Source organism: Rhodococcus sp. NPDC059969 (assembly GCF_042738325.1).
Taxonomy (GTDB): Bacteria; Actinomycetota; Actinomycetes; order Mycobacteriales; family Mycobacteriaceae; genus Rhodococcus_F.
The window spans coordinates 1103911-1218408 of the sequence record NZ_JBHWUF010000001.1; the positions used below are offsets into that span (position 1 = coordinate 1103911).

The 114498-nt window shown below is 62.0% G+C and carries 110 protein-coding genes (2 of these 110 cut by a window edge); 62 read left to right on the forward strand and 48 right to left on the reverse strand.

Translation table 11 applies throughout. The annotated features are described in order from the left end of the window. From ACFWAD_RS04995 to ACFWAD_RS05005, 3 genes are all read right to left on the reverse strand, one after another. Positions 1-48: the beginning of an SDR family NAD(P)-dependent oxidoreductase gene (locus ACFWAD_RS04995; protein WP_378541840.1), read on the reverse strand. It extends 777 nt beyond the left edge of the window; 48 of the gene's 825 nt are visible here — the first part of the coding sequence; it begins with the start codon at positions 46-48; its stop codon lies beyond the left edge, outside the window. A gap of 51 nt (positions 49-99) precedes the next feature. Continuing rightward, positions 100-1419 carry a ClC family H(+)/Cl(-) exchange transporter gene (locus ACFWAD_RS05000; RefSeq protein WP_378541842.1) on the reverse strand — a complete coding sequence of 440 codons (1320 nt, stop codon included), beginning with the start codon at positions 1417-1419 and terminating at the stop codon, positions 100-102. A 106-nt stretch (positions 1420-1525) separates the two neighbouring features. Further along, positions 1526-2146, reverse strand: coding sequence for a LysE/ArgO family amino acid transporter (locus ACFWAD_RS05005; RefSeq protein WP_378541844.1), 621 nt, complete (start codon positions 2144-2146; stop codon positions 1526-1528). A 75-nt stretch (positions 2147-2221) separates the two neighbouring features. On the opposite strand from ACFWAD_RS05005, the gene ACFWAD_RS05010 reads away from it, so the two are divergent. The 5 genes from ACFWAD_RS05010 to ACFWAD_RS05030 all read left to right on the forward strand — a co-directional run bounded on the left by ACFWAD_RS05010 (position 2222) and on the right by ACFWAD_RS05030 (position 9399). Next, entirely contained in the window at positions 2222-3115 is an 894-nt protein-coding gene (locus tag ACFWAD_RS05010; RefSeq protein ID WP_378541846.1) for a LysR family transcriptional regulator ArgP, read from the forward strand. 132 nt (positions 3116-3247) lie between these two features. Beyond that, positions 3248-4720, forward strand: coding sequence for a class I adenylate-forming enzyme family protein (locus tag ACFWAD_RS05015; protein ID WP_378541848.1), 1473 nt, complete (start codon positions 3248-3250; stop codon positions 4718-4720). 85 nt (positions 4721-4805) lie between these two features. Then, the gene (locus tag ACFWAD_RS05020; RefSeq protein ID WP_378541850.1) at positions 4806-6653 is read left to right on the forward strand and encodes a DUF3556 domain-containing protein; all 1848 of its coding nucleotides are present in this window, start codon (positions 4806-4808) and stop codon (positions 6651-6653) included. Next, positions 6650-8083 carry a phytoene desaturase family protein gene (locus ACFWAD_RS05025; protein ID WP_378541852.1) on the forward strand — a complete coding sequence of 478 codons (1434 nt, stop codon included), beginning with the start codon at positions 6650-6652 and terminating at the stop codon, positions 8081-8083. Before ACFWAD_RS05020 ends, ACFWAD_RS05025 begins: the two co-directional genes overlap by 4 nt. 35 nt (positions 8084-8118) lie before the next feature. Beyond that, on the forward strand, positions 8119-9399 hold the full coding sequence (locus tag ACFWAD_RS05030; protein ID WP_378542912.1) for a PucR family transcriptional regulator: 1281 nt from the start codon (positions 8119-8121) through the stop codon (positions 9397-9399). Positions 9400-9501: 102 nt separating this feature from the next. Here ACFWAD_RS05030 and ACFWAD_RS05035 read toward each other — a convergent pair whose 3' ends face one another. Then, positions 9502-10803 (reverse strand): DUF222 domain-containing protein, encoded by a 1302-nt coding sequence (locus ACFWAD_RS05035; protein WP_378541854.1) that lies wholly within the window; start codon positions 10801-10803, stop codon positions 9502-9504. Positions 10804-10919: 116 nt separating this feature from the next. On the opposite strand from ACFWAD_RS05035, the gene ACFWAD_RS05040 reads away from it, so the two are divergent. The 7 genes from ACFWAD_RS05040 (at position 10920) to ACFWAD_RS05070 (ending at position 21029) form a co-directional block, all read left to right on the forward strand. Continuing rightward, on the forward strand, positions 10920-12221 hold the full coding sequence (locus ACFWAD_RS05040; protein WP_378541856.1) for an SWIM zinc finger family protein: 1302 nt from the start codon (positions 10920-10922) through the stop codon (positions 12219-12221). Then, on the forward strand, positions 12218-13702 hold the full coding sequence (locus ACFWAD_RS05045) for a DUF5691 domain-containing protein (protein ID WP_378541858.1): 1485 nt from the start codon (positions 12218-12220) through the stop codon (positions 13700-13702). The genes ACFWAD_RS05040 and ACFWAD_RS05045 overlap by 4 nt, the downstream gene beginning before the upstream one ends. A 77-nt stretch (positions 13703-13779) precedes the next feature. Then, a complete protein-coding gene (locus ACFWAD_RS05050; RefSeq protein WP_378542914.1) occupies positions 13780-14850 on the forward strand; it encodes an AAA family ATPase in 1071 nt (356 codons plus the stop codon). Then, positions 14829-17033, forward strand: a complete 2205-nt coding sequence (locus tag ACFWAD_RS05055) for a DUF5682 family protein (RefSeq protein ID WP_378541860.1) — start codon at positions 14829-14831, stop codon at positions 17031-17033. Before ACFWAD_RS05050 ends, ACFWAD_RS05055 begins: the two co-directional genes overlap by 22 nt. Further along, on the forward strand, positions 17030-18193 hold the full coding sequence (locus ACFWAD_RS05060) for a VWA domain-containing protein (RefSeq protein ID WP_378447500.1): 1164 nt from the start codon (positions 17030-17032) through the stop codon (positions 18191-18193). Before ACFWAD_RS05055 ends, ACFWAD_RS05060 begins: the two co-directional genes overlap by 4 nt. A 105-nt stretch (positions 18194-18298) precedes the next feature. Continuing rightward, on the forward strand, positions 18299-18520 hold the full coding sequence (locus ACFWAD_RS05065; RefSeq protein WP_378530726.1) for a hypothetical protein: 222 nt from the start codon (positions 18299-18301) through the stop codon (positions 18518-18520). A gap of 181 nt (positions 18521-18701) precedes the next feature. Beyond that, positions 18702-21029 carry a putative bifunctional diguanylate cyclase/phosphodiesterase gene (locus ACFWAD_RS05070; RefSeq protein ID WP_378541862.1) on the forward strand — a complete coding sequence of 776 codons (2328 nt, stop codon included), beginning with the start codon at positions 18702-18704 and terminating at the stop codon, positions 21027-21029. Position 21030: 1 nt separating this feature from the next. Here the strand turns inward: ACFWAD_RS05070 and ACFWAD_RS05075 are convergent, their stop codons facing one another. Next, positions 21031-22155 carry a GGDEF domain-containing protein gene (locus ACFWAD_RS05075; protein ID WP_378541864.1) on the reverse strand — a complete coding sequence of 375 codons (1125 nt, stop codon included), beginning with the start codon at positions 22153-22155 and terminating at the stop codon, positions 21031-21033. 121 nt (positions 22156-22276) lie between these two features. Further along, the gene (locus tag ACFWAD_RS05080; protein ID WP_378541866.1) at positions 22277-23716 is read right to left on the reverse strand and encodes an amino acid permease; all 1440 of its coding nucleotides are present in this window, start codon (positions 23714-23716) and stop codon (positions 22277-22279) included. A gap of 142 nt (positions 23717-23858) precedes the next feature. Between ACFWAD_RS05080 and ACFWAD_RS05085 the strand changes: the two genes are divergently transcribed. Further along, entirely contained in the window at positions 23859-25397 is a 1539-nt protein-coding gene (locus ACFWAD_RS05085) for a PucR family transcriptional regulator (protein WP_378541868.1), read from the forward strand. Here ACFWAD_RS05085 and ACFWAD_RS05090 read toward each other — a convergent pair. The 3 genes from ACFWAD_RS05090 to ACFWAD_RS05100 form a co-directional block, all read right to left on the reverse strand. Next, positions 25373-26809 (reverse strand): aldehyde dehydrogenase family protein, encoded by a 1437-nt coding sequence (locus ACFWAD_RS05090; protein WP_378541870.1) that lies wholly within the window; start codon positions 26807-26809, stop codon positions 25373-25375. The genes ACFWAD_RS05085 and ACFWAD_RS05090 overlap by 25 nt on opposite strands. Beyond that, complete coding sequence (gabT, locus tag ACFWAD_RS05095; protein ID WP_378541872.1) at positions 26806-28179, reverse strand: 4-aminobutyrate--2-oxoglutarate transaminase; 1374 nt, start codon at positions 28177-28179, stop codon at positions 26806-26808. Before gabT ends, ACFWAD_RS05090 begins: the two co-directional genes overlap by 4 nt. 106 nt (positions 28180-28285) lie before the next feature. Continuing rightward, the gene (locus tag ACFWAD_RS05100) at positions 28286-29092 is read right to left on the reverse strand and encodes an alpha/beta fold hydrolase (RefSeq protein WP_378530740.1); all 807 of its coding nucleotides are present in this window, start codon (positions 29090-29092) and stop codon (positions 28286-28288) included. Between the two features lie 75 nt (positions 29093-29167). Between ACFWAD_RS05100 and ACFWAD_RS05105 the strand changes: the two genes are divergently transcribed. Then, positions 29168-29929, forward strand: coding sequence for a DUF2127 domain-containing protein (locus ACFWAD_RS05105; protein ID WP_378541874.1), 762 nt, complete (start codon positions 29168-29170; stop codon positions 29927-29929). Here ACFWAD_RS05105 and ACFWAD_RS05110 read toward each other — a convergent pair. Both ACFWAD_RS05110 and ACFWAD_RS05115 read right to left on the reverse strand, forming a co-directional pair. Beyond that, positions 29913-31052 carry a cation:proton antiporter gene (locus tag ACFWAD_RS05110; RefSeq protein WP_378541876.1) on the reverse strand — a complete coding sequence of 380 codons (1140 nt, stop codon included), beginning with the start codon at positions 31050-31052 and terminating at the stop codon, positions 29913-29915. The two genes, ACFWAD_RS05105 and ACFWAD_RS05110, sit on opposite strands and share 17 nt — an antisense overlap. 7 nt (positions 31053-31059) lie before the next feature. Then, positions 31060-31518: a hypothetical protein gene (locus ACFWAD_RS05115; protein ID WP_378541878.1), complete on the reverse strand. Its 459-nt coding sequence runs from the start codon at positions 31516-31518 to the stop codon at positions 31060-31062. A 149-nt stretch (positions 31519-31667) separates the two neighbouring features. On the opposite strand from ACFWAD_RS05115, the gene ACFWAD_RS05120 reads away from it, so the two are divergent. Both ACFWAD_RS05120 and ACFWAD_RS05125 read left to right on the forward strand, forming a co-directional pair. Continuing rightward, complete coding sequence (locus tag ACFWAD_RS05120; RefSeq protein WP_378541880.1) at positions 31668-32114, forward strand: cupredoxin domain-containing protein; 447 nt, start codon at positions 31668-31670, stop codon at positions 32112-32114. An 82-nt stretch (positions 32115-32196) separates the two neighbouring features. After that, entirely contained in the window at positions 32197-33987 is a 1791-nt protein-coding gene (locus ACFWAD_RS05125; protein WP_378541882.1) for a CocE/NonD family hydrolase, read from the forward strand. A gap of 19 nt (positions 33988-34006) precedes the next feature. Here ACFWAD_RS05125 and paaI read toward each other — a convergent pair whose 3' ends face one another. From paaI to ACFWAD_RS05145, 4 genes are all read right to left on the reverse strand, one after another. Beyond that, positions 34007-34375: a hydroxyphenylacetyl-CoA thioesterase PaaI gene (gene paaI, locus ACFWAD_RS05130; protein WP_378447601.1), complete on the reverse strand. Its 369-nt coding sequence runs from the start codon at positions 34373-34375 to the stop codon at positions 34007-34009. A gap of 66 nt (positions 34376-34441) precedes the next feature. Then, a complete protein-coding gene (locus ACFWAD_RS05135; RefSeq protein ID WP_378447490.1) occupies positions 34442-34753 on the reverse strand; it encodes an EthD family reductase in 312 nt (103 codons plus the stop codon). Between the two features lie 6 nt (positions 34754-34759). Beyond that, the gene (gene paaZ, locus ACFWAD_RS05140; RefSeq protein WP_378541884.1) at positions 34760-36802 is read right to left on the reverse strand and encodes a phenylacetic acid degradation bifunctional protein PaaZ; all 2043 of its coding nucleotides are present in this window, start codon (positions 36800-36802) and stop codon (positions 34760-34762) included. Positions 36803-36890: 88 nt separating this feature from the next. Then, positions 36891-37502, reverse strand: coding sequence for a TetR/AcrR family transcriptional regulator (locus ACFWAD_RS05145; protein WP_007730612.1), 612 nt, complete (start codon positions 37500-37502; stop codon positions 36891-36893). A 107-nt stretch (positions 37503-37609) separates the two neighbouring features. Between ACFWAD_RS05145 and ACFWAD_RS05150 the strand changes: the two genes are divergently transcribed. The 9 genes from ACFWAD_RS05150 to paaK all read left to right on the forward strand — a co-directional run bounded on the left by ACFWAD_RS05150 (position 37610) and on the right by paaK (position 45265). After that, complete coding sequence (locus tag ACFWAD_RS05150; RefSeq protein WP_378541886.1) at positions 37610-38338, forward strand: enoyl-CoA hydratase/isomerase family protein; 729 nt, start codon at positions 37610-37612, stop codon at positions 38336-38338. After that, positions 38335-39192, forward strand: a complete 858-nt coding sequence (locus ACFWAD_RS05155; RefSeq protein ID WP_378541888.1) for a 3-hydroxyacyl-CoA dehydrogenase family protein — start codon at positions 38335-38337, stop codon at positions 39190-39192. Before ACFWAD_RS05150 ends, ACFWAD_RS05155 begins: the two co-directional genes overlap by 4 nt. A 27-nt stretch (positions 39193-39219) precedes the next feature. Next, complete coding sequence (locus ACFWAD_RS05160) at positions 39220-40005, forward strand: enoyl-CoA hydratase-related protein (RefSeq protein WP_378541890.1); 786 nt, start codon at positions 39220-39222, stop codon at positions 40003-40005. Positions 40006-40096: 91 nt separating this feature from the next. Further along, the gene (paaA, locus tag ACFWAD_RS05165; protein ID WP_378530763.1) at positions 40097-41065 is read left to right on the forward strand and encodes a 1,2-phenylacetyl-CoA epoxidase subunit PaaA; all 969 of its coding nucleotides are present in this window, start codon (positions 40097-40099) and stop codon (positions 41063-41065) included. After that, on the forward strand, positions 41062-41364 hold the full coding sequence (gene paaB, locus ACFWAD_RS05170) for a 1,2-phenylacetyl-CoA epoxidase subunit PaaB (RefSeq protein ID WP_378541892.1): 303 nt from the start codon (positions 41062-41064) through the stop codon (positions 41362-41364). Before paaA ends, paaB begins: the two co-directional genes overlap by 4 nt. Positions 41365-41394: 30 nt before the next feature. Beyond that, positions 41395-42312, forward strand: a complete 918-nt coding sequence (paaC, locus tag ACFWAD_RS05175) for a 1,2-phenylacetyl-CoA epoxidase subunit PaaC (protein WP_378541894.1) — start codon at positions 41395-41397, stop codon at positions 42310-42312. A gap of 65 nt (positions 42313-42377) precedes the next feature. Next, complete coding sequence (gene paaD / locus ACFWAD_RS05180; RefSeq protein WP_378532715.1) at positions 42378-42836, forward strand: 1,2-phenylacetyl-CoA epoxidase subunit PaaD; 459 nt, start codon at positions 42378-42380, stop codon at positions 42834-42836. A 4-nt stretch (positions 42837-42840) separates the two neighbouring features. Beyond that, positions 42841-43920 carry a 1,2-phenylacetyl-CoA epoxidase subunit PaaE gene (gene paaE, locus ACFWAD_RS05185; RefSeq protein WP_378541896.1) on the forward strand — a complete coding sequence of 360 codons (1080 nt, stop codon included), beginning with the start codon at positions 42841-42843 and terminating at the stop codon, positions 43918-43920. 43 nt (positions 43921-43963) lie between these two features. After that, positions 43964-45265 (forward strand): phenylacetate--CoA ligase PaaK, encoded by a 1302-nt coding sequence (gene paaK / locus ACFWAD_RS05190; RefSeq protein WP_378541898.1) that lies wholly within the window; start codon positions 43964-43966, stop codon positions 45263-45265. Between the two features lie 3 nt (positions 45266-45268). On the opposite strand, the gene ACFWAD_RS05195 is transcribed toward paaK, so the two are convergent. The 3 genes from ACFWAD_RS05195 to ACFWAD_RS05205 all read right to left on the reverse strand — a co-directional run bounded on the left by ACFWAD_RS05195 (position 45269) and on the right by ACFWAD_RS05205 (position 47289). After that, the gene (locus tag ACFWAD_RS05195) at positions 45269-45892 is read right to left on the reverse strand and encodes a LysE family translocator (RefSeq protein WP_378530774.1); all 624 of its coding nucleotides are present in this window, start codon (positions 45890-45892) and stop codon (positions 45269-45271) included. Positions 45893-46112: 220 nt separating this feature from the next. Further along, positions 46113-46946, reverse strand: a complete 834-nt coding sequence (locus ACFWAD_RS05200) for a MurR/RpiR family transcriptional regulator (protein ID WP_378541900.1) — start codon at positions 46944-46946, stop codon at positions 46113-46115. A gap of 37 nt (positions 46947-46983) precedes the next feature. Then, positions 46984-47289, reverse strand: a complete 306-nt coding sequence (locus ACFWAD_RS05205; protein WP_378541902.1) for a putative quinol monooxygenase — start codon at positions 47287-47289, stop codon at positions 46984-46986. Between the two features lie 287 nt (positions 47290-47576). Between ACFWAD_RS05205 and ACFWAD_RS05210 the strand changes: the two genes are divergently transcribed. Next, entirely contained in the window at positions 47577-49109 is a 1533-nt protein-coding gene (locus ACFWAD_RS05210; protein WP_378541904.1) for an amidohydrolase family protein, read from the forward strand. 29 nt (positions 49110-49138) lie between these two features. Here the strand turns inward: ACFWAD_RS05210 and ACFWAD_RS05215 are convergent, their stop codons facing one another. The 10 genes from ACFWAD_RS05215 to ACFWAD_RS05260 all read right to left on the reverse strand — a co-directional run bounded on the left by ACFWAD_RS05215 (position 49139) and on the right by ACFWAD_RS05260 (position 57352). Further along, positions 49139-50332: a globin domain-containing protein gene (locus tag ACFWAD_RS05215; RefSeq protein WP_378541906.1), complete on the reverse strand. Its 1194-nt coding sequence runs from the start codon at positions 50330-50332 to the stop codon at positions 49139-49141. Between the two features lie 31 nt (positions 50333-50363). Beyond that, positions 50364-50813 (reverse strand): Rrf2 family transcriptional regulator, encoded by a 450-nt coding sequence (locus tag ACFWAD_RS05220; RefSeq protein ID WP_042446409.1) that lies wholly within the window; start codon positions 50811-50813, stop codon positions 50364-50366. A gap of 119 nt (positions 50814-50932) precedes the next feature. Beyond that, complete coding sequence (galK, locus tag ACFWAD_RS05225; protein WP_378541908.1) at positions 50933-52063, reverse strand: galactokinase; 1131 nt, start codon at positions 52061-52063, stop codon at positions 50933-50935. Continuing rightward, entirely contained in the window at positions 52063-53166 is a 1104-nt protein-coding gene (gene galT / locus ACFWAD_RS05230; protein ID WP_378541910.1) for a galactose-1-phosphate uridylyltransferase, read from the reverse strand. Before galT ends, galK begins: the two co-directional genes overlap by 1 nt. Continuing rightward, on the reverse strand, positions 53163-53789 hold the full coding sequence (locus ACFWAD_RS05235) for an SMI1/KNR4 family protein (RefSeq protein ID WP_378530789.1): 627 nt from the start codon (positions 53787-53789) through the stop codon (positions 53163-53165). The genes galT and ACFWAD_RS05235 overlap by 4 nt, the downstream gene beginning before the upstream one ends. A gap of 21 nt (positions 53790-53810) precedes the next feature. Next, positions 53811-54395 (reverse strand): TetR family transcriptional regulator, encoded by a 585-nt coding sequence (locus tag ACFWAD_RS05240; RefSeq protein ID WP_378530791.1) that lies wholly within the window; start codon positions 54393-54395, stop codon positions 53811-53813. Beyond that, on the reverse strand, positions 54392-55441 hold the full coding sequence (locus ACFWAD_RS05245; protein WP_378541912.1) for a saccharopine dehydrogenase: 1050 nt from the start codon (positions 55439-55441) through the stop codon (positions 54392-54394). Before ACFWAD_RS05245 ends, ACFWAD_RS05240 begins: the two co-directional genes overlap by 4 nt. Before the next feature lie 71 nt (positions 55442-55512). Continuing rightward, positions 55513-55866 (reverse strand): VOC family protein, encoded by a 354-nt coding sequence (locus ACFWAD_RS05250; protein ID WP_378541914.1) that lies wholly within the window; start codon positions 55864-55866, stop codon positions 55513-55515. 106 nt (positions 55867-55972) lie between these two features. Further along, entirely contained in the window at positions 55973-56716 is a 744-nt protein-coding gene (lepB, locus tag ACFWAD_RS05255; RefSeq protein WP_378541916.1) for a signal peptidase I, read from the reverse strand. 84 nt (positions 56717-56800) lie between these two features. After that, a complete protein-coding gene (locus ACFWAD_RS05260; RefSeq protein WP_378541918.1) occupies positions 56801-57352 on the reverse strand; it encodes a transglycosylase family protein in 552 nt (183 codons plus the stop codon). A 588-nt stretch (positions 57353-57940) separates the two neighbouring features. On the opposite strand from ACFWAD_RS05260, the gene ACFWAD_RS05265 reads away from it, so the two are divergent. Beyond that, on the forward strand, positions 57941-59437 hold the full coding sequence (locus tag ACFWAD_RS05265; protein ID WP_378541920.1) for an anion permease: 1497 nt from the start codon (positions 57941-57943) through the stop codon (positions 59435-59437). Positions 59438-59440: 3 nt separating this feature from the next. Here the strand turns inward: ACFWAD_RS05265 and ACFWAD_RS05270 are convergent, their stop codons facing one another. The 3 genes from ACFWAD_RS05270 to ACFWAD_RS05280 are packed head-to-tail and all read right to left on the reverse strand — an operon-like array spanning position 59441 to position 62889. Then, on the reverse strand, positions 59441-60190 hold the full coding sequence (locus ACFWAD_RS05270) for a succinate dehydrogenase/fumarate reductase iron-sulfur subunit (RefSeq protein WP_378541922.1): 750 nt from the start codon (positions 60188-60190) through the stop codon (positions 59441-59443). Then, positions 60187-62139 carry a fumarate reductase/succinate dehydrogenase flavoprotein subunit gene (locus ACFWAD_RS05275; protein ID WP_378541925.1) on the reverse strand — a complete coding sequence of 651 codons (1953 nt, stop codon included), beginning with the start codon at positions 62137-62139 and terminating at the stop codon, positions 60187-60189. Before ACFWAD_RS05275 ends, ACFWAD_RS05270 begins: the two co-directional genes overlap by 4 nt. Beyond that, complete coding sequence (locus ACFWAD_RS05280; protein WP_378541927.1) at positions 62140-62889, reverse strand: succinate dehydrogenase cytochrome b subunit; 750 nt, start codon at positions 62887-62889, stop codon at positions 62140-62142. It abuts the gene before it with no gap. Between the two features lie 156 nt (positions 62890-63045). Between ACFWAD_RS05280 and ACFWAD_RS05285 the strand changes: the two genes are divergently transcribed. Both ACFWAD_RS05285 and ACFWAD_RS05290 read left to right on the forward strand, forming a co-directional pair. Continuing rightward, positions 63046-64374, forward strand: a complete 1329-nt coding sequence (locus ACFWAD_RS05285; protein WP_378541929.1) for a lipase family protein — start codon at positions 63046-63048, stop codon at positions 64372-64374. Then, complete coding sequence (locus ACFWAD_RS05290; RefSeq protein WP_378541931.1) at positions 64371-65627, forward strand: Tat pathway signal protein; 1257 nt, start codon at positions 64371-64373, stop codon at positions 65625-65627. The genes ACFWAD_RS05285 and ACFWAD_RS05290 overlap by 4 nt, the downstream gene beginning before the upstream one ends. 51 nt (positions 65628-65678) lie before the next feature. Here the strand turns inward: ACFWAD_RS05290 and ACFWAD_RS05295 are convergent, their stop codons facing one another. Further along, entirely contained in the window at positions 65679-67055 is a 1377-nt protein-coding gene (locus tag ACFWAD_RS05295) for a spinster family MFS transporter (RefSeq protein WP_378541933.1), read from the reverse strand. A gap of 52 nt (positions 67056-67107) precedes the next feature. After that, positions 67108-67983, reverse strand: coding sequence for an SGNH/GDSL hydrolase family protein (locus tag ACFWAD_RS05300; RefSeq protein WP_378541936.1), 876 nt, complete (start codon positions 67981-67983; stop codon positions 67108-67110). Positions 67984-68119: 136 nt separating this feature from the next. On the opposite strand from ACFWAD_RS05300, the gene ACFWAD_RS05305 reads away from it, so the two are divergent. The 4 genes from ACFWAD_RS05305 to ACFWAD_RS05320 all read left to right on the forward strand — a co-directional run bounded on the left by ACFWAD_RS05305 (position 68120) and on the right by ACFWAD_RS05320 (position 71603). Next, on the forward strand, positions 68120-69403 hold the full coding sequence (locus tag ACFWAD_RS05305; RefSeq protein WP_378541938.1) for a PucR family transcriptional regulator: 1284 nt from the start codon (positions 68120-68122) through the stop codon (positions 69401-69403). A gap of 23 nt (positions 69404-69426) precedes the next feature. Beyond that, positions 69427-70278, forward strand: coding sequence for a serine hydrolase domain-containing protein (locus ACFWAD_RS05310; RefSeq protein ID WP_378541940.1), 852 nt, complete (start codon positions 69427-69429; stop codon positions 70276-70278). Between the two features lie 44 nt (positions 70279-70322). Then, complete coding sequence (locus ACFWAD_RS05315) at positions 70323-70817, forward strand: hypothetical protein (RefSeq protein WP_378541942.1); 495 nt, start codon at positions 70323-70325, stop codon at positions 70815-70817. A gap of 147 nt (positions 70818-70964) precedes the next feature. Then, on the forward strand, positions 70965-71603 hold the full coding sequence (locus tag ACFWAD_RS05320) for a YdcF family protein (protein ID WP_378541944.1): 639 nt from the start codon (positions 70965-70967) through the stop codon (positions 71601-71603). A gap of 2 nt (positions 71604-71605) precedes the next feature. Here the strand turns inward: ACFWAD_RS05320 and ACFWAD_RS05325 are convergent, their stop codons facing one another. Further along, positions 71606-72514 carry an AraC family transcriptional regulator gene (locus tag ACFWAD_RS05325; RefSeq protein WP_378541946.1) on the reverse strand — a complete coding sequence of 303 codons (909 nt, stop codon included), beginning with the start codon at positions 72512-72514 and terminating at the stop codon, positions 71606-71608. Between the two features lie 175 nt (positions 72515-72689). Here ACFWAD_RS05325 and ACFWAD_RS05330 point away from each other — a divergent pair, with 175 nt between their 5' ends. Next, positions 72690-73382 carry an alpha/beta hydrolase gene (locus ACFWAD_RS05330; protein WP_378530827.1) on the forward strand — a complete coding sequence of 231 codons (693 nt, stop codon included), beginning with the start codon at positions 72690-72692 and terminating at the stop codon, positions 73380-73382. 55 nt (positions 73383-73437) lie between these two features. Here the strand turns inward: ACFWAD_RS05330 and ACFWAD_RS05335 are convergent, their stop codons facing one another. Together ACFWAD_RS05335 and ACFWAD_RS05340 are read right to left on the reverse strand one after the other, a co-directional pair. Next, positions 73438-73869: a MarR family winged helix-turn-helix transcriptional regulator gene (locus ACFWAD_RS05335; protein ID WP_378541948.1), complete on the reverse strand. Its 432-nt coding sequence runs from the start codon at positions 73867-73869 to the stop codon at positions 73438-73440. A gap of 161 nt (positions 73870-74030) precedes the next feature. After that, on the reverse strand, positions 74031-74699 hold the full coding sequence (locus ACFWAD_RS05340; protein WP_378541950.1) for a DsbA family protein: 669 nt from the start codon (positions 74697-74699) through the stop codon (positions 74031-74033). Positions 74700-74790: 91 nt separating this feature from the next. On the opposite strand from ACFWAD_RS05340, the gene ACFWAD_RS05345 reads away from it, so the two are divergent. Beyond that, positions 74791-75666, forward strand: coding sequence for a helix-turn-helix domain-containing protein (locus tag ACFWAD_RS05345; RefSeq protein WP_378541952.1), 876 nt, complete (start codon positions 74791-74793; stop codon positions 75664-75666). Here ACFWAD_RS05345 and ACFWAD_RS05350 read toward each other — a convergent pair. Continuing rightward, the gene (locus ACFWAD_RS05350; protein WP_378541954.1) at positions 75653-76648 is read right to left on the reverse strand and encodes an ABC transporter substrate-binding protein; all 996 of its coding nucleotides are present in this window, start codon (positions 76646-76648) and stop codon (positions 75653-75655) included. The two genes, ACFWAD_RS05345 and ACFWAD_RS05350, sit on opposite strands and share 14 nt — an antisense overlap. Positions 76649-76654: 6 nt before the next feature. Next, positions 76655-78049 (reverse strand): MFS transporter, encoded by a 1395-nt coding sequence (locus ACFWAD_RS05355; protein ID WP_378541956.1) that lies wholly within the window; start codon positions 78047-78049, stop codon positions 76655-76657. A gap of 119 nt (positions 78050-78168) precedes the next feature. Here ACFWAD_RS05355 and ACFWAD_RS05360 point away from each other — a divergent pair, with 119 nt between their 5' ends. Then, on the forward strand, positions 78169-78831 hold the full coding sequence (locus ACFWAD_RS05360) for a TetR/AcrR family transcriptional regulator (RefSeq protein WP_378541958.1): 663 nt from the start codon (positions 78169-78171) through the stop codon (positions 78829-78831). 7 nt (positions 78832-78838) lie between these two features. Here ACFWAD_RS05360 and ACFWAD_RS05365 read toward each other — a convergent pair whose 3' ends face one another. After that, complete coding sequence (locus ACFWAD_RS05365; RefSeq protein WP_378541960.1) at positions 78839-80059, reverse strand: SfnB family sulfur acquisition oxidoreductase; 1221 nt, start codon at positions 80057-80059, stop codon at positions 78839-78841. Positions 80060-80157: 98 nt separating this feature from the next. On the opposite strand from ACFWAD_RS05365, the gene sfnG reads away from it, so the two are divergent. Then, entirely contained in the window at positions 80158-81282 is a 1125-nt protein-coding gene (sfnG, locus tag ACFWAD_RS05370; protein ID WP_378541962.1) for a dimethylsulfone monooxygenase SfnG, read from the forward strand. 12 nt (positions 81283-81294) lie between these two features. On the opposite strand, the gene ACFWAD_RS05375 is transcribed toward sfnG, so the two are convergent. Continuing rightward, on the reverse strand, positions 81295-82815 hold the full coding sequence (locus ACFWAD_RS05375) for an aldehyde dehydrogenase family protein (RefSeq protein ID WP_378541964.1): 1521 nt from the start codon (positions 82813-82815) through the stop codon (positions 81295-81297). Positions 82816-82942: 127 nt separating this feature from the next. Between ACFWAD_RS05375 and ACFWAD_RS05380 the strand changes: the two genes are divergently transcribed. Together ACFWAD_RS05380 and ACFWAD_RS05385 are read left to right on the forward strand one after the other, a co-directional pair. Further along, positions 82943-84085 (forward strand): acyl-CoA dehydrogenase family protein, encoded by a 1143-nt coding sequence (locus ACFWAD_RS05380; protein ID WP_378541965.1) that lies wholly within the window; start codon positions 82943-82945, stop codon positions 84083-84085. A gap of 9 nt (positions 84086-84094) precedes the next feature. After that, complete coding sequence (locus ACFWAD_RS05385) at positions 84095-84787, forward strand: GntR family transcriptional regulator (RefSeq protein WP_378447447.1); 693 nt, start codon at positions 84095-84097, stop codon at positions 84785-84787. Between the two features lie 27 nt (positions 84788-84814). Here the strand turns inward: ACFWAD_RS05385 and ACFWAD_RS05390 are convergent, their stop codons facing one another. Next, a complete protein-coding gene (locus ACFWAD_RS05390) occupies positions 84815-85504 on the reverse strand; it encodes a TetR/AcrR family transcriptional regulator (protein ID WP_378530845.1) in 690 nt (229 codons plus the stop codon). Between the two features lie 44 nt (positions 85505-85548). On the opposite strand from ACFWAD_RS05390, the gene ACFWAD_RS05395 reads away from it, so the two are divergent. The 3 genes from ACFWAD_RS05395 (at position 85549) to ACFWAD_RS05405 (ending at position 88913) form a co-directional block, all read left to right on the forward strand. Further along, complete coding sequence (locus tag ACFWAD_RS05395) at positions 85549-86427, forward strand: oxygenase MpaB family protein (protein ID WP_378541966.1); 879 nt, start codon at positions 85549-85551, stop codon at positions 86425-86427. Positions 86428-86531: 104 nt separating this feature from the next. Next, positions 86532-87671: a serine hydrolase domain-containing protein gene (locus ACFWAD_RS05400; RefSeq protein ID WP_378530847.1), complete on the forward strand. Its 1140-nt coding sequence runs from the start codon at positions 86532-86534 to the stop codon at positions 87669-87671. Positions 87672-87818: 147 nt separating this feature from the next. Then, positions 87819-88913, forward strand: a complete 1095-nt coding sequence (locus ACFWAD_RS05405) for a GGDEF domain-containing protein (RefSeq protein WP_378541967.1) — start codon at positions 87819-87821, stop codon at positions 88911-88913. 23 nt (positions 88914-88936) lie between these two features. On the opposite strand, the gene ACFWAD_RS05410 is transcribed toward ACFWAD_RS05405, so the two are convergent. Together ACFWAD_RS05410 and ACFWAD_RS05415 are read right to left on the reverse strand one after the other, a co-directional pair. Further along, positions 88937-89149, reverse strand: coding sequence for a DNA-binding protein (locus ACFWAD_RS05410; protein ID WP_378541969.1), 213 nt, complete (start codon positions 89147-89149; stop codon positions 88937-88939). Positions 89150-89181: 32 nt separating this feature from the next. After that, positions 89182-90612, reverse strand: coding sequence for an MFS transporter (locus ACFWAD_RS05415; protein ID WP_378530853.1), 1431 nt, complete (start codon positions 90610-90612; stop codon positions 89182-89184). Positions 90613-90675: 63 nt separating this feature from the next. Here ACFWAD_RS05415 and soxR point away from each other — a divergent pair, with 63 nt between their 5' ends. Continuing rightward, positions 90676-91116 (forward strand): redox-sensitive transcriptional activator SoxR, encoded by a 441-nt coding sequence (gene soxR / locus ACFWAD_RS05420; RefSeq protein ID WP_378541971.1) that lies wholly within the window; start codon positions 90676-90678, stop codon positions 91114-91116. Between the two features lie 12 nt (positions 91117-91128). On the opposite strand, the gene ACFWAD_RS05425 is transcribed toward soxR, so the two are convergent. From ACFWAD_RS05425 to ACFWAD_RS05435, 3 genes are all read right to left on the reverse strand, one after another. Continuing rightward, positions 91129-91935: an ABC transporter ATP-binding protein gene (locus ACFWAD_RS05425; protein WP_378541973.1), complete on the reverse strand. Its 807-nt coding sequence runs from the start codon at positions 91933-91935 to the stop codon at positions 91129-91131. 15 nt (positions 91936-91950) lie between these two features. Beyond that, entirely contained in the window at positions 91951-92655 is a 705-nt protein-coding gene (locus ACFWAD_RS05430) for a FadR/GntR family transcriptional regulator (RefSeq protein WP_003943086.1), read from the reverse strand. 102 nt (positions 92656-92757) lie between these two features. Beyond that, on the reverse strand, positions 92758-93318 hold the full coding sequence (locus ACFWAD_RS05435) for a QsdR family transcriptional regulator (protein ID WP_378447440.1): 561 nt from the start codon (positions 93316-93318) through the stop codon (positions 92758-92760). A gap of 158 nt (positions 93319-93476) precedes the next feature. Here ACFWAD_RS05435 and ACFWAD_RS05440 point away from each other — a divergent pair, with 158 nt between their 5' ends. The 6 genes from ACFWAD_RS05440 (at position 93477) to ACFWAD_RS05465 (ending at position 99508) form a co-directional block, all read left to right on the forward strand. Then, the gene (locus tag ACFWAD_RS05440; protein WP_378541975.1) at positions 93477-94448 is read left to right on the forward strand and encodes a phosphotriesterase; all 972 of its coding nucleotides are present in this window, start codon (positions 93477-93479) and stop codon (positions 94446-94448) included. Between the two features lie 3 nt (positions 94449-94451). Next, positions 94452-96107 carry an AMP-binding protein gene (locus ACFWAD_RS05445; RefSeq protein ID WP_378541977.1) on the forward strand — a complete coding sequence of 552 codons (1656 nt, stop codon included), beginning with the start codon at positions 94452-94454 and terminating at the stop codon, positions 96105-96107. Positions 96108-96358: 251 nt separating this feature from the next. Beyond that, positions 96359-97750, forward strand: coding sequence for an MFS transporter (locus ACFWAD_RS05450; RefSeq protein ID WP_378530863.1), 1392 nt, complete (start codon positions 96359-96361; stop codon positions 97748-97750). A 68-nt stretch (positions 97751-97818) separates the two neighbouring features. Then, the gene (locus tag ACFWAD_RS05455) at positions 97819-98493 is read left to right on the forward strand and encodes a TetR/AcrR family transcriptional regulator (RefSeq protein WP_378541979.1); all 675 of its coding nucleotides are present in this window, start codon (positions 97819-97821) and stop codon (positions 98491-98493) included. A 38-nt stretch (positions 98494-98531) separates the two neighbouring features. Further along, entirely contained in the window at positions 98532-99164 is a 633-nt protein-coding gene (locus ACFWAD_RS05460) for an HAD family hydrolase (RefSeq protein ID WP_378541981.1), read from the forward strand. A gap of 56 nt (positions 99165-99220) precedes the next feature. Then, on the forward strand, positions 99221-99508 hold the full coding sequence (locus tag ACFWAD_RS05465; RefSeq protein WP_378541983.1) for a putative quinol monooxygenase: 288 nt from the start codon (positions 99221-99223) through the stop codon (positions 99506-99508). A gap of 75 nt (positions 99509-99583) precedes the next feature. Here ACFWAD_RS05465 and ACFWAD_RS05470 read toward each other — a convergent pair whose 3' ends face one another. Beyond that, entirely contained in the window at positions 99584-101086 is a 1503-nt protein-coding gene (locus ACFWAD_RS05470) for a class I adenylate-forming enzyme family protein (protein ID WP_378541985.1), read from the reverse strand. A 143-nt stretch (positions 101087-101229) separates the two neighbouring features. Here ACFWAD_RS05470 and ACFWAD_RS05475 point away from each other — a divergent pair, with 143 nt between their 5' ends. Beyond that, the gene (locus ACFWAD_RS05475) at positions 101230-101937 is read left to right on the forward strand and encodes a TetR/AcrR family transcriptional regulator (RefSeq protein ID WP_378530871.1); all 708 of its coding nucleotides are present in this window, start codon (positions 101230-101232) and stop codon (positions 101935-101937) included. A 74-nt stretch (positions 101938-102011) separates the two neighbouring features. Here the strand turns inward: ACFWAD_RS05475 and ACFWAD_RS05480 are convergent, their stop codons facing one another. After that, positions 102012-102488, reverse strand: a complete 477-nt coding sequence (locus ACFWAD_RS05480) for a MaoC family dehydratase (RefSeq protein WP_378541987.1) — start codon at positions 102486-102488, stop codon at positions 102012-102014. 158 nt (positions 102489-102646) lie between these two features. On the opposite strand from ACFWAD_RS05480, the gene ACFWAD_RS05485 reads away from it, so the two are divergent. The 12 genes from ACFWAD_RS05485 to ACFWAD_RS05540 form a co-directional block, all read left to right on the forward strand. Further along, positions 102647-103468 carry an SDR family oxidoreductase gene (locus ACFWAD_RS05485; protein WP_378541988.1) on the forward strand — a complete coding sequence of 274 codons (822 nt, stop codon included), beginning with the start codon at positions 102647-102649 and terminating at the stop codon, positions 103466-103468. After that, positions 103465-104268, forward strand: a complete 804-nt coding sequence (locus tag ACFWAD_RS05490; RefSeq protein WP_378541990.1) for an enoyl-CoA hydratase-related protein — start codon at positions 103465-103467, stop codon at positions 104266-104268. The genes ACFWAD_RS05485 and ACFWAD_RS05490 overlap by 4 nt, the downstream gene beginning before the upstream one ends. Further along, entirely contained in the window at positions 104255-105475 is a 1221-nt protein-coding gene (locus tag ACFWAD_RS05495) for an acyl-CoA dehydrogenase family protein (RefSeq protein WP_019745701.1), read from the forward strand. The genes ACFWAD_RS05490 and ACFWAD_RS05495 overlap by 14 nt, the downstream gene beginning before the upstream one ends. Before the next feature lies 1 nt (position 105476). Continuing rightward, positions 105477-106259 carry an SDR family oxidoreductase gene (locus ACFWAD_RS05500; protein WP_019745700.1) on the forward strand — a complete coding sequence of 261 codons (783 nt, stop codon included), beginning with the start codon at positions 105477-105479 and terminating at the stop codon, positions 106257-106259. Further along, positions 106252-107286 carry a phosphotransferase family protein gene (locus tag ACFWAD_RS05505; RefSeq protein WP_378541992.1) on the forward strand — a complete coding sequence of 345 codons (1035 nt, stop codon included), beginning with the start codon at positions 106252-106254 and terminating at the stop codon, positions 107284-107286. The genes ACFWAD_RS05500 and ACFWAD_RS05505 overlap by 8 nt, the downstream gene beginning before the upstream one ends. Before the next feature lie 45 nt (positions 107287-107331). Then, a complete protein-coding gene (fabG, locus tag ACFWAD_RS05510) occupies positions 107332-108090 on the forward strand; it encodes a 3-oxoacyl-ACP reductase FabG (RefSeq protein WP_378530880.1) in 759 nt (252 codons plus the stop codon). Between the two features lie 34 nt (positions 108091-108124). Beyond that, a complete protein-coding gene (locus ACFWAD_RS05515) occupies positions 108125-109318 on the forward strand; it encodes an acyl-CoA dehydrogenase family protein (protein WP_378541994.1) in 1194 nt (397 codons plus the stop codon). Further along, a complete protein-coding gene (locus ACFWAD_RS05520; RefSeq protein ID WP_378541996.1) occupies positions 109315-110412 on the forward strand; it encodes an acyl-CoA dehydrogenase family protein in 1098 nt (365 codons plus the stop codon). Before ACFWAD_RS05515 ends, ACFWAD_RS05520 begins: the two co-directional genes overlap by 4 nt. A 31-nt stretch (positions 110413-110443) precedes the next feature. Continuing rightward, positions 110444-111427 carry an NADPH:quinone oxidoreductase family protein gene (locus ACFWAD_RS05525; RefSeq protein WP_003943088.1) on the forward strand — a complete coding sequence of 328 codons (984 nt, stop codon included), beginning with the start codon at positions 110444-110446 and terminating at the stop codon, positions 111425-111427. Between the two features lie 80 nt (positions 111428-111507). Continuing rightward, positions 111508-112707 (forward strand): acetyl-CoA C-acyltransferase, encoded by a 1200-nt coding sequence (locus tag ACFWAD_RS05530; RefSeq protein WP_378530886.1) that lies wholly within the window; start codon positions 111508-111510, stop codon positions 112705-112707. Further along, entirely contained in the window at positions 112704-113489 is a 786-nt protein-coding gene (locus ACFWAD_RS05535) for a RhlG family 3-oxoacyl-ACP reductase (protein WP_378541998.1), read from the forward strand. The genes ACFWAD_RS05530 and ACFWAD_RS05535 overlap by 4 nt, the downstream gene beginning before the upstream one ends. 170 nt (positions 113490-113659) lie before the next feature. Then, positions 113660-114498: the 5' portion of a DUF4185 domain-containing protein gene (locus tag ACFWAD_RS05540; protein WP_378542000.1), read on the forward strand. The gene runs 361 nt beyond the window's last position; the window shows 839 of its 1200 coding nt (coding positions 1-839); the start codon lies at positions 113660-113662; its stop codon lies off the right edge, out of view.

Below are 114498 nucleotides of genomic sequence, written 5' to 3' on the forward strand. Positions count from 1 at the left end.
CGCGCCCGTCACTGCTACGACTCGTCCCCCGAAATAGCTCACAGACATACATTATCGCGCGCATAGGTGTGGCGTATGCGGCGGAAACGGCGATCAGGATCATCGCAGAGGAGGGTGTCGAGCTTCCAGCATCCGTTCTCGGAGACTGTCGTAGATGGGGGCCGACCCTGCCACGGTAGCGACGAATACCGCTGCAGCCGTAGCCGCGAGCATCGGGACCAGCGTCGACGTCACCGCTGTCATCTCGACCACGATCACGATGCCGGTGAACGGTGCGCGCACCACGGCGCCGAAAAACGCGGCCATGCCTACGGTGGCCATGGTGATCGTGAGTCCGGCGCCGACTCCGGGCACGAAGCTAGACAGTCCGGTGAAGATCGACCCCCACAGTGCGCCGAGTGCGAGTAGGGGCGCAAAAAGCCCGCCGGGAGTGCCGGCGGCGTACGACAGCGGGCCCGTGAAGAACCGAACCACCAAGTACAGCAGCAGAATCGGCAGAACGAAGGTCCTGCCACCGACGATCATCTGTGCAAGAACGTCACCGCCCCCACTTGCCAGTGGGTCGAGGAAGAGCGTCAGGCCGATGACGGCGCCGATCATTGCGCCGATGACTGTCGGTGGGATCCTGTCGAGTCGTGCAACGATATCGAGTAGTCCCAGAATCAAGCGGTTGTACGCGATACCCAGTAGCCCCGTGAGGATTCCGAAGACGACAAACAGTGGCAACAGTGCGAGTTGAGGTGTCGGGACGGTGCCGACCTCGAAATCTGGTTGATCGCCGATGACAAGTCGTGCACAGCCCACCGCGACCGAAACACCGAAAAGCGTTGGCAGAACAGTGCGTAGCCGGAACGAGTGCGTCACCTCCTCGCAGACGAACAGTGCGCCGGCGATAGGCGCGTTGAACGCAACGGCGAGTCCTGCTCCGGCCGTGGACGTTTGCAGCATGGCGACGTCCGGTTCGGTAAGGTGGGCCCGTCGTCCCGTTTCCGCTCCGATTGCCGCGCCCATGTGGACGGTGGGGCCTTCGCGGCCGAGGACCAGACCCGAGCCGATCGCCAAGAGGCCGCCGATGAATCTGGCGGGCACGAGATTGATTCCCGGCGGCTTCGCTTCACCGCGGGACACTGCCTCTACGTGCTGGATACCGCTTCCCTGAGCGAGGGGTACTCGTCTGACGATCAGAACAGCAAGGACGGTGCACAGCGCAACCAGGACGACCGGCACGAGCCACCCGACGTACGGAACGTGATGCGCCCAATTCACGATCGTCTGACGAAGTTCATCGGCCCTGATCAGACACCATCGGAACGCGCCGCCGACAAATCCGACCACGACGCCGGCGGCCGCAGCGAGTAGACACAGCAAACCCAGTCCGCGGTGGGAGTCACGCGGTTCGGAGTCGACATCCTCGGTCATCGTGATCAGCCCTACCTGATGGTCACAACTCTCGACAGGTGAATTGAGCCTTACTCACCTTGGACGGTAACCCATCCTGATACCGGAAAGTGCTTGTATCGCCGGGTCACAATTCGGTGAGCAGACTGATTCCGAGAACTGTCATCATCACGGCGATCAGAGCGTCGAGAACCCGCCAGGCGCTGGGTTTTGCAAAAAGCGGTGTCAGCAGGCGCGCGCCGTAACCGAGGGCGCTGAACCAGACTGCACTTGCGGTGACGGCGCCGATTGCAAACCACCACCGTCCGATCTCGCCGCGACCGTTGGCAATTGAACCCATCAGCACGACGGTGTCGAGATAGACATGTGGATTCAGCCAGGTGAGTGCCAATGCCATCGTGACGGCGGTAAGCCTCGACCCGTTGCCATGTTGATCCGGTGCCAATGTTTGCGGTCGAAGTGCTCGTTTGGCGGCGAAGAGTGCATAGCTGAGTAGGAAAAGGGCACCGGCGATGCGAACGGCAGTGATCAGTGACGGTGCGTGTTCGAGGAGGGCGCCGATTCCGCTGATGCCTGCAAGGATCAGAACTGCGTCTGAGACGGCGCAGACTGCGACGATCGGGAGTACGTGCGAGCGCGTCAGGCCTTGGCGAAGAACGAATGCATTCTGTGCGCCGATTGCGACGATCAGAGAGAGTCCGACTCCGAAACCGACGAGGGCCGACGCTGGGTCGGTGGTGCTGAGCATGTTGTCGAGCCTGCCCCGCAGATTGTAATCAGTCCAGCTAATGATTCTTAGGATGCATCAGAGTAGCTTCAGATCATGTTGGACTTCGAGCAACTGAGGGCATTGCACGCTGCGGTCGACGAGGGAACCTTTGACGCGGCGGCGCGGAAGTTGCACATCACGCCGTCGGCGGTCAGTCAACGGATCAAAGCTCTCGAGACCTCGGTAGGCCGGATCCTGGTGCAGCGCACCAAACCCGTCAGGGTTACCGATTCCGGGCGGGAAGTCCTGCGTCTTGCCCGTCAGATAGATGCCCTTTCGCGCGATACCGTGCGAGAACTCGGCCTTGAAAACGGTTCGGGAACATTCGGCCGCGTCTCTGTCGCGGTCAACGCCGATTCGCTGTCCACCTGGGTTCTGGGTGCTCTCGCGGAGTTCACTCACGAGGTCAGTTTCGACTTCCACCTCGACGATCAAGACCACACCACCGAACTGTTGCGCGACGGTTCGGTCATGGCCGCTGTCACGTCGGTCGCGTCGCCGATTCAAGGGTGTTCTTCGAGTCGGCTCGGCATAATGCGGTATCGGCCGATGGCGAGCGCGGAGTTCTGTCGTCGTTGGTTTGCGGATGGTGTTACGGCAGAATCTCTTTCGGCCGCGCCGTTGGTGGTGTTCAATCGGAAAGATCTCTTGCAGGATCGGTATCTCGATCAAAAAGTCGGCCATCCCGTCGATCCGCCCCGCCATCTTGTTCCTTCGTCGGCAGATTTTGCGGACGCGGTTCGGCGGGGATACGGCTGGGGGCTGATACCGGACCTGCAGCGTGGCGACGACGAGCATTCCGGGGCGCTGATCGAATTCGACCCGGACTTCGTCGACGACGTTCCGCTGTATTGGCAGCAGTGGAAACTGTCGTCGCCAGTCTTGCGCCGGATCTCCGAAGTGGTGACGCAGCGGGCTCGCGAGGTGTTGCATCAGCCCTTGATCTGACGTGCGCTGCACATGCGGCGTTGTGCTCCGGGAACAAAGAACCTGGATAAGTTGATCTCCTGGGACCGTTTCTTCGACCACGGGACACCGATAGTGTTTTGAGTCACACACGAATGAAAGGTGCTGACTCTCGTGGCGGACATCGGATATCTGGCTTGGGATCTTGCAGAGAAGTACGGGAAGAAGCCGTGCCTGCGGGACGACCACGTCGAACTCACCTATGAGGAGTTCGCAGATCGCACGGAAGCTGTTGCCGCGCAATTGGCCGGACTCGGGATCGGACTCGGTGACGTGGTGGCGATCATGCTGCCCAATCGCGTCGAGTTGCTGATCGCGATCATGGCTGCTTGGCGCATCGGTGCTGCGGCTACACCCATCAATCCGATGTTCACTGCGAACGAGGCTGACTACCAGATCGCGGACTCCGGCGCCGAGTTGGTCATCACCGCCACCGCCGACGCGCCCTCGGGTGGCCGTGCGGTGTTGGTCGTCGACGATCTTGCGACAGTGCCGCCGACGGATCCCCGGCCCGAAATCGCTGTTGCAGCAGACGATCTGGCTTTGCTCATCTACACCAGCGGTTCCACCGGACGACCCAAGGGAGTGATGCTCTCGCATGCCAACCTGCAGTTCATGGCTTCGTCGATGGGCAAGAACATCGGTGTCACCGGCGCAGATCACTGCCTGCTGATCTTGCCGCTGTTCCATGTCAACGCGATCTGCGTCAGCGTCTTGACGCCCTTGCTCGTCGGCGGGCAGGTGAGTGTCACCGGGAAGTTCTCGGTGTCGAGATTCTTCGACGACGTTGCGCGGCTTCGTCCCACGTATTTCTCGGCGGTGCCGGCAATCTACGCGATGCTGACCTCTCAGCCGGAAGACGCGTCGATCGACACGTCCTCTCTGAGGTTCGCCGTGTGTGGTGCGGCACCGATCAGCAAGGAGCTCCTCGAACGCGCTGAGCAGCGTTTCGGTTTCGTGATCGTCGAGGGGTACGGACTTACCGAGGGGACCTGTGCGTCGGCCTGCAATCCTGTCGAGGGGGTGCGCAAACTCGGCACGGTCGGACCGGCGCTGCCCGGCCAGCAGATTGCGATTCTCGCCGAGGATGGAACCTTTGCGCCCGTCGGTACCGCCGGAGAGGTAGTCATCAAGGGCGACAACGTGATGCGCGGTTACCTGGGCAAGCCGGAGGAGACCGCGAAGACCGTCAAGGACGGCTGGTTGCACACCGGTGACGTCGGAGTACTGGACGAGGACGGCTACCTGACGCTGGTGGACCGCATCAAGGACATGATCATCCGCGGGGGCGAGAACATCTACCCCAAGGAGATCGAAAACTCGCTCGCCACACATCCTTCCGTGCTGGAGGCCGCCGTCATCGGGGCTCCGCACCAGGTCTACGGAGAGGTGCCAGTTGCCTATGTCGTCGCCTACCCCGACGCGCCCGTCACCGAAGACGAACTGCTCGAACATGTCACGGCCTTGCTCACCCGAGTGAAGGTGCCAGTGGCGATCTACGTCGTCGATACGCTTCCCCGAAACCCGGTGGGCAAGATCGACAAACCTGGAATGAGACGAGCTTTGAGCGCAACTCCCGCTCACTAGTCACTTCCCAGTAGTACCAGCACAACTCGGCGACGTCCGTCGAGTCGATCCGTCATGCCCACATTCCGTATTTCAGGAGCACATCATGGGATTCAAAGAAGGAAACTTCCCTCCCGTCGATCCGGCAACGTTCATGGACAAGCCGTTTCTCGAGCGTCTGCGTGACATGTCCACGCACTGGGTGGATTACGGCTTCGGTACGCCGAAGATGGTCCACACCGTCTACATCATGAAATTGTTGTTCCTCTACCTGGCAGCTGGAACAGCCGTTGCCACTTTGACTTCCGGCCTCTCGTGGTTCGACATCGGATCGTGGTGGAACCAGCCGATCATCTACCAGAAACTCATCATCTGGACGATGATGCTCGAGATGCTGGGCCTGGCAGGATCCTGGGGCCCGCTCGCCGGCCACTTCAAGCCGATGACCGGTGGAGTTCTGTACTGGATCCGCCCCGGCACCATTCGCCTGCCACCGTGGCCGGGCAAGGTGCCGCTCACCTCGGGTGACACCCGCACGATGTTCGACGTTGTCATCTATGTCGCCGCAGTCGCCAATCTCCTTGTTGCCGCTGTTCTTCCCGGTGTTCACACCACAGGAATCGATTCGGCAATCGCTGACAATGCCGGACTGGTGCGCCCGACGGTCTTGTACTCCTTCCTGGTACTCATGGTGATTCTCGGGTTGCGGGACAAGGTGCCCTTCATCGCTGCCCGTAGTGAGCAGTATTTGCCGGCGATCTTCTTCTTCACGTTCCTGCCCTTCGTCGACATGATCCTGGCGCTCAAACTGCTGATCGTCATGGTGTGGATCGGTGCCGGTGTCTCGAAGTTCGGTCGCCACTTTTCGCTGGTGGTCCCGCCGATGCTCAGCAACACGCCGTGGATCCCGTCGAAGAAGATCAAGCGTGCGCACTACCGGAACTTCCCCGAGGATCTGCGGCCTTCGCACCTGGGCGGCGGCGTCGCTCACGTGGCCGGAACGATGGTCGAAATCGTCACCCCGTTGATCCTGCTGTTCTCGACGAACAAGACCCTCACGATCCTTGCCGTGATCCTCATGGTTGGATTCCACTTGTTCATCGCGTCGACCTTCCCGCTTGCCGTCCCACTCGAATGGAATCTTCTGTTCGCTTACGCATCGGTCTTCCTGTTCCTGGGATTCCCGGCGTGGGACGGCTACGGACTCGGCGCCATGTCCTCACCGTGGATTACCGCGGGAATTGTTGCAGCCCTTGCCTTCTTCCCGATTCTCGGAAACCTTCGACCCGATCTGGTGTCGTTCCTGCCGTCGATGCGTCAGTACGCCGGCAACTGGGCATCGGCGACGTGGGCCTTCGCGCCGGGCGCCGAAGCCAAGATCGACCAGTTCATCAAGCGTCCGTCGCCGGATACCCGCAATCAGTTGATGACGATGTACCCCGAGGACGTGTCCGACGTCGTTCTGCATCAGCTGTTGGGCTGGCGTTCCATGCACAGCCAGGGGCGTGCGCTGTTCTCTCTGATGATCAGGCACCTCGGCGACGACATCAACACGTACTCGCTGCGGGAAGCAGAGTTCATGTGCAACTCCATCGTCGCCTTCAACTTCGGTGACGGCCACCTGCACGACGCGAAACTGATCGCCGCGATTCAGCGTCGCTGCAACTTCGCGCCGGGTGAGTTCCTGGTGACCTGGATCGAATCGCAGCCCATCCACAAGGGAACGCAGGAGTATCAGGTGATCGATGCGGCTCTCGGTGTCATCGAACGGGGTACTTTCAAGGTCGCCGACGCAGTCGCCGAACAGCCGTGGTTGCCGAACGGGCCCATTCCGTTCGACGTTCAGTGGACACTGGACGTACGGGCCGACCGCGCGGCAACGGATCCGCAGGTTGTCTCCGAACCGAAGATGCGTACGAGGGTCAGCGGTAGCGAGCAAGAGGTGAGTAAGTGACAAAGGCCGTAGTCGTCGGCAGCGGGCCCAATGGGCTCGCTGCCGCGGTACACCTCGCACGTAGCGGTGTGGACGTGCAGGTACTCGAGGCCGCCGACCAGATCGGCGGAGGCACCCGCTCTGGTCCGATCGACGTGCCGGGGTTGATCCATGATCACTGCTCGGCGTTTCACCCGATGGGTATCGGCTCGCCGTACCTGTCCAAGCTGGACCTCGAGCGCTACGGGCTGATCTGGAGATGGGCAGAGGTGGACTGCGCGCATCCGCTCGACAACGGCGACGCGGGTGTTCTGTACCGCTCGCTGGAGCAGACCGCGGCGGGATTGGGTGCGGACGGGCAGCGATGGCAACGGATGTTCGGTGACTTGTCGACGGGATTCGACGCTCTGGCGTCCGATCTGATGCGCCCGATCGTCAACGTTCCGCGCCATCCGCTGCGGCTTGCGGCTTTCGGCCCGCGAGCACTGCTTCCGGCAACCGTGACCGCGAAACTGTGGAAGACGGAGAAGGGCAGAGCATTGTTCGGCGGAGTCGCCGCGCACGCGTTCTATCCGCTCAACCGTCCGGCGACGTCGGCGGTGGGGTTGATGATCACGGCTGCTGGTCACCGCTACGGGTGGCCGGTCGCCGAGGGAGGGTCGCGTTCGATCACCGACGCCATGGCAGCGATGCTCCTCGATCACGGCGGCAAGGTCGACACCGGCGTTCGGATTCGCACCGCCTCCGAGATTCCTGACGCCGATGTTGTTCTGCTGGACGTCAATCCGGGTGGTGCGCTCGAAATCCTGGGTGATCGTCTCCCCGCCCGAGTGGCGAAGGCCTATCGAAAGTTCAAACAGGCTCCTGGGGCCTTCAAGGTTGATTTCGCGATAGAAGGTCACGTGCCGTGGACCAATCCGGATTGCGCTCGGGCCGGAACAGTCCATCTGGCAGGTGGTTTCGAGGAAATCGTGGCAGCTGAGCGTGACACGAATTCAGGCCGTATGCCGGACCGACCGTTTGTGCTTCTCGGTCAGCAATACCTGGCTGATCCCACCCGCTCTGCCGGGAACATTCATCCGCTGTATGCCTATGCGCACGTGCCTCACGGTTACGCCGGCGACGCTACGGAGGCGATCATCCGTCAGATCGAGAGGTTTGCGCCAGGATTCCGGGAGCAGATTGTCGCTACGTCGAGCAGTGGTACAGCTGCCCTGGCAGAGGACAATCCGAATCAGGTAGGCGGCGACATCATCGGAGGTGCCAACACCGAACTGCAGGTTGTCTTGCGTCCGCGCGTCGCAGTCGATCCGTACAGCACGGGGATCGCGGGCACCTACCTGTGCTCGGCCTCGACCCCGCCGGGTGCCGGAGCACATGGAATGTGCGGGTACAACGCAGCCGAATCGGCTCTGAAGTACCTGCGACGAAAGGGTGCGGAAGTTCTGTGAGTAGTCCATCGCACAAGGAGCGAGGCGCCGGTGCGATGCGGCGCCTCGCCCGGGTGCCTGCAGCCGCGGAGCCGGAAGTGCTTGCCGTGGTTGCCGAATTGGCCCGGCGCCTCGACGCGCGCAGCGCCGATATCGCGCGTGAGATGGCTTTCATGATGGCTCACGAAATCGACCAGTTGGACGCCGATGCCAATTTGCTCGAAATGCTCGAAGCGAGCGTGCAGGGAAATATCACGACGATCATCCACGTCTTGGCCAACGACATACCGATCGATCATCTCCAACCCACCACTGCCGCGGTGGAATACGCTCTGCGGCTAGCGCAGCGGGACGTTCCGTCCAACTCTCTCGTTCGCGCCTACCACATGGGCCAAGGCGATCTGATGCGGATCTGTCACGACGAGATCAGCACACTGGACATTCCGGCACGACTCACTTTGGCTGTCCTGAAACACACTTCGGATGTGGTCTACAGCTACATCGACTGGATCACGCTCTACGTCTTCGACGCGTACGAGCGGGAACGCAGTCGATGGATGGCAGCGCAGGGAAACCTCCATTCGGCCGCGATCCACGCCCTCCTGTCCGGCACCAACGCAGATACCGCTGCATTCGAAGCGGAGACCGGATACCGCCTTGGTCAGAACCACGTCGCCCTGGTGGTCTGGTCGACGTGGGATGCGGACGTCATGGGCATCAACACCCTGGACCGACTCGTACGGGACCTCGGTGCAGCGGCAGGAGCAGACAAGCCGCCGATCATCACCGCCATCGATCGACGCACGGTGTGGGCGTGGCTGCCGTTCGGTCGCCGGGTGCCTGCGGTGGATCCGGAAGTTCTCGCGGCGGCAGTGCCGTTGGACGGCGGAGCGCGGGTGGCAATCGGACTGCCAGGGTCGGGGGTCGAAGGATTCAAGCGGTCCCACGAACAGGCCACGGCAGCCTATTCCGTTGCTGCCGTGCCAGATACGCCGCAGCGCCCCGTGGTGAGTTTCGGGGACCGAGGCATCGCCGTGGTATCACTCCTGTCGGAGAACATCGATTCTACGAAGTCATGGGTCTGGGAGGTACTTGGTCCGTTGGCGGACGATACACCTTCTGCCGCATCCTTGCGGACGACGCTGAGCGTGTATTTCGCCCACGGGGAAAGTCATCTGCACACGGCCAATTACATGAACTTGCACCGTAATACGGTGAAATATCGCATCAACAAGGCTCTCGGCGATCCGGTCGCCGCGGGCCGAGACAAGTTGGATCTCGCTCTGGCCCTGCAGGTTTGTGAGTTGTTGGGTAGATCGGTCTTGCGCCCCGCATGAACGCCGTGAGTATTGGATGCGGCACGGCCTGTGGGCTCCGTATCGGGTGCTGATGTCCGATGCGGAGCCTGGCCGTGTTCTGTTGTGCCTGAGAAGCTGTTCTCAGGTTTTGAAGGTGGTGTTCGCCGGCCTGGGGTGCCGCTGCGGGTCGATCGAGGGCGGTGGGATGAACCACGGTTTGTTGTCGACGCCCATTCTGATTTCCCACTTGCCGACGAACCCCGATTTCCGGTGCATCAACCGGTGATGCGAACGGCACAGCAGGACAAGGTTGTTCATCACCGTCGGACCACCGTTCGCCCAGTGCCTAATATGGTGCGCATCTGTCCACGCCGGTACGCATGAACACCCCGGGAACGCGCAGCCCTTGTCGCGGGCAATCAACGCCACTCTCTGTTCGGCGTTGACCAACCGTTTTCCGGGTTTCGCATCCAACGGCGCGCCGTGGTCGTCGAGTAGGACGGTGGACAGGAAGCAATCGCAGCCGAGAAGCCTGGTCTGTGAGACAGACAGCGGCCCGAGCCAGGGCATATGCCCGACATCGAGATCCGACCGAGAGCCGCGACCATCAGTTGGTGTTGCGGCGCAGTCCCGATGCTCGGCAAGGTCACGAGCATCAATGTGCACGTTCACGTGTGGTCGTTGCCCACCGTCGGTTCCGGTCTTGGCGCAGTCCAGATACCGGCGGATCAGTTCGGTGAACCCGTCTGCTGTCCGCTTTGCCGCCGAGCGTGCGTCGGGGGTTCCGTCGGGTGCTGGGGTGGGCATCGTCAGATTCGACAGGGCCGAGAGCAGCATTTCGCCGGTGAGGGCGTCGAAATCGCCTCGCACTACCACCCGACGATTGAGCGTCGAGGCGATGCGGAGCTCATTGAGATCCACGTCTTCGGCAGGTGGAATCTCATCGGATTCGAACAGCCGCTCCAAAGTCGCGATAACATGCCGCACCTTCGTTGTCGTCGCTTCCACCCCCGACGCAGCCGCCAACAACAAATCGATGCACTTCGGTAGCGCTTCCTCCGGCATCCCCTTCGGCGGGGACTCACAGAACGCCACGATCAAGACTGCGTGATCGAACGAGCAATCCCCATCATCGAAGCCTGCCGCCACCGCTGGAAACGGCCGCAACGCTGCGCCCAGCGCGGCGATCTTCTTCCCATCCCGAACCTGCAGCATGGTGTTTGCCGCCAACCACGCACCCACCCCGCGGCTGGCAATCACCTGATCGTCCGGGCGCATCGACAGTTCGTCCACCACCGCTACCCGCACCGCTTCCAGGCGAAGAATCTCCGCACTCGCCTCGACAGCAGCAGCCCGTAACTCGGCGGCAGTCAACTGCCACAGGCGTCCGCGTAACCCCACCGCAGAACCAGACACCACGTCTGATGATGTGTCGATACTCATTGAATCCCCCGATCCCCATCTCAAATTATAGTCGAACGTCTGTTCGAGTCAAGAGTTACTTCATTAAAGGATCGGCCTGACTCTGCGATGTCAGCGGGTTGTCATACTGTGGTCGAGTGACTTCGCCGTGGACAGCTGGGCAGGTGGCATCGGTAGCTCCCGACGCCGCATCGCTGGCTGCTGCGCGCAAGTTGGTTGGATCGTGGAGCCACACCGGTAACAAGGGTCTCGCGCTCTGGGGACTGTGCCAGGGAAGCGGCTCGAAGCCGTATCAAGCTGTGGTTGACCTGCGTGGCCCGGCATACAAGTGCTCGTGCCCCAGTCGGAAGTTTCCGTGCAAACATGCCCTGGGGCTGCTGGCGGAATGGTCGGAAGGGCGAGTGCCTTCGGCGGACCAGCCAGCCGACTTCGCCGCCGAGTGGTTGTTGCGCCGTGAGGAGAAGGCCGATGCCAGCGCCGAGACCACCGGCTACGAGGCGCCCAAGAAGACTCCCGACCCGGCAACAGCGCAGAAGCGCGCCGACCGGGTTGCGAGCGGTCTCGTCGAATTGGACCTGTGGATCACCGATCAGATCCGGAGTGGTCTGGCGGCGATGGACACGTCCTGGGCGGGCCTCGACGCAGTCGCCGCTCGAATGGTGGATGCTCAGGCACCCGGTATTGCAGGCACGCTTCGAGCATTGGCGGGAACCGTTGCGTCTACCGAAAACTGGCCCGAGAAAGTCCTCGACGAGTTGGCTCGGTTGCGCCTGCTGGTCGCTGCGCATCAGAAGCTGCCCGAGCTGCCGGAAGATCTTGCCCATTCGGTGAAAGCACACGTCGGCTATCCGGTCTCCACCGGGCGTGTGATGGAATCGATTCCGGTGAAAGAGAACTGGATGATTCTCGGTTCCGGGATCACCGAGGAGAAGCGACTGTTCACCCGAACGGTGTGGATGCTCGGCAGGAATTCGCAACGGTGGGCCATGCTGCTCGACTTCTCCCACGGGTCACCGAATTTTGCCACCGAAACGCCGCCAGTCGGGTTTCTGCTCAACGCTGATGTGCATTTCTATCCCGCTGCCGCGGCATTGCGGGCGCGGATGGGGGCAACGCACGGAGAACCGGAGCCCTTCACAACCATGCCGTCCGGAAGCATCGACGCTGCGTTGCAGCAGTTTACCGATGCGCTCGCGGCAGATCCATGGTTGCGGTCTTGGCCGGCAGTGATCAGTTCGGTGGTTCCCTCATTCGTCGACGGTGCCTGGTTTCTCGTCGATGAATCGGGGACAGCGATTCGGGCAGAGGGCGATTCGGACCCACTGTGGAAATTGCTGGGCATTTCCGGTGGCTATCCGGTCACGGTCTGTGGAACGTGGAATGCGCAGGCTCTTACTCCGATCTCGGTTTTCACGGGAGGACAGGTGATCGTGCTGTGAGCACATTGATCTCGGCTGCGCTTCTCGGGACGGCCAGAACAGCAACAACATTCGAGGACCTTCCGGCCGACGTGCATGCCTACGCGCGCGAACTCGACGGAGATCCTGCCGAGTTGCTTCTCGCAGCAGTCGCGCTGGAGCGGGCGTACCGCCGTGGTGGTGCGGGCTCCACCACGGCGACGGTGCCGACGCCTGCTCCAGACGATGCGCGATTTACCCTGCCGGAATCGTCGGCCGCACATCTGCTGTCGATGCTCGCTGCCAAGGCGACCTGGCTCGACGAATGGTTCACCGTCGCGTTGGCGCACAACTACCGTGCGCCTGATCATCTTGTTGCCGAACTGCTTTCCTACGCTCGGACGAGCGAAACTCACCGCGAGAGTATTCTGCAGCTGGTCGGCGAGCGAGGTCGCTGGCTCGCCGCGCAAAACCCCGAGTGGAGCAAGCTCGTCCGAACCAGAGATGCAAACCCGGACGTGTGGCGTCACGGAAGTTCGTCCCAGCGCACGCAGTGGTTGATAGACGCTCGTCGAACAGATCCCGCGCTGGCGCTGGCCGAACTCCGAAAGTCCTGGGGCACCGAGCGGGGAGAACAGAAGGCTGCGTTCGTCTCGGCGCTGGCAGACGGATTGAGCGCGGATGATCAACCGTTGTTGGAGGAAGCCCTCGACGACCGTCGCAAGGACGTGCGGCGCGCAGCAGTGGAGGTACTCGGACAACTACCCGAATCGGAGTTCGGGGAGAGAATGGTTGCCCGGGTTCAGAAATGGGTGAGGGTGGAACGGAAGCTCCTTCGGTCCACGCTTGTCATCGCGCCGCCTGAGGAAGTCGATGCAGCGGCCAGACGAGACGGCATCGAAGACCGGCCGAACCCACACACCGACTATCGCGCCGAGTACGTCCGTCAAGCGATCAGTTCTGCGCCTTTGTTCTTGTGGAACACCATGATCGGTGGACCCGACAAGGTTTTGGGGATGAGCGTCGACGAAGGTTGGGAGCCGATCCTTCACGACGATTGGTCCAATGCTGCAGTGGCGCAGGACAATGTGGAATGGGCTTTGGAACTCTTTCGCAGACGAGGCGTAGCCACCGATCGTCGACTTCTCCCGTTGGTGCCCGCCGAGGCGCTGGCGGATCTGTTGAGGTCCGGAAACGGCGACGCCAATGTTCTGCATCCGGGCCGGGCAGCGATCTACGACGCTCTGCACGGTCCATGGCCCGAGGACATCACCCGGGCAGTCGTGGCCCAGTGGGAACGAGTTGCGGCCAGACGCGCCGATGGGGGCGCCAAGGCCGGCGAATTCTCACGCTACAAGTACGTGGCGTCGCTGCGCCTGGCCGAGAGTCGATTTCCCTACAGTGCAGTAACTTTGCTGGACCGGGCGGCGGAGCGTGCTCGCGACCCGGATTGGCGGCAAACCTTCGCCAGAACGGCCAGTGCCATCACCCACCGCAAGACTCTGCTCGAGGAGCTCAAGTGACTGACAGCGTAACCGTGCCTGCCACGGAACCAGCAAAGCTCGCGGAACCGGCAAAGCTCGCGGAACCGGCAAAGCTGATGCGGCCCCACGCAGAGCAGGAGTACGCGCTCGAACTCGAGGCGCTTGCCGCGCAGGACACCCGCCCACGCCCGCCGTCGTGGAATTTGTCGCCGTGGGCTGTGGTGACGTATCTGTTGGGCGGCACTCTCGATGACGGAACAGTCGTTTCGCCGAAGTACGTCGGTCCGCGGCGGTTGATGGAAGTGGCCGTCGCAACTCTTGCCACCGATCGGGCTTTACTGCTGTTGGGTGTGCCGGGAACAGCCAAGACCTGGGTCTCCGAACATCTTTCGGCGGCAATCTCGGGCGCGTCGACGCTCCTGGTTCAAGGTACGTCCGGTACTCCCGAGGAAGCTATCCGCTACGGCTGGAATTACGCCCGCCTCCTAGCGGAAGGACCGACGGCAGGGGCGTTGGTGCATTCTCCGGTGATGACCGCGATGGAAACCGGGAAGATCGCTCGCGTCGAAGAGTTGACGCGTATTCCGGCTGACGTGCAGGACGCGCTCATCACCATTCTCTCCGAGAAGACGTTGCCGGTGCCGGAACTGGGCATCGAGGTGCAGGCAGCCAAGGGCTTCAATCTGATCGCAACCGCCAACGATCGTGATCGCGGTGTCAACGATCTGTCGTCGGCATTGCGTCGACGGTTCAATACCGTTGTCCTGCCGTTGCCGGCCAGCGAGGAGGACGAGGTGGCTATCGTGGCGCGCCGAGTCGAACAGCTGGGCGCAGCATTGGAATTGCCGACGACCCCCGCAGCGGCCGAGGAAATTCGCCGGGTCGTCACCGTGTTCCGGGAATTACGATCGGGAACGACCGCCGACGGCCGAACCAAGCTGAAGTCCCCGTCGGGAACCCTCTCGACGGCGGAGGCTATCTCGGTGGTCACCAATGGTTTGGCGCTGTCCGCGCATTTCGGGGACGGCGTATTGCGGGCGTCCGACGTCGCTGCCGGAATCCTGGGTTCGGTGATCAAGGATCCAGTCGCAGACAAGGTGGTGTGGAACGAGTACCTCGAGGCCGTAGTGCGTGAGCGCGGAGAGTGGTCCGACTTCTACCGGGCATGCCGCGAGGTAACCGGGTGACCATCGCTATTCCGGATCTGCGTGTCCGGGTCTTCGGTATCCGTCACCACGGCCCCGGATCGGCCCGTTCGGTTCGGCAAGGCCTGGAAGAGTTTTCACCCGACGTCGTCCTGATCGAAGGGCCTTCGGATGCAGATCCGTTGGTGATGCTGGCGGCATCGGAGTCGATGGAACCGCCGATTGCGCTGCTCGCGTATGCCACTGGCGAACCGTCGAAGGCGGCCTTCTGGCCGTTTGCGGTGTTCTCACCCGAATGGCAAGCGCTGCAGTGGGCTGCGAAGAACGGTGTGCAGGCACGGTTCTGCGACCTGCCCGCGTTCAACGTGTTGGCGGATCAGGGGATTCGTACTACACGCGAGGGTGATCCTCTGGCGGAACTGGCCGCGGCCGCGGGTTTCGACGACACCGAACGCTGGTGGGATTCGGTGATCGAATCAAATTCGGGCGCAGATTCTTTCGATGCGATCACCGAGGCGATGGAGGCGCTGCGTGAGACGGTGCCGATCGACGAGGAGACAGCGCATCGCGAAGCATACATGCGGCAGGTGCTGCGAAAGACGTTGAAAGATGGCGCCGAGCGGGTAGCGGTCGTTTGCGGTGCCTGGCACGCGCCGGCGTTGGTCGGAGCCCTGGGGCCTGCGGCTCCCGACGCCCGCATTCTAAAGGGGATGTCCAAGGTCAAGACCTCGCTGACCTGGGTTCCCTGGACACATTCACGCCTGGCGTCGGCATCGGGTTACGGAGCCGGAATCACCTCGCCGGGCTGGTATCACCATCTGTTCACCGCGAACGACAAGACGATCACGCGGTGGCTCACCAAAGTTGCGAGGGTGCTCAGGGACGAGGACCTTCCCATCTCGAGCGCTCACGTCATCGAAGCTGTCCGATTGGCAGATACGTTGGCTGCACTGCGTTCTCGCCCGCTGGCCGGATTGTCGGAAGTTACCGAGGCTACGAGGTCGGTGATGTGCGACGGAAACGACGTTCTTCTGGATCTGATCACGCGAAGACTCGTTGTGGGTGAAGCCCTGGGTGCGGTGCCCGAAGAAACGCCGACGGTTCCGCTCGAAGCAGACCTGCGAGCACGTTCGAAGACGTTGCGGCTCAAACAACAAGCAGGGGCAAAGAATCTGGATCTGGACCTGAGACGCGACATCGACGTCGAGCGTTCCCAGTTCCTGCACCGACTGGGAATTCTCGAGATCGATTGGGGGACTCCGGCCGACGGTGAGATCCGTTCCACCGGAACTTTCCGAGAAACCTGGGCACTGCAATGGAAACCGGAATTCTCGGTGTCGGTGATCGAGGCGTCGCTGTGGGGTACGACGGTGGCCCAAGCGGCAGCGTCGCGGGTCGTCTCGAAGATTCACGAACCGGAAATCACTCTTGCTTCACTCGTCGAACTGCTGGAGAACTCGCTGCTGGCAAACCTTCCCACAGCACTGTCCGCAGTGCTGCAAAGCGTGAAAACGGTTGCAGCGCTTGATCATGACGTGTCACATCTGATGGTCGCTCTACCCACACTGACCCGAACGCTGAGATACGGCGACGTGCGCGGTACCGACGTGTCGGCGTTGATCGACGTCGCCGACAGCTTGCTGGTCCGCATCTGTACCGGCCTCGCAGTCGCCGTCACCGGGTTGGACGATCCCAGCGCCGAGGAGTTTCGCGATCACCTCGACAAGGTGCACTCGGCAGTCATGGTCCGTGACGACAGCGATGCGAGCGCACGGTGGTTGCAGGCGATGGCCGGAGTGATCGACCGTGACGACGTCAACGGACTTCTCGTCGGCCGGATGGTGCGGCTACTGCGCGACAGCGGTTCCGTCATGGAAACCGCTGCAGCCCAGCGCTTGTCTCGGGCCCTTTCGGTGGGAAGTGCGCCCACCGCCAAGGCTGGCTGGGTCGACGGATTTCTCGGCGGAGGAGGGCTTGTGCTCGTTCACGATCGAGCGTTGCTCACGCTGATCGACACCTGGGTTCGTCAACTTCGCGAGCAGGATTTCATCGACACGCTTCCGTTGCTTCGACGCACGTTCGGATCCTTCGAAGCCGGGGAACGTCGGGCGATCGGTCAGGCGGTCAGGGGTGGCCGACGCGTCGAAACGACAGTGGAGACCGATGCTCGACGCGGCAGAGCGGCAATGGCGGTCGTTGCGGACATCTTGGGGGTGGGCGCATGAGCGACGACGATCAGCGCCTTCGACGCTGGAGATTGATGCTCGGGGAATCCGCCGAAGAGTCGACGGGTGGACTGGGCCAACCGGGCGAGCGTCGAATGGATGCGGCTCTTGCAGCGCTCTACGACTCGTCCGGCCCCAGCAAGGGCCGACGCCGCTCAGCAGGATTGGGGGCGTCGGCGCCGTCCGTCGCCAGATGGCTCGGTGACATCCGGACGTACTTTCCCAGCACGGTGGTGCAGGTGATGCAGAAGGACGCGATAGATCGGCTGGGTTTGGCGCAATTGCTCCTCGAACCGGAACTGCTCGACGCGGTCGAACCCGATGTGCATCTGGTCGGGACGCTTCTGAGCCTCAACCAGGTCATGCCGGAGGCCAGCAAGGCAACTGCTCGGATGGTCGTCGGCAAGGTGGTTCGCGAAGTCGAGGAGCGAATCGCACAGAAAACGAAGGCTGCAGTTACCGGCGCACTCAATCGCACGGCCCGAACTTCGAATCCGAAGCTGCGCGACATCGATTGGGACCGAACCATCCGAGCAAATCTGTCGCATTACCTTCCGGAGTATCGAACCGTCGTCCCGGAGCGGCTCGTCGGATACGGCCGAAAGTCGAAATCCGTGCAGCGCGACGTGGTTCTCGCGATCGATCAATCGGGTTCGATGGCGTCCAGCGTCGTCTACGCATCGGTGTTCGGCGCAGTGTTGGCGTCGATGCAGGCGCTGAAGACTTCGCTCGTCGTTTTCGACACCGCCGTCGTTGATCTGACAGACAAACTGTCCGATCCGGTCGACGTCCTGTTCGGGACCCAACTCGGTGGGGGCACGGATATCAACCGCGCGATCGCGTACAGCCAGTCCTTGATTTCGCGTCCCGCCGAGTCGATGTTCGTCCTCATCTCGGACCTCTACGAGGGCGGTATCCGCAACGAGATGTTGCGCCGCATGGCCGCCATGAAGAACTCCGGCGTTCAAGTCGTGGTTCTACTGGCGCTCTCGGACGACGGGGCACCGTCGTTCGATCACGACAATGCGGCGGCGCTGAGCGCCCTCGGCATTCCCGCGTTTGCATGCACGCCGGACAAGTTTCCGGAACTGCTGGCGGTGGCTCTGGAACGCGGGGACGTATCGGCCTGGGCAGATCAGCTCACTCTCGAACAGCACTGACCGGTCTGCTTCGGAGACCTGAGCGCCAGGTACGACAACCTCACGACATCTGCGATTGCCGGCATCGAAGACAACCCATCGGTTCCGACCTCGGTGCAGCAGCAAGTGAGCACTGACCTGGCCTCGGGTTTGCCCTTCTTGACGACAATGCAGCTCCGATCAGCTCTCGGTGATGCCGGTGTCGCCGAATCCGCGGCGGACGCGATCGTGGATGTGAAGGAAGGCGCCAAGCCTTACGTGTCGCGGTCGGCGGCAAACGCGCGTCGAGCTAAGAATCAGCAATCGTTTACCGACCTGGAAGATCGAATGACCGACCTCTGGATATAGTGATCTGCGCACAATCGATTCGTCAGATGGCTACCGTTGTAGAGAAACAAGCAGCGAGTCTGAAACACTGACGTTTCGCCGGAAAAGGGTTCGGTGGGGAGCCAGGGGAGGTTCGGATGGGCAGGCGAGCGGTTTTGACGCCCGCTGCTGGCGCCTGCGCACATGTCAGGATGCCCCGTCGATGAACCGTCTGAGTAGACCTGGTCGGCAGGATCCCGCTTCGGAGGCCGACTGTAACAGCCTGTTTCGCCGTCAGATCGACGAAGCTGCTGCCGTCGCACCGTTCGCCAATCTTGCGTACATGGCGAGCTTGGTCGTGATTCTGGCGTACACCGTTCCGCCCGGACGTCAGACGCTCAGATGGCTGGGTGGCGCGCTCATCTTTCTTGTCCTCGCGAATTCGATTCGAGTATGGATACCGCTTCGCTGGCGACCGTCGAAGCACACACCGCGCTACGACTACGCGGGTCTGCTCCTCGAAGTGATCGTCATCGCGAGCCTCGACGTCACACTTTTCGCCTTGCTTTTCCACGACATGGACGTCTTCCGTGACTTGGTGCTGATCGCGACGATGGCCGGAATCATGGGCGCCGGAACCGTCACGTTTTCGAGTCTGAGGTCGGTGAGCCTGACTTGGATCTACATTCACGGCCTCGGCGTATTCACCGTTCTCGTCGTCCACGCCGAACCCCACTTTCGCGTACTTGCGATTCAGTTGTGCATCTACATGTTTGCGCTCACGGTGGGTGCGGTGTATCTCTCGGCCTCGTTCCAGCGACGTTGTCTTGCAGAGTTTCAGGCGGAATCCGAGCGTCAAACTGTGGCACTGTTGCTCGACGGTTTCGAGGGCGGTTCCCGCGACTGGCTCTGGGAGTGTGACACCAACGGCCGGTTCTCCCACACCTCGGCCCGGCTCGCCGAGGTCGCCGGTATGACGGTGGACGAGTTGCAACAACTCACCTTCGGGCAACTCCTCACCAGACTCCAGATCGCATCGAGTCCGGAGGGGCGTGCGGCCGCGGCCGAAATGATCGACAAACTCGAATCGAGTACCTCGTTCCGGGACACCGTCGTTCCAGTGCATGTCGACGGCAAACGACGCTGGTGGTCACTTTCCGGTAATCCCCGGGTCCTCGAGTCCGGGGTGATTCTGGGCTGGCGCGGTGTCGGATCCGACATCACGGAGAGGTATGTCCACGAGCAGGAGATTCTTCGTCTTGCTGCCACCGACTCGCTGACGGGGTTGCCCAACCGTCGTGCCTTTGGTGTGGCGCTCGAGGCGGCCATCAAATCTCGGGTGCCGGAGAAGCAGGTCCTCGTCGGGATTCTCGACCTCGACAACTTCAAATCGGTGAACGACACCCTCGGCCATCCGATCGGGGACCACTTACTTCTCGAAGTCACCAAACGCCTGCGCGACGTCATCGGTTCGGACATGTGCTCGAGGATGGGCGGCGACGAATTCGGGCTCATCGTCTGTACCTCGTCCGGCGACGATCCCGGTGAGATTTTCGATCGGTACCTGGCAGTGCTCCATGAGCCCTTCTTCGTAGAAGGCAATCGAATCGAGGTGCGGGCCACGATTGGTTACTCCAGCGCACCCGAGGATTCCACCGACGCCGACGGACTGGTGATGCTGGCGGATCTGGCTCTGTACGAAGCAAAGTCGACGGGACGGAATCGAGTCGGCAAGTTCTCGCCGTTACTGCGAGCGCGGGCATCGGCACGCGCAACAGCGCTGCACGAGCTGGACAGGGGGATCGAGGAAGGTCAGTTCGATCTCCACTACCAACCTCAGGTCGACACTCAGACCGGTGAAGTGGTCGCGTTCGAGGCTCTTCTTCGGTGGAACCATCCCAGTCGCGGCCTCATTGGGCCCAGCCAGTTCATCTCGGTGGCGGAGGAAACCGGAATGATCATCCCCCTCGGCGCACAGGCAATGGCGATGGCGACCGCGGCCGCTGCGGGGTGGCCGAGCGGAATCGGCGTCTCGGTCAACGTTTCACCAGTGCAGTTGGTGTCGCGAGAGTTCGGCGCGATGGTGAAGAAGGCTCTGACGGATTCGGGTTTGCCTCCGCATCTGCTGCAACTCGAAATCACCGAGACGGGTGTTGTGGACGATCGGGCAATCCGGGATCTCTACAAGCTGCGTGAACTCGGTGTCACCGTCGCGCTCGACGATTTCGGCACCGGCTATTCGTCTTTCGCCACGCTTCAGAGACTTCCGATCGATGTTCTCAAGATCGATCGCATGCTGGTCACGGACTCGGACGATCCGAAGATGTCCGTGGTGAAATCCATTGTCGAATTGGCCGCGGCTCTCGGCATGCGGTCGTTGGCCGAGGGCGTCGAGACGATTGAGCAGTTCCGCCGCGTTCAGTGGGTCGGCTGCGACCTGGTCCAGGGCTACCACATCAGCAAGGCTCTGACGGCCGAGCGCGTCGACGTGTATCTGGCGGCAACCGACACCGAATCCGGTCGGAGCGTTCACCCGTTGACGTGGCTGTGAATCAGATCTGAGCCGAGCGGATGGTATTGCCGCCTGCCGCTTTCGCTTGGTACATCATCGAATCCGCGACATTTGTCGCGGCCAGGATCGCGGAAGCGCCGCCGCTCCACGCCTTCGATTCGGCGGTCATGATCACCGCTCCGACGCTTACCGTTGTGGCGATCGCATCGGAGCAGTCCGACAGCGCGGCGTTTATCCCCTCGATCGACAGAGTCGTTGATTCGGGATCCCCGGCGATGACGGCCAGGTACTCTTCCCCACCGGTCCGAGCAATGACCCCGCGTTCTCCGAGATGCGTACTCAGGCGGTTCGCTGTTCTTCTGATGACATGGTCTCCCTCGGCGTGACCGTGAAGATCATTCACCGTCTTGAATTTGTCGATATCGACGACGATGAAAGCGAGACAAGAAGAATCGACGCGAGCACTCTCGAAGAGATCGCTGACCGCCCCCTCGAGGCCGCGACGGTTGAACAGTCCGGTAAGCGGATCACGATCGGAATATTGGGCATCGCGGTACAGAGTGCGCCAGGTCAGGTGTGCAAAAATTGGAACAAGTGTGACAGCTCCGAAAAGAACGGTGCCGCGGGCGAGAAGCGTCGTGATATCGACTTCGCCTTGTAGGTATGCAAGAACGAATACTGTAGTCGTGACAGTCGTCGACCAGAGGACATGAGCGACAAGCCATCTTGCGCTGACAAAAAGCGTCGCAAAGGTTCCGGTGACCGCAAAGACGATGCAACCGAACGTCCCGGACGAGCGTTCCGGCACCAGAAGTACCGCGGCCGCGATCCCGAGATCTGCGAATATCCCGAATGCGAGCAGGCCGCGGCGACCTGGAAACGGTTGAGTGAACCAGCACGCCGCGATCGCCACACATGTGCAGATCATGAAAACCGACAGTGCTTTGCCGGGTGTGGTCGGCGGTGTATCCGGTCCGATCAATTTGTAGAAAGCGGAAAGCCCGAAGATGATCGTCATCATTCCGAGCAAGGTTCGGAAGATCGGAATGATTGCTCGGCCGGATCTCTGGTGTTTTATCCACTCGTAGTCGTGTGGTTCGTTGAACCATTCGTGAAGTGTTTGCCAAGAACTGTGCCCTTCGGAGGCGATGACAGGGCTCGGCATGCTGTCCATTTTGCCTTGAATTTGGACAAAGAAAAAATCTTGTGTTCGAGCGGTTTCGCCGGTCCGATTTTTTCGGGGAAGTGGTTTAATTATCGAGTTGAGCGCTTACTCGATGCTTGTTTCAAGCCTTCTTCGAACTGCGGTGTGCGTTGTTCGAGTCGGTCGCCAACGATAAGACTTTTCGCGTACGAGACTTTCTCACGACGTAAGCGACGAGGATAACTCCCAGAGCGACCAGGCTTTGGACGAATTCCGCGCGCGTGGGTTCGTTGAGACCCATTCCCACCAGGATCACGAGAATCAGACCAGTGACCACTATCGGCAGGCCGGGATACAGCCAGACGCGGAATTTCAGAATCTCGGGGCTTTCGCGTTCCCATCGGCGTCGGAGGCGTAGTTCGGATACACAGATCAGGATGTAAACGAACAAGCAGATTGCGCCGGACGAATTCACGAGGAACAAGAAAATCGTGTCCGGCCAGATGTAGCCGGCCGCGATACAGAAGTACCCGGCCACGGTGCAGGCGAGTACGCCCTTCACCGGCACGCCGCGGCTGTTGGTCCGTGTCATCCAGGCCGGCGCGTCGTTGTAGACGGATAGCGCGAAAAGCATCCGTGACGCCGTGTACAGGCCGGAGTTGAGGCAGGACAGCACCGCGACCAGAACCACGAGATTGAGAATGTCGGCGGCGCCGGGAATTCCCAGCAGATCGAGTGCGGAGATGAACGGAGAATCGCCGACGACGAACGAATCCCACGGCAGCATCGTCACGAGGAGGAAGGTGGCGACAACGAAGAAGGCGAGAATGCGGAAGACGACGGTGTTCGTGGCTCGCCTGATCGCTCCGGCCGGTTCGGCGGATTCCGCTGCGGCGATCGTGACCAGCTCGGCTCCGGTCATGGAGAAGATCACGGCGACAACGCCCACCAGTACGGGGGTGAAGCCGTTCGGCAGAAATCCTCCGTGGCCGGTCAGATTGCTGAAATCGACTTCACTGCCGGGCCAGATGCCGAAGACGAACAGACTGCCGAGCACGATGAAGCCGATGATGACGGCGACCTTGATACCCGCAAACCAGTATTCAGCCTCGCCGAAGTTGCTGACGGAGAGAAGATTGACCCCGGTCATCACCAACAGGAGTACCGCTGACATGAGCCAGAGCGGGACACCATGGATCCACCGGGAGAGCAAGGTTGCTCCGACGACGGATTCGATGCCGACGACGATCACCCAGAAATACCAGTAGAGCCAGCCTGTGGTGAAACCCGCCCAGTCGCCCAACGCCATGCGTGCGTACTCGGTGAACGATCCCGTACACGGCTTGGCCACGGCCATTTCACCGAGCATGCGCATCACCAGGAACACGATGATGCCGCAGATCGCGCACGTGATGACTGCGCCGGGGCCGGCCTGGTTGATGATTCCGCTCAGCCCGACGAAGAAACCGGCGCCGATGACGCCGCCCATGGAAAGCATGGTCAGGTGGCGCTTCTTCAAGCCTGTTTTGAGTGTCGAATGAACGGTGGCGGCTTCGGCTGTTTCGGTGCTGCTGTCGGGCATCTGGGCTCAGCTCCTATTGCATGACGCGATCAGTTCTTTCGGAGAGACGCTAAGCTCATCGTGTGATCCAGAACATGGACTTGATGTACAAATCTGAACTGGAAACTGTCAGTTCTGTCCACTGTCTTCGGAGGTTGCGGTAATGCCGATGACGGTCCGGCGGCTGGCAGCCACCCCCTCGCTCGGCCTCACGATCGTTGCAGGTCACGACGACGTAGATCTGTCGATCAGTTGGGCGCACGCAATCGAATTGCAGGATCCGACCCAGTGGCTCGCTGGTGGAGAGCTTGTCATGACGACGGGGCTGCACCTTCCGCGTTCGGCGACAAAGCAATACGAGTACGTCGAGCGCATTGCGCAGACCGGTGCGGTGGCACTGGCGTTCGACACCGGCACCGTGCACGAGAGGGTGCCGGACGCGATCATCAGGGCCGGCGACGAACTGGGTTTTGCCGTGCTTTCCGTCGCCAAGGAGACGCCGTTCATCGCCATCTCGCGGGCCGTGATCGACGAACTGACCGCCGACCAGATACGAACGGTGCAGGCGGTGGTCGACGCGCAGGAGAAGTTGGCGCGTGCCCTGCTCGACGGGGTGCCGGCTCTGATCACTGCCCTGGGTCGAGCGGTACATGCAGCAGTGTGTGTTCTCGATCGGGACGGAGCGGTGCTGGCTCTGACGGAAGGTGCGAGTTCGTCTCTGCCCGAACGTATCAGGGAGCGATCAGGTAAGGAGCGCAGCCGGGTCGTGGTGGACGACGACGGTCACCTGGCCATTCACCGTCTTGCCGTGAGCGGCACGCTGGCCGTGGCGTCCGACGCCGCCTTGGATCAGTCCGAGCGATTGTTGGTCGGCCACACGGTGTCGCTGTTGACCATCGAGCTTGCCAAGCCGTTGCGGGTTGTCGATGCCGAACAGCGGCTGAGGTTGGCAGTTACGACGATGGTGCGCCAGGCCGGCGGTGACGTCGACGAAAGTCTGTTGCGGTACTTCGGATTCGAATCCGAAACCACGGTGGTGGCAACTGCCTTGACCGACGTCGGACCGTTGCTGGCGGCAACCGACATCACTTCAGCGGCCTTGAAAGAAGAGTCGGTGCCGTACCTTTTGGCTCCGCTGAATGACGGAGCCGGTGTGTGGTTCGTCGTGAAAAGTGAAGTTGCGGAAAAGGTCACGCGTAGTGTCTATGCGAGAGTGCGGGAGAATTCGCGCCGGAGTATCAACGGCGGAATCGGTGGCGTCCGGAAGATGAGCGGTGTAGCAGCCAGTCTGCGCGAGGCCGTCTCTGCTGCCAAAGTGGGGCAGGTCGAAGGACACACGCTCGTTCCGTTCTCGAAACTCGGGACTTTCAGTCTCTTGTTGAGTGTGCAGTCGAACGATGTTCTGCAATCGATCGCGGCCGGCGGCCTCGGTGTGCTGGAAGGCTACGACACCGAGAACGGTTCTCGTTTGGTGGACTCGATCGAAGCGTTCCTGCACCACAATGGTCAATGGGAGTCCGCTGCAGCGCAGTTGGGTGTTCACCGGCACACGCTGCGTAACCGCATGGACAAGGTTGCCGAGTTGATCGGCCGAGATCTCGATTCCGCCCACACTCGGTCCGAGTTGTGGATTGCACTCAAAGCTCGTGAACTGCTGCAGGCGGAATCGAATGCAGATCACGCTCGGCCGCCCCTGAGATAGACGGTGGTGGTGTGAGTGAAGAACTCTCGCGCTGCGTCGCCTTGTTCCTTGGGCCCGTATCCACTCCTCTTCGCGCCGCCGAAGGGCACGTGGGGATCAGCGCCCGCCGATTCCGAATTGACGTGCAGGATCCCCACGTCCAGGTCGTCGATACCGGCAAGCGCACTGGTCAGGTCTTGCGTGAACAACGCTGCGGACAAACCGAATTCGCCCTCGTTCGCCAGGCGGAATGCGTCCGCAGTTGTTGCTGCCTGCTGCACCGCCAGAACCGGGCCGAAGAGTTCCTCGAACCACAGTTCGGTGCTCGCCGGTAGTTCCAGCACAGTCGGCTGGACGTAGTAGCCCGACTGCGGCGCTTCGGCGGTGGCCATAACTCTGGCGCCGCCGCCGATGGCTCGATTGATCCCCTCGCTGATCGACTGCTGCGCGTATGCGCTGATCACGGGACCTGTCGTGACGTCGGGATCGAGTGGATCTCCGACTCTCAGTTCCTTGACTTCGACGGTCAGCCTCGCCAGGAATTCCTCGGCGATGGATTCATGGAGCACCAGACGTGAAGTGGCCGTGCATTTCTGGCCGGTTGACCGGAATGCGCCCAGCATGACCTGCTCGACCGCAAGCTCCAGATCTGCGTCGGCAAGTACGACTGCTGCGTTCTTTCCACCCATTTCCGCCTGTACCGGAACTCCGCGCGCCGCAGCAGATCCCGCGATCTTTCGGCCGACGCCGGTGGAACCGGTGAAGGTGACGGCGTCGAGGTCCGGGTGATCGACCAGCGCTTCACCGGCTGCGCTGTCGCCGAGGATCATGTTCAGGACTCCGTCGGGTAGGCCGGCTTCGGTCATTGCCTGCGCGAGACGGAAGGCCAGAAGGGGCACCGCGGCAGCGGGTTTCCAGACGACGGTGTTTCCGTACACCAAGGCAGGCGCAATCTTCCATGCCGGGATCGCGATCGGGAAGTTGAACGGCGTGACGACGCCCACCACGCCGAGAGGTTTGCGAGTGACGAGAATCTGCTCGCTGCTACGTGGGGAGGAGTACACCGTTCCGCTCTCGCGGTCGGCGGCGTTGCCGTAGTAACGCAGAATCTGCGCTGCCCGGCGCACTTCTCCGATACCCTCGGCCAGCGTTTTCCCTTCTTCGCGGGTGAGTTCTTCGCCCCAGGCCTCGGCGTTGGATTCGATGATTTCCGCTGCGCGAGTGAGGTATGCGCCGCGTGCGGACATCGGCAGGCGAGCCCAGTCGTTCGCGGCGATGCGGGCGACGCGAACGCCGGTCGCCATTTCGGAGGCACCAGCGCGGCCGCCGGTGGCGACAACCTCGTCGGGACGCGCCGGGTTGGTGTCCGTCAGTGTGCCTTCGCTGCCCGTGACCCAAGCTCCGCCGATCAAGCTGCGCACGGTGACGCTCATCGGACTGCGGCCACAGCGTCGCGAAGGATACCGAGTCCTTCGGTCAGCAACTCGTCGGAGATGCTCAGCGGCGGGAGGAATCGGACGACGTTTCCGTAGGTGCCGGCGGTGAGGAGAAGGAGACCGTGCGTGTGGGCGTAGCTGACGATCTGGACGACGGCCTCGCGATTCGGAGTCTTGTCCTCGTCGTGGACGAGTTCAATTGCAACCATGGCGCCGCGTCCACGAATATCGCCGATTATGTTTGTGTCCGAGGCGATTTCGGACAGCCCTGTGGTCAGAATGTCACCGATGTTCTTGGCGCGGTCGAGGAGCCCTTCCGTCTCGATCGTCTCGAAAACTGCCAGGGCGGCCTCGCAGGCAACAGGATTGCCGCTGTAGGTACCGCCGATACCACCGGGATGCGCGGCGTCCATGACGTCGGCTCGGCCGGTCACGGCGGCGAGTGGCATTCCGCCGGCGAGACCTTTTGCGGTTGTGATGATGTCGGGGACGAAGTCCTCACTCTGGCTGGCGAACCAGTCTCCGGTTCGTGCGACACCGGTCTGGACCTCGTCCGCGACGACGAGAATGCCGCGCTCACGGCAGAATTCCGAGATGCGCTTCAGGAATCCCGGAGCGGGAACGATGAAACCGCCCTCACCCTGAATCGGTTCCACGACCACAGCGGCTACCGATTCGGCACCGATCTGAGTGTCGATCGCAAGACGGAACTGGGCGAATGCTTCGTCGGCCGCATTTTCGGGGCCGCTCGGCCAACGGTAGGGGTAGGCCATCGGAACCCGGTAGACCTCTGGCGCGAACGGGCCGAATGTGGCCTTGTACGGCTGGTTCTTGGCTGTCATCGTCATCGTCATCAACGTGCGACCGTGGAATGCATGGTCGAAGACGACAACCGCCGGGCGACCGGTGGCGGCACGTGCGTATTTCACGGCGTTCTCGAGCGCCTCGCTGCCGGTGTTGAACAGCGCTGTTCGCTTCTCGTGATCTCCTGGGGTCAGGCGGTTGAGCGCTTCGCAGACCTCGACATACCCCTCGTAGGGGTTTGCGAGGAAACACGTATGGGTGAACTGACCGAGCTGGCGCGTGGTGCGTTCGACCACGCGCGGCGCGCTGTTTCCGACGGTGGTCACGGCGATGCCGCTGCCGAAGTCGATGAACGAGTTGTCGTCGACGTCGACGACAACTCCTCCGCCCGCTGCAGCAACGTAAATGCTGGATCCGCTGGTCAGTCCGGCCGGCAGTGCGGCGCTCCGGCGCTCGGCCAAAGCGCGCGAGTTGGGGCCAGGCACTTCGGTGACGAGGCGTCGTATCTGGGGAAGGGTCGGTCCACCGATGCACGTTTCCGTGCCGTGCTCGAGAATGGTCATCGCAGTGCCTCCAGTCGTTTTCCGAACTGTAGGGCGGCGACAAATAATCCGGACATGGCCGGATTGTCGAGTGGCTTCTATCTCATAGGACGCCGCGTCCAGCAGGTTACTGGGCGAAACTGCCGAGGAATCGTTGCAACAGTGGGTTGTACACCTCAGGGGCTTCCCAGAACGCTGCATGACCAACACCGGGAATCACGTGATACGTGCCCTCCCAGAGATTCGCGAAGGTCAACGACGCGACATACGACGTGTTCACGAACGGGTCCCTGGCGCCGTCGATCACCGCAAGTGGCACAGACGCCGTTGCAACCAGAGCCTTCTGATCCGATTCGCGGCCAGCTCCGAACGCGTCGAACATGATCTTGCGAGCGCGACCGTCCGTGCGTATCGCGGCGTCGAGGGCCGCCTGTTCGAAGGGAACTGCGGTCATCCGAGCGTAGAGTTCGGCTTCCCGTTCGGTGATGACCTCGGTACCGCCGATGGACAATCCGTCGCCGGCATTGAACGCGTCGCCGAGCGTCTCGGGATTGGCCGGCGGCGTACCGGTGATGACGATTCCAGCGAGCCCGGGGAACTTCGCGATCAACTCGAGGGCGATGTGTCCGCCCAGCGACCAACCGACAACCACAGCCCGTTCGACGGCGAGTTCGGTCAGAACATCGACGATGGCGTCGGCGTAGCCGTTCTGCGTGTACGCGGCTTCGGGGTCGCTCGCGTCCTCGGAATCACCGTGACCGAGTAGGTCCAGCGTGATCATGCGGTAGCCGGCGGCCCAGTCGGCGTCGACCTGGTTGCGGAAGATGGAGCGACTGGCCGAGTTTCCGTGGATGAAGACAACTGGGAAACCGTCGGTGGCACTGTCGTCGACGGCCATGACGCCATGCCGGGTTTCGATCTTGGTGGTAGTCATCGGAATCCTCGTCGTTCGAAGTGCACGGTCAGCGGGTATCCACGCTACCGGGCATATGCGGCATAGAGTTCACCCGTGGACTTCGCATTGCGCTCGTGCAGTTGGCACGGTCACGAGACCTACGCTCCGGACGAACCGGAACTGCGGGATCGACTACATGTGGATACTGCGGTGGGTCAGGCGTGGCGGTGCCTACGTTGCGGCAACTTCGTCCCGGGAGCGCCCCGGGCATCCGGACCGGCTGACGCCGCCCCCGAGGTTCCGCGGGGTCGCCTGCTTCGCGACAGGTTGATCATGCGACTTCTCGCCACCGAGAGAATGTTCCGCGCCCTGGGTTTGGTTCTTCTGGCGATCGGTGTGTTCAAACTCAGATCGTCGAAGGGACGCGTCGAGGACGCCTTCGAGAACGAGTTACCGTTGGTCAGACCATTGGCCCGTCAGCTGGGCTGGAACATCGACGATTCGAAACTGGTCCATCACATCGAGCAGGCATTTTCGTTGTCGTCGACGACGCTCACCTGGATCGCGATCGGTCTGTTGGTGTACGCGGGCCTTCAAGTGATCGAGGCAGTCGGTCTGTGGATGGTCAAACGCTGGGGCGAGTACTTCGCGGTGGTGGCGACCAGCTTGTTCCTGCCCCTCGAAATCTACGAATTGACCGAGAAGATCACGTGGTTGAGGGCCGGGTTGCTATTGGTGAACATCGCTGCCGTCGTGTGGCTGATCTGGAGCAAGCGACTCTTCGGTGTCCGCGGCGGCGGCGCGGCGTATCACGCCGAACATTCGGAGGAGAGTTTGCTGACGGTGGAGCGTGCCGCGGTCAAGCAGGCTTCGTGAGACCAGCTTTCGACGCGGCGGCACCCGCCAGTGTTGCAGCACCGATCGTGATCATGGCGGCGAGGAGGATGGCAGCGGGTTCACCCTCGCCCATCACTCCCAGTTGGGTGCCCACCGTTACGGCGGCAACGGGTACCCCCAGTTGTGCGGCGGACAGCACTCCCAAGGGGAGAGGTAGGCCGAGGATTCGTATCGCTGCGTGAACTACGAGAGTTGCGCCGCCCAAGGCCAATCCGAGCCAGACGGCGGACGGATGGGTCACGAGGTCGCGCAGATTGATCGCCGCTCCCAGCCAGACGAAGAAGAGGGGAGCGAAGAAGCCGTCGGTGATCGCGAAGAGTTGTTTGGCGAGGCGGCGGGGTTCACCGATCGCGGCAAGAACGAGCCCGAAGGCGAAGCCCGCGAGCATGATCGACACGTGGGTACTCGACGCCAGCGCTGCAAGAGAGAAGAGGATCACGAGATTGATCCGGAGTTCGAGTGCAAACTTTCGTTTCTCTGAGAACTTGTGGAGCTTTCGCCAATGGCCGGAACGATGAAAAGCTCGCAGTACGAAGAACAAGGCAATTGCACACGCCGCCACCGCCAATGCGCCGAGGCCGGCGCGAGGGGCATTGTCGGGATCGATCACCAACGGCAGCGCGACAATGCAGACAGTATCCGCGATCGCGACCTGGGCCGTCATCTGCAGAACCGAGGTTCCTCCGAGCGCCAGCGAATCGACGATGGGGAGAATCAACGCCGCGGACGACGACGCGATCAGGACCGCATACAGCGCGGCGTGACCGGTGCCGAATGCCGTCGCCGCACCGTAGCCGGCAACAACCGACAGGAGTCCGACGACGACCGAGCGAGCGGCACCCTTGCCTATTGCCGCCCGAACTGCCGGATCGCGGACCGGGACGTGCGAGCCGGCCACCATCATCGTGAGCGCGAACCCGATATCGGCCAGGAATGTGAACGTCCGGTCGGAGGAGTCGAGCAGCCCGAAACCGGTGACACCGAAGACGACACCGGCGGCGAGTTCGCCGACCACCACGGGGACATGCCAGCTGACGCGGGCGCCGAGCAGTGGGCCGAGAATGCCGGCCAGGGCGACGAGGGCAAGGATGCCGAAGGTCATCGACGACCTACGAGTTAACTGTCGAGGGTGCGATCTTCGCGGGGATGGCGGTGTTCTCGTCTACGTGGTAACTCGCACAGACACGGTGGTAGCCGTCGGCGATCTGCGCCGGTACTCCGGCGCGGAAGTCTCCCTGCACCAGCAGGATCGGTGACAGCGCGATCCCCTTGCGGATCTTCAACAGGTCGGCAGCCACGTGCGGGTTGTCGACCGGAAGCAGAGGGAGCCCAGCAGCCCGCAGGATGTCCTTGGCCTTCTTCGAGACCAGCGTCGCCGTCTTGAGGGCGTACACGAGAGCTTGGACCTGGACCGGTGTGGCGCCCAACTGGAGGTAATCGCGGGCCGCGGGGTAGTCGTGCTCGTCCGGTAGGTCCTTCCAGAGCACTGCGGGCGCCTTCGCCACGGGCGCTTTTGAAGCTACCGCCGCCTTCGTCTTGTCTGCCTTCGACATTTTGATCTTGGCCATCTGTGCTGTGTCCTTCAGTTTCGGTCCGCGAGTGGAGGTGGTGCAGAAATCGTGCACTATCAGCGTCGCAGGCACCACATCGGAGCTGTTTGGCCCTCTAGGCGGCGGGTAATCAGCAGACTGCGGGGGAACGAGCAGGAGGCGAAGCAATGAAGCGGATTCTCGCGGTGCTCGCAGCGCTGATCCTGGCGGTGTTCGCACTGACCGCGTGCAGTGACAACGGTGATTCGTCGGGCAACGATTCGGCAGATCACAATGGCATGGCGATGACCAGCATGACGATGACGAGCAAGCCGACCAGCATGTCGATGCCGAGCATGCCCCTGGGTATGTCGACGCCGGGAGCGTCGTCGATGGGAATCGTGATCAGCGGCTTCGAGTACTCGACGCCGGAGTCGGTGATGCCTGGACAGGTACTGACCATTCAGAACAACGACACCGTCGAGCACTCGGTTACTTCCGATACCGCGGGGCTGTTCAACGAGGACATCGAAGCTGGCGAGACAGAAACCATCACGGTGCCGAACGAGCCCGGGACGTACACGTTCCACTGCACCTATCATCCGAGCATGCATGGCACCTTGACGGTCAAGTAGACGTCGACCCGGCATGGCGTGACTATTGCCGCGGACACTTCGGCGGCACGTACCCGATCAGGCTGGCGGAGAACAGGTCCGGGTGTACGGTTTTCAGGTGCGCCGGAGAATAGCGATCAGTGTCGTCACGCTCGTGGTTTGCGCCCTCGGCTTTTCGCCGCCGGCGCTCGCGGATTCACCGAACGGCTCGTATTCGTCACAGCTACTGTACTTCTCGGTCGATGTCGGGCCTGAACTCTCGACGCCGTGCACCGTCGTCGGTGAACTTTTTGTTCCCGACGGCGTCGACGCGGACAATCCGGCTCCCGCGATCCTGACCACCAACGGGTTCGGCGGTTCGTACAAGGATCAGATTCCCGCTCTGCAGAACTTCGCCGAGAACGGGTATGTCGGACTGACGTATTCGGGGTTGGGCTTCGGCGGCGCGAGTTGCAAGATCACACTCGACTCTCCCGCATACGACGGCGTCGCCGCTTCGCAGTTGGTCAGTTTCCTCGGCGGCAAAGAGGGGATTGCGTACACGGACCAGGCTCTGACACAGCCCTATCCGGCGCTCAATGCGGTGGTGCAGGACTCCGTCGACCACAACGGTGCACCGTCGACGAACGACCCGCGGGTCGGCATGACGGGTGGCTCTTACGGCGGTGGCATTCAATTCGCCGCCGCGAGTGTGGATCCCCGTATCGACACGATCATCCCCATGATCACCTGGAACGACCTCTCCTATTCCTTGGCGCCCAACAGCACCGGCATCATCTCCGGTGTGTCGACTGCTGAACCGGGAGCCGCGAAAGTGCTCTTTGCGTCACTGCTCTTCGGTGCCGGCATTGCAAACCCCGGTGTGGACGGTTACATCGCCGACCCCGCACGACTTCCCGGCTGCCCGAACTACGTGCCGTACATGTGCAACGCGATCGCCGAGGCAGTGGTGACTGGTGACATCGGACCCCAAGTAGTAAGTGAGCTCCGAGCGTCGTCGGTATCGTCGTTTGTCGACCGGATCAATATCCCGGTACTGCTTGCACAGGGACAACAAGACACCCTGTTCGATCTGAACGAGGCAACCGCGACCTACGACGCATTGAAAGCCCGTGGCGTGGACGCCAAGATGATCTGGCATTCGTGGGGACACAGTCACTTGGCTGCTGCGCCGGGCGAATTCAGCTTCTCCGCACCCGACGAAGACGCCCAGTACGAAACCGGTCGCTTCATGCACTGGTTCGATCACTACCTCAAGGACGAGAACACGGAGACCGGACCGGAATTCGCATACTTCCGTAACTGGATCGACTACGAGGGGAACGCGGCGCCGGCCTACGCGACGTCCGACACCATAGACGTCGGGACCGCCCGCTCCTTCCATCTGTCCGCTGACGGGGGGCTGCTGCCGGACGGCGCGCCGGCGGTACCTGGTTCGAAGACGATTGTCACTGCACCGGGTGGGCTCCCGACAGGCGTCGAGCCGCTCAATATCAATCCGGCCGGAAACATTCCGAGTGCACAGATTCCGGGGACCGAGGCGCTGTGGACCACTGCGCCGATGTCCGAGGCGATGGACGTGGTGGGCGCTCCCACCGTGACGTTGCGTGTCGCGGCACCTGGGCAGCCGGTGGTGTTCGCGAAGCTCTACGACGTGGCGCCGGACGGAACGTCGTCCCTGATCAACGGGCTCATCGCACCTGTTCGCATCAGTGACCCGTCGCAGCCCGTACCGGTGACGATGCCGGCGATAGTGCACAGATTCGAGCCGGGGCATTCTGTGCGTCTGGCAATCACCGGTGGCGACATCAGTTTCCGTGGAGGACTGCAAGGCATGCCGGTGACGATCTTCGCCGACGGGTCCGGCCCCTTGGAGCTTCCCGTCGTGGGTTGAAACGTCGTGGGCTGAAAAATTACCGGGAGATGGTTCGACTGTCGCCGCGGAACTCGGCCACGACGGTCTCGCCACTGCGAACCGTCACGTCGTAGATCCCGCTTCGGCCCCCTCGCGCCTTCTCGGACGCGACGGCGGTCAACGTGTCGCCCAGACGTGTTGGACGGAGAAATCGAATGTCCGCGCGCGCTGCAACGGCTGAATCCTCGTAGCCGTTGCAGGCGAGCGCGAACGCGGTGTCCGCGAGCAGGAAAACATAGCCGCCGTGTGTGATTCCGTGACCGTTCACCATGGTCTCACCCACAGTGACGGTCACGGTTGCGCTACCTGGCGCCAGTTCGGCAATCTCGATACCGAGCGCCCGAGACGCCTGGTCCGCGTCGAACATCTCTCTGGCGGTGATGCTTCCTGTACTCACGAGACAACTCCTGTGGGATCGGAGAACTGCAGGGCTCTAGAGGACCGAGACAACTTCCTGGACGTACATGTCGACCTTGCCGGTGGCAAAGTTCGCGACGTCCTTTCCTGCAGCGCGCATTTCCGGTGACTTCAGACCGCTCTGCATGGTCTCGAGGTCGGGGAAGACCAGGTTGGCGACGGCGTAGAAGACGGGATCGGAGCCATCCATGGACGAGCATGTGCTGAAGGTGAAGTCCGACAACCCTGGTACCTCGCGGACGAGTGGGATGTGGATGTCGTTGTAGTACTTCTCGAAAGCCTCCGGATCGGTGGGGCGTCCGTAACACACTGCTACGCGATAGGTCATGTGCTTTCAATTCCCTTCGGGGAGAGTCTTGGCTACCAGCGTCAGGACGTCGTACGTTGCGACCGGATCGCTGTCCTGGTTCGTCACGACGGCATCCCAACGAACTTCACCGTAGTCGGCGCTGCTGCGGGGTGTGATGGTCTTGGCTGTGAGGGTGACCGTCAGGCTGTCTTCGGCTTTGACCGGGGTCAGGAAACGGAGGCTGTCCACGCCGAAGTTCGCGAGAACCGGGCCGGGAGCCGGGTCGACGAACAGGCCGGCAGCGAGCGAAACAACCAGGTATCCGTGCGCGACGATGCCACCGAAAAGTGGATTCGCGGCTGCGGCAACCGGATCGGTGTGCGCGTAGAAGGTGTCACCGGTGAACTCTGCAAAATGATCGATGTCCGCGAGCGTGACCTGGCGCGGCCCGCCGACAATCGTGTCGCCGATCTTCAACTCGGCGAGGCTCTTTCGGAAAGGGTGCTCGGATCCGACGGTGCGCTGAGAACCGGTGAACCAGCGCTCGCCGACCGCGGTGAGTACGTCGGGTGTGCCTTGAACCGCGGTGCGCTGCATGTGGTGCAGAACTCCGCGGATGCCGCCCAACTCCTCACCTCCGCCGGCGCGGCCGGGCCCGCCGTGTACGAGAACTGGGAGGGGAGAGCCGTGACCGGTTGATTCCTTGGCGTCGTCGCGGTTCAAGACGAGAACTCGGCCGTGAAAAGCTGCCAGGCCCAGTACCAGTCGACGTGCGACGTCCGTGTCGGCAGTTACCACCGAGGCGACGAGGCTGCCCTCACCGCGGGCCGCGAGCTCGATCGCATGATCGATGCCGTTGTAACCGATGACGGTGCTGACAGGCCCGAATGCCTCCACCTCGTGCACCTCGAGTGCATTGTCCTCGGCACGCAGGAGGATCGGTGAAAGGAAGGCTCCGGACCGGGCGTCGGCACCGACCACGTCGAGGTTCTCCGGGTCTCCGAACACGATGGACGCCGACTTCGTCAGGCCGCGAATAGATTTCAGGACTTCGTCGCGCTGTTCGATGCTGGCGAGCGCCCCCATCGTGACACCGTCGGTATCGGGGTGCCCGACGACCACTTTGCTCAGTCGCTCGGATGCGGCATCGACGACGGCGTCGACCAGGGAGTCCGGGACCAGTGCGCGCCGGATCGCTGTGCATTTCTGGCCCGCCTTGACCGTCATCTCGGTGACGAGTTGCTTGACGTACAAATCGAATTCGGGAGTTCCGGGTACGGCGTCCTCGCCGAGGATGGACGCGTTGAGTGAATCGGCCTCGGCATTGAAGTGGACACCCTTGCCGACGACGTTCGGGTGAGCGCGCAGTGTTGCTGCGGTATCGGCGGATCCGGTGAAGGCCACCGAATCCTGTCCGCCGAGGTGATCGAGGAGTCCGCGTGCGCTACCGGAGAGCAGTTGGACGGAACCCTCGGGGAGCAAGCCTGATTCGATGATGCGCCGGAAGACGAGTTCGGTGAGATATGCCGTGGAACTGGCAGGCTTGACGATGGACGGCACACCCGCGATGAATGCCGGCGCCAGTTTCTCCAGGAACCCCCACACGGGGAAATTGAAGGCGTTGATTTGCACGGCGACACCGCGACGTGACGTATAGATGTGTTGCCCGAGGAAAGTTCCGCCCTTGCCCAGAGTTTCGACGTTGCCGTCCAGAAATACCGTGCTGTCGGGCAATTCGCGCCGGGCTTTGCTCGCGTAGCTCAGCAGCGTCCCGAACCCGCCGTCGATGTCCACCCCGGAGTCTCGCGTCGTCGCCCCGGTGGCGGTGGAGAGTTCGTAGAACTCGGCCTTTCCTGCCATCAACGTGAGAGCCAGAGTCTTGAGTGCGCCGGCGCGTTCGTGGAAGGTCATCGCTGACAGTGCGGGGCCGCCGACCTCGCGTGCGTACGCAACCATCTCGGCGAGGTCGACGCCGGTGGCGGAGATCCGGGCCACCTCGGATCCGTCCACTGCACTCGGCAACGCGGTACCTGCGTCCGGTGCGGCGTACCAGCGACCGGCTACATAGCTTTCCAACAGTCTGCTCACGACAACTCCATCTCACCGTACGTTCGGTCGGTAATTACGATCGCCCGGTAACGCCGCGTTGTCAAGGATTCGGCAGAACTGCCTGGAGTCAGGCCTTGCGAAGTCCGTCGAAAGTGACGGCGACGACCGCGTCGGCTATGTCGGAGACGGACTCGCCCGCTCGGGGTTTGTACCACTCGATCAGCGAGTTGACGGTGCCGAACATCAGCTTGCTGGCGAGGGCGGGTTCGATGTCCGGACGCAGGTCGCCCTCCGCTGCGGCTGACGCGACGAGGCCTCCGACGAAGTTGTCGAATTCGCGTCGGCGGGCGAGCGCGGCCCGTTCGACCGTCGTGTTGCCGCGGACGCGCAGGAGCAGGGTGACGTACGGAAGCTCTGCTACCAGCACCTCTACGCTGCGCCGGACCAGGTATTCGAGCCGGTCGATGTAGGGGCCGGTGGTGGCGCCCTCTTCGGTCGTGACCGCAAACAGTGCGTTGAGCGCGCGGGAAAGAGCAAGTTCGAGGAGTTCCGACTTTCCGGACACATGGTGGTAGATCGAGGACTTCGTGATGCCGAGTTTCTTGGCGAGCACCTCCATGCTGGCGCCGTCGTAGCCCTTGTCGTTGAACACCTTCACGGCCACGGCGAGGAGCGAATCGAGGTCGTAGCCGGGACGTCCGGGGAGGCCGGTGCGTCGAGTAGGGCGTGCCGTAGTCATGTCCCCATCTTCTCAGTTCGGACAAAGCTGTGCATCATCCTCGATCTCGCTATTGCCAAACTACCGAATGTTCGGTTATTAATGTAGGACAGTGAGAAGGAGTGAATGTGAACACCCTGCACGTGGACGAGTGTGAGGATCGCGTCGTGGTCACCCTCGACAGGCCCGCGCAACGCAACGCGATCAACGCCGAAATGATCGACGAGCTACATCAGGTTTGTCGGCACCTCGAACAGAATCCGAAGCTGCTCCTCCTTGCCGGGCGCGGAGACCACTTCGCTGGTGGTGCCGACATCGCCGAGCTCCGTGAGCGCGGGCGAGACGAAGCGTTTGCGGGTATCAACCGCACGCTGTTCGACCGCATCGGAAAGCTCCCGCTTCCCACCGTGGCCGCCGTGAGCGGGTACGCGCTCGGCGGTGGGGCCGAATTGACCTATGCCTGCGACATTCGCATCGCGACGACGACGGCGGTCTTCGGTAATCCCGAGCCCAATCTCGGGATAATGGCGGCCGCCGGCGCGAGCTATCGGCTGCCGAAGCTCGTCGGCGTCTCGATCGCGAAGCAGGTGCTCCTCGGTGCCAGGAACCTCGACGCCGAGCAGGCGCTGCGAGCGGGGCTTGTTGTCGAGGTGACCGAACCGAAGTGTCATGTCGACGCTGCACATAAGCTGCTCGACCGTATTTCCCGACTGTCCCCGCTGGCATTGCGGCTGACGAAGATCATCGTCGACGCGCCCGGATCCCATCCGTTTGCCGACGACATCGCCCAGGCCGTCCTGTTCGAGAGTTCGGACAAGCGTGATCGCATGACGGCCTTCCTGGAGAAGAAATCATGACTGACGTAGTTGCACCGAAGGCTGTCGGCGTCATCGGCGGTGGACGCATGGGTGCGGGTATCGCCCAGGTGTTCGCCGCGCTCGGCGGGTCGGTCACCATCGCGGAGAGTGGAGACGCCGAAGCGGCGGTGCAGCGTGTGTCCACCGGCCTCGATCGAGCCCATGAGCGAGGGAAGCTCGACGGCCAGGACCCTGCGACGGTGCTGGCGCGCGTGAACGTCGTGGACGCAGTGACCTCCTTGCCGGCGTCGCTCGACCTGATCGTCGAGGCGGTCCCGGAAATCGCGGCCCTCAAGGTCGAGGTTCTCGCCACTGCCGAAACCGTTGCGGGAGAAGGCACCGTGATCGCCAGCAATACCAGTTCCATGTCTATCGCCGAACTCGGCGCTGCACTGACGGACTCGGGACGATTCATCGGTATGCACTTCTTCAACCCCGTCCCGGCGTCGCTGATGGTCGAGATCGTTCGGGCACCTCACACCCGCCCCGAGGTGGTCGACTCGGTACGAGCATGGGTGTCGATGCTCGGCAAAGCCGAGGTTCTCGTCAACGACTCACCTGGTTTTGCGACCAGCCGGCTTGGTGTCGGTCTCGGGCTCGAAGCCATTCGGATGCTCGAAGAGGGTGTGGCGGACGCGGAGTCGATCGACCGGGCAATGGAACTGGGGTACCGGCATCCGATGGGGCCGCTGCGTTCGACGGATCTTGTCGGGCTGGATGTTCGCCTGGCGATCGCCGAGCACCTCGCGAGCACGCTCGGTGATCGATTTGCTCCACCGGCACTGCTGCGGGAGAAGGTCGCTCGCGGCGAGTTGGGGCGCAAGACAGGACAGGGTTTTCACACGTGGAACTGAACCGAACCGCCTGCGAAGGGAATATCGATGACTGACGTGATCCGCACGGAGATCGAGCAAGGTCTGGCGACAATCACTCTCGACCGGCCGAAGGCCGCCAATGCCGTCAACGGCGAGATGAAGGCTCAGCTGCTCGAAGCGTTGCTGCAGGTCCACGCGGACGCGGACGTGCGAGCCTTGTTGATTCTCGCCGAAGGCAAGAACTTCTGCGTCGGCCAGGATCTCGGCGAGCACGCGGCAGCTCTGAACGCTGATCCGGCGCACGCGATGGACACGGTCGAGGCGCACTACAACCCGATAGTCACGGCGCTGTCGACGCTTTCCGTCCCGGTGGCGGTGGGCATCGGCGGCGCTTGCGTCGGGGCCGGGTTGGGAATTGCGTTGGCCGGTGACATCCGGGTGGTCGGGGCTCACGCGAGCTTTGCGACTGCATTCACCGGCATCGGTTTGGCGAGTGACTCCGGGCTCAGTCATGCGCTCGTGCACGCGCTCGGGCCGAGCCGCGCCAGTGGCCTGATGTTGCTCGGCGACAAGTTCGACGCGCAGAGTGCGTTGGAGTGGGGATTGGTCCATCGGGTGGTGGCCGACGAGGACGTTGCGGCCGAGGCTCGCTCGGTTGCCCGTCGACTTGCCGACGGACCCACCGCCGCCTTCGCGCACGTGAAATCACTGATCAGGGCCGCCGCTCCCGGGCTTTCCCAGGCGTTGGAGGCCGAGGCGAGTGCGCAGGTGGAGTTGGGTTCCACGGCAGATCATCAAGGCGCTGTCGCGGCGTTCCTGTCGAAGCAGAAGCCGGTTTTCGCGGGCCGCTGATTCGATTGCGCTGAAAGATTCTCTTGTGTGCTGGGACACCTCGGTGCATACTAGTTACCAACCGATCATTCGGTAATAAAAGGTAGGTACGATGACCAACGTGGAAGCTCCACAAGACCTGCAGAACTTGTTCGACGAGACGATCGCGGCAGACCAGCGCATCGAGCCTCGCGACTGGATGCCGGACGGCTACCGCAAGACTCTGATCCGTCAGGTTGCCCAGCACGCGCACTCCGAGATCATCGGGATGCAGCCCGAAGGAAACTGGCTCACCCGGGCGCCGTCGCTGCGACGCAAGGCGATCCTGATGGCGAAGGTGCAGGACGAAGCCGGGCACGGTCTGTATCTCTACTCCGCGGCCGAGACGCTCGGTGCCGATCGCGGCGATCTGACCACCAAACTGATAGAGGGAAAGCAGAAGTACTCCTCGATCTTCAACTACCCGACACTGACCTACGCCGACGTGGGAGTGATCGGCTGGCTGGTCGACGGAGCCGCCATCTGCAATCAGGTTCCGCTGTGCCGCAGCTCCTTCGGGCCGTATGCACGCGCGATGATCCGTGTGTGCAAGGAGGAATCGTTCCATCAGCGGCAAGGCTTCGAGTTGTTGGCGACGATGATGCGAGGCACGGACGCTCAACGCGCGATGGTGCAGGAAGCCGTCGACCGCTGGTGGTGGCCCGCCCTGATGATGTTCGGACCCCCGGACGACGAGTCGCCGAACACCGAACAGTCGATGAAGTGGCGCATCAAGCGACACACGAACGACGAACTGCGACAGCGATTTGTCGACATGTCGATACCGCAGGCCGAAGTACTCGGTGTGAGCTTCCCCGATCCCGATCTGCGCTGGAACCCCGAACGTGGTGCACACGATTTCGGTGAGCCGGACTGGAATGAATTCATGGACGTGGTCCGCGGTAACGGTGCGGCCAGCGTCGAGCGGATCGCCAATCGGAAAGCTGCCCACGACAACGGGGCCTGGGTCCGTGACGCCGCCTACGCCTTTGCACAGCGCGAGAGAGTCGCGCACGATCTCACGACTGGGGAAACATCATGAGCGAAAACGATCAGGTACGGGGCGAATGGCCTTTGTACGAGGTGTTTCTGCGGGGGAAGCGCGGACTGAACCACGTGCATGTCGGGTCCCTGCGTGCGGCGGACGATCAGATGGCCATACGCCACGCGCGCGACGTCTACACCAGACGTAACGAAGGCGTGAGCATCTGGGTCGTGCCTTCCTCGAACATCGTTGCTTCGAGTCCGGCGGAGAAGGATCCGTTCTTCGCACCGAGCGGGGACAAGGTCTACCGGCACCCGACCTTCTACGACATCCCGGACTCCGTTCCCCACATGTGAGACTCCACTTCGACTTCGAGGACCAACCAGATGAACGATCACGACAGTGCCTACGACGGCCTGGTCGACGGCGACGGCCACGGTCAGTGGGCGTTCGGAACCAGCTTCGACGACCCCCTCGCCGGAGTCGACACCACGGTGCCGGATGACGTCGATCTCGGTGCTCTGGCGCGCTACTGCCTCATGCTCGGCGACGACGCGCTCGTCAGTTCGCAGCGCCTCGCCGAATGGTCGACGCGGGCACCGGAACTCGAAGAAGAGGTAGCTCTCGCCAACGTCGGCCTGGATCTGATCGGACAGGCCAGGCTGCTGCTGGCTCGCGCAGCAGCAGCCGATTCCACTGTGGTTCCGTTCATCTCGGCCACGTCGCCCGTGCCGGCTGAAGATGCGCTTGCGTTCTTTCGTGATCAGTTCGGCTTCCGAAACGTGAGACTGGTGGAGCTCGCCAACGGCGACTTCGCGCACACGGTCGTTCGGCTCCTCGTGTTCTCGACCTGGCGGCTGGCGCTGTTCGATCGGCTCCGCACGTCGCGGGACCCGGTCCTCGCGGCCGTGGCGAACAAGGGCGTGAAAGAACTGACCTACCACCGCGACTACGCGGCAAGATGGGTCGTCACCTTGGGTGCCGGCACAGCAGAATCCAAGCGTCGGACCGCCGCAGCCCTGCTCGAGATCCTCCCTTTCGTGGACGAGCTCTTTGTTCCCACACCGGACGAACTCGTCTTGGCCGAAGTTGGTGTCGGAGTGGATCCGCGCACTGTTCGGCCGGAGTTCGACGCCGTACTTGCCCAGGTCCTGCACGCTGCCGAAATGGAAGAGCCCCCTGCACGTTTCTCCGGTTTCGTCGGCGGCCGCGGCGGGCGTGCCGGACTGCACACCGGGGCGCTGGGGCTGCTTCTCGCCGAAATGCAGAGTGTCGCTCGGGAGCACCCGGAGGGAGTGTGGTGACCGTGCCTGCCACTGTCGCCCGTTCCGCTACCGTCTCTTCCGCGCAGGAGATCGTCGCCTCGGTGATGGATCCGGAGATGCCACTGTTGACCTTGGCCGATCTCGGCGTCATCCGATCGGTCGACGTCGACGCGAACTTCGTCTGTGTGACAATCACTCCCACCTATTCCGGGTGCCCCGCCATGGCAACGATGCGAGACGACATCGAGCACAAACTGACCGACGCGGGGTACGGCAGCGTCCAGATCAAGACTCAACTGTCGCCGCCCTGGAGTTCGGATTGGATCAGCGAAGAGGGACTGGCGAAACTGCGGACGGCCGGGTACTCGGTGCCGGGGGCCGCGCCGCGTCGCACCTCCGGCCCGATCGCCTTGACCTTGACGGCCAAGCCGCGCGACATCCTGTGCCCCCAGTGCGGTTCGGCAAACACCAGACTGAGTTCGGAATTCGGTGCGACCCTGTGCAAAGCGCTCTATCGCTGCCTCGACTGCCTCGAGCCGTTCGATCACGTGAAGGAGATCTGAACAGATGAGTACCGCAACGACGAACCGGAACAAACCCTTTCACCCGTTGACGGTGACAGATGTCGAATCACTGTGCGACGACGCAGTTGCCGTCACCTTCGACGTACCCGCCGACATCGCCGATCAATTCGACTTCGGCGCCGGGCAGTCGCTGACACTGCGGCGGATGATCGACGGCGTCGAGCACCGTCGTTCGTACTCGATCTGTGCACCGGTAGGGGCGTCTCCCCGGGTGGGGGTCCGCGAAGTAGCGGACGGACTCTTCTCCACCTGGCTGGTGCACGACGTGAAGGCCGGGGATCAAATCGACGTGCAGGGCCCCTCGGGCAATTTTGTCGCCGATCCCGCATTGGGAGGACGACACGTTCTTATCGCAGCAGGCTCCGGCATCACGCCCATGCTGTCCATCGCTGCAACACTTTTGGCGAACCCCGAGGCCGATGTCACCCTGCTGTACGGAAACAGACGTACGCGCTCGGTGATGTTCGCCGAAGAGATCGCCGACCTGAAGGACCGGTACGGTGCGCGTCTGGACGTCATTCACGTTCTCTCGCGCGAGCCGCGGGAGGTCGAGTTGTTCTCGGGCCGTCTCGACGCCGACCGGTTGCGTGAGATCTTCACCTCTCTGGTTCCGTGCGACCAGGTCGACGGCTTCTGGTTGTGTGGCCCGTTCGGGATGGTCAACGACGCCCAGGAAGTGCTGGCCGGCTTGAGAATTGCAAAAAACCGCATTCATCACGAGCTGTTCTATGTCGACGATGTCGCGCCGCCGGTCGCCGTGCATCGGGAGCCCGGAATAGCTGGGCCAGGCAGTGAAGTCACCATCACGCTCGACGGTCGATCGACCACCGCGGCACTGCCGCGAGATCAGTCGATTCTCGATGCAGCGGAACAGTACCGATCGGATCTGCCCTTCGCGTGCAAGGGCGGAGTCTGTGGCACCTGCCGTGCCAAGGTCACCTGCGGGGACGTCGAGATGCGAAGGAACTACGCACTCGAAGACTACGAAGTCGACGCGGGTTTCGTGCTGACCTGCCAGACCTTTCCTGTCGGTGAACAGATAACAGTCGATTTCGACGCCTGACCGCCCGTACCCCGCGCACTCACTGAGCCCACCGGAGACAATCATGACCGAACTCGTCACTGCTACATCGCAAGACATCGAATTTGCCAGTCGGGACCGCATTTCGACGCTCCAACTCGAGCGGATGCAGTGGTCCCTGATGCACGCGTACACAAATGTTCCGCACTACCGCAAAGCGTTCGACGACGCCGGCGTTCACCCGAGTGACTTGAAGGACCTGAGCGATCTCGCGAAATTCCCCTTCACCACGAAAGCGGATCTGCGCGAGAACTATCCGTTCAAGATGTTTGCGGTGCCCCAGGACCAGGTTTCGCGGATTCATGCGTCGTCGGGAACCACCGGGCGCCCGACGGTGGTGGGATACACGAGCAACGACCTGAACAACTGGGCCGATCTCATCGCCCGCAGTCTCTCGGCCGGCGGCGTGCGATCTTCGGACAAGGTGCACGTGGCTTACGGATACGGACTTTTCACCGGCGGGCTGGGAGCCCACTACGGCGCGGAGCGATTGGGCTGCACGGTCATTCCCATGTCCGGTGGCATGACCGAGCGGCAGATCCAGCTGATCGAGGATTTCGAACCCGACGCCATCATGGTGACTCCGTCGTACATGCTGACCATCGTGGATGCGATGATCAAGAAGGGTATCGATCCCTCCAAAACCTCGCTGCGCGTTGGAGTTTTCGGAGCGGAACCGTGGACCGAACAGATGCGGACCGAGCTGGAACAGCAACTCGACATGCATGCCGTCGACATCTACGGACTCTCCGAGATCATGGGCCCGGGTGTGGCGATGGAATGTGTGGAAACCAAAGACGGGCTTCATATCTGGGAGGATCACTTCTACCCGGAGATTATCGATCCGATCACGGGCGAGGTGCTGCCGGACGGCGAGGAAGGTGAGCTGGTTTTCACCTCGCTCACCAAAGAGGCGCTGCCGATCATTCGTTACCGCACCAGGGATCTGACCCGACTGTTGCCCGGCACGGCGCGCTCGATGCGAAGGATGCAGAAAGTCACCGGCAGGACCGACGACATGATCATCCTGCGCGGAGTCAATCTGTTCCCCACGCAGATCGAAGAACTGATCCTGACCGTCCCTGCCCTGGCGCCCCAATTCCAGTGTGTACTGGACCGTCCGGGCCGAATGGACACCCTGACGGTTCGCGTCGAGGCCCGCCCTGATGCAGCGGTCTCGGATCACGCGGCAGCGTCTTCCGCGTTGCAGAAGCTGGTGAAGAACAAGATAGGCGTCACGGTCGAGGTGAACGTTCTCGAACCCGGCGGACTCGAACGCTCGATCGGAAAAGCGCGTCGCCTGATCGACCAGCGTCCGAAGGACTGAAGACTACTCGAGCGCCATGCGGGTGGCGAAGATTCCGAGAATGCCACCCGCAAGCCACTTCTGAGCGCGCATCCACACCGGACGTGCCATGAGGAAGGTCGACACGGCTGCCGCACTGCAGACGATCAACGCGTTGACGGTGACTGCCACCAGGATCTGCACTCCGCCGAGTATCAGCGCTTGCTGCCAGACGGGGCCGGCAGAGGGATCGACGAACTGGGGGATGAGCGCCGCGTACATCAGCGCGATCTTGGGGTTGAGCAGGTTGGTGGTCAACCCCATCCCGAACAGACGACCGCTGCCGTGGCGATCGACTTCGCCCACCTCGAAGGCGGACTTTCCACCCGGTCGTAGCGTCGACCAGGCGAGATAGGCGAGATACAGGGCGCCGCCGATCTTCACGGCGGTGAACACCGTGGGTACGGCGAAGAGAACCGCCGTCAACCCGGCACACGTCGCGGCGAGGTAGACCAGAAACCCGGTCGCGACGCCGCCGAGTGAGATCAATCCTGCTCGTCGGCCCTGACTGATGCTGCGGGACACCAGGTAGATCATGTTGGGGCCCGGTGTCAAAACCATCGCGAGGGCGATCAGCGCGACTCCCGTCATCGACGCTGACGTGATCATGTCGGTCTCCCACTACTCGGTCTGGTTGCTTTCTCGGCAGTTGCCCAGACGAGTACACAAGGGGTTGCGGTCGCGCGCCAAGGTCCAGTTCGCAGACAGTGGTCCGGTGTAGGGGCTCTGTGCAGAACCCCTACCTTTCTCCCGAACCCGACCATCGCGAAAGAATCTCTACTGCATTCTGTTCGGGAGCGTCTTCGGGATTGCCGTCAGACATCTCGACTCAGTCTCGGTCATCCATGAGATCAAGGTCGTTCCAAACCTTTTGGACCAGGCCGGCAGCGTGATTACTGTCGGCGTCGCGGAGCTCGCCAAGCACGGCCTGCACCGCAGCCACCATTGCGGTGACCGAGACCGAACCGTCGATGCCCTCGATGGGAGAGACGATCAGGTGTGTGGCGTCATCGGCCAGGCGAGATGAGCGCAGGTCGGTGAGGACGCAGACGGTGGCGCCGCGTTCGCGGCCCATGCGAGTCAGTCCGCGCAAGGTCCGGGTCAGTCGCCAGACGTTGATGACGATCAGACAGTCGGTCTCACCGAGGCTGTTGACTTCGATCGCCTGGGTCGTCGGGTGGCCGAATGAGAGCTGGATGTCGTGGCCGTAGATCGTGCCGAGCGTGCCGAGAACTTGTGCGGGTGCGGCGCCGACTCCGGAAGTGATGACGAGTGTCCGGCGGGATCGTTTTATGGCCCCCGCGATGGCCCGGATAGCTGCTAGGTTCGACTCGGTGGCGAGTGCGGCGATGTTCGCGCTGTCCTGGCGGAACAGCTGTGTGGCCTCGGTCGGCTCGGTGGTGGTGGTGCCGTTTCCCGCGGCGACTTTGCCGAGGTAAACGGCGCGCAACTCCTCGCGCAGCTCTTGCCATCCAGCAAAGCCGAGTTGTTGTGCGGTGCGTACCACGGTGGATACGTTGACGTCGGCGCGTTCGGCGACCTCGCGGGCAGAAGAGTACGTGGCGAATTGGGGCGCTCGAACCAGGACGTTGACAACTTTCTTCCCACCGAGGCTGAGCGTATCGCGCCCGTCCCTGTCCGCCAGCCATTCCTCGATTGCCACGTCGTCTCTTCCCGTTGGAGTGGCCAACCGAGTGGAGTCATGATTCCCGGTCGGTGTGGTGCACGATGTGGAACCGGTGTGAGCGTGTGCTGTCTCCGGAGTCGAAGAACGACGCCATGCTGCGACCGAATTCCAGGCGTACCGGCGAATTCTGCCACACCGTGTAAGCCGAATCGTCGGGCCACAGTGCAGTGACCACCAAAGTGGTCGGGTTGTCCTCGGCGACCATGACTTGCGTCGACAGAGCGCCCGAGGCTTCGAGGACACCTGCCTCTCGGTAGAACGTGATCAAGTCCTCGATCCGGCCTGCGGTGGGTTGCAAGGTCAGCACTGAAAGAATCATGCATCAATTGTTGCATATCATTCGATTTGCATCTAGTGTTTGGAATCGCTTCATTGGGATGGTGTCGTGACACCTCGGGGTGTGGGTTTTCCACGCAGCCCGACCCAACTGATTTCGGCCGCGCCGTCCGGCTGAACCTGTTCGCACACAATGCAAATCGATGTTCGGTGGTCGCGGAGTTCAGAGTGGGCTCTTGCCGTTGAGTGTGCGTGGGTTGCAACAGACTTCAACACACGCGGAGCTGCCGCCCAGCGTTCTTCTTCCGCATATCTCGAGAGAGGCAACACATGTCGAACACGTCCTCCCCGATCATCGCGTCCGGAACCGAAGGGAGTCTCGGCCGCGGGCCGTACAAGCGACTGGTGCTCCAGAACGTCACAGTCATCGACGGCTCCGGAGCACCGCCCTACGGACCTGCCGACGTCGTCATCGAGAAGGACCAGATCCGTTCGATCAACTCCGCCGGCCGAAACACCGATCTGACCCAACACGGTCGAACTACCGACTCGTCCGCCGAGGTGCTGGACCTCAGTGGTCACTACGTGCTTCCGGGTCTGATCGACTCGCATGCTCACATAGGCTTCTCACATCAGGGGCCTGGAGCCGACTACATCTATCAACTCTGGCTCGGGCACGGAATTACCACAGTCCGTGAGCCCGGCGCGATAGTCAATGGCGTCCCGTTCACACTCAATGAGGCTGCCCGCAGTGACGCCAACGAGATCACCGCACCTCGCATCGTGACCTATGCAGCCTTCGGGGCCGGACGCGGCGAACCGTTTCGCACCCCGAAAGACGCCGAGGAGTGGGTCTCTGCGCAGGCCGATGCAGGCGCGGCCGGAATCAAGTTCTTCGGCGCCCCACCGGAAATCTTCAAGGCGGCCATCGAGGAGGCAAGGCGTCTGGGCTTGGCCACCGCGTGTCACCACGCCGTCAGTGACGTCGCCCGCGTCAACGCTCTGACTACTGCACGCTGGGGTCTCACCAGCATCGAACACGGCTACGGGCTACCGGAATCAATGTTCGCGGACCGTCGGCTGCAGCGCTTCCCCGCCTCCTACAACTACAACAACGAGCACGATCGTTTCGAACAACTCGGACGGCTCTGGCACGAAGCAGCCGAACCAGGCAGCCGCGTCTGGGATGAAACCATCGACGAGCTTGTCGCTCTCGGAACTGCGATGGATCCCACTCTGGTCGTTTACGTCGCCTCCCGCGACGCTGCGCGGGCCCGCGGTCGTGAGTACCACCGCGACTACACCGCCCCACAAGCCTGGCAATTCTTCCAGCCGCATCCTGAGACTCACGGCTCGTACTTCACCGACTGGGGCACCGAGGAGGAAGTCGCTTGGAAAGAGAACTACCGCCTGTGGATGACCTTCGTCCGAGACTTCTACCACCGTGGTGGTCTACTCACCGCCGGTTCTGACGCAGGCTTCATCTACAACCTGTACGGGTTCGGTCTCATCGAGGAACTGGAGCTACTGCGAGAGGCAGGACTGACGGCCCTCGAAGTGCTCCAGTGCGTCACCTCCAACGCCGCAACCCTTTTGGGACGAAATGATCTCGGGATCGTCGAGCCGGGGAAGCGCGCCGACCTGCTCGTCACCGCCGAAAATCCTCTTGCCAACCTCAAGACTCTCTACGGTCACGGTCACCTGCGCCGTCAACCCGACGGCACCATGGCTCGCGTCGGTGGGGTTCGCTACACGATCAAGGACGGCATTGTCTTCGACGCTGCGAGCTTGCGTGCCAACGTCCGCGACATGGTGGCCACTGAGCGTGAACGCCTGGGAGTCGATGCGCCCTACACGCCCTGACGCAAGTCTCGAGTGCAGGGAATCGCCGCTCAGGTGTTTGCCCAACTGTCCGGCCCGAAGACCTCGTAGTGGATATTCTGTGCCGGCACATCCCGTTCGAGCAACGATGCGCGCATCGCCAACATGAACGGCATCGGCCCGCACAGGAAGGCTTGGGTATCCGGCTCCACTGCGATGTCTTCCAGATTCGCTCGTCCTTCGTGAACCGATCCGAACGCAACGTGCGTGCCGAGATCTTCGTACCAGCGGTGCAAGGTTGCGGCGGGAATCTTCTCGACGAGCGTGCTGAGTTCTGCTCGGTGAGCATGATCGGCGATGGATCGGTCAGCATGAATGACGGAGACGGAACGCTGTGCACCGGTGTCCGCAAGATGATTGAGCATGCCGATCATCGGTGTGCAACCGATTCCGGCCGACGCGAGGAGCAGTGGTGAGTCGTCGTCGGGCATGGTGAGATCACCGAACGGTGTGGTGACGGAGAGCTCTTGTCCTTCGAATACATTGTTGTAGAGGAAGTTCGACACCTCGCCGTCGGGAGTCCCCGAGATTCGCTTCACACTGATCCGCCAGTCAGCGCTGCTCGGCACCGAGCACAAGCTGTACTGACGAATCTGGCGAGCGCCGTCTGGAAGCACCACGCCGACCGAAAGGTACTGTCCGGGAGCGAAGGTGGGCAGTGCGCTGTCGTCGAGCGAGGTGAGTGTCAGTGAGACGGTGTCGGCGGATTGCAGGACGCGCTCACTGATTCTGACAGTTCGCCACACGTCACCGGTCTCGACGCCGGCGAGCTGATAGAGGCCCCGTTCCATCGCGATGAGGGTTTCGGCCATCAGCCAGTAGACCTCGTCCCATGCTGCGGCGACCTCGGGAGTGACTGCATCGCCGAGTATTTCGACGATTGCGGCGAAGAGGTGTTCGTGGACGATCGCATACTGGTCAGGGGTGATGCCCAACGACGCGTGCTTGTGAGCGATACGAGAAAGGATGAGATCAACCTTGGCACTGTCGGGTTCGAGCTGCAGTGTTGCGAATGCCGCGATAGCGCCGGCAAGTGCTTTCTGCTGTTCACCCTGCTTCTGATTGCCTCGATTGAAGAGATCGCGTTCGAGTTCGGGATGTGCGTCGAACATCCTGCGGTAGAACAGGGTTGTGATATCGCCGATGGCAGCGCCGACCACGGGAAGGGTGGCGCGAATGACCTCGGTTGACTGTGGGGAAAGCATGAGCTGCTCCGTTCGGTCGAAATTCGGTTGATCAGCCTGCTTCGTCGCTCCGAGTGGTGAGGCGAAGCAGGACAGTTTTGGACGGCTGACGGATGACGTCTTCGATCGTGACCGCGTCGAGCGAAACGAAAAACGCTTCCTGAGCGTCGCGCAACGCACTTCGAAGGAGGCAACCGCCGCGCAGTGGGCACGGCTTGTCGCCCTCGCAGTCGACGACCTCGCCTGGCCCTTCGAGGCGTCGGGCCAGCCAGCCGATGGTGGCGGTGCGGCCGAGTTCGGTGATGGAAAGTCCACCGCCGCGGCCGCGCCTGGTTGTGACGATGCCCAACTCGCCGAGCCGTGTAACCACCTTGGTGGCATGGGAGTACGACACGTTGAGCTGCTGTGCAACATCCCGGGTACTGGGGGAGGCATCCGCGTCGAGTACGGCCAACCGCATGACGACGCGCAATCCCAGATCGGTGAACTGCGTCAGTTGCATGACTTGAACCTACATAATTCGCATCTGAGATGACTATTTATGTGAGGGGGATCTCGAGGTGCCCCAACCGGAGCGAACGGTACGTTTGGCGCCGTCAGTGCGCTGAACGTGCCGTTCGCTCACAGTCGGGTGGCCGAACCCCCGGCGACGGCGGTGAGAAAGTGGGGCGCTCGCCAGCCTCGCGCTGCAAATTCGCGGCCCACCGACGCAGTGACCTCCGCTCCCCTACCCACCGGAACCAATGCGATGGCCGAACCTCCGAAGCCGCCACCGGTCATCCGCGCACCGATCGCGCCGCCGCGTCGTGCTGCGGCAACGGCGACGTCGAGTTCTTCACACGAGACCTCGAAGTCGTCGCACAACGACGCGTGGGAATTGTCGAACAGCGTTCCGACATCACTGAATCTGCTGTTGCGTAGGAGTTCTGCTGCTTGCCGTGTTCGGGCGATCTCGGCCACGACGTGCCGCGCCCGTGCCCGGAGAATCGGATCTGACAACGATTCGGCCTGTTCTGCAGTTGCTTCTCGCAAACTGTCGACGCCGAGAGCCTGTGCGGCGTCGACACATTGGGATCGGCGCAACCCGTACTGTCCGTCCGCGAGTGAGTGTTTGACCCGGGTGTCGACGACGATCAGTTCGAAGCCGGCATTGTGGAGATCGAATGGAATGGGTTCGGTGGATCCGTCCTGGCAGTCCAGCAGCAACGCAGTCGAGGGTCTGGCAAAGAGGGCAATGGTTTGGTCCATCCCGCCGGTCGGTGCGCCGACGCCCTCGTTTTCCGCTCGGATGCACATTTTCACCAGCTGATCTCGGCTGAACGGAGAACCGTGAAGATCGTTGACGGCCAACGCAACAGAGCAGGTGAGGGCAGCGGAACTCGACAGCCCGGCCCCGACCGGTACCGACGAGTCGACCGCCAGATCGATTCCCTCGAGGGGAAGACCCTCGTGCGCCAGCGACCACATCACGGCCGTGGGGTAGGCGGCCCATCCTGCTGCGATGTCGCCGACGGACCCGGAGTATGTCTCGTCGGATTGCCGACTGTGTACGCGCACGGTCCTGTCGTTGCGCAGCGCGACGGCAACCAGCGTTCGCTGCTCGAGAGCGACCGGTAGGCACAATCCACCGTTGTAGTCCGTGTGTTCACCGATCAGGTTGACTCGACCGGGTGCCGCCCAGGCTCCGGTTGCCGGATAGCCATAGGCGTCGTGAAACTGTTGGAGCACAGATGGTTTCGAGACGGTGTCCACTATTTCAACTCCCGTAGGCGGGCCGCGACTGCCTCGGGAATGGTGTCGTTCACCCAGGCGCCCATGGCGGACTCAGACCCGGCGAGGTATTTGAGCTTGCCGGGTGCACGCAAGATCGAGAACAGCTGAAGATGCAGTCGACCCAGAGGTCGGTCGATGCGGACGGGAGCTTGGTGCCAGGCCGCGATGTACGGTACCCGATCGACGCCCGGATAGAAGCGATCGATACGGCGCAGGAGATCTTGGTAGACCACCGCAAGCTCTTCGCGCTCTTGGTCGTTCAACGAGGGAAGGTCCGGGACGTCTCGGTGCGGTGCCAGGTGAACCTCGATGGGCCATCGTGCAGCAGTCGGAACGTAGGCGCTCCAGTGATCGCCGTCGTAGATCAACCGGGTCCCGTCCTCGCGCTCGAACGCCAGAACATCGGCGAGCAGTGAGCGACCGGTGCGCTCGAAGTGCTTGCCCGCCTGCGTCAGCATCGATCGGGTGCGTGACGTGACATACGGGTATGCGTAGATCTGTCCGTGCGGATGGGTGAGTGTCACCCCGATCTCTTCGCCACGGTTCTCGAAGCAGAACACCTGTTCCACATCTGGATCCGCCGACAACTCTTCGGTCCGAGAAATCCAGGCACCGACAATCGTGCGCATGCGTTCGAGCGGAAGTTCGGCGACGGACGCCGTGTGATCGCTCGAGAAACACATCACCTCGCAGTGGCCGACAGCTGGGCGATCGCTCGGGTCGTCGTCTCCGGGACTGTGGGCGGCATCGCCGGGCGCCGACGCAAAACTCGGAAACCGATTCTCGAACACCGCGACGTCGTAGTCCGATTCGGGTATCTCTGTGGGCGTGCGTGTTTCGTTGGTCGGGCACAGCGGGCAATCGGCGGCCGAGGGGAGGTGGGTCCGCGTCATACGATGTGAGGCCATGGTGATCCACTCGCCGGTGAGGACGTCGAACCTCATCCGAGAAGAGTGGTCGAGCGCCGGCAATTCGCGTGAATCTCGCGCAGTGCGGGCGCGGAAACGGCCGGCGTCGTCGAAGTAGAAGATCTGGCGACCGTCGGCGAGGATGCGGCGGGTCGGGTTGCGATCTGACGTCATGCGTCGACTTCCCATTCCAGAACACCCTTGCTGACAACGGGTTTCCACACTCCTATCGTGGATCCTGTTTCCAGCGCAGTGGCGTGGGCGGCCAACATGACCGAGATGGACGCCCAGATCGGACCCCCGTTGTCGGTGGCGTCCGACGCATATTCGGTCACACAATGATGAAGTGCACCACTGCGTGTGTCCACGAAGTAGTGGTACTCGTCCAGTCCGGCAAAGGGAACGAACGAGGGGATGAACATGGTTGCGGCAGTGCCTGCGTCGCGTTGATCGTGTCGATCCATCTCGTCCTCGGCATAGAGGTCCGGATTCTCGTAGATCGTCTCGTCCCACGTTTCGAGGAGTGTGAGGCGAACTTCGGTTGCGACGTCGATGGGGTAGAAGAACTTGTCGGGAAGCACACTGCCGAGAAAGAGCCCCGTCCGGTCGTCGTGGGTCAGGCTGCCGTTGTGCACCCGATACAGGTCGCGAAGTTCCTCGGGCCACGTGACGCCGGTCGACGCTTCGAATTCCTCGATGACGGTGTCACCGAGTCCTGGTTGAAACGCTGCAGCCGTCACCGGCGCGTGTGTACGGCACCACGCTTCGATTCGGCTCCATTCGTTTGCAACGCTCATGGGCCTTACGATACGTCCGAGTCAGGACCCGTGAATCAGGTACTGCAGCGTGTTCACCAGCTTTCGGTCCGAAGCCTCCGACTTTCGACCGGCAATGCCTGAACGAAGAACGGCGGAACCCTCGAGCAGACTCACGATGGTTTGCGCCGTTGCACCAAGGCCCGCAGCATCCAGATCCGGTTGTGCACACGCAACAGCGCGCTCGACGTGTGCGATGTACTGCGCGTAGAAGTCTCGAACCACCACCGCCACTTCCTCGTCTGCCGCAGCAATCGCCCACACTTCGACGTACAGACGCACGGTGGCCTGGTCATCCTGTTCTCCGAGCAGGACTGCGATGAAGTGCTCGGACTCTTCGCGAGAAAGGCTCTGATCCGTGTCTGTGATGGCAGCGAGGCGATCCAGTGAGCGAGTCAATGCACGTGACATCACCGCGCGGATCAGGTCTGCACGGGTGGGGTAGTAGTGCTGCAGATGCCCCACCCGCACTCCGGCAGCGGCCGCGAAATCGCGCATTGCCGAGTTGGCATTGCCCTGCGTGGTGAGGACCTGTTCTGCTGCGTCGAGAAGTGCTGCCGCGCGGGCGGCACCCTTGGAAGGGGTCATGCCCGCAATACTGCCACCCCGAAGTTCTCCAACTCGGAGACGGTGCTGCACGGATTCGGAAGCGACTCGGGGAAAGCAACTCCCGGCTGAGCATCGTCGGCCAAAGCATGTCTGACGGCCATCGCGCCGCCCACCGCAGTGAGGTGGGCTTGACCTCGAGGATCGACGATCGTTGCGCTTGCCGCGGCGTCCGGGCCGGTGACATCGATGCGTACTTGCGCGCTCCCGCCCTTGCCTGGCGAGTGCAGGAGTCCGCGTCGTAGCGGCGTGAAGCGGTCACCGCGACCCCAACGGAACAGGCCCGCCTTCTTGGCGGCGAGCAGGGCAGTTGTGGATGCATTCGAACTGAAACCGATTCGAGTACTGGCGGTTTCGGCGCCGAGGGTCATGGGAAACGTGAATTGTTCCGGAGTGTCGATCCTTCCGACCTTGGTGCGAGACCCGGGAAAGTCGATCCAGCGTGTATCCGTCAACGGGCTGACGGTGATCGGGTTGCCTTGCTGCATCACCTCGAAATCCTGGCCGAGGCGATCGATGAAGTCGACGGAGTCGAGCCCGGCAATGTCGTTGACGTCGTAGCGAATCGAGACGTCGATCGCGGTTGCGCCGCCCAGTTCCTCGGCCAACGCTGCGGCGACGACGTTGGTGACTCCGCCCATCCAGCCGGACGAGAGGTACACCGGTGCGCTCGGCGACATCTGACCCGCCAGAGTTGCGGCGCGGGCGACGCGGGTTGTCCAGCGAGTGATGTCGACGTAGGGGATCCCGGCCTCGACGGCAGCGGACAGCACACGATCGTGGGGATCGTTGACCGTCGACACGACCGCGCGTACGGACGCGTCGAAAGGCGTCGGGTCGAGGAGGTCCCAGCGGCGGACGGTGGCACCGTGACGGCGCGCCAGCTCGTTGCCGCACTCGGGGGTACGCCCGGTGAGGAGCAGCGGGAAGTCGGGGGCGAGCAGAGCCGTCAGGGCGCTACCCACGGTTCCGTATCCGCCGGCCACGAGGATCGGGCCGTCGGCTGAATACTGCAAGGAATCTTTCATGCTCTCAACTCTAGGTCAAATGACCTAAAGCGTCGAGCGACGTCTTTCAAGTGCTCAGTCACGGTGTTCGTTCAGTCACGGTGTTGCACGATGTTGACGACGTTGCCGTCCGGCGCCCTGACGAGGAATCGGCGAACACCCCACTCTTCGGTCGTAATGGGGTGCACGATTTCGTAGCCGAGTCTGCGGGCCTCTTCGTAGGCGCCGTCGACGTCGTCAGCGTGGACGGAGATGACCGAGTCCTCGGCTGCTGTCGCGTCGTGCGTGACGAGCTGTACGTGCGCACCGGTGTCGGGTGAGGTGTAGCGAGCGACCCACCCCATGTTGAACTCTTCGGTGCTCAGGCCGAGATAGTCGGAGTAGAAACTCCTGGCGGTTCCGACATCGGCGACCTTGAGATTGGCGGTGATGCGTCGTGCACGCATGCGGTTCTCCTACCTTCGGCAACAGATGTGCTCGATGATCGTCCGAATGCGGAGTTGTGTCGACCGTGTAGTCCGAAGATGCTTTCCTACTGGCTGATTCGGTTGGTCACTGCGGATCGAACGAACTCACAGTTCCCCACCGTGAGAAGGGAAGGACGATCAGTTGAACCTTGCCGATCACATTGTCGATCGGCACTGTTCCACTGTGTTCGTCTTCGAGATGGAATCGTGAATCCTTCGAATGGGCGCGGTTGTCGCCCATCACCCACAGGTTCCCGTCGGGAACGGTGACCGGGCCGAAATACTTTCCTTGGCAGGGGATGCCGTTGCCGGGAATGCGATCGTCGATGTATGGCTCCGTCAGCGGTTTGCCGTTCACTCTGAGCCCCTCGTCCTCGGACAGGCACTGTACGGTTTGGCCTCCAACCGCGACTACCCGCTTGACGAGGTCGTTTTCGTCCGGCGGGACCAATCCGACAATGGACCCAAGTCCCTGAAGCGCGCGAACCACCGAGTTGTCGGAGCGAATGGATCGATACTCGTCGTTCCAGGATTCGGGTCCCTTGAACACGACCACGTCCCCAGGTTGTGGATCCCCGAATCGATAACTGATCCGGTCGACGAGGATCTTGTCTCCGGTGCAGCCGGTACATCCGTGAAGCGTCGGTTCCATGGACTCCGACGGGATCAGAAAAATACGTCCGACGAAGTTCTGAATGACAACACTCAGCACGAGTGCGACCACAACGAGAATCAGAATCTCACGCCACAGTGGGCGTTTTCTCGGGTGATCGGCCACAGTCGATTCAGTTGATTCAGTCGAGTCTTCGTGGGCGTCGGATTCCGTCACACTCCCGACAATAGATGGCGCAACCGGTCGTCGGCCCGATACGAATGTTCTCGATTCGTGGGTCTACCTCTCGGCGGTCTTGCTTCAGAATTGGATCACATCACCCGCGAAGATCAGGTGGGGATCGGCGATCCAGGTATTCCTGGCCCAAACATCCTGCCAACGAATCCCTTTCGCAGAAGCAAGGTTGAACAACGTATCGCCCGCGGAAACTGTCACCGTGTCGCCCGCTGAACCTGCCGACGAGGGAGCCGAGGTGGTCGAATCAGGGGTGGTGCCGCCCCAGCCGAGGTAGGCGCCGCAGACCGGCCACGCACCGATGCCCTGAGCTGAGAGGGTTGCCTCCGCAGCCGCGACTTGATCGAATTTCGACGCCAGGTCGGCCCGGTCCGGCGCGCCTGCCGGTTTGTATGCGTCCCACGTCGACTGTGTGAACTGGAGCCCTCCGTAGAAGCCGTTGCCGGTGTTGATGTTCCAGTCTCCGGAACTCTCGCACATGGCAACTTGCGACCAATCGTGCGCACTGGCAACGCCCGTGGTAACGATGGTGCAGGCAAGTGCGAGAGCGCCTGCTCCTGCGGCTGTCGTGACGGATCGTTTGGCGCGAGAACGATTGTTCTTCCGGTGAATTCCCATGATTCTTTCCTTTGATCGGTCTGAAGGGACAGCGATCTCGGCTCGGCGTGGCGCTGCAGTGGTTTGCGGCATATCGCGGCACTCGAAATCGTCAGTGCTGAAATGTGATTGAGGTGGGCCGGGCGCTCGTCGCCAGATCGTGGTTCCGAGGTATGACCAGATTGGCGGCGCGGCACGCTTGCCGACAACGGCTCAACTACCCGGTGGCGTACCTGTTTGTAGGCCGAGGAAAAACGTCGGTGTACTCGGTGCTGAGCGGAAAACAGGTAGACGAACAGGCCATTCGACCCATGTGCTGACGAGCACCGACCGGCATGCTGAAGCAACACCGAAACAGGATCTCTTCGAGATTCAAGCTTGCGGCACGCCGGCGCCTCCTGTTGATCTATAGGCGCACCCTTTTGAGGGAGATGTGTCGCACCCCAGGGCCGCAGTCTGCGCCCGGGGATGAGCCCTCCTGTGGAATCCAGAGCAGTGGATACCGCAGGAGGGCATTCTCTCGAACTTCGATTGACCGCACGAAAACCGGACGTTTGGGGGACAATCATCTGGGGCGATCACCTGGGGCGAGAAGTCGAGGAGATATACATGTCCGAGGCCAAATCCGAAAGCACCGAGTCTCTCGCTGGAACGACACCGCCGGCAAAGACACCGCCGACGGAGCCGTCGAAACAATCGGTGCTCAGGCGGTACTACCCGGCTGCTGTGCCCGTCATCCTCGGCTTGATCATCTATTTCATGCCTGTTCCGGACGGTGTGGATCCCAAGGGCATGCACATGCTCGGAATCTTCGTCGGCACCATCGTGGCGTTGATCTTGCAGCCCCTGCCGACGGGTTCGGTGGCGCTGGTCGGTCTGTCGATCGCCATGATCACCCAGACCGAGACGCCGAGCGAAGCGCTGTCCGGGTTCAGCAACACGACGATCTGGCTGATCGTCGCGTCGTTCTTCATCGCCGAAGGCTTTCTGGTCACCGGACTCGGCAAACGTGTCGCGCTCATGTTCGTGACCAAGCTCGGCAAGTCGAGCCTCGGTTTGTCGTACGGAATGGCGTTGACGGACTTGATACTTGCTCCGGCTACGCCGTCGAACACCGCCCGAGCTGGTGGCGTCGTCTATCCGATCATCGTCTCGCTGAGCAAGTTGGAGGACTCCAATCCCGAGCCCGAGGACTCTCGCAAGAAACTCGGAGCGTATCTGCTGCTCACCTCGTTGCAAGTCAACGTCGTCACCTCGGCGATGTTCATCACCGCCATGGCGGGTAATCCCGTGGCCGTCGATGCGGCGGCCAAGATCGGCATCGACATCTCGTGGGGCAAATGGGCGCTGGCAGCCTCGGTTCCGGGGATTGCGAGTCTCATCGCGATTCCGTGGGTGATGTCGAAGATCTTCCCGCCCACGATGTTGAAGACACCGAAGGCGCCCGAGCAAGCGCGGGAGGAACTCCGCAAGGCAGGCCCGATCAGTCGCAATGAGAAGATCATGGCTGCCACCTTCGTTCTGCTGCTGGTGCTCTGGTGCCTCGGATCGCAACTCAACGTCAATGCCACTACAACAGCCTTCGTCGGGATCGGCATCCTGTTGGTGACCAAGGTGCTGACGTGGAACAACCTCGTCCACGACACCGGGGCGTGGCAGACGCTCGTGTTCTTCGCCGTTCTGGTCGGCATGGCGAGCCATCTCGAAGAACTCGGCGTGATCTCGTGGATCGGAACGCAGGTCTCTTCGAGCGTCGACGGATTGCCGTGGATCTGGGCCTTTGCGATCCTGACGCTGGTCTACTTCTACGCGCACTATCTGTTCGCATCGAATACCGCGCAGATCGTTGCGATGTACGCGGTATTCCTGGGCGCAGCAGTGGCAACCGGTGCACCGCCACTGTTCTCGGCCTTGGTGTTCGGCTTCATCGGCAGCTTGTTCGGCGGAATCTCGCACTACGCTTCCGGCCCGGCCGGAGTGATCTACGGATCCGGATACATCAAGACTTCGGAATGGTTCCGAATCGGGTTCGTGATGAGCGTCGTGATCATCCTGATCTGGACGATCATCGGCGGGGCGTGGATGAAGCTGATCGGCGCGTGGTGATTGTCAGTTGTCCTTGCGCCGCAATCCGAATCGCATCGATTCCTTGTTGACAGCGGCAATCGCGGTCAAAGGTATCTCCGCGGGACATACATCGGCACACTCACCGTAGGTCGAGCACGGCCCGAAATCGGCCTCCATCTGGTGCGACATCGCTCGGGCCCGCTTGCCACGTTCGTTGCGTCCCTGCGTGGCGAGGGACAGATGGGTCAGTTTGGAACCGGTGAAGAGGTGCGCGGCACCGTTGGGGCAGGCTGCCACGCAGGCGCCGCAGCCGATGCACGCGGCGAAGTCCAGCGCCGCTTCGGCACTTTGATGCGAGAGCGGCTGACTGTCCGCGTCCGGCGCGGTTCCTGCATTGACCGAAACGTATCCACCGGCTTCGAGCACCCGGTCGAGCGCCGAACGATCGACGACGAGGTCTCGGACCACCGGAAAAGCTGTGGAGCGGAACGGCTCCAGTTTGATTCGGTCACCGTCGGAGAAGCTTCGGAGGTGCTGACGGCAGGTGGGAGTGTTCGCAACCGGCCCGTGGGGAACGTCGTCGACCGTGATGCCGCAGGACCCGCAGATCCCTTCACGGCAGTCGGAATCGAAGGCGATGGGTTCGTTGCCGCTCTCCACTAGTTGGTCGTTGAGTCGGTCGAGGAGCTCGAGTAGCGACATCTCCACTGTCGCGTCGTCCACCTGGTAGGTGTCGAACGTTCCGGGCGATTCGGGTCCGGACTGGCGCCATACGTCCACGGTGATTTTCATACGTAGTTCCTCGTCTGCAGTGGAACAGCGGTGAAGGACAACGGCTCGTCGTGTCGAATGTGTCTGCCGTCCTTGGCGGTTTCCCACGCCGAAACGAAGCACCAGTCCTGATCGTTGCGTTGTGCTTCGCCGTCGGGAGTCTGATGTTCGGCACGAAAATGCGCTCCACAGGACTCGTCACGATCGAGTGCGTCGACGCACATCAGTTCGGCGAGCTCGAGGAAATCGGCTACCCTGCCGGCCCTTTCCAACTCCTGGTTGAACTGGTTTCCGCTGCCGGCAACTCGCAGGTTCGACCAGAAATCGGCTCGTAGCGCTCGGATTTCGGCGATCGCCTTCGTCAAGCCCTCGGCCGTTCGGGTGACGCCGCAACCCGCGTAGAGGATCTCGCCCAGTTGACGATGGAACCTGTCGGGGCCGTGTGTTCCGCCGACCGAGAGCAGCAGGTCTACCCGACCGCTCACGTCACTGAGCGTCGACGTCACTGCGGGATCGGAAAGTTCGAGAGGTGCTGATCCGAGCAGCGGCGCAAGATAATTCGGAATCGCGTACGGAAGGGTGAACCATCCGTCGACGCAGGCCGAGAGCAGCGAATTGGCGCCGAGGCGGTTGGCACCGTGATATCCCCACCCGGCCTCGCCGCCGACGAACAGGCCAGGGATGGAGGTCATCTGGTCGTAGTCGTTCCAGAGTCCGCCCATGGTGAAGTGGGCTCCAGGGGCGATACGCATCGGCACGGTGTACGGGTCCTCGCTGGTGGCGTCGCGATACATCGAGAACAGATTTCCGTACCGCTCCTCGATGGTCTTGCGGCCGAGCCGTGCCAACGCGTCGCGAAAATCCAGGTACACACTGTTTTTCAGCGGGCCGACGCCGTGACCGGAGTCGATTTGCTCGCGGGCGGCCCGTGAAGAGACGTCGCGGGGAGAGAGGTTCCCGAATGCCGGATACTTGCGCTCGAGGTAGTAGTCGCGTTCATTTTCGGGAATGTCGCCGGGCTCACGATCGTCTCCGGGCTTGGCCGGTACCCAGATCCGACCGTCGTTGCGTAGGGATTCGCTCATCAGAATGGTTTTCGACTGCCACTCGGAGTTGACGGGAAGTGCCGTCGGATGGAATTGGATGAACGAGGGCGAAGCCATCAGGGCACCGCGTCGGTGCGCCCGCCACGCGGCCGTGGCGTTGGAGTTCTTGGCAAGAGTGGACTTGTGGAACACGGTGCCGTAGCCACCGGAGGCCAGTACGACGGCATGGCCTGTGGTGGCACCGATCTCGCCGGTCACGAGATCGCGTGTGACTATCCCTTGTGCTCGGCCGTCCGAAACGATGAGATCGAGCATCTCGGTTCGGGTGTGGAGGTTGACCGTTCCGGCTGCGATCTGACGCTGCAGTGCCTGCGACGACGCTATCTGCAACTGCTGGCCCGTTTGCCCGCGCGTGTAGTACGTGCGCGAAACCTGAACGCCGCCGAAGGATCGGGTGGCCAGAGTGCCGCCGTACTCGCGAGCAAACGGTGCCCCGATGGCATTCATGTGATCGATGACGCGTACGGATTCTTCGGCGAGACGGAAACAGTCGGCCTCGCGACCCCGGAAATCGCCGCCCTTCACCGTGTCCTTCACGAAGCGGGCAAGGCTGTCATTGTCCACCTTTCGAGCGCGAGCGGCGTTGATACCGCCCTGCGCGGCGACGCTGTGTGCACGGCGTGGCGCATCGTGGAAGGTGAAGGACTCGACGTGATAACCCAGTTCGCCGAGGGAGGCGGCGCAGGCCGCGCCCGCGAGTCCGGTACCGACGACGATGACCGTGAACTTGCGCCGGTTGAGTGGGCTGACGAGCTTGTAGTCGAGCTTGCGAGTGGGCCAGGCGGTCTGTGGATCGCCGGCCGGGACCTTACCGTCCACCGGCGCCCCGATGGTGCGCAGATCGTCGAGTTCGAAGCTGTTCACTTATGACGCTCCTGTCTTCGAGATGACACCGGCCATCACTGCGATGGGGATCGACATGTTTCCGACCATCACGACGAGCGCAAAGATTCCGGAGAGTGCAACGGCAATCTGTCGCAGCCGTTGACCGGTCACGCCGAGATCGTTGACCGCACTCCAAAGTCCGTGCGCGAGGTGCATTGCCAGCAGGGCCATCGCGACGATGTAGAACACCGCCACCAGTGGACGCTCGAAGCTGGCGATCAGATTGTCGTATGCGTAACTCTGTGTGCGCGTGGCCGCTTCGTACTCGCTGCTGCCGATGGGTCGGGTTCCGGTCGTGAGGTCGAGTATGTGGAAGATGACGAAAAGCAGCAGCACTGCTCCGGTGACGGGCATCGTGCGCGCTGTAAAAGACTTGATCCCCAAGCCTTTACGTCGAAATTTCCCTCGCGCTCGGCGTCCGCGAACGGTCAGCAGCCAGGCGCACCAGACGTGTGCGACCAATGACGCTAGCAAGACGATACGAAGAATCCACAGAAGTCCCTCGTAGGGCAGGAAGGGTTCGAACACCGTTCGAAGCCAGTGTGCGTAGTCGTCGAAGTGATCGGCACCGGTGTAGACCTTCAGGTTTCCGATCATGTGGACGAGCACGAAAGCGGAGAAGATCAGTCCCGTCACGGCCATCAGAATTTTGCACGTGATGTTGGACGGCCGCGGTCGAGCTCGGAGTGAATCGCCGGTAGCTCGCGATACACGGGTCGGTGCACTCACAGACAAACCTCCCACGCCAGACTTGCCGGACAGGTGCCGTCAGCCTAAGCCCGATCGAGGTTTTCGGCCAACGGATCGGTGCCCGACTTGTCTGTTATTGCAGGTGGATGGGAGTGTAGGGGTGCTCATTACCCGAAAGTAAGGAACTCGTGAACGATGTTTGACTCGACGTGGCGACGGTGGTCATGGCGCGCCGGAACGGCATCGGCCCTGGCAGTGGCCTTGTTTGCGGTGGGGTCGCCGGCTGGTGCGCAGGAGAGCGTCGACCTGGCCGACGTGTTCAACCCGTTGGTCGTGAAGGCACTCCAAGGCGCTGATATTTCCACCGAATTGACTCCACTCGGGCTCGCGTCCGACGATCCGTGGTTCGACGAGCCCGAAATCGAGCCGGGTACCGCCCCTGGCACTCTTCTCAAAGCGCGTCCGGTCAGTGTGCAGGTCTACCAGGTCCGTCCGGACGTGGTCTCGGCTCACCAGCTCATGTACACAACCACCGATCACTTCGGTCGGCAGGTGATCAGCACCGGAATTCTGATGATTCCCGAGGACGGAACCGCGCCAGGTGATCGCAAGGTCATCGGATACGCCGAGGCGAACGACAGCCTGGGCGCGAACTGCGCGCCCAGTCATCAGTGGACCGGTGGCAACCAAAGCGACCCTGCGATGTTCTCGGCGCTCGGCCCGGTGGCAGAGATGTTCGGTCACGGCTGGGCAGTGATGATGAGCGACGTCGGCAACGACGGAGACACTTCACCTCATCCGTTCTCGATCGGACAGTTCTCGGGCAAGGCAACGCTCGACGGTGTGCGGGCAGCACTTGCGCTTCCTGAAGCCGGCCTCGAATCAAATACACCTGTGGGTATCTACGGGGTCGCCGGAGGCGGTGTCGCGGCGGGGTTTGCCGCGGAACAGGCGCATGACTACGCGCCGGAATTGAACGTCCAGGCCAGCGCCATCCAAGCGATGATGATCGACCCGGCAACGTTCGAGGAGACGGCCGCCGGTGGGATCGGTTCGGGATTCGTCTTCTCGAGCATTCTCGGATTCGACGCGGGCTACCCCGACATCCGACTCGACGATCACCTCACTCCGATCGGTCACAACGTGGCCGCAGCCTTCCGCGCGTCGTGTCAGGCGCTGTACCTCGGACTTCCGTTTGTTCCCTTCGACGTCCTGCTCACCAACCCGGCGCCCCGAACGATCCCGGCACTGGCCGAGGCGTACGCGGACAACACGTTGGGAAAGCAGGCGCCGGCCTCCAAGCTTCTGATTTCTTCCTGTGAGGACGATTTCCTCGTCCCCTTCAGTGAGGCAGAACAGTTGGCACAGACGTATCGAGCAGACGGCGGTGACGTGGACCTGATCCCGTCGCAGTGCGGACCGCTCGACTACGTGACGAATCTGTACAAGACCGTGACCGATCAGTTGGGCATGCAGGACATCGCCTGGCTGGCAAAGACGTTCGACGAAGCAGAGGGACGATGAGCATGCGGAAGTCTCTGACGCGCAGGGATTTTGCGCGCACGGTTCTCGCCGCTTCGGCAGGTGTCGGTGGAGCCGTCGTACTCGGCGGCCGGGCGTCCGCGAACAACGGTGTCCTCGACAGCTACCTCGACCTGGAAGCGGTGAACGCAAACGCCGAAGCCGCAGGCGGTCTGCATCCGTCACTCCCGTCGGATTCCGCAACTCTTCGGTCTTTGGTGGATACCGCCCGAGCCTCGGGAGTGGATCCGCGTCGCTATCAAACACTGCTCGAGCAGTACTGGCTCGCGGTCGGGACCGAATCCGCAGGAATCGATCTCGCTTCGTGGACACCGTTCGACGGAGTGCACGCGAATCTCGGAAACCTCACCAACACCTTCCAGTTCTACGAGCGACTCCAACTCGAGCATCAAGAACTGCAGTGGGCAGGTATGGGCGGAATGGTGGGGCCCGCCTTCGCCGGTGGGCTCCTCGACTTGGACTACGGGCGGGTTGTGCTGGAAGTCCAGGCGATCAGCGAAGCGATGGCGCTGGTGTGGCGAGAGATCGACCGCGTCGGATCGCCGGTCACAACGTCGATGGGGGCTCCCGAGGACATTGCGGCGCTGCTCCAGGTCGGTCACGAAATTCGCCCCGAGGACGTGATGTGGTTCCAGGGCAAGGTGATTGCGATGAGCAAACACATCTTCTCGGATCTGATTCCCATGCACATGGCGTGGGTTCACAACGGTGTCGACGGCATCGCCGAACTCGATCGCGCGGGGCTGCTCGACGAGAACGCCCGCATCGCGTGGAACAACATTGCTTCGGGGACACCGGAATCGGTCTTCGACGGCAATGTGCGTCTGCTGCGACGTGAGCAGTACCAGTCGGTGGGTGATCAGTGGGACGAGGCGAAGGCGTACCGCGGCAGCGTCGGTCGCTCGTTGACCTACCTGACCACCTTCGCCGCATCACCGTCCATGCCGGGCGTTGTGCCGCCACGCGAGTCGAACCCGCTTTCGTTCGCGGTGGGCAATGCCGTTGTGAAAACACCGCTTCCGGACTTCAACTGGGCAGACCGTGACGGTCGGTGGACCTATATCAACGATCAGCTGCTCCCGGTCTACAACAACCTGATGAAGAATCAGCCGGAGCTGTGGCGAGCGACGCTGGCGGCGCCAGTCTCCGTTCGGATAACCGAGCAGCGAATGATCGCTCGCTTGCCGGACATGTTGCGGTCCATGCTGTCGACTCTGGCGATCACGGTGAACTGACCTCGATGGCGGGGCTCTGGGGAGCCCCGCCATCGTCCGTGAACTTGTCGGTCAGGCCTGGCTCAGTTCCGCTTGCATACGCGCGGAGTCCTTGCCGACAGTGCGGGTAGCCAGGTAGATGAATACCGCGGTGAGTGCCAACATGATCGGCACCAGATACATGGCCGAATTCAACCCGTCGCCGGCGTACTGAGCCAACTTCCCGGTACCGGCGTCGGCAAGAGCGCGTTTGGCAAACCAGTCCGAGATCGCTCCAACGGCAACCGGTCCGGAGAATCCGCCGAGAAGGTACATGGCAGCGAAGAACAACGCCGTCGCAGTGCCGCGGAGCCTGGGAACCACGACGTCATGAATAGCGGGGTAAACGCTGATGTAGAAGCCGTAGGCCAACAACCAGCCGGCGGAGAACAAGAGAGTGAACATCACGACGCTCCCGCCGTGCTGCAGCAGCGCCAGCGCCGTCAAAGGCGCTGCCAATGCCGAGGTTCCGACGCCGATCATCAGACGTGCCCGCGGCGAGCGTGCGCTGGCCTTGTCGGCGTAGCGCGCACCGAGAAGCAATCCGATCAGGCCCGTGATTCCGACGATGATTCCGGTGACCGAAGCCGCAGCAGTCAGTTTCAGGTGGTACTGACGCATCAGAAGCGGGACGACAAACGAATTGACCGCGTAGGCAGCGAAGTTGAAGGTCAGTCCGGCAAGGATGAGCCAGCGAAGCGTCGGAATTGCGAGCAGACGACGAATCGGCCGGGTGATCGGGGCCTGTGAAACAGCGGCTGCGCGAGCCTCCGGACTTTCGGAACCACCGCGAACCGGATCGGCCATGCGGTAGAGGACAACTGCCAGAAGGACACCGGGAATCGCGGCGAGGAAGAACGGGGCGCGCCAGCTGTCGAAGGCCTCGGCGATCTTGCCGACCGTGAAGTAGGCGAGCATGAGGCCGATCGGCAAGCCGAGCATGAAGACACCGAGAGCACGTGAGCGTCGTTCCGCCGGGTAGATATCACCGATCATCGAGTTGGCGGCGGGTGTGAAGGTCGCTTCGCCCACACCGACACCCAAGCGCGCGAGGATGAACAGCACGTAGCTGCCGGCAGCACCGGTTGCCGCTGTCAACCCGCTCCACACCAGCAGGCCGATGCCGATGATCTTGGGGCGATTCTTCGTGTCGGCCAACCGGCCGAGCGGCAGCCCGGCGATTGCGTAGACGAGGGTGAAGGCAGAGGTGATCAGCCCCAATTGCAAGTCGCTGAGCGAAAACTCGTTCTTGATCGGCTCGGCGACGACCGAGGGGATTGCCCGGTCGAAGAAGTTGAGCATGTTCGCGAGAAACAGTGCGACAAGTGTGCCGCCGAGAAGTTTGTCACGCGTTCCGACCGGGGCGCCGTCGACGGACGGTAGCGGCGGAGCGTCTCGTTGAATTGACATGGTTGTTCCACCCTTTTCGCGAGTGCTGAATGAATTGTGCTGGGGGAGAAGCTCAGGACAGAGCGTCGGCGACGGCGTTGCCGATCGCCTGCATGCCGGCTGCAGTGGGATGCAGGGGAACCGCCGGCTGGGTGGGGACGATACCGGTGTAGTACGCAGTGGCAGGGTCTGTGCAGATGTCATGTCCGGCAGTGGCTTCGGTGATGTCGATGTACTCGATACCGTGACGCGCCGCGGTGGCTGCCATAACCGTGTTGCCGTAGTCGATGACACTCTGGAGATAGTCCGCGTCGCGTGGCCAGAACGGCTGGGTGCCGGGGCATCCACCGTTGGCGATGTACGTCCCGTATCCGATCACGACAATGCGTGCCGAGGGTGCCCGGTCGCGAACTACTTCGATCATGGAACTCCAACCTGCGGAGGCATTTTCGATCATCTGTCGCTGTTGATCGACGCCACCGTTGGTGAACTTGTCACGGCAGGACGTTCCGGTGGGTTCGGGGAGTGGATTGACGCAGCTCAGAACTGTCGGAAACAACGAGATGTCGTTGGCACCGATGGTGATGGTGACGAGGTCGGTATCAGGCCCCAATGCTGTTGCCTGCGGTGATACTTGACCGGAGAACGTCGATTGTGCGGTGTCCGTGACGTTGGCGGATCGCGCCGACGAGCAGGTCATATCCGTGAGTTGAGCGCCGAGTTCTCGCGCCACCACGGACGGGTAGTTGTCGAGTGATCGTAGACAGCCCGGTGACGACGAGTCCTGCGCGGTGACCAGTGGGCCGGCCGCCGCGGAATCGCCGAGTGCGACGTACTGGATAGTGCTGAAAGGTGTCTCGGCGCTTGACACACCGGTCCCGAGAGCCGCGATCGAACCGGCAGTCACGACGCCTGCCAGAATGGCTGCGCTGCGCGTCTTCCACGTCACTCGGGGCTCCTATTGGTCGAAGGTGAGACTTCCAGTCATGCCACTGATTGTGAATTCGTGAGTGGCGTGGGTTACATAGTGATAGGAAAAAGGCAGGTCGGCCTTGTGGTGGCAATTCAATTCTATGGAGGGTTTTGTGTCTGGAAACAAAGATCTGCCGTTCGAGCCGATAATGGTTGGTGGCAGATCTCTGGCCGACCGATTGGCGCAGCGCACCCATCCGCTGGTCATTGCGACGGTTGATCTGGTGCACCGCGACGTCACCTTCTATCGTTTGCTCCCCGACGAGGCATTGCGGAACGACGTCACGACCATCGTCAGACGCAATCTGGAACTGTTCATCTCGATGCTGCGGACGGGTGCTGATCTGGCGCCCGAGACGCTCGCGGACATCAGTGAGTCCGCCCGTCAGCGAGCTCAGGAATTGGTTCCGCTCGGCGAGGTGTTGCGGGCATATCACCTGGGTGCGGGGCTTTGGTGGGAGACGATATCCGAATGGGCGCTCGCACATGACGGTGTGGCTCTCGCGCGCACCGGACGACTCTTGAACGCATATGCTGCGGCGTCGACATCGGCGGTTCTTGCCGGCTACGGTTCCGACCACGCCACCCAGACGGACGAGGATTCTGCGCGAAGGTCATTGTTCGTAGCACTTTCGACGGGTGTCGATGTTGATCGGGTCTCCGACGACGTGGGCATCAGGTTGGCGCGCCTGTACTGGGTGGTGGCGCTGCACGTCGAGCGCAACGACGACGAGTCCTCGACCGAGGTGGACACTGCCGTTGCCGAGCGGAGAAAGGTGCGCCACCTGCAACGAGAGTTGGATCAGGTGGGGCGGGACAAAGCCCTCGGGGTGCTCGGCAGCAGCGGCGGAGCCGTCCTGATTCCCATTGTGGAATCGGAACCCGCAGAGGGAAGCTGGGCATCGAGTCCGCAGTACCTCGCCCTGTGTCGCCGGTTGGGTGATCTCGAGAAGGTCATCGGTGCATCGACGGTTGCCGCCGTCGACGTCGCGGCACCAGCAGCAGTTCCCGCAGCGGTGAAGCAGGTGCGCGAGGTGCTGAACGTTGCCCGAAAGTACGGACGTACCAGTGGGGTGGTCCGTCTCGAGGATCTTGCAGTCGAGTATCAACTGACCCGGCCAAGCGCTGCGCTGCCGATCCTCGCAGATGTGTTGTCGCCGTTGGAGTCCGATACTGCCGTGCTCGAGACACTCGAATCTTTCATCGACTCCGGATTCGATCGCGCCGCCACCGCCCGGCAGTTGCACGTGCATCCGAATACTGTGGTGTACCGCCTGCGTAAAGCGAGTTCCCTGACAGGACTTGACCTGTCGGCGCCGAAAGATCTTGTGCAGGTCACGATGGCGCTGGGAGCGCGTCGCGCAATAGGATTGGAGGCGGACACTTCCCAAACGTGATGCGGCTGTGGTTCTCTGTGAACGTGTCTGATTCTCGCGGTTTTCGCCGCGCTCTTTTGATTCCCCTGTTCGGTGCGTTGATTGCCGGTTCAGTCGCGGCACCTGTGGGAGCTTCCCCGCCCTCTTGCGAGAACCCCGGTACGGCTGGGGAATTCACACAGCGTCCCGCATCGGAACTGGGGTTCGACGCTGCGGCGCTGCAGCAAGCAGTCGACTTCGGCACAGCCAAAGCGTCGACGTCCATACGTGTGTTGCGGCATGGATGTCTCGCGGCGTCCAACGTCGACGGCGTCGCCGATGCGATTCCGTTCCCGTTGGCTTCTTCGTCGAAAGGCGTAGTTGCGCTCGCCGTCGGCAGGGCGAACACACTCGGATTGTTGGGACTCGACGATCGAGTCGGTCAGTACATCGGGGGACTTGACCAGGAACACGCTGACATCACAGTTCGGCAGTTGCTGACTCAGTCGTCCGGGCTCGACTTCTCGTGGGGTGCTGACATTGCGGGCTACTACACAGACGCGGTGCAACAGACGCTGCACCTTCCGTTCGTGGCCGAACCAGGAACCAAGTTCGCGTACGGACAGACCACTGTCACGGTGCTGACTCGGATCGTCCAGAATGCGGCGGGACGGGACTTTCAGGATTTCGTACAACAAGAGTTGTTCGGCCCCTTGGGGATTCCGCGTGACCACTGGGTATGGGTGCGGGATCGTTCCGGTGACACCATCGGAGCCGGTGGGTTGGCGATCCGGCCGGGAGACATGGCCAGACTGGGTCAGCTGATGGTGCAACGAGGCGCGTGGCGCGATCAGACGTTGATCGACTCCGCGAGTTGTCCGCGCCCTCTCCGTCCAATGGCGGGTACGGCTTCTTGACCTGGGTGAATGCGGGCGAGAACTTCTATTCCGTGAATGCGCCGGTGAGCAAGTATGTTTCGCATCCGGTGTGGCGGAACGCGCCTCGGGACCTCTACGGTTTTGTCGGAATGCTCGGGCAGTTGATCGTCGTGGTTCCCAGCCGTGACCTGGTCATCGTAAGGGACGGATTGACGAGCTACTTCGACCCTGCAGACCCGTCGGCGGGATTGACCGGTGAATCGAATCCTGATCTTCAGGAGTTCTTGCGGCTTGTCGTCGCTTCGATCGTCGACGTTCCGCCGCCTCCGTACGTCGGGCCTCCCGCACACGGTTCAGGCGGTCCCCTGATCGACGATCCGTCACAGCTTGTCGGCTTCGCGAATCCCGAACTGATCTTCGACACCATTGTCGGGACGGGGCGAGCCGGAACACCTGGATGCAACATTGTGATCTGCAACAACGAATTGTTGCCGTCCAGTGTCGCCCACCTGCTCGGGGATGCTGCAGCTCAGATCGGAAATGCGGCGGGCGCGTCGAATCGAGACGCTGGTAGATGACGGTTTCGAAACCAAATCGTTGTGAAACCTTCATGTTTAGTCTGTGTGACGGTCAGTGAACAGTAGATTTAGGTCAAATGATGCAATCGCGACAAAACGTTCGTTACCGTGTGCTGGACAACCGACAATTTTTGGGGGTTCGGCTACATGGCAAATGTTCGTAGGTCTCTGACGAAGGGATTGATTGCTGCTTCGGTAATCGCCGCAGCCGGTGTGGGATTGTCGCCGGCGACAGCGAGCGCCGACATCACTCCGACGACGGTCGTCAACGGCATCCTGTCGACGGTGGGTGGGTGCCAGACGCCGGTGCGATCCCTCATCCTTGCGTGCACGAGTGCTGAGACGCTGACGCGTCAGTCGCCGGTGTTGCTGGACCTCAATCCGGTGGGCACCAACATCGTCGTTCTCGGTGCAGGACTCTTCGATGACGGCACGATGCGTCCGATGCTGGTCGACCGACTTCAGGCGGCACTGCAGCTAGCTCGTCAGTACCCGCAGTCTCCGATCATCACGAGCGGTGGGGCACCGAAGTCGGGTGTCACTGAAGCCAGAGCCATGCGCGAATGGCTCGTCGCCAACGGCGTTGACCCGGGCCGGATCACCGAAGAAGGCACGTCGTGGTCCACGGTGGAGAACGCGCTCAACTCTGCGCGGATTCTCGCCGATCGAGGCGCGACCGGCGTGGTTGTGGTCTCGAGCGCCAATCACGTGGAGCGCGCGATGGTGGACTTCCGGGTTGCAGTTCTGGGCCGGATCCCGGTCGCCGGTGTGATCGCGGCGACCTGACGTCAGCGATTGTGGGAGTTGGATTTCCGCCAGTTCAACGGTGAGGCGTCGAATCGTCGACGGAAGGCGCGGCTGAACGCGGCATCGGATTCGTAGCCGACAGTTATTGCAATGGTTCCGACCGACTCGGTGGTTTGCACGAGTAGTTCGGCGGCGCGGTCGAGTCGGCGCTCGGTAATGTAAGCGCCGGGTGTCTGGCCGACCAGTCGCGAGAAGCGCTCTGCAAAAGACGATCTCGACAGCGTGGAGAGCGTGGCCAGTTCGTCGATGGTCCAGTTGCGTGACGGGTCGTTGTGTACGGCCTCGAGAGCCTGCCCGATTCGTGGATCCATGGCTGCGGTCAGCCATCCGCCGTTCGATCCGTCGGCTCGTGCCCACGCTCTGAGAATCTGGACGAAGAGAAGGTCGAGAATCCGGGAAACCATCACGGAGGAACCAGGTTTCGGATCGTCCACCTCAGCACCCAACAGTCGGCTGCTCACCTCGAGCCACTCGACCGGGGTCCCCGGCGTCGCACGCAACTCGACGAAGTCCGGCAGAACTGAGAGCAGTCGCTGCGCTGCGACGTCGTCGAGTGTGAAAGTCCCGAACAGCCAACGAGTCTCGGTGATCGGAACCATCGGAATCGCATTCTCGATCGTGTGGGCAAGTCCATGAGGCAACAGTACGAGTTCCCCGGGGCTGAGTTCGATCGGGGCCTTGCCCTGCGTTCTGATCACGATGTCACCGTGCTCGGCAATGTGAAGTGCACGCACTCCAGCGGGGACCTCCACGGTGAAGTTCTCGTCATGGACGCAGCGATGAATCTGGTCGCCGCGTAGGTGAACGACTTCGAGAACGTGCGAGAGGGTATCCCGGGTTCGAGTCTCGTCGGTGGTGGGTACGTACCGCTGTGATGATGGGCTCGTCATGGATCGATCACTCCGATGATCTCGGGCATTCGGCGTTTCTGCACAAAAACTTGGCAATCTGGTCATGGTTATTGATCCAGGATCCCCTTAACGTGGGTAACAGGCAAGGCCCTGATTTCGAAGGCTTGCCGATCGTCGGAGTATTCGTCGCACTGCGTATCTGGAGGAGTTGGTCATGGCAGAGAAGGTAAACATCGTTCTGGTGCATGGAGCCTGGGGAGACGGTTCTCATTGGCGTCACGTCATACCCACCCTGCACAACGCCGGGCATCGAGTGGTGGCGGTTCAGAATCCACTTACTTCGCTCGCCGACGACGTGGACCGCACCAGGAAGCTGGCCGAATCGATGGACGGCCCGACCCTGCTGGTCGGACACTCGTACGGCGGCGCGGTGATCACCGGCGCGGGCCATGCGGAAAACGTTGTGGGACTGGTGTATATCGCTGCCTTCGCGCCGGACGAGGGTGACAGCCTGGGAAGTATCTTCGCCCGCACGGATCAGCCGGCGGGAGCGGCGAACATCGCGCCGGATGCCGAGGGCTTCTTGTGGATCGCCCCGGACAAGTTTCAGGAGAGTTTCAGCCAGGATCTCGACGACACCGAAGCATTGGTCATGGCATTGACGCAGAAACCCATTGCGGGTCAGTGCTTCTCGGACCCGTCAGGACCGCCGGCATGGCGCGGGAAGCCCAGTTGGTACCAGGTCTCAGGGCAGGATCGAATGATTCCGCCGGAGACCGAGCGATGGATGGCAGAGCGTATCGGTGCCCGCGAGATCGAGGAACTCGACGCAGGCCATGCATCGTTGGCGTCTCACCCACACGAGGTCACCCAGTTGATTCTGCGTGCTGCAGCCGAAGTGTCGTGACCCGGTAAGTTCGTCCGACTGTTCGAGTTGGCTCTAACCCACAACTGTTCTCGTGTCAGTCCTTGGCCTGAGCGAGCCGACGTAAGAGGGCTGTCAAAGTGGTGATGTCATCGGTGTCCCACTGCGCCAAACGAGCACGCCAGCGTTCGAGCTGCTGGGTGCGGTAAGTCGTGAGCTTCGTTCGGGCTTCGGGCGTCAGCGCGACCAACTTTGCGCGGGCATCGTCGGGATCGGGAATGCGTTCGACCAGACCAAGCCTGGCCGCTGCATCGATCTGCCGGGTCAGTGTCGACTTCTCGATGTTGAGTATCGAGATCAGGTCTGCCATCCGAACAGCGTCGGACCGGCTCAGGATCACGAGAACGTGGTACAGAGCGGGGTCGAGTTTGGGATGAATCGCGCGTGCGTCGTCGCGCGAGCGTGCCCGACCCTTCTGCCACATGTCGGTAAGTTCCATCTCCAGGCCGGTGATCGGATCTGAAACCACAGGTTTTCCTCCCCTTGGTGCAATTTGTTCCGATGTTCATCAAACCAGAACGGGGAGGTGTGTGAATTCGGTGAACCGCTGCTGTGCGAAAGGTACGTTCGGTGCACTGAAGGCGCTGAACGTACCTTTCGCTCGGGAAGGGGTGGCGAGGACGGGGGTGGTCAAGCCACCGCATACGCCCGCACGCACGTGTTCAGATCGCGGGTGAGATCGGCCGCGGTACTGGTCGGCGAACCGAATTTCACGACGGACCCGTCGCTTCCGTGGAACAGGAGCGTCGGAAACGAAGTGGCGCCGAGCCTGCGTGCTCGCACGAAATCGGCGCGGGCGGCATCCTTCGAAGCGGCGGTGAACAGGGAAGACACTGCGGCAGAGGGGTCGAGTCCGAGCGATGTTGCAACAGTTCGGTACGTCTCGGGATCGGAGAGGCTGCGACCGTCTCGGTAGAACGCGATCTGCATGGCCTCCGCGATGTCGAGCGCGCGTGTCGGGTCTTGCGCGCGCAGCGCGGCGAGGCCGATCGCGGCATCCGTCGAATCCATGACGAACCGTCCGTCAGCCACCAGTTGTGAATATCCGTCACCGAAGACGGCTCCGGTCTGAGCTGCGATGGTGGCGTTGGCTGATTTGAGGTACGGAGCCGAAGACATAGGTGCGACGCGCTCGCCGGTGAACAGTCCGCCGCTGACTACGGACAAGTCGATGGAATCGGCATTTCGACGGACGAACTCCGTCAATGCAGGGCCGAAGCCGAAACACCATCCGCAATAGGCGTCGAAGACGTAGGTGAGTTGTGTCTTGCCTGCTGTTGTCGGGCCTGCTGATTTCACTGTGGATTCCTATCCGAGCGCGAACTGATTGATACTGTGACGGTATGTCGCATTCGGGTATTCGGTCACGGTGAAGATGAGTCCCGAACTAGTGAAAAACAGACAAGTACCCGTCCGGGACGTCGGGTACGCATCTTCGGTTGCTGATGCGACCGAGATCGAGGTTCTCAGCCTGGACACCATTCGCATCAACGGGGGGAGCGCCGAGTTCGTCGGCCCTCAACGTCCGCAGTTTCACCTACTCGCGCTGGTGACCGAGGGCTCGGCTCTACACACCATCGACTTCGTGAACTACGCGGTCAGCCCGGGGACTGTGTTCTGGGTCAGACCGGGGCAAGTGCAACAGTGGGGTCGAATCCAGGATTTCGAGGCGACGGTTGTTCTCTTCACGCCCTCGTCGCTCGATGCCGTCAGCCAGCAACTGTTGGACGGGAACGCTCACAGTCGGCAGGCCGCGTGGCAGTTGTCCGGCGAGAACCTCGAGACCATCAGCACGGGTATGAAACACCTGAATCTCAACTACGGCTGCCCGGATACTTCTGCGCCGGTCGTTCGCGCGGCCATTCTGCGGCACACGCTGACCGCAATTCTGTTGAAGCTGACCCATCTCGGTGGGCAGGAACAGAGCTCGGTGCTGGCGCACAATGACGTATTCGAAAGGTTCCATTCCGTTGTCGAACGTGACTTCGCCACGGTCCGTTCGGTTTCGGAGTACGCCAACAAGATCGGGTACTCCGAGAAGACTGTATTGCGGGCTACCCGAGCCGCGGCCGGAATGACGGCAAAGCAGTACATCGATCAGCGCGTGGTGCTCGAAGCGAAACGTCTACTGTCGTTCGGTACGGACACGGTCACCCAGGTGGCGTCGAAGTTGGGGTTCGACGATTCTGCGAACTTCACGAAGTTCTTCGCCACCCGGGTGGGTGTTTCTCCGCTGACTTTCCGTCAGGACGTCAGAGCGCGCTGAATGCCGCCCATCGCGCGTCGGCACTGTCGAGGGTTCCGATGCTGCTCTGCCCCTTGCCATGTGCGATGCCGTCCAGGTCTTGGATGATCCAGTAGATCGCAAACGGATGGCTGCCGAACCAGAGATCGCCGCTGACGTCCAGTGCGTGCGCCGGATCGGGCGCCAGGTTGTCGAACAGCGGAGTGTTTCGCACGATGGATGCGTCGTACTGCTGGCCGGACAGCACGGCGACGGTTTGCGCAGCATGCTCGGGCAGGAGCTCCGGGGAGACGGGTGAAATCGTGCCGGTGTCTTGATTGTTGGTCGCGTTGACTTCCGACACCGGCCTGGTGAAACCCGCCTCGGTGACCAATGTGGAGATGGGAGTGGTCGGTGGCACGGTGAACAGGTTTCCGCTGTAGCCGAGAAGTATTGCAAGGCTCTGGCCGGCCGCCGCGATCTTGACGTCTTCGAGACCGGATTCCAGCTTTTCGATCATCGCGGTTGCTTCGCTGTCTCGATCAAGCTGTGCCCCAGCTTGTTCCAGCACATCACGCCACGGTGCCGAGTAGGGGAGGACCAAGGTCGGCGCCACGGCGTTGATCTGAGCGAACAGACTCGGTAGTGGGCCGGCATTACTCATCAAGATCTCGTCGGGTTCGACCGACGCGATCTCCTCGACGGCGGGGTTGGCAAAGAAGGTCGGTTTGTCGAGAACTTCGACGCCCTGCTCGCGCAGAATTGTTTTGGCGACGTCCGATCGCAGGGTGCTGTAGACGACGGTGGGCTTCACACCGAGCGCGAGTGCACTCAGGCCCGCATACTCGTCGAGCGCGAGAATGCGCTGCGGTGATGCCGGAACTTCGACGGTGCCGAGTTCGTGTGTGACGGAGCGAGTTGCAGAAGCGGTGTCGGACTCGGCGGAGCTGCTGCACGCGCTTGCACCGGCAACGGTGAGGAGAAGCGCCGAGACGATGCCGAATGCGGTTCGGGTGGTGAACATCTGAGGTCAACGATCCATTCGTGGGAAGAAGAAGGACAGGAGGGTTCCGGCCAGTAGCAGGCCGGAGCAGACGAAGAGGGCTTGGGAGTATCCGGAAACCAGTGCTTCGGTCGGTGCGCTGTCCGAGCGCGCCGTCGAGGAAGCGGCGACGCTCACGAGAACGGCCAGTCCGAGTGAACCGCCGATCTGACGCGACGTGCTGAGCAGCCCGGATGCCATGCCGACTTCCTCGGGAGGAGCGTCGGCCGTGGCGACGTTGCTGAGCGGCATGAACGACAGACCGATGCCGATGCTCGCCAGAAGCGAAGGCACCAGGATGACGGCCCAAAAGGGGCTGTCGACGTTCATGGTCGAGAAGATGAAAGTTCCGATCGCTGCGACTGCTGTTCCGACTACGAGCAGCGGCCGAACTCCGTAGCGCGGAAGGAGTTTGGTGGACGCAAGGATGCCGATGACCAAGCCGAAGCAGAAGGGCAAGAAAGCCAGACCGGTGATGGTCGGCGAATAGCCCAGCCCACGTTGCAGGAAGAGTGAGACGAAGAAGAACGCGCTGAACTGTGCCGCGCACACCAGGCACATGATGGCGTTGGCCAGCCCGATTCGGGGTCGAAGCAGGGTGGACAGTCGTACCAGTGGGGTGGCACAGCGGCTTTCGACCACAACGAAGGCGGTCAGCAGGGCGATCGTGAGCGCGAATCCACCCAGCACGTAACCTGAAGTCCAGGAATGTGATTCGGTGGCGATGACGGTGCCGACCAGGGCGGTGATGCCCGTCGTCGCCAAGATGGCCCCAGGGAGATCGAGGGAGCCGCCTCTGGCGGCTTGGCCGGCCGGCAGTCCACGGGCGCCGGCAACTGCGGCGAGCAGGGCCACCGGTGCGCCGGCGAACATCACCCATCGCCAACTGAGCCCTTCGGTCAAGATGCCACTCAGTACGACACCGAGTGCGCCGCCGAGCGCTGATGACATTGCCCCGATGCCGAATGCCTTCGCCCTGGCGCGTCCGGTGGGAAAGGCTTGGCTGAGGGCGGCGAGCCCGGCCGGCGCGATCATCGCAGCGCCGACGCCTTGAAGCGCCCGAGCTCCGACAAGCATCTCGGCGGACACGGAGAAGGTGCCGACGATGCTGACGAAGGCGAACAGCAGAAGCCCGGAAACCAGAACCCGACGAGTGCCCATTACGTCGCACAGACGGCCGCCGAGAAGCAGCAGTCCGCCGAAGGCGAGGGCGTACGCGTTGACGACCCAGGACAATCCGGCGTCGGAGAAGTTCAGTGATTTCTGGATGTCGGGCAGTGCGACGTTGATGACCGACATGTCGAAGGCCACCAGGAACTGTGCTGCCGCGGCGGCTGTGAGGATCAGAGCAGGCGCCGCTACCGCCCGGGTTGTTGTTGTCATTGCAGGTAACCAATTTGTATACGCGTTCTCATAAGTAGTTAGGTTTACCTTGCTGAGGGCTGAGATGCAAGGGGTTCCCCGGGCGAGAGCGTCGTAGCAGGGGCGCGCACAATCGACGGATGGCCGAAAAGATGGAACCGAGATCACCGCGGCTCGGACGTCCCCCGACGATCACGGCGGAGCAGATAGTCGACGAGGCGAAACGGCAACTTCAGTCCGGTGGCGCCGACGCATTGAGCATGCGAGCGTTGGCGAAGTCGCTCGGCACCACACCGATGGCGCTGTACCGGCACGTGGGCGACAAGGAACAGCTGATCAGTGCGGTTCTCGATGTGTACTCACAAGACCTCGGTTCACTGGTCCTGCCACAGGATCAGGTCGAGCGCCTTCGCATGATCTTTTCCGCGATCTTCGAAAAGCTGGCGTCGGAGCGCTGGATCATCGAGTTGCTTCAGCGCGGAGGGCGCGGCGGGAGCGGCGCTGTGGTCTTGGTGGACCGGGCGATGGCCGCGTGTGTCGAACTCGGTATGTCCCCGCGTCGCGCACTGTTGGTCTATCGAGCACTGTGGAACTACACGCTCGGTGCGCTGCTCAACATCTACGACACCACGACGCGGCCGGAAGGCAGTGTGTCACCTCTCGCGGTCAAGATCCGGGAAATCGGGCCCGAGAAACTGCCGGTACTCAGTGAGGTGCTCGAGGACTGGCCTGCAGGGACGACGACTGAGAGTTACTTGGAAGGTCTCGACGTCTTGATCAGCGGGTACGTGAATTCCGGCTAGTCGGCGATTACAGCAGGCCGTGCCTCGGTGGGATTGTCCCGGACAGCGTCCAGCGCCCGATGTGTTGGACCTTCCATCGGGTCGGATCGTGGAGGGTGTGGGTGCGTGCGTCACGCCAGAACCGCGAGAGGTTCGCAGACTCGCCTGCGCTTCGGGTACCGCCGATTTCGAACAACGTGCTCGTAGCCGCCAATGACGCCCTGGCGCCGACCACCTTGGCAGTTGCGGCGTCGATGGACGCTCGGGCTGTGGAGTCCTCGGTGGGATCACGACGCGCCACGTCGATCGATCGCGCTGCCTCCGCCAAGAGGGATCGGGCAGCGCGAACCTCGATAGCCGCTTCGCCTGCGAGTTGAACGAGCAGTGGATCCTCCACCGCCGTATCGACTTTCGCCTCGAAGAAGGGACGTGCTTTCGCGGCGAGTTCCACGGATTCGCGCAGTGCGGCTGACGCGATGCCGGTGTCGATCGCGGCGTGCAGTATCTGTGCCTGTGCCCCGTAGGTGGTCGGATGCGCGAACAGCGATGTGAAGGGTACGACGTTGAACCGCGGCACCGACACGGATTCCAGGGTCACGGTTCCGCTTGCAGTTGTCTTCTGCCCCATGCCGTCCCAGTCGTCGACGATCGACAGTCCGGGTGTATTCCGAGGTAGGTAGACCACGGATTTCACTTGCGCGCCGGTCTCGGTGAACTGGTCCGCATTGGCCGCACGCACTACGATCCAGTCTGCGAAGAGCGCTCCCGTGCAATAGAACTTGCGACCTTCGAGCAGAAAGTCTTCGCCGTCGGGAGTGAGAGTGGTGCCGTCGATGTCGATGGTCTTGTTGCCGCGCTCGCTCTGGGCGTTGGCGAACTGCTTACCCGACAATGCCTCGGCGTAGAAGAACTGCTTCTGCTCGTTCGACCCCTGATACCGAAGCGCTTCCAGGAAGGTGAAGTGGCTGTGGGGAATCTGCGCGATGCTGGGATCACCTTCGGCGAGTAGACGGAAGACCTCGGTCAACGTCTCGGTGCTCGCGTCGATTCCACCGAACTCCCTCGGCACCGAGAGTCCGAGCAGGCCGGACTTCGCCAGGGCGCGGACCTCGTCGTGGGGAAGAAGGCGCTGCGCATCGCGGACGCCGGCACCTGCCGCGAACTCGGCGGACAGCTGTGACGCCACCGAGAGCGCCTCGTCTTCGCTGGTGATGCGGTGCGCGATCTCCTGAATGTCCACAGCAGTCATGCTGCCACCGTTTCACGGTCGTAGCACCCACCCAACACTTACAACCTGTGTGATCGCTACCCTGGAAATAGCCGGGAACTGCATGTTTGCTGGACATTATGTCTACTGAACGTATCGCCGACGAGATCAAGTTCGCCTACTGGGTGCCCAATGTCAGTGGTGGTCTGGTCACCTCCGACATCGAGCAGCGGACCAGCTGGGACTACGAGTACAACAAGAAGCTGGCGCAAACCGCCGAGAACAACGGCTTCGAGTACGCCCTGAGTCAGGTTCGCTACGAGGCGAGTTACGGGGCCGAGTTCCAGCACGAATCCACGAGCTTCAGCCTCGCGCTACTCCTGGCAACGGAGAAGCTCAAGGTGATCGCCGCGGTACACCCCGGACTCTGGCAGCCGGCAGTATTGGCGAAACTGGGTGCTACCGCTGATCATCTGTCGAACGGTCGATTTGCCGTCAACGTCGTCAGCGGTTGGTTCAAGGACGAGTTCACTCACCTCGGTGAGCCATGGCTCGAGCACGACGAGCGCTATCGGCGTAGCGCCGAATTCCTTGAGGTTCTTCGCAAGATCTGGACCGAGGACGACGTCGATTTCCGCGGAGACTTCTACCGCATTCACGACTTCACGTTGAAGCCGAAGCCTCTCAACACTCCGGAGCGTCCCAATCCCGAACTGTTCCAAGGTGGTAACTCGGCGGCAGCCCGAGAGAACGCCGGCCGCTATTCGGATTGGTACTTCAGCAACGGCAAGGACTACGACGGAGTCACCGAACAGTTGGTCGACGTTCGCCGGGTTGCTCGCGAGAACGATCGGGAGGTGAAGTTCGGGCTCAACGGGTTCATCATCGCCCGCGACACCGAGGCCGAAGCAAAAGACACACTGCGGGAAATCATCGCCAAAGCCAACCGCCCTGCGGTCGAGGGATTCAAGAATGCAGTTCAGCAGGCAGGCGCGTCGACCGCGTCCAAGGACGGCATGTGGGCGGATTCCAAGTTCGAGGACCTGGTTCAGTACAACGACGGCTTTCGCTCGCAACTGATCGGCACGCCGGAGCAGATCGCTCATCGGATCGTCGAATATCGCCGTCGCGGTGTCGATCTGATTCTCGGTGGGTTCCTCCACTTCCAGGAGGAGATCGAGTACTTCGGGGCCAAGGTGCTTCCGCTGGTTCGTGAACTCGAAGCAGCCGACAGTGCCGAACAGGTGCTCGTCACTGCCGGCTGATCGCCCGACCTCTCAGGACTTTGAGTGGCGCTTCGCCAGCATCCAACGAGAGATCTTCATGTCTCGAGCTTTTCTCTCGATGGTCAGCAGGTCCAGCGGAGCGCTGAACTTCTGAACGGCAAGTGATTTTACGCTGCTGAACTCACGCAGACCGTCAGCTCCGTGGATACGGCCGAATCCGGAATCGCCGACCCCGCCGAACGGCAGGGCGGCGATTCCGGCGAATCCGAGAACCGAATTGACCGTGACGACACCGCATTCGAGCTTCTCGGCAATCGCTCTGCCCTTCGACGAACTCTTGGTGAACACCGAGGCGCCCAAGCCGTACTTCGACGCGTTGGCGCGCTCGATCCCCTCGTTCATGTCGGCCACCTTGTTCACCACCACGCTCGGGCCGAACGTTTCCTCGGTGATCGCAGTGGAATCCTCCGGAACATCCGTCAGGATGATCGGATCGATGAACGGACCGTTGAACGAATCAAGTCCGCCGAGTACAGCTTTCGCACCGCGTCCGAGAGCGTCTTCGATCTGACCCCGGACTATCGCAGTCTGCTTTCCCAGCGTCATCGGCCCGTAGGTCGAGCTGTCGGTGGCGCCGGCGTGGGCGTCCCGTAGTGCGGCTGTGAGTTTGGACAGGAAAGCGTCGTACACGGGTGCTACGACGTAGATTCGCTCGACGCCGGCGCAGGTCTGTCCGCCGTTGCCCACTGCCCCGAACGCGGCGAAGCTGACGGCTGCATCGAGGTTGGCGTCGGAGTCCACCAGCATGGCGTCCTTGCCGCCACATTCGGCGACCAGGGGAGTGAGGGTGTCCGCGCAGGCGGCCATCACACGCTTCGCCGTAGCGGTCGAACCGGTGAATGCGATCTTGTCGACACCGGACGAACACAGAAGTGCGCCGGTTTTGCCGTCACCGGTAATGGTCTGCAGGACAGGGTGTCCGGGTGCAGCGATGTTCCACAAGCGGGCCAATTCGACGCCGACGCCCGGTGAGAGTTCGCTCGGTTTGAACACGACGGCGTTACCGGCGGCCAGTGCGTAGCCGATCGACCCCATCGGTGTGTACAGCGGATAGTTCCAGGGACCGATAACGCCGACGACGCCCATCGGCCGGTATCCGACTGAGGCAGACTGGTTGGCGCTGATCAGTCCGGCGCCGACGCGTCTGCGGCGCAACACTTTCTGTGCGTTGCGTGCCGCCCAGTCGAGATGTTCGACGGCCAGCATGACTTCGAGTAGTGCGTCGTCGCTGGGTTTTCCCGTCTCGGCGGAAATGATCGCCGCCATCGATTCGGCGTGAGTTGCGATTGCGGCGCGGAAATTACCGAGCACTTTCCGGCGGCCTTGGAATCCGAGTTGATCCCACCACTTCGATGCGGTGCGAGCTGCGGCGACTGCCTTTTCGATCGCCTGCTGGTCGGCGATGGGGTGCTGCGCGACCACGGAGTCGTTGCGAGGGTCGAGGCTCGCGAAGGTGTGGTCGTCCGATTTCGGATCTGTAGACGTGCTCTGGCGTCCGAGCTGTTCTGTCATGTTCTTCAGATCCTCCACATGTCGGTGCATCACATATATGTGATGTGATTTACTGTGCTGGTAGTCACAGTATGCGTCGGACGGAGCTCCGACAAGCCTCCAGTCTCATCTCACTCGGGAGTTTTCGATGTACATGGATTTCACGCAGGAGCAGTCTGATTTCGCCAAGTCGGTAGCGGCGTTCTGCAAGAAGGAAAGTGGGACCCGTGAGCAGCGAGATCTGCTGACCGATCATGGCGCCCATAACCACAACCAGGCGTTCTACGAGAAGATGGCCGAATTGGGATGGCTCGGGCTGACCGTCCCGGAGGAGTACGGCGGATCGGCCGGAAGCACGGTTGACCTGTGCATCTTCCTGGAGGAAGCCGCCAAAGGGATGGCGCCGATCGGTGGACTCGGCCCGACCGTCATCACCGGGGCCGCGTACGAGAAGTTCGGAAGTCCGGAGCAGAAGGAGGCAGTGCTCGGCGGGATCGTCCGCGGCGCCTCCCAGTCGATCTCGATGTCCGAACCCGAAGCAGGTTCCGACGTGGGCAATCTGAGTTGCCGCGCCGAGAAGGTCGACGGCGGGTGGCTGATCAACGGCCAGAAGACGTGGTGTTCCAACGCGCACTTCGCCGAGAACATCCTCCTGGTGGCTCGTACGTCCAGAGGTGAAGGCAAGCATGAGGGCCTGTCGATGTTCCACGTGCCGGCTGACATCTCCGGATTGAAGATCAGTGGAATCGACACCATGGGTGGCAAGGAGGTCAACGATCTGTACTTCACCGACACGTTGCTGCCCGAGGACGCGGTGGTCGGGGAAGTCGGCAACGGCTGGCGTCAACTCATGGCCGGACTCAACATCGAACGCCTCATCCTCGCTGCGATGATGCTCGGGACCGCACAGCGCGCTTTCGACGACACCCTCGAATTCGTCACCACGCGTAAGCAATTCGGCCGTCCGGTCGGATCGTTCCAGGCGCTTCGGCACCGGATTGCGGATCTCGCCACTGAGATCGAATGTGGCCGTCTGCTGGTCTACAGCGTGGCCCGGATGGTCGACGCAAACCCGACCAAGATGTTCCCGCGGGAAGCGTCGATGGCCAAGCTCAAGCTGACCGAGACCGCCAAGAAGGTCGCGCTCGAGGGGATGCAGATGATGGGTGGGTACGGTTACGCGACTGAGTTCGACATGGAGCATCATGTGCGAAAGACTCTTGTGTCCTCCATTTATGGTGGTACCAACGAGATTCAGCGAGACATCATCGGCAAAACGTACGGACTGTGAGGATCGGTTGTGGCAACGTCTGCACGCACTCGGAGAGCGACATCTGAGCTGAGGAGACGGCCACAGTTGTCGGAGGACGTGGCCAACCACGTTCGCAACCTGATCATGTCCGGCTCGGTTCGTCCGGGCGAGTTCGTCAGGCTGGACGAAACCGCAGCCGACCTCGGGGTCAGCGTCACGCCGGTGCGAGAAGCCCTCGTCGCATTACGCGGCGAGGGGATGGTCGAGTTGGTTCCGCATCGCGGCTATCTCGTTTCACCCCTCAGCCGCCAGGACATCGAAGATATCTTCTGGTTGCAGGGGCAGATCGCGGTCAAGCTGGCCTTGCGGGCGATGGACAGCATCACCGCTGATCAACTGGTGGAACTCACGGAGCTCAATGCCGATTTGCGAGCGGCGGTCGACGCCTCGGATGCAGCTGCGATCGAGCAGTGCGAATTCGAGTTCCATCGCCTGATCAATCGCGCTGCAGGCGGAGCGAAACTGGCGTGGTTCCTGTTCGGCGCGATTCGGTACACCCCTGCTCGTCTCTACGCGACCGATCCCGGATGGGGTGAGCTTGCGGTATCGAGTCACGACAGCCTGATCGAAGCGTTCGAAAAAGGTGACCGTGAGCAGGTCGACGCGCAGATGGGTCTGCAGTTCTCCGACGGCGCTGCCCGACTGCTGGCGCACCTCGACAACATCGGTATCTGGGACTGAATCAGGAACTCACGACGGAGCAGGAACTCAAGACGGAGGTAGGGCGGGAGCGAGCAGGATCGCCGCACACTCGGCGACCAGTTCTTCTTCCGTCACGTCGATGTACCCGTCGAGCCATGCACTGAGGGTTTGCGCCAGACCGCCGACCAGGAACGTTGCCGTCAGGGTCAGATGACCGCTGTCGTTCAATCGGTAGAAGGTCTTGGCGTTGGCAGCCAGGAGACCGACGAATATCGTCGTCGACGCTTGGCGTTTCTCGGCCAGGACAGGGCTCGTCAGGGCGCTGGAGAACAGAAGACGTCCGCGGCGGGGATCGTTCGCGATAGTGCGGACGATGTTCGCGATCCCGGCGAGCGCCTTGCCGCGTTCGGTCTCGGCGGCGTCCACCGCAGCCTGGGTTGAAACGGCGATATCCGTGATGACTGTGTCGTAGACGGCCGACATCAATGCATCACGATCGGTGAAGCTCTCGTAGAAGTACCTCGCCGCGACACCGGCCTGCTTGCACACTCCGCGGACCGTCAGTTCGGGATCGGTCGACCCCATGAGTTCCAAGCCGGCCTCGATCAGCGTCTCCCGTCGTTGGGCTACGCGCAGCGCGCCGTCGACGCCACCGTACGAACGCGGTTGGTCATTCATGAAGACCATCTTGGCATCTCGGTGTTGATTGAAATCTCGGCGTTGCTTGACATCTCGGCATTTCAGCGTTTCACTCATCTGAGAACGTGTGTTCGCAGATGCGACTTCGAAGGGGTTCTGCCATGACGGTGAGTAGGGATGCGATCGACGGGCGCGGGAAAACGTCGACAAGTGTTGACGCCAAAGCGATCGACATCGACGCGGAAGTCGAAAAGGCGATGTCCGGACTCGGGTTGTTGGCCGCCGGCGCGAACGTCATCATGCAGTTGGCGCGTCCGGCGGTGGGGTACGGCGTGTACGAGAGCAAGGTCGAGACGGGTCGGTTGGACCGACACCCGGTCAAGCGAACCCGGACGACGCTGACGTATCTCGCGGTCGCGAGCCTGGCGACGGACGAAGAAAAGAAGCTGTACCGACGCGCAGTCAACGGCTCGCACAAGCACGTTCGCTCCGACGAGAACAGCGCAGTCGAGTACAACGCATTCGATCCCCAACTGCAATTGTGGGTGGCCGCCTGCCTGTACCGAGGCTTCGAGGACGTGTACAAAATTCTGTACGGCGATCTCGATCCGGTGACCCAGGACGCGTTCTATCAGCGCAGCGCGACCTTCGGTACGACTCTTCAAATGCGCCGCGACATGTGGCCGGCGGACCGGGATGCGTTCGAGGTCTACTGGAACGAGAACCTCGGCAAGGTGGCCATCGACGAGACGATTCGTGAGCATCTGTACGGGATCGCGTCGGCGACATTCACGCCGAAGTTGTTGCATCCCGTGGTCGGCCCGTTCAATCGATTTGTCACCACCGGGTTCCTTCCCCAGGTCTTTCGTGACGAGATGCGGCTCCCGTGGTCAGTGCGTCGGCAGCGTAATTTCGACCGATCCATGCGCGTCGCCGCGCTGGTCAATCGGTTCAGTCCGAAGATTCTGCGGATGTTCCCCTACAACTTCTATCTTTGGGATCTGCGTCGGCGCATCGCCAAGGGAATTCCGTTGGTCTGAACAAACTCTCGGACCTGAAGTGATTGACACCACAGGCAAATTGGACACATACTCAAGATAGTTGAAGTTGACGTCAAGTTTCATCATTCCTGTGGAGGCTGTCAGTGGCGAACATCGAAGGCGTATGTGACCAGCGATTCTCTGGTTTGAAGGAGGCACTGGCACGCAATCTCGATACCGGCGAGGATGTCGGGGCAGCGATAGCACTGACGATCGACGGCGAATCCGTCGTCGACATGTGGGGCGGTTGGGTCGACGTCGAGCACACTGCTCCTTGGGGCCGCGACACCGTCACCAACGTCTGGTCCTGCAGCAAGACCGTGACCGCATTGGCCGCGCTCATGCTCGTCGACCGCGGCTTGCTGGATCTCGATGCCCCGGTCGCGCAGTACTGGCCCGAGTTCGCCGCAGCAGGCAAGGATCGTATTCAGGTGCGGCAACTGCTCTCGCACACCTCGGGTGTGTCGGGGTGGGATCAACCCTTCACCTTGGAGAACATCTGCGACGACGAGTACGCCACCGCCCGGTTGGCGACCCAGGCCCCCTGGTGGGAGCCGGGTACGGCATCCGGATATCACGCCCTCAACTACGGTCACCTGATCGGTGAGGTCGTCAGGCGCATCGACGGACGAACCCTCGGCCGCTTCATCGACGAGGAAATTGCCGGTCCGCTCGATGCTGATTTCCGCCTGGGCTTGCCGAAGTCCGAGTACGGGCGAGTCTCGAATGTCATTGCACCACCGCCGTTGCCGATCGACATCGCGGCACTCGGGATGGACAGCATCATGGTGAAGACCTTCACCGCACCGCCGGCCGACGCTACAGGTTCGTGGACCGACGGGTGGCGCGCCGCCGAGATCGGCGCGGCCAACGGTCATTCGAATGCGAGGGCGCTCGCACGCATCCAGTCGGTGATCGCGTGCGGTGGCAAGGTCGGTGACGTCCGTCTGCTGTCGGAGGAGACCATCGACAAGATCTTCGAGGAGCAGTCGTACGGGGTCGACCTCGTCCTCGGTGTGCCGGTTCGCTTCGGCGTCGGATTCGGCTTGCCGACACCCGAGTCTGTCCCGTTCATTCCGGAGGGGCGAATTTGTTTCTGGGGTGGTTGGGGAGGCTCGCAGATCATCATCGACACCGACAAGCGCATGACGTTTTCGTACGTGATGAACAAGATGGGGCCGGGTCTGCTCGGTTCGGAGCGATCGGCGCAGTACGTATCGGCCGCCTACGACGCGCTGACCTGATCGGCCATTCCCGAATCCGGCAGAACGGTTTGTTTGTCCATCGCTGACTATGCTGCCGGATATGCCAGTGTGCTCCGGGGGGAAATCAGCATGTCCGCTACGTCGAAGTGTGCCCGAAAGTTCCAGACCTGCGCCGGTTGAACTGTGATGAACGGTCTCGTCGAAGTTGTCATGCGCTGGTGGCGGTTGCCGGACCAGTTTCACAGTTTCAGTCGCTACCTCGAGGACCGTGGGTTCTTGACTTCCTGCCGGGCACTGGTCGGCGGAACCGCGTTCTGGATGGGCTTGGTATTGCTGTCGGCGCGCTTCAGCGGCGTCGGTCCGCAAGGTACGTTCTGGCGAGCAGTAAATCTGGCTGTCATTGCGATGTGCGTCGGTGCGGCCCTGATTTGGTGGTTGTTTCCGCCGACGCCCTTGTGGTCGTACACCTTTGTCGTGGGGTCCGACGTGGCGATTGCGGCAGCATCGGCAACCGACTCGGAACCGCTGGGGCGGCTCATCGCGTGTGTCGTTTTTGCGTCGATCGGTGGCTACATTGCGTTCTTCCACAACCCGAAACTGCAAGTCGGTCACCTGATCTTCGCCTCGATCGTCACGGTGCTTTCCGGGTGGACCCTGCTGTTCGGCCCAACAGCCGACGTCGGGTTGGGACTGGCGAAGATCTCGGTTGTGCTGGCTACGATCATCGTGATTCCCGTTGTGTCACAAATTGTTCTGGCGGTCCTGGGTTCGGACGCCACTACCTCCGACATCGACCCGTTGACAGGACTGCTCAACCGTCGCGGACTGGCGCGTCGGGTGAACGACTTGATGGGCGCCCCGGTCACCGAAGCGGACGCACTGCTTGTAGTGGTGATCGACCTCGACCGCTTCAAGACGATCAACGACGTTCACGGCCATGACGTAGGAGACAGCACGATCATGCGAACTGCACTGCGCATCCGTTTGTGGACAACCCAGTCCGCCTTGACAGCTCGTATGGGCGGTGACGAGTTCGTCGTGGTGGAGCGGGTACCGGTCAGCATGATTTCCAGGCTGGAAGGACAGATCCGCTCGGCGATGGACGGGGCGGCCGATGATCCGCCGACGAGTGCCAGCGTCGGAATGGCGGTCCGCACCGCGCCACGGAATTTGGACGAGTCGGTCGACGAAGCCTTCGCCGAACTGTTCCGCGTTGCAGATTCGGCAATGTACGAAGCGAAGCGGGAAGGTGGCAACCAGGTTCGCGCGAGCCTGGTCTGATGTGAGAGTTCAGTCGGCGAAGCTCAGTCGGTGAAACTCAGACCACGTTCGGCGAGTGCTTCGCGCAGAATCCTCAGGGCCTTGGGCCCCATCCCGTGCAAGGCGCCGAGTTCTTTCTCGGACACGGACGTCAGTTGTGCGAGGTGGGTGTAACCCGCTCCGATCAGCGCGCGCTGTGCCGGAGCGCCCGTCTTCGGGAAGTCGGTTTCCACTGTGTCCGGATCCGGTTCTGTCACTGGCCAACTCCTCCGTGTGGGTTTTCCACAGTTTAGCGAGCGTCGTGAACGATTTCGGGTCTGTCGACTTTGTCGAGCGTTCGCGGAAGTGCGCGAACTGCCACGGCAATGCCGATGATCGCGACAGCGGCGAAGGTGAAGAGGAGCAATTGTGCAGAACGCAGCGTCGACGGTTCGCCGATGTTCACCAGCACTCCGGCCAGAGCTGCGCCGAAAGCGTTGGCGATCAACTGCACGGTGTTGATGGCAGCCGAGGCCCGAGCACCTTCCCCGGGATCGGCGACCGAGGTCATCGCACCGACTGCGAGATGAGGCCAGGCGATGCCGATTCCGACGCCGGCGACCAGCAGTCCGATCACCCACGCGACCATCGCACCCGCGCCGGCGTGCTCGGTGAGAAATGCTGCCATGATGCCCAACCCGATCGCGACGAGGATAGGGCCGCTGACAACGATTCGTCGCACGATACGAGGGGTGGTGGCCGAGGCGCTCGGGATTTCGCCGAGAGTCCAGCCCAGAGCGAGTGCGGCGCCGAGGAATCCCGCGGCGAGCGGTGCCAGTCCGGCAAGTCGTTGACCGAAGAGTGGAATGAACGTCTCGACGGTCGACGCGACAGCGAGGACGACGATGGTCAGGTACACCCATTTGAGAGACGACGCTTTGAACGTCGACGGTGGCAGTACGCCCTGGCCCGAGCGGCGATCTGCGGCGACAAAAGCGATCAGTAGCAGCACAGCGGCGAGGACCATCCCGGCGGTCACTGCGAGGTTGGACAGAATTCCGGCGACGCTGACCAACAATGCTGCCGCGGTCAGCAGCGCCAGTGAGAGGACCGGTACCGGGCTACTGGCGGTGCTGCCCGGTTCATGCGCTGGTAGGGCGCCGGGAACGAGAGCGGCAACTGCAATCGTCGCGACGACCAGAACGCCGAAAGCCCATCGCCAAGCACCGAATTGAGCAAAGACACCGCCGATCGCGGGCCCGGCGAAGGTGCCGACTCCCCACATCGCCGAAACCAGCGCAGCCCCGCGCGTCCACAGATGTTTGGGAAGCGCGGAATTGATGACGGCGTAACCGAGACCGGCCAGCAGGCCACCTCCCGACCCCTGGATTGTGCGGCCGACCAACAGCAATTCCATGGTCGGGCTGACCGCACATACGACGGTGCCGAGCGCGAAGATCGCGAGGCCGATCAGGTAGGCCCCGCGCGGTCCCCTGGCTGCGAGGACGTTGGTGACCAGCATCGAGGAGATGACGGAAGCGATGAGAAAGACCGTTGCGGTCCAGGCGTAGTACTGCTGACCACCGATGTCGTCGATGGCAGTCGGAAGCAGGCTGGTCGTCAGGTAGACGTTGGTCGCATACAGTGCGACTCCGCCTGCGAGGACGGTAGCGGTGCCGAGGTATCGACCGCTCAGGAGCTGTCGCCAGGTTCCGGCGGGAGCATCGGTAGGGGAGTGCATGTTGTCGAAGGTAGAATCTCAAGTGCGCTTCAGGTCAATGTTGCGCAGCCATTGGGAGGCAAAATGATCCGCAAGAGTGACGAACTTCTCTCGATCGGTGAGGTCTCGGCGCGAACCGGCGTCGCCGTGTCGGCGGTGCGCTACTACGAAACACTCGGTTTGGTTCCTGCGGAGCGGACGGCGGGAAACATGAGGAAGTTTCCGCGTCACTCGATCCGGCGGGTGTCGTTGATCCAGTTGGCAGTCAGGTTCGGGATACCTTTGGCCGAAGTTGCCGAGGTCTTCGAGTCGTTGCCGCAGGGGCGAACTCCGACGAAGAAGGACTGGCGCAAGATTTCGACCGAGTGGAATCAGCGCCTCGAGGATCGCAAGCAGGCCATCGCGCGAATGCAGGACGAACTGACGGGCTGCATCGGCTGCGGGTGTCTGTCACTCAAGACGTGCAACCTGCTCAACCCTGGAGACGAACTGGGCCGGGAGGGTCCCGGCGCCAGACGTCTCTGAAACTTCTGCCGGTCAGACCCTTTCGCGTGGCCGGGACTGCGCATTCCACCGACCACCGCGACGCTCGATCTCGATGGGGTGCGAGAAGCACTCGCTGATGTTCTGGGTGGTGATCACTTTGTCGGTGAGCCCGCCGGCGGTCACGACGCCGTCCTTGATCAGGAGAGCGTGCGTCGTGGTGCTCGGAATCTCTTCGATGTGATGCGTCACGAGGATGCTGGCAAGTGACGGGTTCTGATTGCGGAGGTCGTCGAGTGCCGTCAAGAGTTGTTCGCGTGCAGCCAGATCCAGCCCGGTCGCCGGCTCGTCGAGCAGTAGCAGGCGTGGTTCGACCATGAGTGCTCGGGCGATCAGGGCTCGTCCCCGTTCACCTTGGGACAGGTTGGGCCACAGTGCGTCCGAACGCGGGCGCATGCCGAGGAGATCGATCAGCGCGTCGGCATGAGCTTCTTGCTCCGGAGTCGGTGACCACCGCGGCATCACCTCGGTGGTGTTGGTGAGACCGGTGATCACGACGTTGCGGACCGTGATCGGAACCCCGATCGTGTGACGAGGGTTCACGTGCCCGATGTCCATTCGCAATTCCCGCATGTCGACGCGGCCCAACTTGTGGCCGAGGACGTAAACGGAACCGCGAGTCGGGTGGGCGGTTGCTCCGAGCAGGCTCAGAAGCGTGCTCTTGCCCGCGCCGTTCGCGCCGAGGAGGACCCAGTGTTGTCCGGGTTCGATCGAAATGTTGATGTCTTTCAACAAGTATCGGCCGTCGCGGACGAGATCCACGTGTTCGGTCGACAGTACTGTGCCGGTGGGGTGTTGCACGAGAACTAACCTCTCTCAGGCGTCGAGCACACGTAGGCGTCGTAGGACGGTGTCGATGTTCGCTCGGGTTGCCGCTACCGCGGCTTCGGGGTCGGCATCTTGAAGGGCCTCGACCAATTGATCATGGGCATGTGAGGTGTCGGGGACGCCGGCCTCGTGGGCCATCATCTCGACGAGGGATTCACGAAGGAGTGGACGCACCGACGTGAACAGTGAGAGCAGGACCGCATTTCCGGAGAGGCGGACAACTTCCGTGTGAAAGTCGAGGTCGACGTCGACGAACTTCTCGACATCACCTTCGAAATGGCTGTGTCGCATGGTCAGTCGTCGCCTCAGGCCGTCGAGGTCCTCGGGTTGTACCCGCTCCGCAGCCAGCCTGGCGGCCTCGATTTCGAGTGCGCGACGCACTTCGAAGACCTCCAAGATGCGGGACCGTCGAAGAAGTTTGGTGAATTCGTCGACGTGCTCGAGTTCGGACGCGGCCGCCACGAAGGTACCGACGCCGTGCCGAACCTCGAGAAGTCCGTCGCGAGCGAGGAGACGGATGGCCTCGCGAATCGAGGAGCGTCCGACGCCGAGTTCGACGGCGAGGGCCGCCTCGCTCGGTATGCGCTCGGACGGCGCCCACGTTCCATGCATGATTCGCCCGCGCAGCAACTGTTCGAGTTGCGGTACCAGCGGACCACTGCGAAGTGTGAATCCTGTGTGGTCGTCGGACACGGCTTGCCTCTCGGGTGGGTACCGAAAGAGTAGCAACTCATCAGACGTCTGAGGACTCGGGTCGGCGGGTGTGTCGCAGCAGCGATCACTCGGTCGGTCCCGTCAGATGCGGGTGACGCCGAGGAGTAGCGCGATCAGGTCGAGAGCCGTCTCGATTTCGGCCTTTTCTCGTCCGAGTAGGGGTGCATAGAGGTGCACGTCGCAGATACGAACGAGGGCTTCGCCCAGCACTTGTGGCGAAAGTGTGATGGTCAACTGGCCCGCGTCGACCTGGGACTGCAGTATCTCGGCGGTGATGGAGGCGGAGATCGACTCGATCGAACCGGGCATCATCGCGAGCTTGATGAACACCATGGGTTCACGTTTGGTCAGCGCGCGCAGTTCGGTCGATGATTCCACCGAGCGCATGACGCGGCCGAAGACGTCGAGGATGTACTCCGGACCTTGCCCCGACGCCTGTGACATCGCTTTGCGGTATGTCCGTTCGGTCGCTTCGGCCAGCACTGTTCCGAGCAGTTCGTCGCGGTTGCCGACCCAGCGGTAGAGCGTCGCGCGGCCTACCCCGAGACGGTCGGCGAGCAGTGACATGTCGAGTGGTTCCTCCGCGAGGTACATGCTCGCGGCGGTGTCGATCGCGCGTCGGCGTTCGAGGTCGGTAGGCATCGGGACATTCTCTCCGGTTGTCCGGTACTGCACAATTTCGGCGGTCGAACAGAGGTGGGTTTCGGGTGGATCGAGCCTATTGACGAACCAGGCGACGTGAGACACACTAGCTCATTGTCTCATGTTAGTGATGGCGATCACAGTCAGGGGTTCGATCGATGAGTTCAGTACAAACCGTTCGTGGGCCGGTGGACACAGCCGATCTGGGAAAGGTGTTGATGCACGAGCATGTCTTCGTTCTGGGTGAGGAGATGCGTCAGAACTATCCCGACTACCCGGAGCCTTGGGACGAGGAGGCTCGAGTAGCCGATGCAGTGACCAAGCTGTCCGAGCTGAAGTCACGAGGGATCAGCACGATCGTCGATCCCACGGTCATCGGACTCGGGCGCTACATTCCGCGTATCGCCCGGATCAACGAGCAGGTCGACCTCAACATCATCGTCGCGACCGGCGTCTACACGTACAACGACATTCCGTTCCAATTCCATTACACCGGACCCGGATTGCTGTTCGACGTTCGCGAGCCGATGGTCGATCTGTTCGTGAAGGACATCAAGGACGGCATCGCCGGCACCGATATCCGCGCGTCGTTCCTCAAGTGCGCCATCGAAGAACCTGGTCTGACTCCCGGCGTCGAGCGGGTGATGCGAGCGGTCGGTCAGGCACAGGTCGAAACCGGGGTGCCGATCACGGTTCACACGAACCCGCATACGGAATCGGGCCTCGTTGCGCAGAAGGTTCTGGCCGAGGAAGGTGCGGATCTGAGCAAGGTAGTCATCGGGCATTCGGGTGATTCGACCGACCTCGACTACCTGTGCGCTCTCGCCGATGCCGGCTCGCTACTCGGGATGGACCGCTTCGGTCTCGATGTTCTGCTCCCGTTCGAGGAGCGGGTGAACACGGTCGTGGAACTGGCTCGTCGTGGCTATGCCGAGAAAATGGTTCTGGCGCATGATGCCTCGTGCTTCATCGACTGGTTCTCCAGTGAAGCAAAGGCGGCCGCGGTACCGAACTGGAACTTCACCCACATCAGCGATCAGGTCATCCCCACGCTGCTCGAACGAGGCGTCACCGAGGATCAGATCAACATCATGCTGGTCGACAACCCGCGTCGGTACTTCGAGAGCTGAGCTATGACCAACGTGTACGAGAGCAAGCCCTGGCTCGCCAACTACGACGCTGACACTCCGCCGAACGTAGACATCAAGCGCGTCAACGCCCTCGAGATGTTTCGTGCAGCGCTGGAACGCGATCGCAACGCCCCGATCATCCGATACTTCGACAGGTCTGTCAGCTTTGCCGAACTCGACGAGATGTCGGACGCACTTGCAGTAGCCCTCGCTGAGGACGGAATCGGGTTCGCAGACAGAGTTTCCTTTGTCCTGCAGAATGTTCCGCAGTTCGTGATCGCCACGGTCGCGGTGTGGAAACTCGGCGCCGTCGTCGTTCCGGTCAATCCGATGTACCGGGACCGTGAACTGTCCACCGTTCTCATCGACAGCGGCGCGGTAGCGGTCATCTGCCTGGAGTCTTCGGCCCAGACGGTTGCGACTGCGTCTGCGGGCACCGAAGTACGACGGGTCATCACTACGTCCGAACTGGATTTTCAGTCGCGCGACGACGAGCGGATCTTCAGTTCGGCATCCAGGATTCGCCACGAGGGATTTCCGGACCTACTGGAATTGATCGAGGCTCATCGAGGACAGACGCCCGGGCGGGTCGAGCTCGGCCCGGAAGACCTCGCCTACCTTCCCTATACGTCGGGAACAACCGGCCCGCCGAAAGGTTCGATGAACACGCACGCGAATGTCGTGTTCGCGGCACAGATCTATCGGGACTGGTTGGGACTGCGGCCAGGCGGCGCGATGTTCGCGGTGGCGCCACTGTTCCATATCACCGGATTGATCGGGCACGTCGCGGCTCCACTCCTGGCCGGCGCGCCCACGATTCTGACCTGCCGATTCCATCCCATCGTTGCAGCGGAATCGATTTCGGAGCATCGGGCCACCGCAATCATCGGTGCAATCACCGTGTTCATCGCGTGGACGGACAGCGCCGCAGTCTCGAAGGAATCGCTGAGCACTCTCGAGTCGGTGTACTCGGGTGGCGCGCCGATTCCGCACGCGGCGTTGGAAGCGTTCCGGTCGAAGTTCGGTCACTACATTCACAACGGTTACGGGCTGACCGAGACGAACAGCCCGGCAATCGTGGTACCGAATTCTCGTGAAGCGCCGGTGGATACGGCGTCGGGAGCGGTCGCCGTCGGTGTGCCGGTATCGAATACGTACGCGGAGGTCGTGGACGAAAACGACAAGCCGGTACAGATCGGTGAGTACGGCGAGATCGTGGTCTCCGGTCCACAGGTCGCACTCGGGTACTGGAACAAGCCGGAGGAAACCGCACATGCCATGCCGGGCGGGCGTTTTCACACCGGAGACATCGGATTCATGGACGGCGACGGCTGGTTCTACATCGTCGACCGGATGAAGGATCAGATCAATGCCTCGGGTTTCAAAGTATGGCCGCGCGAAGTGGAAGATGTTCTCTACGAACACCCTGCCGTGCGGGAAGCTGCCGTCGTCGGTGTCATGGATCCGTATCGCGGCGAAACTGTGAAGGCCTTCGTGTCCTTCAAAGACGGGTCCGAGGCGACCACCGAGGATCTGGTCGAATTCTGCAAGGAAAGGCTTGCAGCATACAAGTATCCGCGCATCGTCGAGATCATGAATGACCTACCGAAAACGGTCAGCGGCAAGATTCTTCGTCGCGAGCTGAGGGTTCCGAACTAGATCTACCTGACAAACGAATTGCCGGCCGCCGTCAAGGTGAGTCGGCCATTCGTCGTGTTGGCTGTCGGAAATCAATAGGGGATTAAGTCCCCTATGCGGCAATGTATTTCAGTGATTGACATCACTCTTTTTGTATCGCAGACTGATCGCAACGCCACAGAGTTGAAGTTGGTGTCAGTTTCTACTTCTGGCTCCGATTCGACTTCTCAACTCCCGGCGCGACGAGCGTCCGACCCATCGAGGAGTAACCCATGACGAGATCGGCAGTGGATTCGAGCACGCAGGCAGGGGGCCTGTCCGATCAGGACCGAAAGAAGAAGCGAGCGCACCGCAAACTTCTAGGTGCGGGACTGCTCGGCAGTTCCATCGAGTGGTACGACTTCTTCTTGTACGGAACGGCTGCAGCACTGGTCTTTCCGCATGTGTTCTTTCCCGATTCATCCGCGCTGATGGGCACACTGCTCTCGTTCAGTACGTTCTGGGCCGGGTTCGTAGCTCGTCCCATCGGCGGGTTGGTCGCTGGGCATTACGGTGACAAGTACGGACGCAAGCCCGCAGTGGTCACCTGCTTGCTGCTGATGGCTGTCGCGACATTCTTGATCGGCGCGATTCCGAGTGCGTCGGCGATCGGCGTCGTCGCTCCGATCCTTCTTGTGACGTTGCGATTCATTCAGGGACTTGCCTGCGGTGGACAGTGGGGTGGAATCGTCCTTCTTCTCACCGAATCCGCGAGTCCCAAGAAGCGTGGTTTCTCAGGCACTTTCGGTCAGATGGGCGTCTCCTTCGGTGTTGTCCTGGGCAACCTGGTCTTCCTCGTCGCGACCGCGACCATTTCCAACGACGCGTTCCTGAGTTGGGGTTGGCGGGTTCCGTTCTTCGCCAGCGCGCTGCTCTTCCCCGTTGTTCTGTACATCCAGACGAAGGTCGAGGACACGCCGGAATTCCTCGAGCTGCAGGAAGACGCCAAGAAGAATCAAAAGGACGTCGTCGTTCAGGCTCCGTTGGCCCAGGCACTCAAGGATCACTGGCGCAAGATCCTGCTCGGCTGCGGACTGCTCGCTGCCACCAATGCGCTGTTCTACATCAGCATCGCCGGCGTGCTCAGCTACGGCACAACCGAACTGGGGTTGAAGCGGAACTCGCTGCTCATCATCTCGCTCCTGAGTGCGTTGCTGACCGTCGGAGTGGTGCTGTGGTCCGGGAAGATGTCCGACAAGATCGGGCGTCGTCCGATGATCTTGATCGGCGCTGCGGCGATCGTGGTGTGGGCGTTCCCGTACTTCTGGTTGATCAACACCAAATCCCTGCCGCTGTTCTTCATCGCAGTCACGGTCGGCAGCGTGTTCCAGTCGATGACCTACGGGCCGATCGCGGCCTACATGGGTGAGCTGTTCGCGCCCAACGTGCGTTACTCGGCCGCATCGTTGGCGTACCAGTTGGCTGCGATCACGGTCAGCGGCGGCACTCCGTTCATCATGACAGCACTTATCGCGAAGACCGGAACCACGACGTGGGTTGCCGTGTTCGTAGCACTCATGGGCTTGGTGACCTTCTTCAGTGCCTGGGTGCTGAAAGAGACCAACCCGAAGGAAGTTCGGGACGATCCGAACGCAATTCCCGGCGCGCACCTCTACGTCAAGTAACTCTTTCGGTTTTGAGCAGACGCCCGTTACCGGTCACCGGTAGCGGGCGTCTGACGTATAACTGGAGCATGGCTGCAGCGCGCACAGGCTCCGAAGATGCTTCGTCGACAGTGTCACGGGAACTCCCCTCCACTCAGCGTGGTTTGCGTACGCGTCGAGCGTTGATCGATGCGGCTCGCACCGTTTTCGAACGGTCCGGCTATCTGGACTCGCGGCTGATCGATATCACGGTGGAAGCGCAGTGCTCGGCCGGCACCTTCTACACCTACTTCGCAAGCAAGGAAGAGATTTTTGCGGCAGTGATGGAGCTTGCGCGCGAAGACATGATGCATCCGGGCATGCCGCACACTCCGAAAGGCGCGGATCCCGCTGAGGTCATCGCGGCGAGTAATCGCGCATACCTCGAGGCGTATCGACGGAACGCGAAGCTGATGGGACTGCTCGAGCAGGTCGCGAGCATCGATCCGGAGTTCCGGGTTCTCCGCCTCGAGCGTGCTGACGCGTTTGTTCGACGCAACGCGCGCAGTATCGAGAAGCTGCAGAAAGGCGGTCTGGCGGACGCCAATCTGGATCCGCTACTGACGTCTCGGGCACTCTCCGGGATGATCAGTCGACTTGCGTTCGGGTACTTCGTATCCCGCGGCGGCGAGGACGGCGCCGCCGGAGTGACCTTCGACGGTCTGCTCGATACGGTCAATCGGTTGTGGATCAACACTTTACAATTCTCGCTACACCAAAATTGATATTGACGCCGGGTTCATGTTTGGTGTCTGATGGAGGAATGACACCCACGCGTACGGCAGTGCTCGTCGATTTCGGTGGAGTTCTCACCTCCAGTGTTCTGCAGGCCTTCGCGGACTTCGGAGCTTCGCTTGGTGGTGACCCGCAACTTCCGTTGACCCTGCTCTCTCGTGACGACGTCTCGAAGAGGCTGCTCGCCGATCATGAATCCGGAAAGATCGACCAGGAAGCATTCGAGGCCGGATTCGGGGAACGTCTACGTGCGCACGGCGCCGTCGTCGACAGCGTGGGGTTGGTCGACCGGATGCAGGCCGGGCTGATTCGAGATGAGGAGATGGTGCGTCTGCTCGCAGACGTGCGGGAGGCGGGCCACCCTGTTGCGCTCGTGTCCAACGCTTTCGGGCGTGATTGTTATGCGGGATTTGTCCTCGAAGACCTGGCCGACGAAGTGGTGATTTCTTCGGAAGTCGGGATTCGCAAGCCCTCTCGTCAGATCTACAGCATCGCGTGCGAGCGCCTGGGTGTCGCCCCCGAAGATGCCGTGATGATCGACGATCTGCAACAGAACCTCGACGGAGCGGCCCGGTTGGGGATTGCGGGCATTCTCCACACCGACGCGGAAAGAACTCGCAGGCAATTGGAATCGACGTTCGGACTACTGCCCACGCAGTGAAACTGTAGGTTGCTCGGTAATACTCGAATACTGCTGGAACACTTTTGGAGGAATGAATGATTGCTGTCATCGCGGATATCACCGTCAAGGACGGAAGCGGCGAGCAGTTCGAAGCCGTGGTCGCCGAACTCGCCGAAAAGGTGCGCACGGATGAGCCCGGAACGGTTCTGTATCAACTGATCCGCTCGAAGACGGACACGAACTCCTACAAGTTCATGGAGCTGTATCAGGACGGCGCTGCCATCAAGGCGCACGGAACGTCCGAGCATTTCCAGGCTGCCGGAAAGGCGATGGCACCCTTCCTGGCTGGTGCCCCGCAGATCGAGTACTTCGACGCTCTCTGAGCGCATGGACAGGGCTCTCTGAGCGCATGGACAGGTGAGCCCCGGCGAAATCTCGCCGGGGCTCACCTGTGTTTTTCAGTTCTGCTTCTGGGCGAGGAGTTCGGACCGGTCGATCGATCGCTTGAGGATCTTTCCCGTGGAACCCTTGGGGAGTGCGTCGATGAACTGGACGACCCTGGGAATCTTGTAGGCGGACAGACGTTCCCGAGCCCAAGAGGTGACGGAATCGGCTTCGAGGTCGGAGCCTGGGCGCACGGCCACCACTGCCGCAACCTCCTCGCCGTAGTAGTCGTCAGGGATGCCGATCACCGCGGCTTCGATGATGTCGGGATGCTGGTAGAGCACCTCTTCGACCTCGCCCGGATAGACGTTGTATCCACCACGGATGATGAGGTCCTTGACGCGGTCGACGATGCGAAGGTCACCGTCGGTATCGGTCTCACCGAGGTCTCCGGTGCGGAACCATCCGTCGGCGGACAGAACGGCGGCAGTGTCGTCGGGACGCTTCCAGTATCCCTTCATGACTGTCGGTCCCTTGATGAACACCTCGCCCACTGTGCCTGCCTCGCAGACATTTCCGTCGTGATCACGGACCTCGACCTCGGTGCGCGGAACGGCGCGGCCGGTGTAACCGATCTTTGCAATGCGGTCGATACTGTTGAAAGTTCCGAACGCGCTCGTCTCGGTCAGGCCGTAGCCCTCGAGGATCGTGCAGTTGAAACGTGCTTCGAAGGCGCGTGCCACTTCACCGGGAAGTGATGCGCCGCCGGAGATCGCGATCCGCAGTTGTTCGAAGTCGGAGCTGTCCACGTCCGCGGCGGCGTGCAGCATGGCATTCCACATGGTGGGGACGCCGGCCATGATGGTGAGCTTGTCTCGACGCACCAGATCGAGCATGGCGGCGGGATCGAACCGGGCGAGCAGGGACAGTGATCCGCCGCCGGTGAAGGTTGCCATCATGACCGAACCCTGGCCGAAGATGTGGAAGAGTGGCAGTCCGGTTCCGGTGCGGTCCGCGGGGTTTCCGTGGCTGCTCTCGGCGCCGATCTCACCGGCGGACAACAAATTCCCGACTGTCAGCTGAGCGCCCTTCGGGCGTCCGGTGGTGCCGGAGGTGTAGAGAATGGCCGTGGTGTCTGCTGCGTCGCGGTCGACCACGGTTGCCGGTGCATGGTCGGCCTTCGCCGATTCTTCGGTGAGCGTCCACACCGGGACGCCGCGCGCACTTCCTGCGTCCTGGACTGCGGGGCCGAGCTGATGCCAGGCGACGGCCAGGGAAATCTCCGCGTCGTCCAGAACGTACTCGACTTCGGGTTGCGCCGACATCGTGTTGATCGGTACCACGACGCAACCCGCGGCCTGAATCCCCATGTACGCCACGATGAATTCCGGCACCGACGGCGCCGCAAGCAGAACCCGGTCGCCGACGCTCAACCCTTCGTCGCGAATGCGGCCGGCGAACGCCAGAGACGCGTCGTGGAGCTGTCGGTAAGTCCAGTGATTGTCCGTGCCGCGAATCGCAATATTGTCCGGAGTGGCTTCCGCGTGACGGGTCACCGGGTCGAGAACGCTAACCATGGTTCTGCCTTTCGGGAGGAATCGACCGATTGTGTGTCCTGGGTCTCACCAGAGCGTACACTTGAATCCGGCGTCAACATCGAGTCTGGTGGGATTGTCCCGAAAATGTGGGGTTGTCCCGGAAATGATGCCGGCCCCGAACGATGACTCGGAAAGATGAGGAGCGCACTGTGCTCGACGACGAATCGCGAATTGCCGCCTTACCGGTGGCTCCGCCCGCGCTGCTCCGAGATCGCCCCACTACCGAGCGGGGAACTCGCACACGCGCAGCATTAGTGGCCGCTGCCCGTACGGTTTTCGAGCGCAGTGGCTATCTCGACGCCCGCCTCATCGACATCGCCAAAGAAGCCGGTTGTGCGACGGGATCGTTTTACACGTACTTCGCGAACAAGGAAGAGGTGTTCGCCGCCGTCCTCGAGGTCGCGCGAGACGACATGATGCACCCGGGCATGGGGCGAGTTGCCGGCGCAGACGATCCCTACGCCGTGCTCGAGGCGAGCAATCGGGCGTATCTGGCCGCATATCAACGCAATGCAAAATTGATGGGTCTCATGGAGCAGGTTGCCCACATCGACCCGGAGTTCCGGAAGTTCCGCAGCGAGCGCGCCAATGCGTTCATTCGCCGTAACGCCCGCGGAATCGCCGATCTGCAGTCCCGCGGCATCGCGGACACGACGCTGGATCCGATGACGTCGTCAATTGCTCTGTCCGGCATGGTGAGTCGGCTCGCCTACAGTCTGTTCACTCTCCGTGAGGGTGAGGTGGACGGGCGTTCGCCGGAGTTCGATCAGATTGTCGCCACGGTGACCGACCTGTGGGCGAACGCTCTCAAGTTCCCTGACCGATCCTGACATGACAGGTCGTCCCGGCCGCATCGATGTTCGAGCGGCCGGGGCGTACCGGGTCTCGGTTCAGCTCTTTCGGTTCAGCTCTTTTCGACGACGCGGGCGACGGATTCTGCGACGACGACGGGCTTGTCGGAACCTTCGCGCTCGACCACCTGGCTCATCTTCACCTGGATTCCGCCGGGCAACTGCTCCGCGGACACGACGGTTGCGCGCATGCGGACCCGCGATCCCACCGGGACCGGAGCGGGGAAGCGCACCTTGTCGTAGCCGTAATTGAGGCTGTGGGCGAAGCCGTCGAAGTGGATGAGTTGGTAGGAGCACTGTGGGCCGAGCGAGAGACTGAAGAGTCCGTGCGCGATGGTGCTGCCGAGCGCGCTCGATGCGGCGCGTTCCGGGTCGACGTGGATCCACTGATGATCGTTCGTGGCTTCGGCGAACGCGTTGATGCGCTCCTGGGTGATGTCGTACCACTCCGTCGGGCCCAGCTCCTGGCCGATGAGCTTCTCGAGCTCGGCGAAGGTGGACGGGCGGACGGGCAATTGATTTTTAGTCATCGTTGATCCCTTTACTCGCAGTTCAGGAGGACGGAACGGGCCGTTCGGGTAGCCGTCGCGATTCGACGGTTGAAACTGACGCCGGATTCAACTATACATGAGGGGAGACGTGGATCACTGTCAGCGCGTAGGTATGACGCAAGCGAGAGGAATCGCTCATGAAGGTTGCCCAGAAGGTAGCAATTGTCACCGGTGGCGGCGGGGGAATCGGCGGTGCACTGGCCGAGCGACTGGCTGCCGAGGGTGCTCGCGTCGTAGTGGCTGACCTCGACGCGGCAGCTGCTTCGGCAGTAGCAGAGGCGATCAACGCGGAGCATCCCGGAGCAGCCGTGTCTGCCGGTGGCGACGTCTCCGACGAGGCGGTCATTGCGGGCCTGATCGCGCAGGCGGAAAAGGAATTCGGCCCGGTCGACCTCTACTTTGCCAATGCCGGCGTCACCGGAGGCATGGGCCTCGACATCAGCGAGGACGTCTGGGACACGACGATCGACGTCAACGTTCGCGCCCACATTCGCGCCGCCAGGCTCCTCGTCCCCGGGTGGACCGAGCGCGGGGAGGGCTACTTCATCAGCACGGCCTCTGCAGCAGGCTTGCTCAGTCAGGTCGGATCCGCCGCGTACTCGGTGACCAAGCATGCTGCGGTCGCGTTTGCCGAGTGGCTCTCGATCACCTACGGAGATCAGGGCGTTCGTGTCAGTTGCCTGTGTCCGATGGGCGTCAATACCAAGCTTCTCTACGAGGGCGAGAACTCCGGAGATCCGGTTGGAAAGGCCGCAACCGGAGCCGTGCTGGCGGCAGGCAACGTTCTCGAGCCTGCTGAGTGCGCCGAAATCGTGCTGGCTGCAGTAGATGCCGAGGAATTCCTCATCCTTCCGCACAAGAACGTGCTGGACATGTACCGGCAGAAGGGCGCCGACTACGACCGTTGGCTGCGCGGGATGCGTCGGTACCAGGCTTCGCTGCTCGCGGGAACGCGATGACCGAGGAACTCGTCCTCTCCGAGCAGAGAGGAGCGGTGCTGATCCTGACATTCGATCGGCCCCGTGTCCTCAACGCGTGGACCAACGAACTCGAAGACCAGTATTACGGACTGTTGGCCGCAGCAGACGAAGATCCCGGTGTCCGAGCAATAGTCGTCACCGGCTCCGGCCGCGGATTCTGCTCGGGGGCCGACCTCGGCAATCTGAAGAACGTCGGCGAAGTCTCCGAAAGTGATCTGGTCCGACCGCGAGACCGCGATTTTCCGACCACCATCCGTAAACCGCTGATCGCTGCCGTCAACGGCGTGGCTGCCGGCCTCGGTATGGTCGAGGCCCTTTACTGCGACGTTCGTTTCGGCTCGAGCGCAACACGATTCACCACCGCATTCGCGCGCCGGGGACTGATTGCGGAGTACGGCATCTCGTGGATGTTGCCCCGCTTGGTCGGTCACAGCCGCGCTGTCGATCTTCTGCTCTCGAGCCGAATGGTCGATGCCGACGAGGCGCACCGCATCGGATTGATCGACCACCTCGTCGCCAGTGGTGACGTCCTGGACGCAGCGGTTTCCTACGCCGAGGATATCGCGGCCAACTGCTCACCGACGTCACTCTCCGTCATCAAGTCTCAGATGAGTGCCGACGCGCACTCGACCTTCACCGATTCCGCGAGGCGCGCGGAATCACTGATGCTGAACGCATTTCACGGCCCGGACGTCGTCGAGGGCGTCAACAGCCATCTCGAACATCGAGCCCCCAATTTTCCTTCCCTCTCTGTCAGGAGTTCACATGTCAGTGTTTGAGTTCTCGGATCGCACCAAGAAGTACCAGGCCGAACTGCTCGATTTCATGGACAAGCACGTTTACCCGGCCGAAGCGGTCTACGAAGAGCAGATGCGTGAGTCCGGTAACCCGCACTTCCAGCCGCCGATCATCGACGACTTGAAGAAGGAAGCCAAGGCCCGCGGGCTGTGGAACCTCTTCCATCCCCATCCCGAATGGGGCCCCGGCCTGACGAACCTGGAATACGCACCGCTCGCAGAGATCATGGGCCGAAGCCACCTGGCCTCCGAAGCCACCAACTGCGCCGCTCCGGACACGGGAAACATGGAGGTGCTCACACTCTTCGGCACCGACGAGCACAAGGAGAAGTACCTCAAGCCGCTTCTCGAAGGCGAAATCCGTTCCGCCTTCGCGATGACCGAGCCCGAGGTTGCCAGCTCCGACGCCACCAACATCCAACTCCGTATGGACCGTGACGGCGACGAGTACGTGCTGAACGGCCGTAAGTGGTTCGCTTCCAACGCCTTGCACCAGAACTGCAAGGTTCTGATCGTCATGGGCAAGACCGACTTCAATGCCGCCACCCACCGTCAGCAGTCGATGATGGTCGTGCCGATCGATGCTCCCGGCGTCACGATCCTGCGCAACCTGCCGGTTTTCGGCTACCAGGACCGCGAAGGACACGGCGAGATCACTTTCGAGGACGTGCGCGTCCCGGCCAAGGACATTCTCGCCGGTGAGGGTGAAGGATTCGCGATCAGCCAGGCCCGCCTCGGCCCCGGCCGCATCCACCACTGCATGCGTGCAATCGGAATGGCCGAGCGCGCACTGGAACTGATGTGCAAGCGCGCATCCACCCGCATCACCTTCGGAAAGCCCGTCAGTGACAACGCCAACATCCAGGACTGGATCGCCGAGGCTCGTATCGACATCGAGATGGTTCGACTCCTCACGCTCAAGGCCGCACACATGATGGACACGGTGGGCAACAAGGAAGCGCGCACCGAGATTGCGGCCATCAAGGTCGCGGCGCCGAACATCGCGCTCAAGATCATCGACCGCGCAATCCAGGTTCACGGCGGCGGCGGTGTCACGGACGACTTCCCGCTCGCGATGGCTTACGCCCACATGCGCACCCTTCGCCTGGCTGACGGCCCGGACGAGGTGCACAAGCGCGCCATCGCCAAGCAGGAACTGCGCAAGTACCGCGAAGTCAAGGCGAACTGACATGGCAGGACTGGATCTCACCGGTAAGACGGCAATCGTCACCGGCGCATCGCGGGGCATCGGCCTCGCCACCGCGCAGGCGATTGCGGCGGCGGGCGGAAACGTCGTACTGACTTCGCGCTCACAGGAATCCGCAGATGCGGCTGCCGCACAGGTGAACGGCAACGCGATCGGCGTCGGCGCTCACGCGACGGACGAGGATGCAGCCAGCAAGTGCGTCGAGCAGACCATCGAGCGTTTCGGCAGCCTCGACATCTTGGTGAACAACGCGGGCACCAACCCGTCGTTCGGGCCGATCATCAACCAGGATCACTCGCGCTTCGCCAAGACCTTCGACGTCAACGTGTGGGCTCCAGTCCTGTGGACCGGCCTCGCAGCGCGAGCCTGGATGGGCGAGCACGGCGGTTCCGTGGTCAACACCGCCTCGATCGGCGGCATGGCGTTCGAGGCCGGGATCGGTACGTACAACGCGTCGAAGGCTGCTCTGATCCACATCACCAAGCAGTTGGCGCTCGAGTTGTCACCGAAGATTCGTGTCAACGCCGTTGCTCCGGGAGTGGTGAGAACCAAACTCGCCGAAGCACTGTGGAAAGAACACGAAGAAGCGGTGTCCGCGTCTACCGCTCTCGGACGCATCGGTGAACCCGAGGACGTCGCTGCGGCCATCGCCTTCCTGGTTTCCGATGCGGCCCAGTGGATCACCGGTGAGATCATGACCATCGACGGTGGCCAGTTGTTGGGCGACGCACTCCCGTTTCGGCAAGGAGCGTCGGTAGGTGGCTAGCGTCGGAGTCGTGGGACTCGACACCGAAGCGGTCACGGGGTGGATCGCAGGCCTGGGGATCGACTTCAGCGGGCCGCTGTCCTTCGATCGAATCGGCTTGGGGCAGTCCAACCTCACGTACCTGGTTCGCGATCAGGACGGCAATCGCTGGGTTCTACGACGCCCACCGCTCGGCCACCTTCTGGCCTCGGCACACGACGTGGCGCGCGAAGCTCGAATCCTGAGCGCTCTCGAATCCACCGACGTACCTTCACCGCGAGTATTCGGGTTGACCGAGGATCCGGCAGTCACCGAAGTTCCCCTGCTACTCATGGAATTCGTGGACGGCGAAGTGGTCGACCGGATGCCTCTCGCGGAGGCGTTGTCGGAAGATCGCCGTCGGGCAATCGGCATCTCGCTGGCTCAGACGTTGGCGAAGATTCACGCCGTGGATCTGAAGCAGGCGGGCCTCGACGACTTGGCAAGCCACAAGCCCTACGCTGCACGGCAGCTGAAGCGTTGGGGCGGGCAGTGGGAACAGTCGAAGACGCGGGAATGCCCCGATCTGGACGATCTCACGCGACGTTTGATTTCAGCTCAGCCGGCTCATACCGAAACCACGTTGGTGCACGGCGACTTTCACTTGCGCAATGTGATCACCTCCGCTCAGAACGGCGAAGTTGTCGCGGCCCTCGACTGGGAACTCTGCACTCTCGGTGATCCATTGGCGGATGTCGGAAGCTTGTTGGCGTACTGGCCGGCAGCGGGGGAGAACACGGGCGGCGACTTCCCGGCGTCGGCACTCCCCGGATTCCCCTCGCGAGAGGAGATCTCCCGGATCTATCTCGAGGCCACCGGACGGGATCCAGCTGCGCTGAAGTTCTGGCACACCCTGGGACTGTGGAAGATTGCGGTGATCGCCGAAGGCGTGATGCGTCGTGCCCGCGACGAACCGCAGAATGCCGCCGAGAGCGGAACTCCCACCGTGGAACGTATTGACGCCTTGGTCGCCAAAGCCAGGGAAATTGCAGATCAGGCCGGGATCTGACGAGATCGTCCGGTGTCCGTCGAATCACGAAAGTATGGAGGGCCAGTGAGCCAGGAACGTAGAACCGCAATTGTCACGGGTGCAGCACGCGGAATCGGCGCGGCAGTGGCGAAGCGACTGTCGGAAGACGGCTTTGCCGTCGCCGTGCTCGACCTCGACGAAGAGGCGTGTGCCGGAACCGTCGACGCAATCAAGGCTGCAGGCGGCCAGGCGCTGGCCGTCGGCGCTGACGTCTCCGACGAGGCTTCGGTCGCCGCAGCGGTGGATCGTGTTGCAGCAGAACTGGGTGCACCCACCGTACTGATCAACAACGCCGGCATCACTCGCGACAACCTTCTGTTCAAGATGAGCGTTGCCGAGTGGGATTCGGTGATGAACGTCCACCTGCGCGGAGCGTTCCTCATGTCGCGTGCGGTGCAGAAGTACATGGTGGAAGCGAAGTTCGGCCGCATCGTCAACCTCTCGAGCACGTCGGCTCTCGGCAACCGCGGACAGGTCAACTACTCCGCAGCCAAGGCCGGCATGCAGGGCTTCACCAAGACATTGGCCTTCGAGCTGGGCAAGTTCGGCGTCACCGCGAACGCTATCGCCCCCGGATTCATCGAAACCGAGATGACCGCCGCAACGGCCGAACGCATGGGAGTCGGCTTCGAGGACTTCAAGACCGCTGCCGCTTCGCAGATTCCGGTCAACCGCGTCGGACAGCCCGAGGACATCGCGCACACCGCGTCGTTTTTCGTCAGCGAAGGCGCAGGCTTTGTTTCCGGTCAGGTCGTCTACGTTGCCGGTGGACCCAAGGACTGACCGTCCGCTCACCGCTCGAACCGAAGGAATGGGCATGGCTTTCGACGAAGAGGCAGTATCGCGTGACCTCACCGACAAGGTGAACACGCTTCTCGCGGAGAACGATCCGAGCAGTGTGTCGGTATCGGATTTTCTCGGCGCACGATTCGACGCCGGGCTGGCGTGGGTTCACTTCCCCGAAGGTCATGGGGGACTCGGTGTACCGCAGAGCTTTCAGCGTCAGGTGAACGCCCAGCTGGAGGCCGCCGGTGCACCCGGCCCGGCCACCGGCAAGAACGGAATCGGCCTGGGCATGGCGGCACCGACCATCGCCGCCTTCGGTACCGAGGAGCAGAAACAGAAGTTCCTGCGCCCGTTGTGGACTGCGGAGACGGTCTACTGCCAGCTGTTCAGTGAACCCGGCGCAGGTTCGGACCTCGCGGCCGTCGCTACCCGCGCTGTCCGCGACGGCGACGACTGGATAGTCAACGGACAGAAGGTATGGACGTCGGGTGCGCAGAACGCGCAGCTGGCGATTCTGGTGGCCAGGACTGATCCGTCGCGCTCCAAGCATGCGGGTCTGAGCTACTTCATCTGCGACATGACCGACCCGGGCGTCGACGTCCGTCCGCTGCGCCAGATCACCGGCGAGGCCGAATTCAACGAGGTATTCCTCACGGACGTCAGGATTCCGGACGCCAATCGCCTCGGAGCCGAAGGTCAGGGATGGAAGGTTGCGACCACCACCCTGAACAACGAGCGTGTTGCCATCGGTTCGGGCGCACCGCGTGAGGGCGGCATGATCGGAAAGGTCGCGCAGGCCTGGCGCGACGAGCCCGAACTGCGCAACCCGGCGATGCACGACGAATTGATGCGGCTCTGGACCGAATCCGAAGTTGCGCGCCTGACCGGTGAGCGACTTCGCCAGCAGCTCGCCGCCGGCCAGCCCGGCCCCGAAGGCTCGGGAATGAAGCTCGCGTTTGCCGGTTTGGCCCAGCAGATTTCGGGTTTCGACCTCGAACTGCACGGCGAAGCCGGTCTGCGCTACGACGACTGGACACTGCGTCGACCGGATTCCGTCGACTTCACCGGGCGTGAACCCGGATACCGGTACCTGCGAGCCAAGGGCAATTCGATCGAGGGCGGAACGTCGGAGATCCTGCGCAACGTCATCGCAGAACGCGTACTCGGGTTGCCGCCCGAGCATCGCGTCGACAAGGACATCGCCTGGAAGGACCTACCCCGATGAGTGCCGATCTGCTGTACTCCGAGACCGAACAAGATCTGCGTGCCAGCGTCAGACGACTGCTGAGCGAGCGGGCTGGCGCCGACACCGTGGTCACGGCCTACGACGACGTGTCCGCCGACTTCACCGGACTGTGGAAGTCACTGGCGTCCGAACTCGGTTTGGCGGGACTGCTGGTACCCGAGGAGTTGGGCGGGGCAGGTGCGTCCACGCGTGAGGCGGCAGTCGTGATGGAGGAGATCGGACGTGCGGTCGCCCCCGTTCCGTTCTTCACCAGCGCTGTGCTGGCGACCACGGCGTTGTTGAAAGCGGGCGAGACCGAGGTGCTCGGTCAATTGGCCGCGGGGGATTCGACAGCTGCTCTGGTCGTCCCATTGTCCACTGCACCAGGAACTTTCACCCCCACTGTCAAGGCAACGGCGGATGGACTCGTCGGCAGCGTCACGACGGTCGCCGGCGTCGCCGAGTCCGATGTTCTTGTGGTTCCGGTTGCCGGTGACAGCGGTGTGGAACTGCACACCGTTCGGATCGCCGACGCCACCGTCACGCCGGTTCTGTCCCTGGACATGACACGCCGCTTGGCGGACGTCGAGTTCTCGGGGGCGCCGTCGGTGCGGGCCGACAACGGCAATGCGGCTCAGGCGATTGAGGAATCGTTGCTCTGCGGAAGCGCACTGCTGGCATCCGAACAGTTCGCCGTGGCTCAGTGGTGCCTCGAAACAACGCTCGCATATGTGAAGGAGCGCAAGCAGTTCGGCCGCGCGATCGGTTCCTACCAGGCGATCAAGCACCGCCTCGCCGATCTCTGGCTCGAAGTCAGCTCTTCGGGAGCGGCAGCACGATATGCGGCGGACACCTATGCACGCGGCGACGAAGATGCGGCGATCGCAGCGACGGTGGCCCAGGCATTCTGCAGCGGCGTCGCGGTTCATGCTGCCGAAGAATGCGTCCAACTCCACGGTGGAATCGGAATGACGTGGGAGTATCCGGCGCACCTGTACCTCAAGCGGGCGAAGAGCGATCAGTTGTCGCTGGGAACCGCGTATCAGCATCGGGCGCGTCTCGCCGAGTTGGTCGACCTCCCGATCTCGTCCTGAATCTCACCCACTATCTGTCTGGAGAATTGCTGTGAAGGCATGGCGCGTCAACGAACTCGGTCAACCCCGCGATGTGCTCGCGTTGGAGGAGACCGCGGATCCCACCCCGAATGCGACGGAGATGTTGGTCAAGGTGCTGGCGGCTCCGGCCAACTTCCCCGACGTCCTCATGTGCCGGGGTGAGTACCAGATCAAGCCGCCGCTGCCCTTCACCCCCGGCGTCGAACTGTGCGGTGAAGTGGTCTCGGTCGGTGAATCGGTGACCAAGTTCGCAGTGGGTGACCGTGTGATCGGTAACCCGAGTCTGCCGTCTGGCGGATTCGCCGAGTACTCGGTACTGGATCAGAACAACACGTTCCCGGCGCCGTCGGCTCTCGACGACGCGGAAGCCTCCGCGCTGAGTATCGGCTATCAGACAGCGTGGTTCGCTCTGCATCGCCGTACTCAACTGCTCGAGGGCGAAACCTTGTTGGTGCACGCCGCAGCGGGTGGTGTGGGTAGTGCCGCAGTGCAACTCGGCAAGGCGGCAGGCGCCAAGGTGATCGGTGTTGTCGGCGGCCCGGACAAGGCGGAGTACGCACGCAAGCTAGGTGCTGACCTCGTCGTCGACCGTCACAGCGAGGACTTCGTGGCAGCGGTCAAGGAGTTCACCGGCGGAAAGGGCGCCGACGTGGTCTTCGATCCGGTCGGCGGCGATGCCTACGCGAAGTCCACCAAGTGCATCGCCTTCGAGGGACGGATCGTCATCATCGGCTTCGCCGGTGGCACGATCCCGCAGCCGGCTCTCAATCATGCTCTCATCAAGAACTATTCGATCATCGGTCTGCACTGGGGGCTGTACAAGGCCTACAACCAGCAGGCCATCGACGATTGCCACGTCGAGCTCACCAGGCTCGCCGACGCCGGCTTGGTCAAACCACTGATCAGCGAGCGGTTGTCGTTGACGGACGTTGCCGACGGTATCGGTCGCCTCGGCGACGGCACCACTGTCGGTCGCGTCGTGTTCCAGCCCTGACTCTTTGCTGTGCGCCTTTATTAACCCCCGGCGGTTAATAAAGGCGCACAGCACTTCGTGTTCGACGAAAGGTTTCCCCGATGAGGCAAGCTGTCATCGTTTCCACCGCCCGTACCCCGATCGGTAAGGCTTACCGCGGCGCGTTCAACAACACTCAGGCTCAAGAGCTTGCTGCACATGCCATTTCGAATGCAGTTCAGCGCGCGGGCCTCGAGGGTGGCGAGGTCGAGGACGTCATCCTCGGCGCCGCGTTGCAGCAGGGATCCTCCGGCGGCAACGTCGCGCGGCAAGCTGTACTGCGGGCCGGGCTTCCGGACTCGGTTTCCGGAATGACGATCGACCGTCAGTGCTCATCAGGGCTCATGGCGATCGCAACCGCAGCCAAGCAGATCGTGGACGACGGAATGCAGATCGCGGTCGGCGGCGGCGTCGAATCGATCTCGTTGGTCCAGAACGATCACATGAACAACTTCCGCGCGGCCGATCCGTGGCTGAAGGAAAACAAACCGTCGATCTACATGCCGATGCTGCACACTGCCGAGATCGTCGCTGAACGCTACGGCGTCACCCGTGAGCAGCAGGACGAGTTCGCGCTCGTCTCGCAGCAGCGGACCGCAGCAGCTCAGGAAGCCGGCCGCTTCGATCTCGAGATCGTGCCACTGACTTCGATCAAGCAGGTGCAGAACAAGGAAACCGGTGAGATCGGCACCGAGTCGGTCACGCTGACTCGCGACGAAGGTAACCGCGCGTCCACCACGTTGGAGGGCCTCGCGAGCCTGCGCCCGGTGCTTGCCGACGGGACCGTCAGTGCGCATTCCTCCATCACTGCGGGCAACTCGTCTCAGCTATCAGATGGCGCGTCCGCATCGGTGCTGATGGAGGCCGGTGAGGCAGAACGTCGCGGCCTGGCTCCTCTCGGCATCTACCGCGGCATGGCTGTCGCGGGTTGCGCTCCGGACGAGATGGGAATTGGCCCGGTATTCGCGATTCCACGTCTGCTCGACCTGCACGGGCTGAAGATCGACGACATCGATCTCTGGGAACTCAACGAGGCCTTCGCCTCTCAGGCCCTGTACTGCCGCGACAAGCTCGGGATCGATCCCGAGAAGTACAACGTCGACGGCGGCGGTATCTCCGTCGGCCATCCGTACGGAATGACGGGTGCTCGTCTGGTCGGCCATGCTCTTCTTGAAGGAAAACGGCGCGGAGCCAAGCTCGTGGTGGTGACCATGTGCATCGGCGGCGGCATGGGTGCTGCCGGGCTTTTCGAGGTCGCATGAGCTTGATCGAGGGACTGTTCGAGGTCAGTGGCAAGACCGTTGTGGTCACCGGTGGATCACGCGGCATCGGATACATGATCGCTCGCGGATTTGTCGAAGGCGGAGCGACGGTCGTCATTTCGGCCCGAAAAGCCGAAGCCTGTGACGAAGCCGCGCGAGAGCTTTCGGAGTTCGGCACCTGCATTTCGCATCCGGCCGATCTGTCCACGGACGAGGGGATCGAGAGCCTCGCTGCGAAGGTCGCCGAGATTTCGCCGACGCTCGACGTACTGGTCAACAACGCCGGCGCCACGTGGGGTGCTCCCGTCGACGATTTTCCGGCTGCCGGCTTCGACAAGATTTTCGACATCAACGTCAAAGCGATCTTCCTCTTGACTCAGAAGCTGTTGCCACAGTTGCGTTCTGCGGCCACTGCGGAAGATCCAGCACGCGTGATCAATATCGGATCGATCGACGGGCTCGTGGTGTCGGGTTCGGAGAACTTCTCGTACGGAGCCAGTAAGGCTGCGGTGCACATGTTGACGCGCAAGCTCGCGGCAACGCTTGCGGGGGAACAGATCACGGTCAATGCCATTGCGCCGGGCCCGTTCCCGTCGAAGATGATGGCATTCCTCCTCGAGGACGAGCAGAGTGCAAAGGCTGTGGCGGACTCGGTCCCGTTGGGCAGGGTCGGAACTCCCCAGGATGCTGCAGGTCTTGCCATCTTCCTGGCTTCACGTGCCGGGGCTTACCTGACCGGTGCGGTGATTCCACTCGACGGCGGTGCGAGCGGAGCGCGCTGACCTACTGACTGATCTTCTCTGTCCGAAAAGGCCTGAAAGTCTGAACTACTATGACTTTCAGGCCTTTTCGCGTCTTTGTCTGATTGGGTTATCTGTGACTGCAGTTGCTAGATTGTCCGAGGTTCGGGGGGAACGACGACAACACCAACAATCCCGGCCATGGGGGAGTCATGTTTCGCGCGGGGAGATCGTTGGGGGTGTTCGGGGTAGTTGCTGCTCTGGCAGCTGCTGCCGTCACGGCGGTGGCTTCGCCGGCGATGGCTGCGCCGGGATGCGTCGGAGTCAGTGGCGTCGGTAGTAGTGGAGGTCCGGCTAATGCGGCGCCGTGGCTCAACGGCAACACCGGAGGGTTGCCAGGTCTGTCCGGTCGTACTACCGCGATCGAAAAAGTCACCGGCACATACAGTCCCAACAAGACAGTTGATCGCTTCAATGTCCTGGGAACCGACCTCGGCATCATGTGGGACAACGGTGCCGGTCAGATTCTGACCGCTTTCGGTGACACCACCGGGCTCAGCCGCAACCCCGCCTGTGACGGTTTGGTGGGCGAGTGGCGAAGCAATGTGCTTTTCCGCAGTTCGGACCGGGTACTGGCTGACGGGATGCGCATCGACAGTGCGCCGATGGACGGCGCCGGTCAGGCTCGCGAGATAATCTCCGGTCTGAAGATTCCGGGCGTCGAGGCTTCCAGTATCCCCACCAGCGGCATCGCCGTGAACGGTGTGCAGTATCTGAGCTACATGTCGGTGCGAAACTGGGGCGAAGCTGGGCAGTGGAGCACCAATTACTCACAGATGGCCACGTCGTCCGATAACGGCGAAACCTGGACCACGCGTCCGGAAACGCTGCGCCCCAACATCGGTGGTGTTCTTCCCGCCGGTGTCGGTCCTGTTGCCGGTAGTGAGAACTTCCAGATGAGCTCGATGGTGAAGGACGGCGGGTTCGTCTACAACTACGGAACGCCCGCGGGACGATCCGGTGAGGTTCGACTTTCTCGCGTCTCCGAGGG

Excerpts from the sequence above, each read along its gene's own strand:
- ACFWAD_RS05000 (WP_378541842.1), bottom strand. The coding sequence starts at position 1,419 with ATGACCGAGGATGTCGACTCCGAACCGCGTGACTCCCACCGCGGACTG.
- ACFWAD_RS05005 (WP_378541844.1), bottom strand. The coding sequence starts at position 2,146 with ATGCTCAGCACCACCGACCCAGCGTCGGCCCTCGTCGGTTTCGGAGTC.
- ACFWAD_RS05010 (WP_378541846.1), top strand. The coding sequence starts at position 2,222 with ATGTTGGACTTCGAGCAACTGAGGGCATTGCACGCTGCGGTCGACGAG.
- ACFWAD_RS05020 (WP_378541850.1), top strand. The coding sequence starts at position 4,806 with ATGGGATTCAAAGAAGGAAACTTCCCTCCCGTCGATCCGGCAACGTTC.
- ACFWAD_RS05030 (WP_378542912.1), top strand. The coding sequence starts at position 8,119 with ATGCGGCGCCTCGCCCGGGTGCCTGCAGCCGCGGAGCCGGAAGTGCTT.
- ACFWAD_RS05035 (WP_378541854.1), bottom strand. The coding sequence starts at position 10,803 with ATGAGTATCGACACATCATCAGACGTGGTGTCTGGTTCTGCGGTGGGG.
- ACFWAD_RS05050 (WP_378542914.1), top strand. The coding sequence starts at position 13,780 with ATGCGGCCCCACGCAGAGCAGGAGTACGCGCTCGAACTCGAGGCGCTT.
- ACFWAD_RS05055 (WP_378541860.1), top strand. The coding sequence starts at position 14,829 with ATGCCGCGAGGTAACCGGGTGACCATCGCTATTCCGGATCTGCGTGTC.
- ACFWAD_RS05060 (WP_378447500.1), top strand. The coding sequence starts at position 17,030 with ATGAGCGACGACGATCAGCGCCTTCGACGCTGGAGATTGATGCTCGGG.
- ACFWAD_RS05070 (WP_378541862.1), top strand. The coding sequence starts at position 18,702 with ATGAACCGTCTGAGTAGACCTGGTCGGCAGGATCCCGCTTCGGAGGCC.
- ACFWAD_RS05075 (WP_378541864.1), bottom strand. The coding sequence starts at position 22,155 with ATGCCGAGCCCTGTCATCGCCTCCGAAGGGCACAGTTCTTGGCAAACA.
- ACFWAD_RS05080 (WP_378541866.1), bottom strand. The coding sequence starts at position 23,716 with ATGCCCGACAGCAGCACCGAAACAGCCGAAGCCGCCACCGTTCATTCG.
- ACFWAD_RS05085 (WP_378541868.1), top strand. The coding sequence starts at position 23,859 with ATGCCGATGACGGTCCGGCGGCTGGCAGCCACCCCCTCGCTCGGCCTC.
- ACFWAD_RS05090 (WP_378541870.1), bottom strand. The coding sequence starts at position 26,809 with ATGAGCGTCACCGTGCGCAGCTTGATCGGCGGAGCTTGGGTCACGGGC.
- gabT (WP_378541872.1), bottom strand. The coding sequence starts at position 28,179 with ATGACCATTCTCGAGCACGGCACGGAAACGTGCATCGGTGGACCGACC.
- ACFWAD_RS05100 (WP_378530740.1), bottom strand. The coding sequence starts at position 29,092 with ATGACTACCACCAAGATCGAAACCCGGCATGGCGTCATGGCCGTCGAC.
- ACFWAD_RS05110 (WP_378541876.1), bottom strand. The coding sequence starts at position 31,052 with ATGACCTTCGGCATCCTTGCCCTCGTCGCCCTGGCCGGCATTCTCGGC.
- ACFWAD_RS05115 (WP_378541878.1), bottom strand. The coding sequence starts at position 31,518 with ATGGCCAAGATCAAAATGTCGAAGGCAGACAAGACGAAGGCGGCGGTA.
- ACFWAD_RS05120 (WP_378541880.1), top strand. The coding sequence starts at position 31,668 with ATGAAGCGGATTCTCGCGGTGCTCGCAGCGCTGATCCTGGCGGTGTTC.
- paaI (WP_378447601.1), bottom strand. The coding sequence starts at position 34,375 with ATGTTCGACGCGGACCAGGCGTCTCGGGCGCTCGGTATCGAGATTGCC.
- ACFWAD_RS05135 (WP_378447490.1), bottom strand. The coding sequence starts at position 34,753 with ATGACCTATCGCGTAGCAGTGTGTTACGGACGCCCCACCGATCCGGAG.
- ACFWAD_RS05145 (WP_007730612.1), bottom strand. The coding sequence starts at position 37,502 with ATGACTACGGCACGCCCTACTCGACGCACCGGCCTCCCCGGACGTCCC.
- ACFWAD_RS05155 (WP_378541888.1), top strand. The coding sequence starts at position 38,335 with ATGACTGACGTAGTTGCACCGAAGGCTGTCGGCGTCATCGGCGGTGGA.
- ACFWAD_RS05160 (WP_378541890.1), top strand. The coding sequence starts at position 39,220 with ATGACTGACGTGATCCGCACGGAGATCGAGCAAGGTCTGGCGACAATC.
- paaA (WP_378530763.1), top strand. The coding sequence starts at position 40,097 with ATGACCAACGTGGAAGCTCCACAAGACCTGCAGAACTTGTTCGACGAG.
- paaB (WP_378541892.1), top strand. The coding sequence starts at position 41,062 with ATGAGCGAAAACGATCAGGTACGGGGCGAATGGCCTTTGTACGAGGTG.
- paaC (WP_378541894.1), top strand. The coding sequence starts at position 41,395 with ATGAACGATCACGACAGTGCCTACGACGGCCTGGTCGACGGCGACGGC.
- paaD (WP_378532715.1), top strand. The coding sequence starts at position 42,378 with ATGGATCCGGAGATGCCACTGTTGACCTTGGCCGATCTCGGCGTCATC.
- paaE (WP_378541896.1), top strand. The coding sequence starts at position 42,841 with ATGAGTACCGCAACGACGAACCGGAACAAACCCTTTCACCCGTTGACG.
- paaK (WP_378541898.1), top strand. The coding sequence starts at position 43,964 with ATGACCGAACTCGTCACTGCTACATCGCAAGACATCGAATTTGCCAGT.
- ACFWAD_RS05195 (WP_378530774.1), bottom strand. The coding sequence starts at position 45,892 with ATGATCACGTCAGCGTCGATGACGGGAGTCGCGCTGATCGCCCTCGCG.
- ACFWAD_RS05205 (WP_378541902.1), bottom strand. The coding sequence starts at position 47,289 with ATGATTCTTTCAGTGCTGACCTTGCAACCCACCGCAGGCCGGATCGAG.
- ACFWAD_RS05210 (WP_378541904.1), top strand. The coding sequence starts at position 47,577 with ATGTCGAACACGTCCTCCCCGATCATCGCGTCCGGAACCGAAGGGAGT.
- ACFWAD_RS05215 (WP_378541906.1), bottom strand. The coding sequence starts at position 50,332 with ATGCTTTCCCCACAGTCAACCGAGGTCATTCGCGCCACCCTTCCCGTG.
- ACFWAD_RS05220 (WP_042446409.1), bottom strand. The coding sequence starts at position 50,813 with ATGCAACTGACGCAGTTCACCGATCTGGGATTGCGCGTCGTCATGCGG.
- galT (WP_378541910.1), bottom strand. The coding sequence starts at position 53,166 with ATGACGTCAGATCGCAACCCGACCCGCCGCATCCTCGCCGACGGTCGC.
- ACFWAD_RS05235 (WP_378530789.1), bottom strand. The coding sequence starts at position 53,789 with ATGAGCGTTGCAAACGAATGGAGCCGAATCGAAGCGTGGTGCCGTACA.
- ACFWAD_RS05240 (WP_378530791.1), bottom strand. The coding sequence starts at position 54,395 with ATGACCCCTTCCAAGGGTGCCGCCCGCGCGGCAGCACTTCTCGACGCA.
- ACFWAD_RS05245 (WP_378541912.1), bottom strand. The coding sequence starts at position 55,441 with ATGAAAGATTCCTTGCAGTATTCAGCCGACGGCCCGATCCTCGTGGCC.
- ACFWAD_RS05250 (WP_378541914.1), bottom strand. The coding sequence starts at position 55,866 with ATGCGTGCACGACGCATCACCGCCAATCTCAAGGTCGCCGATGTCGGA.
- ACFWAD_RS05260 (WP_378541918.1), bottom strand. The coding sequence starts at position 57,352 with ATGGGAATTCACCGGAAGAACAATCGTTCTCGCGCCAAACGATCCGTC.
- ACFWAD_RS05265 (WP_378541920.1), top strand. The coding sequence starts at position 57,941 with ATGTCCGAGGCCAAATCCGAAAGCACCGAGTCTCTCGCTGGAACGACA.
- ACFWAD_RS05270 (WP_378541922.1), bottom strand. The coding sequence starts at position 60,190 with ATGAAAATCACCGTGGACGTATGGCGCCAGTCCGGACCCGAATCGCCC.
- ACFWAD_RS05285 (WP_378541929.1), top strand. The coding sequence starts at position 63,046 with ATGTTTGACTCGACGTGGCGACGGTGGTCATGGCGCGCCGGAACGGCA.
- ACFWAD_RS05290 (WP_378541931.1), top strand. The coding sequence starts at position 64,371 with ATGAGCATGCGGAAGTCTCTGACGCGCAGGGATTTTGCGCGCACGGTT.
- ACFWAD_RS05295 (WP_378541933.1), bottom strand. The coding sequence starts at position 67,055 with ATGTCAATTCAACGAGACGCTCCGCCGCTACCGTCCGTCGACGGCGCC.
- ACFWAD_RS05320 (WP_378541944.1), top strand. The coding sequence starts at position 70,965 with ATGGCAAATGTTCGTAGGTCTCTGACGAAGGGATTGATTGCTGCTTCG.
- ACFWAD_RS05325 (WP_378541946.1), bottom strand. The coding sequence starts at position 72,514 with ATGACGAGCCCATCATCACAGCGGTACGTACCCACCACCGACGAGACT.
- ACFWAD_RS05330 (WP_378530827.1), top strand. The coding sequence starts at position 72,690 with ATGGCAGAGAAGGTAAACATCGTTCTGGTGCATGGAGCCTGGGGAGAC.
- ACFWAD_RS05350 (WP_378541954.1), bottom strand. The coding sequence starts at position 76,648 with ATGTTCACCACCCGAACCGCATTCGGCATCGTCTCGGCGCTTCTCCTC.
- ACFWAD_RS05355 (WP_378541956.1), bottom strand. The coding sequence starts at position 78,049 with ATGACAACAACAACCCGGGCGGTAGCGGCGCCTGCTCTGATCCTCACA.
- ACFWAD_RS05360 (WP_378541958.1), top strand. The coding sequence starts at position 78,169 with ATGGCCGAAAAGATGGAACCGAGATCACCGCGGCTCGGACGTCCCCCG.
- ACFWAD_RS05365 (WP_378541960.1), bottom strand. The coding sequence starts at position 80,059 with ATGACTGCTGTGGACATTCAGGAGATCGCGCACCGCATCACCAGCGAA.
- sfnG (WP_378541962.1), top strand. The coding sequence starts at position 80,158 with ATGTCTACTGAACGTATCGCCGACGAGATCAAGTTCGCCTACTGGGTG.
- ACFWAD_RS05375 (WP_378541964.1), bottom strand. The coding sequence starts at position 82,815 with ATGACAGAACAGCTCGGACGCCAGAGCACGTCTACAGATCCGAAATCG.
- ACFWAD_RS05380 (WP_378541965.1), top strand. The coding sequence starts at position 82,943 with ATGTACATGGATTTCACGCAGGAGCAGTCTGATTTCGCCAAGTCGGTA.
- ACFWAD_RS05390 (WP_378530845.1), bottom strand. The coding sequence starts at position 85,504 with ATGAGTGAAACGCTGAAATGCCGAGATGTCAAGCAACGCCGAGATTTC.
- ACFWAD_RS05395 (WP_378541966.1), top strand. The coding sequence starts at position 85,549 with ATGACGGTGAGTAGGGATGCGATCGACGGGCGCGGGAAAACGTCGACA.
- ACFWAD_RS05405 (WP_378541967.1), top strand. The coding sequence starts at position 87,819 with ATGAACGGTCTCGTCGAAGTTGTCATGCGCTGGTGGCGGTTGCCGGAC.
- ACFWAD_RS05415 (WP_378530853.1), bottom strand. The coding sequence starts at position 90,612 with ATGCACTCCCCTACCGATGCTCCCGCCGGAACCTGGCGACAGCTCCTG.
- soxR (WP_378541971.1), top strand. The coding sequence starts at position 90,676 with ATGATCCGCAAGAGTGACGAACTTCTCTCGATCGGTGAGGTCTCGGCG.
- ACFWAD_RS05435 (WP_378447440.1), bottom strand. The coding sequence starts at position 93,318 with ATGCCTACCGACCTCGAACGCCGACGCGCGATCGACACCGCCGCGAGC.
- ACFWAD_RS05440 (WP_378541975.1), top strand. The coding sequence starts at position 93,477 with ATGAGTTCAGTACAAACCGTTCGTGGGCCGGTGGACACAGCCGATCTG.
- ACFWAD_RS05445 (WP_378541977.1), top strand. The coding sequence starts at position 94,452 with ATGACCAACGTGTACGAGAGCAAGCCCTGGCTCGCCAACTACGACGCT.
- ACFWAD_RS05450 (WP_378530863.1), top strand. The coding sequence starts at position 96,359 with ATGACGAGATCGGCAGTGGATTCGAGCACGCAGGCAGGGGGCCTGTCC.
- ACFWAD_RS05455 (WP_378541979.1), top strand. The coding sequence starts at position 97,819 with ATGGCTGCAGCGCGCACAGGCTCCGAAGATGCTTCGTCGACAGTGTCA.
- ACFWAD_RS05460 (WP_378541981.1), top strand. The coding sequence starts at position 98,532 with ATGACACCCACGCGTACGGCAGTGCTCGTCGATTTCGGTGGAGTTCTC.
- ACFWAD_RS05465 (WP_378541983.1), top strand. The coding sequence starts at position 99,221 with ATGATTGCTGTCATCGCGGATATCACCGTCAAGGACGGAAGCGGCGAG.
- ACFWAD_RS05470 (WP_378541985.1), bottom strand. The coding sequence starts at position 101,086 with ATGGTTAGCGTTCTCGACCCGGTGACCCGTCACGCGGAAGCCACTCCG.
- ACFWAD_RS05475 (WP_378530871.1), top strand. The coding sequence starts at position 101,230 with ATGACTCGGAAAGATGAGGAGCGCACTGTGCTCGACGACGAATCGCGA.
- ACFWAD_RS05480 (WP_378541987.1), bottom strand. The coding sequence starts at position 102,488 with ATGACTAAAAATCAATTGCCCGTCCGCCCGTCCACCTTCGCCGAGCTC.
- ACFWAD_RS05485 (WP_378541988.1), top strand. The coding sequence starts at position 102,647 with ATGAAGGTTGCCCAGAAGGTAGCAATTGTCACCGGTGGCGGCGGGGGA.
- ACFWAD_RS05490 (WP_378541990.1), top strand. The coding sequence starts at position 103,465 with ATGACCGAGGAACTCGTCCTCTCCGAGCAGAGAGGAGCGGTGCTGATC.
- ACFWAD_RS05495 (WP_019745701.1), top strand. The coding sequence starts at position 104,255 with ATGTCAGTGTTTGAGTTCTCGGATCGCACCAAGAAGTACCAGGCCGAA.
- ACFWAD_RS05500 (WP_019745700.1), top strand. The coding sequence starts at position 105,477 with ATGGCAGGACTGGATCTCACCGGTAAGACGGCAATCGTCACCGGCGCA.
- ACFWAD_RS05515 (WP_378541994.1), top strand. The coding sequence starts at position 108,125 with ATGGCTTTCGACGAAGAGGCAGTATCGCGTGACCTCACCGACAAGGTG.
- ACFWAD_RS05520 (WP_378541996.1), top strand. The coding sequence starts at position 109,315 with ATGAGTGCCGATCTGCTGTACTCCGAGACCGAACAAGATCTGCGTGCC.
- ACFWAD_RS05530 (WP_378530886.1), top strand. The coding sequence starts at position 111,508 with ATGAGGCAAGCTGTCATCGTTTCCACCGCCCGTACCCCGATCGGTAAG.
- ACFWAD_RS05535 (WP_378541998.1), top strand. The coding sequence starts at position 112,704 with ATGAGCTTGATCGAGGGACTGTTCGAGGTCAGTGGCAAGACCGTTGTG.